Origin of the sequence: Alloalcanivorax mobilis (genome assembly GCF_002864685.1) — a bacterium.
In the GTDB taxonomy this organism is placed as follows: Bacteria; Pseudomonadota; Gammaproteobacteria; order Pseudomonadales; family Alcanivoracaceae; genus Alloalcanivorax; species Alloalcanivorax mobilis.
In genome coordinates this window covers 57672-172096 of sequence record NZ_NMQZ01000007.1, presented here as the reverse complement: position 1 = coordinate 172096, position 114425 = coordinate 57672, and the positions used below count along the sequence as shown (strand labels likewise).

Here is a 114425-nt window from a genome sequence, read left to right as displayed (position 1 = left end):
TCCAACGGGGCTGCTACAATTCCACCGCCGAATACAGCCTGAACCCGGACGGCACCGTGAAGGTGATCAATCGCTGCCAGCGCGAGGACGACGAGCCGGCCGTGGCCGAGGGTCAGGCGAGCGTGGTGCCGGATTCCGGCAACGCCAGATTAAAAGTACGCTTCGACAACTGGTTTTCCCGTTTGCTGCCCAAGATCGCCGAAGGCAATTACTGGATCATCGCCCTGGATAAGGACTATCGCACCGTGATGGTCGGCGAGCCGGGCCGCGAGTATCTGTGGATTTTGTCCCGCGCCCCCACCCTGCCCGACGACCAATATCAGGCGCTGGTCGATCAGGCCCGCGAGCAGGGCTTCCCGGTGGATGAGTTGCAGCGCAATCGTGATCTGATTCCCTCCGCCGTCGCGCGATAACCGCAAAAAAAAGGAGCCGGCCATGGGCGTGGAAATCGAACGTAAATTCCTGGTCACCGACCAGACTTTTTTAGACCCGTTGCCCGGCGAGCGGCTGGTGCAGGGTTACCTGAGCCATCAGCCTCGCGCCACCGTGCGCGTTCGTATCCACGGTGAGCAGGCCTGGCTGACCCTTAAAGGCGAAAACAACGGCGCCCGGCGCCGCGAATTCGAGTACCCGGTGCCGGTGGACGATGCCCGCACCCTGCTCGCCGAAATGTGCGGCGCCGGCGTGATCGATAAAACCCGCTACCGGGTACCGTGCGACGGTCTGGTTTGGGAAGTGGACGTGTTCCATGGCGACAACCAGGGGCTGGTGGTCGCGGAACTGGAACTGGAACATGAAGATCAGCCGTTTCAGCGGCCGGCCTGGCTCGGTGACGAAGTGACCGACGATGCCCGCTACTACAACAGCGCGCTCAGCCAGATGCCCTATGTCCGCTGGTAACGGCAGCACCCAGTATCTGCTCTGGCGCAAGGACAGCCAGGGCAACGCCTCGCTGGTCAATCGCTTTCACTCCCGGCAACAGGCTGAACGGGTCTGTGCACGCTTCCAGACCCGCCGCCAGCGCGAGCGATTCTGGGTCAGCGCCCTGGGACCGGACAGCAAACCGCCGCACAAGCCTTGCTCCTAGGGCCTGTTCACACTCATTTTGATGGTCGCGCCGGAGGCCGTTTTCGCGCAAGCCAAGGCGCGGTGAGCGCGATGTGGCCCGCCACATAAGCGAACCGCAACGCGGGATTGCGCGAAAACCGCCCCGGCCCTTCGGGTTGCGCCCCAAAGCGGGCCAGGCGGTGTTGCTCGTCGTTCATTTAGCATGCTAAACCTCTCTCCTCGCGCCTTGCCTGGCCCGCTTTGGGGCGGCAACGTGACCATCTAAATGAGTGTGAACAGGCCCTAACCCGCCACGCCGGGCCCCTCACCAACCGGCGCCCGCTCAGCCGTCCTTGCCGGCCCGCTTGATGCCGCTCAGGTTCTTGAAACACAGGGTCTGCGCGGTATCGATGAATTCCTGGATAAACGCCACCTGGTGATCGCCCTCGCGCACCGCCGCGTACAGGGTGCGCCACACACCGCCCTCGCCGAGCCGCACGGCCTTCACCAGCTTGAGCGCCAGATACTCGGTGAGCGCCCAGTTCGGCAACGCCGCCACGCCGCGCCCGGCCGCCACCAGCTGCACCATCATCGGCGTCAGTTCGGCGGTGCGCAGGCCCTGCGGCTGTTGCCCGGCGGGATCAAGAAACGCGGTGAACACATCCAGGCGCTGGCGCTCCACCGGATAGGCGATCAGGGTTTGCGTGGCCAACTGTTCGGGGCTCACGAAACGCTGGCCGGCCAGCGCCGAACCGGTGGCCACCGCCAGCACCAGCTCATAGCGAAACAGCGGCAGGTAACGCACCGCTTCCTGCTGTACCGGGTCGGAGGTGATCACCATGTCCAGATCGCCGCGCAACAGCGCCGGCAATGGCGCGAAACCAAAGGCCGCCGAAAGATCCAGTTCCACCTCCGGCCACGTTTCCCGGAAGCGGTCCAGCGCCGGCATCAGCCACTGAAAACAGGAGTGGCAATCGATGGCCAGATGCAAGCGGCCACTCTGCCCCGCCGCCAGCCGCTTCAGTTCGGTTTCGGTGCGCTTTACCCGGGGCAAGACATCGCGGGCCAGTTCCAGCAGGCGTAAGCCGGCGGTGGTGAAGCGGATCGGCCGGGTGCGGCGCACGATCAGCGCGGCGTCCAGCCGGTGTTCCAGGTCCTTGAGCTGATGAGAAAGCGCCGACTGGGTGACGTGCAGCCGCTCGGCCGCCTCCACCAGGCTGCCCGCCTCTTCGATGGTCAACAGTGTGGTCAGATGGCGCAGTTCCAAGATCACCCGACATCCCCGCCCGGCCCGTCAGGCCGCCGGCACGCGACAGCGCCGGGCGCTTTGCAGATACGGTTCATTATGAGCATTCCTCACATTAACCATGAAATATTTGATTTTGCCTCAAGTCAGGCAAGGACCACAATGGCGCCATCCTAAATCAGCGCCTAGCCGCACTGCGCTTGTGCCCGCCCGCTACCGACGCTCGCCGGCCGGGGTGCAAGCGGGCCGGCATCAAGCGTGTCAGCGTCTCTAAAGGAACTCTCATGACCACCCTGCACAATCTTGGCTTTCCCCGCATCGGCGCCCGCCGCGAATTGAAACAGGCTCAAGAAGCGTATTGGGCCGGTACCCTGCAACGCAGCGAGCTGGAGCACGTCGGCCGCAGCCTGCGTGAGCGCCATTGGGCGCTGCAAGCGGACGCCGGCGTTCAATTGCTGCCGGTGGGCGACTTCGCCTGGTACGACCAGATTCTGGAATTTTCCTGCCTGCTCGGCGCGGTGCCGGCCCGCTTTGGCCAGAACCCGCAACAGCCGGTGGATCTGGACACCCTGTTCCGCATGGCGCGCGGCCGGGCCCCCAGCGGCGAGCCGGCGGCGGCCTGCGAAATGACCAAGTGGTTCGACACCAACTACCACTACATCGTGCCGGAACTGGCCCCCGACCAGAGCTTCCGCATCGCCCGCGAAGCCCTGTTCGATCAGGTCGATGAAGCACGCGCGCTTGGCCACGACGCCAAACCAGTGATCCCCGGCCCGCTCACTTATTTGTATTTGTCCAAGGGGGAGGCGTTCGACGGCGCCGCCGACACCGCCAAGCTGGCCCTGCTGGACGCCCTGATCCCGGTGTATCGCCAGATTCTGCAACGCTTCGCCGAACAGGGCGTTGCATGGGTACAGATCGACGAGCCGATTCTGTGTCTGGATCTGCCGGACGCCTGGCAGCGCGCCTACCTGCGCGTCTACGATCAGCTCGCCGGCGCCGCCAGCGTGAAATTGCTGCTCGCCACCTACTTCGAGGGCCTGCGCGACAACCTGTTCACCGCCCTGCAATTGCCGGTGGACGGCCTGCACCTGGACCGGGTGCGCGGCAGCGACGCCCTTGAGCAGGTGCTGCCCCGTTTGAACGGCAAGGTGCTGTCGCTGGGCGTGATCAATGGCCGCAACATCTGGCGCACCGACCTGGACGCGGTGCTGAACAGCGTGGCACCGGTGAAAACGCAGCTCGGCGAGCAACTGTGGCTGGCGCCGTCCTGTTCGCTGTTGCACAGCCCGGTGGATCTGGACCAGGAAGACAAACTCGACGACGAGTTGAAAAGCTGGTTGAGCTTCGCCAGCCAGAAACTGGACGAACTGAAACTGCTCGGTGATGCCCTGGACGGTCACGGTGACGACGCCGCCCTGGCCGCGCAACGGGCGGCGCTGGCCAATCGCGCCGCCTCGCCGCGCATCCACAACCCGCAAGTGGCGGATCGACTGGCCGGAGCCACGGCGATTTCCCGGGATCGCCTCAGCGCCTTCGCCGAGCGCATCGGCAAACAACAGGCGGCGCTGAAACTGCCCGCCTTCCCCACCACCACCATCGGTTCCTTTCCGCAGACGCCGGACATTCGCGCCGCTCGCCGTGACTGGAAAGCCGGCACGCTCAACGAGGACGCTTACCAGGAACAGATGAAGCGCGAGATCACCCGGGCGATACGCTACCAGGAGCAGATCGGCCTAGACGTGCTGGTGCACGGCGAAGCGGAACGCAACGACATGGTCGAATACTTCGGCGAGTTGCTGCAGGGCTTCGCGTTCACCCGCTTCGGCTGGGTGCAAAGTTACGGCTCACGCTGCGTGAAACCGCCGGTGATCTTCGGTGATGTCAGCCGTCCCGAGCCGATGACGGTGGCCTGGGCCCGCTTCGCCCAATCGCTGACCGAGGTTCCGGTGAAGGGTATGCTCACCGGGCCGGTGACGATTTTGCAGTGGTCCTTCGTGCGCGATGACCAGCCCCGTGAAACCACCTGCCGACAGATCGCTCTGGCACTGCGTGATGAAGTGCGGGATCTGGAAACCGCCGGCATCCAGGTGATCCAGATCGACGAACCGGCGTTTCGCGAGGGCCTGCCGCTGCGTCGCGGTGACTGGCAGGCTTATCTGGATTGGGCGGTGGATTGCTTCCGTCTGGCCACCGTGGGGGTCGCGGACGAAACCCAGATTCACACCCACATGTGCTACTCCGAGTTCAACGACATCATCGAAGCGATCGCCGCCATGGACGCCGACGTGATCACTATCGAGACCTCGCGCTCGAACATGGAACTGCTGGAGGCGTTTGAAAACTTCCAATACCCGAACGACATTGGCCCGGGGGTCTACGACATCCACTCCCCCAACGAACCGGACGTGGACTGGATGGTGCAACTGATGGACAAAGCCGCCAGCCGCCTGCCCCGGGAACGACTCTGGGTGAACCCGGATTGCGGCCTGAAAACCCGCCAATGGGAGGAAACCGAAGGCGCCCTGGCCAACATGGTCGAAGCCGCCCGAGTACTGCGCGGCAGGGTTTAACCCGGTTAGATTCGATGCAGGGAACAACCGGGAAAGGCCGTGCCGGGGCAGGTGCGCCTGCGTTGTTGATGGGTAAGCCTCAAGCTACAAGCTGCAAGCCGCAAGCCGCAAGGGCGGCCGTCTGGCCGTGTTTTTTTGTAGCTTGTAGCTTGTAGCTTGCAGCTTGAAACTCGCCGCCCTACAACCCCGCCAGCGCGGCCAGGTCTTCGGCGATTTGATCGACGGGCTGGTCGTTGCGCATAAACAGATGCACCTTGCCCTGCTTGTCGAAGCCGTACATGGCCAGGCCGTGGGAGACCAGATAATTGCCGTTTTCGTCGGGCTCATCGTAGCCGTAGGTGGTGCGATAACGCTTGGTGAGCGTGTCCAATTGTTCCTTGTTGCCGGTCAGGCCGACGATCCGCGGGCCGAAGTAGCCGGTGTATTTCTTCAGCAGCTCCGGCGTGTCGCGATCCGGGTCGACACTGACGAACATCACCCGAATCTGCTCGCGGGTCTGCTCCGGCAGTTTCTTCAATGCCTGCGCCAGGGACGTCAGCGTGGTCGGACAAAAATCCGGGCAGTGCGTGTAGCCGAAGAACAAGATCACCGCCTTATCCTGGAAGCGTTGCTCGGTGACGGTTTGGCCCTGCTCACCGGTGAGTTGGAATTGCAGGTCGGGCATCACTCCGGTGATGTCCTTGCCGTGGAAACTGACCGGCGCGTTGTTACAACTGGCCAGTGCCAGGGCGAAAACCAGAGTGGTCAGGGCAATCAGCCGACGGGGCATGGCTCTCTCCTTTTTTGCTTTCGTGGCGCACATAAAGACGCAGCACCACCAGGGCACCGAGAATCGTCATCATGGCGGGGGGAATCCAGGTAAAGATGCCGCCGAGAACCTGATCGGTGGCGGCGCTCATTGGCCAGGCGCGGCCGCATACCGCGTACACGTCATACAGGCCGGGATCGGAAAAGGTAATGTAGGCGCCCAGCAGGATTTGCGGGAACAACGCGGCCAGCAACATCAGAAAGCGGACCCCGAACCGCGAGGTGCGGGCATCATCGGGATCGCGCGGATCGAGGATCACCAGCCAGAAAATCACCCCGTCCACCAGCATCGACCAGTTCATCAGCTCATAGAGATTGAGGTTGAGCATGGCGTCGAAGTGCACCACCGGCGAGAGCCAGAAAAAGATCAGGCCGACGAACAATACCGTGGCCACCACCGGATCGAACAGCAGCCGGCGCAGCGGCCGCCAGACCAGCGCCAGCCGTGGGAACCGGCGGGCGCCGAAGGCGGCGGCGAAAATCGGCAAGGGGTTGGACAAGGCAATCAGAAAAGCGCCCAGGTGATGCAGCACCATATGCTGCAAGCGGTGCATGAAGAACATGAAGCGGGCGTAGTAATCAAACTGGGTGTGCATCACCACGTAGCACAGCAGCACACCGACGCCGAACGACAACAGGCGCCACCAGGAGGGCCGCCGGCCCTGGGCGGCCAGCCGCCGCCAGCCGAGCGCGTACAGCCCCACTGCGAGCAGGGTGAGCAAAACCGTGGGCACCGAAAAGATGTAAGGCGTGATCGCGCCCTGCACTAGCTGCCACTGAGTCCGCCACATAGAGAACCGCCTTCACCGGGGTGGCCGGTGAACCCGGCCCGGGACGAGGGCGCCAAGGGTGCGCCTCGCGCCGGAAGTCGTCAAGCCAGCCCGCTGTGGCAAATCGACACGCCCGGTTCCTGTTCCGCCGTTACCGCCTCGAGGCGCCGATCCGGCCCCAGTTCCACCTGCCCGGGCCGGCCGCTCATTTGCCAGGGCGCGGCGTGAGCCTGGCCAGGCTTGTCGTCCTCCAGCGGCAGGTTGGTTAAACCGGTTAACGCCTGCCGGAACAGATCGCTGCGGTAGCATTGGGCGGCGACGGTGCCGTCTCGCGGCACGTCACACTGCCGCCAGCGCTGCATTTCGCCGAGCAGAAAGCGCGCGTCCGAGCGCCAGGGGAAGTTCGCCTGGTAGGCGGAAAACACATGAAAATGGTGCGCCGGGTAAGGCTGCCCGGTGAGCCCGCCGGCCAGCCGTTGGGTAAACGGCGCGCGGATCACCTCGGCGGGCACGTCCAGCCAGGCGGGATGGGCCAGCAACTCCAGGCTTTCCAACAGATGCTGGTCGGCGTGCACGGCGGCCCGGTGCAGCGCGCGCAGCAGTGCCGCGTGCACCTCGCCGTGGCTGGCCGCCCAATCGCGGGTTACCGCCAATACCTTTTCCGGCGCGTTCTCCCATATTTGATAGCCGGAGAGCAGGCAATGCCCGGCGCCGGTGAGCGCCGCCAGGCTGTTCCAGGGCTCGCCCACGCAGAAGCCATCGATGTGCCCCAGGCGCAGATGGTCGACCATTTGCGAGGGCGGCAGCACCACCAACTTAACGTCCTGATCCGGGTTGAGCCCGGCCACCGTCAGCCAATGGCGCAGTTGATAAGCGTGGCAGGAATAGGGAAACACCACCGCCAGCACCAGCGGCGTTCCGCCGGCGCCACTGCGCGCCGCCACCAGTTTATTCAATGCGCGCGCCATGTCCTGGGGCGTGGGGCCCTCGGCCAGCGCGCGCAGACCGTGGAACAGCATGGGGGACACGGTCACGGCGTTGCCATTCAGCCCCATGGAAAAGGCGCTGGTAAGAGGTTGGTTGATACTGCCCAACCCCAACGAGGTGGCCAGCAGCATCGGCGCCAGCATCGACGCCGCGTCCAACCTTCCCACCAGCAATCGGTCGCGCAGGCTGGCCCAGCTCCACTCCGGCCGCAGGTCCACGTCCAGGCCTTCGGCGGCGAAATAGCCCGCCTCCCGTGCCACCGCCAGCGGCAAGCTGTCGGTGAGTGGCATATAACCGATGCGTACCCGGCTGCGCTTCATGGTGTCTCCGTTTCAATAAGTAGCCCGTATTAACGTTGGCTCTTCAAGGCGTTGTTCAGAGGCTCTTTAACAGCGCCGCGTAGTCCAGAACATGGCGAGCCACCCGCAGCAACGGCTCGCCACTGCTCATCGCCTGCCGGCGCAGGGCGCGGTAAGCGTCCCGTTCGGTGATGCGCCGACGCTGCATCAGCAGCGCTTTGGCCCGACCAATCACGGCGGCGGCGGCCGGGTCGTCGCCGGTCGTCTCCAATTCCTCGCACAGGGCGTGGTATTCCCGATAGCGCGCGGTGGCCACTTTCATCACCTCGCGCACGCGCAACACATCGGTATTGCCGGCCACGTAAGTGCTCACCCCGGCCCGTAAGGCAGCGATCAACAGTGCTTCGGCGTCCTGATCGTGGAACATCGCCATCGGCCGCGGCGTCTCCTGCTGCATCAGTGCCATGCTCTCCAGCGCATCGCGGTCCGGCGCGTCCATGTCGACAAGCACCACATCGGGATTGTTGGCGAGCACCCGCTCGCGAAGACCGGCGGCACTGGTGAGCTTGCAAAGAACGCAATGGCCCTCATCGGTCAGCGCCCGTGCCAGCATCGCCGCGCGAGGCGGCTGATCGTCGACCAGCATGATATTCAGGCTCATAGCAGTGCGTTTCTCGGCCATCGGGAAAACCGAAAAAAGCAACGGCTGTGCCAAATCGGGGAGAGAGCAACTCTTTGATTTAAAAGGCAATCTGAATTGACGCGTTGAAATGGGGCGAAACGGATGCCCCAAGACAGGGCGACACGAAGAGCACCGCGTGTTTCACGCCGCCGCCGACGCGCAAGAGCGCGAAAACCGTGAATTAGTGCCGGTGGGGCTGCCCCGGCCCAGCGTCTGGTGTGTGCCCATAAGGACAAATGCAAACGTTATGCCAACCGGTCAAGGGGCCGAACCATCGCTCTCATCGGGCTGCTCGGCGGGGGCTGGTGGCGCGGAATCCGCGCTCTCCGCCGCGTTATCCTCATTGCCGCCCCGCTCCACGCCCTCCTTTTGCTCAGGTGCGTCATCCTGGTGCGCCGTGTCACGGGCGCTGTCCCGGGCCGGTGGCGAGGTCCGCCGGGCGGCGTCGTTCTCCGGCGCCACACCTTCTTCTTCTGTGTTCTCTTTTCCCGGGCGTTCCCTTTCCAGACTTTCCTTCTCCAGACTTTCCTTCTCCAGACCTTCCTTCTCCAGGCTTTCTTTTCCCGAGCTTTCCTTTCGCGTATTTTCCGGGGCGGCGTTTTTGCGCTCCGCATCGGCGGCCTCGGCACTGCTGTCTTGCGACAAGCGCGCGGGCCCGCGCTCTCTCCGTTCGGCGTTCGCCGATTCGGCGACTTCGAAACGCAGCACGCCGACGATCTGATCGTTGTCGGTGCGCACCTCTACCCGCCAGTGCCCCGCCGGATCGCCGGGGAAATGGCTTTTGTGGGACCAGGTCCGGTAGCCCTCCCGCCGGCCGCCGCTGACCTGCAGCGGCACCTTGTCGGTCAATTCGCCGTCGTGAAACCAGTAATGGCTGACCGACTGCCCGAGCCCCAGCGGCGCGCGAATCGCCGTGTAGGCGTAGAGACCGTCGCCCAGCTCACCGCGCTGGAACCGGTCACCCACGGCCAGCGGCTGCCGCTGAGCCCGGTTGAAATTCAACGACACCGCCCGTTGCTCCAACGACAAAGTGAGCGGCGGCACCAGCGAGGCTGCCCACACCGGCACCGCCGCGATGCACAGCGAAGACAGCCCCAGCATCACCCACCGGTACGCCGGGCGCGGCCCGCCGACCCGCCAAAAGCTGGGCAAGGCGAACAACGCCGTGAGCCAGGCGGCGCCATCCAGAGCCTGATTGGTGGGCCATTTGAAGATCAACGGCAACAGCACCAGCAACGCCACGAACAACGCCCAGGCGTGAAACCCGAAATACAGCGCCCGGTGCCCGGCCAGACGGAAATACAGCGGATCGATGATGCTGACCAGTGCCGTGCCGGCCACCAGGGCGGTAAACAGGAAATACTCCGCGCCACCGGACCACTGCAATACCACGAACGGCAGGCTGAAGAAAAAGGCTTCCTGATGCACCCCCTGCAACAGGAGTTTCAGCGCCCCCTGGGACATCTGCTCCATGGCGGTGCCCTTGAAGCGCCGTGACCAGAGGTTCTCGGTCAACAGGACTAGCCAGGTGGTGATCAGAAACGCGGTCAGCACCGCCGCCAGCCAAGGCTTGCGTTCGACCATGAAATAACTGGCCAGACCCAGGCAGAAACTGCCCACCGCCCAAAGATGCCGAAACCGGAATACCCACTGATTAATGCGATCAAGCCAGCGCGTTTTCATCAAGCGCCTGTACCTCCCGGGCCAGAAATCCACCGTGCCGCCGCGCACCAATACGCCACGCAACTCATGCCGCCAGCATAGAGAAGCGCCCTCCACGCCACCAGAGACCCGGTTCCGGTTACACAAAGGTATTACATGGCTCAGCCGAATGGTGGGGTGCCGGATGCTGGACGCTGGACGCCGGACGCCGGACGCCAGACGCCGGACGCTTAACATTGAGGCGGCGAAGCTTCGCGGCAGTGCGGGCGACGCTTGCGTAGCCGCAATGCTTTCCGTTCCGGGTTTTGATCTTAGCGTCTGGCGTCTGGCGTCTGGCGTCTGGCGTCCGGCGTCCGGCGGCCGGCGTCCGGCGTCCGGCGTCCGGCGGCCGGCGTCCGGCGTCCGGCGTCCGGCGGCCGGCGTCCGGCGTCCGGCGTCCGGCGGCCGGCGTCCGGCGTCCGGCGTCCGGCGTCCGGCGTCCGGCGTCCGGCGCCCAGCCAAACGAGGGAAGTTCCGGCGAGCAACTCCCCGGTGCACCACACAAACAAAAACGGCTCGGTGTCAGGGGGAGCCGCTCTGGAAGATCGCTAAAGGGGCAGGATTGACTCGCGGCTTTGCCGCTCGGGGCTGCGCCCCGTCGCCTGCGGCGACGCCCTGCGCCGGCCTGCGGCCGGCTTGTCGAACGGGGGGTCTGCTGAACAACTCCCCGGTGCACCACACAAACAAAAACGGCCCGGTGTCAGGGGGAGCCGCTCTGGAAGATCGCTAAAGGGGCAGGATTGACTCGCGGCTTCGCCGCTCGGGGCTGCGCCCCGTCGCCTGCGGCGACGCCCTGCGCCGGCCTGCGGCCGGCTTGTCGAACGGGGGGTCTGCTGAACAACTCCCCGGTGCACCACACAAACAAAAACGGCTCGGTGTCAGGGGGAGCCGCTCTGGAAGATCGCTAAAGGGGCAGGATTGACTCGCGGCTTTGCCGCTCGGGGCTGCGCCCCGTCGCCTGCGGCGACGCCCTGCGCCGGCCTGCGGCCGGCTTGTCGAACGGAGGTTCTGCTGAACAACTCCCCGGTGCACCACACAAACAAAAACGGCCCCCTATGGGAGCCGTTTTTGTTTGTGTGGTGCACCGGGCAGGATTCGAACCTGCGACCCTCTGGTTCGTAGCCAGATACTCTATCCAACTGAGCTACCGGTGCGGAAATCGTCTTTCGCGGGTGGCCGCGAGAGGCTGCGCATTATTCCCAATGGGCCTCGGCGAGTCAAGCCGAGGGTGGTGAATTATTGCGCGATCAGTCCTCTTCGGTCTGCATTTGTTTCTGAAGGTAGTTTTCCAGGCCCACTTTGTCGATCAGGTCGAGCTGGGTCTCCAGCCAATCGATGTGCTCTTCCTCGGATTCCAGGATGCGCCGGAACAGGTCGCGGCTGACGTAATCCTGAACCGATTCGCAGTGCGCCATGGCTTCACGGAGATCGGGGACCGCCGCCAGTTCCAGTTTGAGGTCGCAGCCGAGCATCTCTTTGGTGTTCTCGCCCACCATCAGTTTGCCCAGGTCCTGCAGGTTGGGGAGGCCTTCGAGGAACAGGATCCGTTCGATCAGCATGTCGGCATGCTTCATTTCGTCGATGGACTCGTGGTATTCCTTTTCGTACAGCGCGTGGAGCCCCCAATCCTTATACATCTTGGCGTGCAGAAAATACTGATTGATCGCTACCAGTTCGTTGCCCAATACCCGGTTCAGGTATTCGATGACTTTCTTGTCGCCTTTCATGGGGGAGTCTCCGTGCCGGGGTGTGATGGCGCCCATTGTTCAGGAATCACCCTGCTCCGACAAGGGATAACAAGAAAAAAATTCAGTAAATACAAGCAGTTATATAAATGATAATCACTCTTTACGAGATCACGGGGGCGCGGTCACGGACACAGGGAGCCAACCCCTGGCCAGGTAAAAAAGGATATTGGGGATCACATACGAAATCGCGGCTGGTTCCAGGGTGCCATGGGGCACCGGGACTCAGCCGCGATCAAGAGGGAGAAGCGGTTTCTAGGCCGTCTGAGGCCAGTACTGAACCGCTTCGCCAAGAGAGGAAGAGAAAGAGGTCGCTGGCATTGCGCTACGGGTCTCACGCAATACCTGGCGGGCATGCCGGGCACATTTGGCACACTGACTGCCAACCCCAAGTTCCCGACGAAGATCACGCAGGCTCTCGCAACCGTTCTCGGCTGCTTCCCGTATGTGACTATCAGTGATGCCGTTGCAAAGACAAACGTACATGGCTACGCCTACTCCTCAGTCTCTGGAAAAGAGCGTAACCCTAATGCGAATTGTTATCAACATCTTTTATTGGCCGGAGATTCGGCCTGACCGGGCTGCGCGGCCGAATACGAAAACGCCCCCGAGTCGGGGGCGTTTTCACAGGCTGCTGCGTTCACACCGTCAGTTGCTGGTGCTCTCGCTGCTGGCCGGGGCTTTGGCGGGCGCACGCTTGGCGGCACTGCTCTTACGCGGCGCCTTTCGAGTGGCGGCCTTGCGCGCCGGCGCTTTTTTTACGCTGGAACGGGCCGCGCCGCTTTTGCTCTTGGCCGCGCTTTTCTTGGCCGTTGCCTTTCGGGCGGCGGCTTTGCGCGGGGTGCTCTTCGCCTTGGTGGCCTTCTTGGCACCGGCTTTACGAGCGGTGGTTGTGCGGGCGGCCTTTTTCTTAGCCGCTTTTTTGTTGCTGGCGGTCTTCGCCGTGGCGGCTTTTTTCGCCTTACTGGCTAAGCGCTTGGCTTTTTGCTCGGCCTTTTTTTGTTCGGCCTTGGCTTTTTTCGCCAGCTTGCGTTCGTACTCGCGCATCTTGGTGGTCAGGTTACGCTGAGCGGTACGCAGCTTTTTCTTCTCACGGGCAACCACTTTCTTGGCCGCCTGGATTTCAGCGCGGACCAGTTTGCCTTCGCCGCGAGTATCCTGAAGTTTAAGCCGCTGGGTGTTCATGCGACCCTTGGCACCATCCACGGCGCGTTTGGCGGCGGCGGTGCCCCCGCCTTTCGCCTTGTCGCGTTTCGCGCTGAGCTCGGTGCGCAGCTTACCAAGCTTGGCGGTTTCCGCGTCGGTCTTCTTCTTGTGGCGGTCCAGTTTGACCTGCGCCTGGTCTACTTTTTTCTCCGCCTGGGTTACCGCTTTCTCCTGAAGCTTGAACTTGCTTTCAGCGTTGGTAACCGATTTCGGGAGAGCCGGTGCCTTAACGGTGGTTTTCTTTCTCGCTGCCGTTTTCTTTTTCGCAGCGGCTTTCTTTGCTCGAGCCATGATTGATCTCCTGATCTATGACGTCATTTTTCTGCGACAGTCGGAAAGTAGCATAAAAAAAAATCACTTGGTACATTATTTAACCAGGAGATTGTTCTTTTCAGTAAAAAAATAAAACCTCTCAGCTTTTTTCCGCCAAACAGTAACAGCCCGAGGCGCCGACCAGACGCCCACGGCGGTATCACCGTGGTACTTTTTCTGTCACATCCGAAGCAAACCAGCCTGCCTTGCAAACCCGTTCGGTGACTCAACGCGAACCGGTTTGGGCCTGTTATAGAAGCATCAGGGCATCTGGAGCCGGTCCGCGGAGCAGTGACGACCGGGCAGCCATGAGGAGAAAGCTTTCGATTATCGTCGCCCGAACCTTGCGAAGGTTCCGCGGACCGCGCGCGCTTTCAAAGGGGGCGGCAACGACGGCGACCCGCTGTTGCCGATAGAGGCATCCTCAGGGGGAAGCCTGTCAGAGAAGGTGGGGGCGCAGGATCTCGGCGAGGGCGTCGAGATGGACCGGCTGATCGTTGAGGGCCGGAATGTATTCAAAACGCTCGCCGCCGGCGGCAAGAAACAGCTCCCGGTTTTCGCTGTTGATCTCTTCCAGCGTTTCCAGGCAGTCGGCGGAAAAGCCCGGGCAAACCACCTGCACCGAACGCACACCGTCGGCCGCCCATTGCTGCAAGGTCTTATCGGTGTACGGGTTCAACCATTCCTGAGGCCCGAAGCGCGATTGAAACGTCATCGCCCACTCATGCGCGGGCAACTCGAGAGCGTCGATAACGGCGTCGGCGCTGAGCCGGCAACGCTCGCCGTAGCGGTCACCGCGATTCTCATAGGACACCGGGATACCGTGGAAGGAAAACAGCAGCTTTTCCGCATCACCGTGCCGCTCACGATAGTCACGAATGCTGCCGGCAACCGCCTGCTGCCAGGCCGGGTGTTGCCAGTAGTCCTTGATCAGGCTGACCGAGGGCACTTCCCGGCGGCCGGTCATCCAGCGGGCCAGAGCGTCCGCCACCGAGCCGGTGGTGGAGCCGGAGTACTGAGGGTAAAGCGGCAGAATCACCAGCCGCTCATGGCCGTCGGCGACCAGTTCGTCAAGCACCGTCTCGAAACCCGGATGGCCGTAACTCATGGCGTAGCGCACGGTCACGCCCAAGCGCTCACCAACGCCAACGGCCTGGCTCTCGGAGATCAGGCGAATGGGCGAATCCTTCTCCCAAATGCTGGCGTAAAGCTTCGCGACCCGGCGTGGGCGCAACGGCAGGATCACCAGGCGCAGCACGAAGTACCAGATCAGACGGGGCGTCTCCACGACCCGGGGGTCGGCGAGAAACTGTTTCAGGTAACGCCGTACCGCCGAGGTGGTCGGCGCATCCGGGGTGCCCAGATTCACCAGAATAACGGCGGTTTTTTGGTCAGACATGGCTAGCCTCGTCTCGGAGCGGGAGATAAACCGGTCGGCGATGAATAATAAGGGAGAGGGAGGCGGTGAGCACCCTATGCATGGCATAGGGCAAAACAACGGGTCGCGGACGGCGGTTCAGGAGACAGGCGAAAGCGCTACCGCGCTTTGCATACCTGAATCCTGATGCCCGTGTTCGAAGGCGGTTATCGGGAGCCTTTAAGAGCCGCCATGATGCGCTGACGGATGTCGTCGACGCTGCCGACACCGGCAACGCGCACATATCGGGGGGCATTGGCTTCGCCACCCTTGGCCAGACCCTGATAGAAATCCACCAGAGGACGGGTCTGTTCCTGATAGACCTGCAGGCGTTTGCGCACGGTCTCTTCTTTATCGTCGTCGCGCTGCACCAGGGCTTCACCGGTCTGGTCGTCCTTGCCCTCTTGCTTGGGCGGATTGTAGACGGTGTGGTAGATCCGGCCGGACGCGGGATGAACCCGGCGCCCGCTGAGGCGCTCGATGATTTCTTCGTCATCGACATCGATTTCCACCACGAAGTCGATGTTCACACCCCGTTCCACCAGGGCCTGGGCCTGGGGAATGGTGCGGGGGAAGCCATCGAACAGAAAGCCGTTTTTGCAGTCGTCCTGGGCAATGCGTTCCTTGACCAGGCCGAGAATAATCTCGTCGGAGACCAACCCGCCGGCGTCCATGACTTTTTTTGCTTCCAGGCCGAGGGGGGTGCCCTCTTTCACCGCGGCGCGCAGCATATCGCCAGTGGAAATCTGGGGAATGGAAAATTCTTCCTTTATGAACTGCGCCTGGGTGCCCTTACCCGCACCGGGCGCGCCAAGCAGGATGACACGCATAGGAATCTCCAAAATTTGCCGCCAACGGGAGACAAGCGCCTCCCCCAAAGGGGGGGAACTTTACCGTGCGGGTGGGCCCGGTACAAGTGGGCCTTGGCGGGCGGCGCCCAGTCGGTTAGCGGTTTTCAATGGTCACCGAGGCGGCGGGAGAGCCGTCCGGGTTGATTGGCACCGCGTCACTGCGCAGCCCCGCCTCGGCCACGCTGGAGCCGGGCGCCGGGGTATAGCGGGCGGCGGCCCGCACCGTGTCCGGGTCGTCCGGATAGGGTTGCAGCCAATCCTGGGGACGCAGCGCCACGGTGGTGGGGAACGTCTCCACCAGCATCCGGCGCGCGGCCAGTGGTTGGCCACCGCCGCCTTCGCGTTGCAGAAACACGAACAGCGTGCCACCCGCGGGCACGTCGGTGGCGCTGACGCGCACGCGCAGATCGTCGAAGCGCCGGGAGCTGGCCATCTGCTGCTCGGCACGCGCCAGCCCCTGACGGATCAGGTCGCCGGCTTCACCTTCACCGTGGCGGGCCAGCAGAGCCCGCCAGGAATCGGCGGCCAATTGATAGCGATGCGCTTCGCCGGCGGCCATCGCCTGCAGCATCCAGGCACCATCGTGGTCGGGGTTGGCGTCGAGCACCGTCTGGATCTGCGCCTGGGCGGGGTCGGTCAGCCGCCCCTGGGCCTGCTCGATCATGCCGCGCGCCAGCAGCAGGCGCGCCGAGGGATTGTCCGGCGCCAGCCGCACGGCGCGGCCCGCGGCCTCCTGCACCTGCGCCGGCGCGCCGAGCTGATCGTAGAGCAGCCCCAGGGTATACCAGCCGGGCGCGCTCTGATGATCGCGCACCAGCCGCGCCTGCAGCACCCGGGCCAGCGGACCGGCGGCGATGTTCTGGTCCTGTTCGCCGGGCGCTTCGCCGCGAATCACCCGATCCGCCACGTCCGCGTAGCGATGCTGATCGGCGATCCAATCACGGGTCTGTGGGTGATAACCCAGGGTCAGGTAACCGAGCGCCGCCAGTGCCACCACCAACACTGGCAACGCCAGGCCACTCCAGGAAACGCTGTCCGGATCAGCGGCGCGGCTTTCTTGCCGCCAGAGCAGAAAACAGACCGCCACGGCGACCAGCAGCACCAGCCCCAGGCCGATAAACAGGTTCATCGCTCCTCCTCCCGATCCGCGCGCCGGCTGGCGCGCACCATCAGCACCACGATCGCCAGGCCACCGCCGAGCAGCAGCAGCCCCGGCCCCAGCCAGAGCACCACGGTCCGCGCGTTGAGCGGCGGCCGGTAACTGACAAAATCGCCGTACCGATCCACGAAATACTGCACGATTTCTTCATCGCTGCGCCCATCGCGGAGCATTCGCGCCACGCGCTCACGCATGTCGCGGGCGATGCCGGCGTCGGAATCGGCGATGCTCTGGTTCTGGCATTTCGGGCAGCGCAGCTCTTCGGTAAGCCGGTGGAAGCGGTCCTGCTGGGCATCGCTGTCAAACGGATAGACATCGATGGCGGCCAGCGCCGGCAAGGCGAACGCCAGCAGCAGCAATACGGCGAAACAACGTTTCATGGCACCGTCTCCGCATTCTGCTGGCCGGCCTTTTCCAGCACCGGGGCGAATTTCTCCTGCCAGACGCGCTCGTTCATATCGCCCACCTGACGCAGCACGATTTCGCCCTGGGGATTGATCAGAAAGGTTTCGGGGGCGCCGTAAACACCCAGATCCAGACCCAGTTGGCCGTCCTTGTCGACGATCACTTCAGTGAACGGGTTGCCCAGCTCCGCCAGGTAGTCCCGGGCCGCGGGGTCTTCGTCTTTATAGTTCAGGCCGACAATCGGCACGCCCCGCGCCGCCAGTTCCAGCAGATACGGATGTTCGATGTGGCAGGTGGGGCACCAGGTCGCCCATACGTTCAGCAGTTGCCAGCGGCCGGTGAGGTCTTGATTGCTCAAAGTACGTTCACTGACCAGCGAAGGCAGCGAAAAGTCGGGCACCGGTTTACCGGCCAGGGCCGATGGCAACAGCTCTGGATCGCGGCCCAGACCGCTGGCGAGCAGGATCGCCAGCGCCACGAAGGCGATCAGCGGCAGGAATATCCACAGCGAGGCGCCCCGCTGGCCGGGGCGGCGGGCGTTACAGCGCATCGGCGGTGCCTCCCAGTTTCTTGCGGTAACGGGGATCGGACAGCGCCAACGCGCCCCCCAGGGCCATGATCAGTGCCGCCAGCCAGATCCAGCGCACCATCGGCTTGTAATAAATGCGCACCGCCCAGGCGTCACCGCCGAGCGGTTCACCCAGCGCCACGTAGAGATCGCGCATCAGGCGGCCATCAATGGCGGCTTCGGTCATCACCTGACCGCCGGCGCGGTAGGTGCGCTTCTCCGGGTTCATTTCGGTGACCGCCTCGCCGTCGCGGCTGACCAGAAAGTGGCCGCGCCGGGCGTCGAAGTTGGGGCCTTTATAAGCACTCAGGGTGTCGAACTCGAACCGGTAACCGCCGACCTCGGCGCTGTCGCCAGGCGCCATGCGCACGTCGCGCTCGACTTCGTGGAAACTGACCACGGTGACCCCCGCTATCAAAACCGCCAGGCCGCAATGCGCCAGCACCATGCCGTAGTAGGCACGGCCCAGCTTGCGTAAACCGGCACCCAGGCCGCGGTTATAGGAAAGCGCCCGGCGCACGATATCATCCAGATGGGCGAACACCAGGAACAGCGCCAGCATGACGGCCAGCGTGCCAACCCAGGGCATGTCCCCGGGCAGGCGCGCGGCGAAGAATCCGACCACCAGCGCCACCGGTGCCAGCCACACCAGGCGCCGCACCAGCGGATGGCCGGCCTGGCGCTTCCAGTTGCTGAACATCCCGGGCACCATGACCACGATCAGCGCCAGCGCCAACGGTACGAAAAAGGCGTTGAAGTAAGGGCTGCGGATCGAGATTTTCACATCCAGCGCTTCGCCAAGCAGCGGAAACAGGGTTCCCAGCAGCACCACGAAGGTGGCGGTCAACAGAAGCAGGTTATTGCCGAGCAGAAACGATTCCCGCGAGAGCATCTTAAAACCGCCCTCGCCTTTCAGGCGCCCGGCCCGCGAGGCAAACAGCGTCAGCGCGCCACCGGCCACCACCACCAGAAAAACAAGAATAAAGGCGCCCCGGCTGGGATCGTTGGCGAAGGCGTGCACCGAGGTCAGCACCCCGGAGCGCACCAGGAAGGTCCCCAACAGGCTGAGCGAGAAAGCCACGATCGCCAGCAGCACCGTCCAGGCACGAAACAGATTGCGCTTTTCGCTCACCGCCAGCGAATGAATCAACGCGGTGCCGGCCAGCCAGGGCATCAGCGACGCGTTTTCCACCGGGTCCCAGAACCACCAGCCGCCCCAACCCAGCTCGTAATAGGCCCACCAGGACCCAAGCGCGATGCCAACGGTAAGAAAACACCAGGCAACGGTGGTCCAGGGCCGCGCCCAGCGGGCCCACGCCGGGTCCAGATCACCGGCCATCAGGCCGGCGACAGCGAACGCGAACGCCACCGAGAAGCCCACATAGCCCATATAGAGCATGGGCGGGTGGATGATCAGCCCCGGGTCCTGCAGCAGCGGATTAAGATCGGCGCCGTCGATGACGAACCAGGGCAGCGTGCGGTCAAACGGGTTGGAGGTGAACAACATGAAAGCAAGAAAGCCCACCGCGATCATGCCCATCACCGACAACACCCGCACCACCATCGGCAGTGGCACCTTGCGGCTGAACAGCCCGACCAGGGCGCTCCAGCCCCCCAGCATCCAGGCCCACAGCAACAGCGAGCCTTCATGGCCGCCCCAGATCGCCGAGAGTCGGTAACCCAAAGGCAGCTCGGAATTACTGTGATTGGCCACGTAGGTGAGCGAGAAATCGTTGATATAGAAGCTGTAGCCGAGGCAGAGAATGGCCAAGGTCAGAGCCAGCCATTGCAGCCAGGCCAGCGGCCGCGCATAGCGTTGCCAGCCGATAACCTGCCGGTATACCCCGATCAGGGGAAAGATCGCCAGGACCAGGGCCGCCGCCAGGGCTACCCACAGGGAGAGATGTCCGATTTCGGCCGCCACCATTTTCCTCCGGCAGATGTGCGGGCGCATCATCGGCACCTCGGCGCCGCATTGCAAGTCCGCAGTCGTTCACGTATCGCCCTCTATGGGCATGCTGTACTGGCGCCGGGCGTGCGCGCGGGCGCCATTATGCGGCACCCGGCGCGACACTGGATTAAGAAACCGCTGAATCGCACCGGAAAGGCACCCTCGGGCTCGAAAACATGGACATATTTTGAGACGCTTAGCGGTCGTCTCCCGTGACGGCGCTCTGCTAGTATGGAGCCGCTGCGTGACAAAGGGTCATATTTTTGCAGTCAAACAGTCATCAGGCATCCATAGACTTCCCCCCGATAACCGGCGGGTCGTCGGGACACCGTTCTCGGTGGATGCCAGCGCCGATCCGGCCCGTGTGGAGTCAGAGCCCTTCATGAAAGACGATAATGTAGAGAGACAATCATCCTACCAGCGCGAAGAGCTGCTCGCCTGTGCCCATGGCGAGTTGTTCGGCCCCGGCAACGCACGCTTGCCGCTGCCCAATATGCTGATGATGGATCGCATCACTCATATCGCCGAAACCGGTGGCAGCCACGGCAAAGGCGAAATCATCGCCGAGTTGGACATTAGCCCGGACCTTTGGTTCTTCGACTGCCACTTCGAAAGCGACCCGGTGATGCCCGGTTGCTTGGGCCTGGACGCCACCTGGCAACTGCTCGGCTTTTACCTGGGCTGGCTGGGCAACCCCGGCCGTGGCCGCGCGCTCGGCGTCGGCCAGGTGAAGTTCTCCGGGCAGGTTCTGCCCACCGCCAAGAAACTTACCTACCAGATCAACATCAAAAGGGTAATCGCCCGCAAACTGACCATGGGGCTCGCCGACGCGGTGGTCTCCGTGGACGGCACGGACATTTACCAGGCCAACGATCTTAAAGTCGGTCTGTTCACCTCGACCGAAGGGTTTTAATTATGCGACGCGTTGTAATCACCGGCCTGGGGATTGTCTCCTGCCTCGGCAACGACGCCGACTCCGTTTCCAGCTCTCTGCGCGAAGGCCGCTCCGGCATCCGCTTCAAAGAGGATTACAAGACGCTCGGTATGCGCAGCCACGTCGCCGGCTGGCCGGACATTGATCTGGAAGCGCTGATCGACCGCAAACCCCGTCGCTTCATGGGCGACGCCGCGGCCTACGCTTATATCTCCATGCAGCAGGCGATCGCCGACAGCGGCCTGCAGGAGAGCGACGTCAGCAACGAACGCACTGGCCTGATCGTCGGCTCCGGCGGGCATTCTTCCCAGAACCAGGTGGAAGCCGCGGACATTGCCCGCGAGCGCGGCGTCAAGCGCGTCGGTCCTTATATGGTCACCCGCGTGATGGCGAGCACCACCTCCGCCTGCCTGGCGACGCCCTTCAAAATCAAAGGCATTAACTACTCGATCTCTTCCGCCTGCGCCACCAGCGCGCACTGCATTGGCAACGCGGTGGAGCAGATCCAGCTCAACAAGCAGGACATCGTGTTCGCCGGCGGCGGCGAAGAGGAACACTGGACCCTGAGCTGTCTGTTCGACGGCATGGGCGCGCTGTCCACCAAATACAACGACGCGCCGGAAACCGCTTCGCGCGCTTATGACGCCAGCCGCGACGGCTTCGTGATCGCCGGCGGCGGCGGCATGGTGGTGCTTGAAGAGTTGGAGCACGCCAAAGCGCGCGGCGCCAGAATCTACGCCGAAGTGGTCGGCTACGGCGCCACCAGCGACGGCCACGACATGGTCGCCCCCAGCGGTGAAGGCGCGGCGCGCTGCATGCGCCAGGCGCTGGCCACCACCGACGGCAAAGTCGATTACATCAATGCGCACGGCACCAGCACACCGGTGGGTGACGTGGCGGAATTGAAAGCGATTCGCGACGTGTTCGGCGACGACGTGCCGGCGATCAGCTCCACCAAGAGCCTCGCGGGGCACAGCCTCGGCGCCGCCGGCGTGCAGGAGGCGATCTACTGCCTGTTGATGATGCGCGACGGGTTTGTCACTGCCTCCGCCAACATCAGCGAACTGGACGACGCCGCCGGCGACCTGCCGATCCTGCGCGAGCGCCTGGACAAGCAACCGGATCTGGTGCTCAGCAACAGCTTCGGCTTTGGTGGCACCAACGCCACGCTGGCGCTGAAGCGCTGGTCGTAAGCTCCTTCGCCCGCCGCAAGCGGTGAGCAAAAAAAGCGTCGGGGCAGCCCGGCGCTTTTTTTATGCTGTCTTCGCTGTTCGCCCGGAAATCTTTTCCAGGGGGCAGGATTCGCAGGACATTGCCCTTGCGAACAACAGGCATGGCGGGGGCCGGATCTCCGGCCGGCTGCGCCGGTTCGCGGTCAGGGACCGCTCCCACAGCGGCGTTGTAGCTAGGCATGAGCTGGACCAGAAATGTTTCGTGGGAGCGGTCCTTGACCGCGAATCGGCTTTGCCAGGCCATCCTCGCCTTTCAGGCTCGGTTCGCGGTCAGGGACCGCTCCCACTGCGGCGTTGTAGCTGGCTGGGTGTGAACCGGACAGCCCTCGGCTGTTCGGAGGCCCGGCCGGTGCTCCCTAGAACTTATGCTCCATGCCCACCGATGCGAGCGTGCCGTCCTGGTCGTCGTTCAAACCACCGGGGTAGCTGATTTTGGCGTCGGATAAGGACACCAGACCATACACCTTGGTGTTTCTGCCCAGCGCGTAATCGGCGCCGCCGGTGGCGGTGGTGTTTTCCAGCCCCAGGTCGTCGCTGTCGAAGCGCGCCGCCTGGGCTTTCAGGGTCAGCCTTGGGGTCATCCGGTAGCCGGCGCTGACCAGATAGCTGGTGCCGTCGGAACGGGACGCCCCGGACAGATCCGGGTCCAGGCGCAGTTGCTCGACCATCGCTCCCAGATCCCACGGACCGAGCTTCACCCCCAGGGCGGCGCGGACCAGATCCAGATCGCCGGCCACCGCCAGGCTGGCCGGTGGCGCGGCCGGGTTCGGCACGTCGATTTCCAGGTAACTGTGTTCATAGGCCAGGGCGCCGTACAGCGAATCGCTCACCCAGGTGGCCGACAGGCCATAGGTGTCGGTGAGGCTGGTCTTGCGGTCGTTATTGGGCGGGTCACCGACTTCGTCGTCTTCGCCAGGGCCCACTTGAGCGCGCAACGTCAGCGCGCCGAAAGCCGGGCTTTCCCAGTTGAGTGTGTTGCTGTTGCGGCGCTGGCCGTAGAACTGGTTTTCCAGATCGGCGGCGGTATTGTTGAACTGATCCACGCGCCCTTCGGCGATTTTCACCAGGCTGTCGTAACGGCCGGCGAACACCTTGCCATAGGGCGTATCCAGCCCGACAAAGCTGTTACGGGTATTGAACGTGTCGTTATCGCCGTCCGCGTCGTAACCGACTTCCAGCTGGTAGATCACGCTCAGCCCGGCCACGTCCAGCGGCTCGCTGCCACGCACGCCAAGGCGCGACGCATTGCTTTCCAGGAACCAGCCATCGCCAAGGGGATTGTCGCCCGCCTGGATGTCATTCAGGCTGCCGGAAAGTTTGTTGTCCGGGTAGTCACCAACGTGATCCAGGCTGACGTTGATACGGCCGTAGAATTCCGGCGCCGCTTGCACCGCCATTGGCAACCCCACCGCCATCACCACTGGCACCATCGGCCACAATGATCGTTTCATCGTCCCTTCTCCCTCGCGAAGTCAGTCGTTCTTGAAGTGGGGACTATATGGCGGTTTTGTGACAATGCCAAATGCTGGGTCGGACGTCGGGCGTCGGGCGTCTGACGCCCGCCGAAAAACAAAAAAAGCCCGCCGTTAAGGCGGGCGAGACGTCACTTGCGTCGAGGAAAAAGGGGCGGCGCCGTCTGGCCGTTCCGCCCAGGGTGTCTGTTGTGATTTAGAACTTGTGCTCCATGCCCACGCCGATGGTGCGGGTCTCGTCGTCGGAGGCGGCAACTTGCTCAAGTTTGAGGTTGTTGTAGTAGGCAAACACTTTGCTGTTCTTGGCCAGCTTGTAGTCCGCGCCCAGGGCATACTGAGTGCCTTCCAGGTCGCTCTGGTCGCCTTCCACCTTGCCGTACTGTGCTTTCAGCTTGAAGCGGTCAATCTTATAGGCGCCGCTGACCACCCAGCTGGTTTCTTCACCGTCCGCTTCGGCTTCTTCGGCCTTCTGGAACAGCGCGCCCAGTTCGAAGACGTCCGCGCTGAGACCGGCCACCACGCGGGTGATGTCGAGCGTCGGGCTCAGGCCGCTTTCGTCAACGATCAGCTCGTCTTCGATGTCTTTGTCATGGGCAATGGCGGCGTAGAAGATGTCCTTTTCCAGGACCAGGGACATGGAGGTGCTGTCCGCCAGACCGTTTTCGTTTTCGCCGTCGTTATCGAAGTCGTCGTTGTCTTCGTTGGGGATGAAAGCCACGTTCAGGGTGAGCATGTCCGCCAGTTTGGGCGTGCTGTACTGAATAATGTTGGAGACGCGGTTTTCACCGGAGGCGATGTTCTTGATGTCGCCATCGAGGTCGTTGAACTGGTCAACGTCCATCTGCGCCACTTTCATCGGGGTATCGAACTTACCGGCTTTCAGGGTACCGAATGCACCCTCCAGGCCACCGAAGATATTGCGCTGCGCGAACGTCTGGCCGTCTTTGTCGCCATCGTCCACGCTGATTTCGAATTCAGCCTGATAAATTGCCTTGAGGCCACCCACGTCCAGGTCGATATCGCCTTTCACGCCGATCCGTGAAGCGTTGCTCTGCAGTTCCCATTCGTCATCGTTATTGGGAGCGCCGGGCGCCGGATCGTAATTCATGTTTTCCAGGGAAAGGTTCACTTTACCGTATACCGTCGGACCATCAGCCAGGGCCATCCCGGGCATTACAATGGCCGCCCCCACAGCGATCGCAAGCAGGTTCTTCTTCATCGGAGCATCTCCTAATCAATCAGGCATTTTTGAAAAAGCAGGATGGATGTTCCGACCGCGTTGCGAACCCGCCCGCCACAACATCCCGATTGCTTGGGAGCGGAGTATGGGCAGAAGGCGTGACGGAAAAGTTTCTCTTATGTGAAGTTTTTATGGCATCGGGAACCACGACCGGACACAGCCGGTCTCAGGCGCGCTTGGGGGCGCCGCCTGGGCGCGGTTTCAGAGTATCAAGAGGCGGACGAGGCCGGCGGGAGGGGCCTCAGGAAGAGGTTTTTTTGGCGAGTTTCCACAGCGCGTCAAGCTGATCTTCGTCGAGGTCGGCCAACGGCGCCTCGGCGACATTCTTCACGCCACGAAAACGGCGCTCGAATTTATCGCTGGCGCGGCGCAGGGCCAGATCCGGGTCCAGTTTCAAATGCCGCGCCAGGTTGACCAGCGTAAACAGCACATCGCCGAATTCGTCTTCCACCGCATCGCGTTCGCCGGTGGCCAGCGCCTGGTCCAGCTCCGCCAGCTCAGCATCGACCTGGGCGCGCACCCGTGGCACTGGATTCTGGCGCCAGTCAAAGCCAACCTTGGCGGCTTTCTTCTGCAGTTTGAGCGCGCGCGGCAGGGCCGGCAGCCCGTCGGGCACGCCGTCCATGGCGCTCGGTCGTTCGCGGCCTTTATCGGCACGCTCGCGCTGTTTGATCGCCTCCCAGTTGTCTTTCACGGCCTGCTCATCGGCGGCGACCTGATCCCCGAACACATGGGGGTGGCGCCGAATCAGCTTTTCGTTGAGCACCGCCACCACCTGCTGGAAATCGAACAACCCCTGCTCGCGCGCCATCTGCGAATGGAACACCACCTGCAGCAGCAGATCCCCCAGTTCCTCACGCAGCTCCGAGTAATCCCGCCGCGCCACCGCCTCCGCCACTTCGAAGGCTTCCTCCACGGTGTACGGCACGATGGTGTCGAAATTCTGCTTCACATCCCAAGGGCACCCGCTCTCGGGATCGCGCAACCGCGCCATGATCGCGAGCAGTTCGGCGATGGGGGCGTCAGGGAAAGGGGATGAAGGGTTGGGCATGAACGGGCTCCGTAGCCGGCTAGAACACGATACAGGGTTCAGGATACAGGATTCAGGCGCGGAAAATGCCGTGGTTTATTGTTCCGCCGTGCCCACGATGCGGGTTCGCGGGCACGGCTTGTCCGGCTAGCGGACACCTGACGCGTTGTATCCTGTATCCTGTATCGCGGCCGACAGGCCGCTTACTGTTTGTAGCGCCGCACTTCGAGCACGCCCTTGAGCTGATCCATCTTGGCGAGCACTTTGCCGAGGCCGCCCAGGGAGCCGATTTCCAGGGTCAGCAGCATGGTGGCGGTGTTGTCCTCGGTGTGCGATTCGGTGTGCACGGCGGTGACGTTGACTTTCTCGTTGGCGAGCACCGCGATCACATCGCGCAGCAGGCCCTGGCGGTCCCAGGCCCGCAGGAAGATGTCCACCGGATAGAAGATGCGATCCGCTTCGCCCCAACTGACCTCGATCACCCGGTTCGGCTCTTCGCCCTGCATGGCGAGCAGGTTATGGCAATCGGCGCGGTGCACGGTGACGCCACGGCCGACGGTGATGAAACCCATTACCTGATCGCCGGGCACCGGCTTGCAGCAGGCCGCCATGTGGGTGAGCAGGTTGCCCACCCCCTGGATGGTGATGTCACCGCTCTCCGAGGCGCGCGGCCGGGCGGGCACGAATTCCAACTCGTGCTGCTGGTGATCCTGGGAAAGCGCCTGGGCCTGGTTGACCACGTGCCCCGGGCGCAGATCACCGGCGCCCAAGGCAGCGAGCACATCCGGGCCACTTTTCAGGTTGAGTTGCGGCGCCAGCGCGTCCAGGTCAATGCGGTCCAGCGCCAGACGCGACATCTCGCGCTCCAGAATCGAACGCCCCTGGGCGATGTGTACGTCGCGATCCTGACGTTTATACCATTGCTGGATGCGCGCCCGGGCCGAGGAGGTGGCCACGTAGCCCAACGACGGCGTCAGCCAGTCGCGGCTGGGGCCGCCCTCTTTGGCGGTCAGGATTTCCACCTGTTCGCCGGTGTTCAAGGCATAGTTGAGCGGCACGATGCGGCCGTTGACCTTGGCGCCCCGGCAGCGGTGCCCGACTTCGGTGTGAATGTGGTAGGCGAAATCCACCGGCGTGGCGCCGGCTTCCAGGTCCACCACGTGGCCTTCCGGGGTGAACACATAGACCCGATCGCTGATCAGACCGTGCTGCAGCTCATTGATCATGGTGTTGGCGTTGTCGCCCAGTTCTTCGTGCCACTCCAGCACCTGGCGCAGCCAGGCGATGCGCTGTTCGTAGGCATTGCTCTTGCGGCCGGACTTGCTGCCTTCCTTGTAGCGCCAGTGCGCGCACACACCCAGCTCCGCCTCTTCGTGCATATCGAAGGTGCGGATCTGCACTTCCAGCATCTTGCGCTCAGGCCCCACCACCGCGGTGTGCAGGCTCTGGTAGCCGTTTTCCTTGGGGCTGGCGATGTAGTCGTCGAACTCCTTGGGCACGTGCTTCCACAGGGAATGGGCGATGCCGAGGGCGGCGTAGCAATCGCGCACTTCATCCACCAGCACGCGCACGGCTCGCACGTCGTAGACCTCGCCGAAGTCCAGGTGCTTTTTCTGCATCTTCCGCCAGATGCTGTAGATGTGCTTGGCGCGACCGTAGACCTGGGCGCCCTTGATGCCATTGCGCTCCAGATGGCCGCGCAAATCCTCGATCACCTGATCGATGTATTGCTCACGGTCGAGGCGTTTTTCATCGAGCAGCTTGGCGATCTTCTTATAGGCGCCGGGCTGCAGATAGCGGAACGACAGGTCCTCCAGCTCCCATTTCAACTGACCCACGCCCAGGCGGTGGGCGAGCGGCGCGTAGATGTCGAAAATCTCACGGGCGACTTTCTGCTGGCGCTCCGGCTCCGATTCCTTGACCGCGCGGATGATCACGGTGCGCTCCGCCAGCTTGACCAGCGCCACGCGCACGTCGTCGACCATCGCCAGCAGCATTTTGCGTATATTGTCGAGCTGGCCATCCTGCTGGCCGAGCACCGCTTTGCGGGTTGGATTCAGGGCGGTGCCGATGGCGGCCATGCGCAGCACGCCCTCGATCAGCAGGGCCACCGCCGAGCCAAACTCTTTTTCCACGTCCGGCAACGAAAGCTGCCCCTCGCGCACCGCCCGGTACAACACCGCCGCCGGCAGCGCTTCGGCATCGGCGCCGAGATCGGCGAGCACGTCGGCCATTTCCAGGCCGATCGCCAGGCAACCCTTGCCATAGGGCCAACGCGCGCCCGCCGCCTCACCGGCGCGCTCGCACTGCTCGGCGCGGGCACAGGCGCGCTCAAGGGCATCGCGATCGCGCACCGCGACCCGCGCGCTGAGCTGCTCCAGCCAGGGGTGCCAGTCGTGAGCGGTGGCTTCCACGGGGGTCTGACGGCGCACGGTTACCATGATGATTCCCTGTTAGTAGTGCTGAGAGGTCGCATGTTTGTGCCCTCTTTTGCTTCCTTTGCCCGCTGGCGGGTTCGGCGCGCTGCCGCTCAGCGGCGCTGAAACACAGCGATCGATTCCACATGGGCGGTGTGGGGGAACATGTCCATCACCCCCGCCGCTTCCATGCGGTACCCCAAGGCCACCAGTTCACCCGCGTCGCGGGCCAGGGTGGCCGGGTTGCAAGAGACGTAGACCAGCCGTTCGGCCCCGAAATGGGGCATCATCCGCACCATTTCAAGCGCGCCGCTGCGCGGCGGGTCGAGCAGCACCCGATCGTAGCGCTGATCGGCCCAGGGCTGGCCCCGTGGCGGCCGTTCCAGGTCCCAGGCGTGGAACTCCAGGTTATCCAGACCGTTGCGGCGGGCGTTCTCGTACCCGCGCTCGACCATGGCGTTGCTGCCTTCCACGCCGACCACGCGGGCCGCCCGGCACGCCGCCGGGATGGTGAAGTTGCCCAAGCCACAGAACAGATCGAGCACCCGGTGGTCCGCCTGCACCTCCAGCAAATCCAATGCCAAAGGCACCATGCGCCGGTTAATGTCCGCGTTCACCTGGGTGAAATCGGTGGGGTGGAACGCCAGCTCCACATCACCGCCATCGCGCCACGCGCCGGGGTGCCGATAATGCAAGCGCGGTGGCTCTTCGCCCTGCGGCGCCGGCCACACCCGGTGCACGGTGCTTTCGTTGCCCGGTTGCAAATACAGCTGCAGATCGCGCTGGCGACAAAAAGCCACCAGCTTTTCCTGATCGGCGGCGGGCAGCGGATCAAGATGCCGGAACAGCAAGGCCACGGCGTCGTCGCCACGCGCCACTTCGATCTGCGGAATGCGCCGGCGGCTTTCCAGGCCGTCAATCAGCGCGCGCAGCTCCAGGAGCCGATGCCCGGCCTCGGGGATCAGCACCTCGCAACGGCTCAGGTCGGCCAGCAGGCTGTTGCGCTTTTCGCGGAACCCCACCAGCGTTTCGCCACGGGCCTCGACGAACTTGGCACCCAGGCGCGCCTTGCCACGGTAGCCGGTCAGCGGCCCAGTGAGCGGTGCCAGCCAGGCGTCCGGCTGCAGACGCCCAAAATGGGTGAACTGCTCTTCCAGCACCGCCTGCTTGCGTTGAATCTGCGTGTCCGGGGCCATGTGCTGCAAGCTGCAACCACCACAGATAGTGCTGTGCGCGCAGGGCGGCTCGACCCGGTCCGGGGAGCGTGTCAGCACCTCCACGGAACGGCCTTCATCGAACTTGCCGCGCATGAAGGTGTATTTGAACATGACCCGCTCACCGGGCAGGGCGTTCTCGATAAAGGTGGTTTTTCCATCCAATCGGGCGATGCCGCGGCCGTCGTGGCTGAGGCTTTCGATCACCGCCTCCACCGGAGTTTCCGGCAGCATTTTCTTGCGACGTCTGGCCATGAGGGGTGGTCTCTAATGCTTGAGTGCGCCGTCAGGCCAGTGGCCGACGCGGCGGCGCGGATTGTATAGCGTCCGACGTCTGACGTCAGACGTCGGACGCCTTCTGCCAGGCGTCGAGGAACGCCAGGAAATGCGGCTGTGCTTCCTGTTGCAGATATTCGCGCAACAGGGTCAGTTCCTGCTCGTAGCCACTGGCGTCGATTTCCCCGCGCATCAGTTGAAAGCGCAGAAACACCAGCCAGGTATTGAGCACGTCGGTTTCGCAGTAATCGCGAATACCTTTGAGATCGCCGTCCTGGAAGGCGTCGAACACCTTGGCGCCGCTCATGCCCATCTTGCCGGGAAATCCCAGCAGCGAGGCGATCTGGTCCAGCGGTGCGTTGGCGCGGTTGTTGAACATCGCCAGTTGTTCCATCAGGTCCAGGTGGCGCTGGTGAAATCGACTCAAGTAGTTGTTGAAGCGGAAACTGGTGTCCTCGTTGCCGGTCTCCCAGAAACGGCGCGCCACCACGCCGTGCTTGAGCGCCCGGTAGTTGAGCACCGGCAAATCAAAACCGCCGCCGTTCCAACTGACGATCTGCGGCGTGAACCGCTCGATGCCATCGTAGAAGCGCTCGATCAGCTCTTTCTCGGTGCTGTTCTCATCGCCCAGGGACCAGACCTTGAGGCCCTGAGTGGAGCGCAATACCACCGAGATCGCCACCACCCGGTGCAGATGCAAGCGCAGGAATTCGGAACCGTTCTCCTGGCGACGCAGATTGAACAACGCGCTGGCGGTGTCCTTGTCGCTGAGCCCGTCCAGGTCGTAGAGCCGGCGGCCGCCATCCAGATCGGGGATCGTTTCGATGTCAAAGACCAGCACATTCATCATGCGTCGCCGTCCGCGCTGAACACACCGGTGGAGAGATAGCGATCACCCCGGTCGCAAACGATCGCCACGATCACGGCGTTTTCCAGCGTTTCGCTGAGGCGCAGCGCGCCCGCCACGGCGCCGCCGGAGGACACCCCGCAAAAGATGCCCTCTTCCCGGGCCAGCCGGCGCATGGTGTGCTCGGCCACGTCCTGTTCCATGTCGATCACCTGATCCACCCGCGACGCATCGTAGATGCTCGGCAGGTAGGCCTCCGGCCAGCGGCGGATGCCGGGAATCGAGGCGCCGTCGGTGGGTTGCAGGCCGACCACCTGGATCGCCGGGTTCCGCTCTTTCAGGTACATGCTGCAGCCCATGATGGTGCCGGTGGTGCCCATGGAGCTGACGAAATGGGTGATCCGCCCGTCGGTGTCGCGCCAGATTTCCGGGCCGGTGCTCTGATAATGCGACAGCGGGTTGTCCGGGTTGGCGAACTGGTCCAGCACCGTGCCTTCCCCGCGCGCCTGCATCGCCTGGGCCAGGTCGCGGGCGCCTTCCATGCCCTCTTCCTTGCTCACCGAAATCAATTCGGCGCCGTAGGCGGCCATGGCGTCGCGGCGTTCCTGGCTCTGGTTGGCGGGCATGATCAGCTTCATCTTGTAGCCGCGCATCGCCGCCGCCATCGCCAGGGCAATGCCGGTGTTGCCGCTGGTGGCCTCGATCAGGGTGTCGCCGGGCTTGATCTCGCCGCGCTGCTCCGCTTTGACGATCATGTTCAGGGCCGGGCGGTCCTTGACGGAACCGGCGGGGTTATTGCCTTCCAGTTTGACCAGAAGGGTATTGCTCGTATTCCCCGGCAGGCGCTGCAGGCGCACCAAAGGCGTGTTGCCCACCGTGGATTCAATGGTCTTATTGGTCATGGGGCGCATTGTAGCCCATGGCGAGAGCTCTGGCAGTAGCGGCAAACTCCGGCATAATGGCGGAAAAACCACGCCGCCCTGGCTCTGTCCGCCGGGCCGCCGATACCCAGGGGACCAATGGCCCGCTCCAGCCTGCGCAACCGCATCATGGCGATGACCGCCCTGCCCGCCTTCCTGGCGGCCATGATTGTCGGCGGCTATACCCTGATCACCCGCATTCAGGACGTGCGCGAAAACAACGCTCACCGCCAACAGCTGATCGTGGACAGCTTCGCCAGCCGCCTGCAGGCGCTTGGCGCGGACCAGCGCGCCGCCAGCGAGGCTCTGCTGCGCGAACTGCTGGAACAGCCCGACGTGCGCGCCGCCACGCTGCTCGACCCGGCGGCCGGCTGGCAATTGCACGCCGGCCCGCGGCTGCGCCCAGTGCAAGAGGCACAGCCACTGGGCAACGGCGGCAAACGGCTGCGCACCGATTCCAGCTGGCAGTTGGTGCGCACCCTGCCCGGCGCCGGCCAGCGGCTGTTCACGGTGGAATTCGCCCGCCAGGGCCAATACGTGCAGATCCTGGAAGCGGTGTTGACCATGGTGGGCGTGCTGGCACTGCTGATGCTGCTGGCGCTGGTGCCCGCCGCCCACCTGTCACGGCAGCTCACCCGGCCGGTGCGCACCATGATCGAAAGCGTGCGCCGGGTGCGCGACGGCGATCTGAGCCCGCCGCCCGCCACCGGCGCCCAGGGCGAGCTCAGAGATCTGGACGACGCCATCGGCCATATGGTGGCAGCCCTGAACGACGCCCAGGCCGAGCTGCAACAGAATGTCGACCAGGCCACCCAGGATCTGCGCGAGACCCTGGAAACCATCGAGATCCAGAACATCGAGCTGGACATGGCCCGCAAAGAGGCCCTCAAGGCGAGCCAGATCAAGTCGGAGTTTCTCGCCAACATGAGCCACGAAATCCGCACGCCGCTCAACGGCATTATTGGCTTTACCCGGTTACTGCAACGCTCGGAGTTGTCCAACGGCCAGCGCGATTACCTGGCGACGATCCGCAAGAGCGCCGAATCCCTGCTGTCGATCATCAATGACATCCTCGACTTCTCGAAAATCGAGGCGGGCAAGCTGTCCCTGGAACACATCCCGCTGGATCTGCACGACATTATCGAAGAGGTGCAGACGATGCTGGCGCCGATGGCCCAGGAGCGGGGTCTGGAGCAGGCGGCGATCATTTACACCGATGTGCCCACCCGGCTGCTTGGCGACCCGTTGCGCATTCGCCAGGTGCTGACCAACCTGGTCAGCAACGCGATCAAATTCACCGAGCGCGGCTCGGTGGTGGTGCGCGCCATGCTCGAGGAGAGCCGTGGCGCCGAGTCGGTGATCAAGATCACCATCACCGACACCGGCAATGGCCTGCCCGAAGACGCCCGCAAGACCCTGTTCAGCGCCTTCACCCAGGCCGATCAGACACCGCGCCGGCGCGAGGGCGGCACCGGCCTGGGGCTGGCGATCTCCAAACGGCTGGTGGAGGGCATGGGCGGCGAGATCGGCGTCGACAGCAGCAGCGGGCGCGGCTCCACCTTTTGGTTCAGCCTGCGCGCGGAACGCGACCCGGGCACCGAAGCGGAGGCGCCTCCTCGCGCCCTGCAAACCCTGCGCGTCACCCTGGTGGAAGCCAACGAGCACGCCCGCCTGGGCCTGTACCATATGCTCAGTGGCTGGCGCATGCGGGTGTCCGAGCTGCAAGCCCTGGATGTGCTGGCCAGCCAGTTGCAGAACGGCACGCCGCCACGTTGCGATTTCTATGTACTGGGCGTGCCCGCCTCCAGCCGCAACCCGGCGCACCTGGCGCCCTTGATCCGCCGGCTGGCGGCCAGCACCGGCACACCGGTTCTGGTGCTGGCCGGCAACGGCGACCCGCTGGCGGGCAGCCTCAGCGAGCTGGAGGGCGCCTGCCGGGTGCTTGGCAAGCCCGCCACCCGCCGCCGTTTACGCGACGCTCTGCTTGATCTCGGACAATTGGAAACAACGGCGCCGACGCAGACCGCCAGCGCCACGCCCTACAGCAGCGCCCGGGTCCTGGTGGTGGACGATCACCCCGGCAACCTGAAACTGGCGCAGGTCTTTCTTGAAGAGATGGGCGTGCGCGTTACCCCCTGCACCAGCGGCGCCAAAGCCGTCGAGGTGTTTTCTCCGGAGCACTTCGATCTGGTGTTCATGGACGTGCAAATGCCCGGCATGGACGGCCTGGAAACCACCCGGCGGCTGCGCCAATCGGAATCCGGGGACACCCACACACCGATCATCGCCCTGACCGCCCATGCCCTGGAAAGCGAGCGGCGCACCCTGCTCGACTCGGGCATGGACGACTACCTCACCAAGCCGATCACCGAAACGCAATTGCGTCACACACTGGAACGCTGGGTGGCCCGCGGCGCCGCCGCGGCCATCACCGCACCGGCGCCGGCGCCGGCGGACACCCCCTCCGAAAGCAGCCCGGCCCCGGACCAGGTGGTCGACCACGCCCTCGGCCGCCGCCGCGCTGGCGGCCGCGAGCAACTGGCCCAGGACATGTTCGCCATGCTGCTCTCCAGCCTGGACCAGGACGCCCCCGGCATCAGCGCCCTGGCTGAAGCCAATGATCGCGGCGCCCTTCTTGAGCGCGTTCACCGCCTGCACGGCGCGACCCGCTACTGCGGCACGCCGCGCCTGGAACACGCCGCTCGCGCCCTTGAAGAAGGCCTCAAAAAAGACGTCGCCGACAGCCCCCTGGAACGCCTCGTCGCCACCCTGCTCGCCGAGATCGAAAGCGTCCGCCAGGCGGGCCAGGCGCAAGGGGTTTGAACGCACGGGAACAGGGAGAGGCTGTGCCATCGGCGAAGCCACGCTCCGGGGAGAGCGGCTTCAAGCTGCAAGCTTCAACCCGCAAGGGGCCGCTGATACAGAGCCGCTTTCTTAGCTTGAGGCTTGAGGCTTGTAGCTTGTAGCCCGTCCACCAACCCGAACTGTTCCCTGCTCCCCTAAGCCCCATCAATCACCGCGCGCATGGCGCGGACGGCTTCATCGAGGCCGGTGAACAGGGCGCGGGCGATCAGGCCATGGCCGATGTTCAGTTCATGGATGCCGCTGATGGCGGCGATGGCGCGGGTGTTGTGGTAGTGCAAGCCGTGGCCGGCGTTGACGATCAATCCGTTTTCGCAGCCTTGATCAACGGCGCGGCGGATGCGCTCCAGCTCTCGGGCAACGGTGTTGGTGTCTTGCGCGTCGGCGTAGTGGCCGGTGTGGATCTCAATGGCGGGCGCGCCGCAACGCACGGCGGCGTCGATCTGCGCCGGGTCGGCGTCGATAAACAGCGACACCTGAATCCCGGCCTCGCCCAATTGCTCACAACACGCCTTGATCCACGCTTCGTTGCCCACCACGTCCAGACCGCCCTCGGTGGTCAGCTCCTCGCGTTTCTCCGGCACCAGGCAGCTGTGCGCCGGGCGCACCCGCCGGGCGATGGCGATCATCTCCTCGGTGGCGGCCATCTCCAGATTCATGCGCGTCTGCAGGGTGGCGGCCAGCAGCTCCACGTCGCGGTCCTGAATGTGGCGCCGGTCCTCGCGCAAATGCACGGTAATGCCATCGGCCCCGGCCTGCTCCGCCACCAGCGCCGCCTGCACCGGTTCCGGGTAGCGGGTGCCACGCGCCTGCCGCACGGTGGCGATGTGGTCGATATTAACGCCAAGCAGAACGGAGGACGACATGGGGGCACCTTGGGTTGATTGCGGGGGCCTTATGATACCGGAACATGAGGGAGGGAACAGGGAACAGTCAGGCTCACGCCGGGTTTCGATTCCGGTGTGGGAGCGGTCCTTGACCGCGAAGGGGCTTTGCCAGGCCCGCGGCTTTCAAACGCCGCCACGAAACAATTCGCGGCTGCGCAGGGGGCGTCCGCCCAGATGGGGCTCGAGGGCTTCACGCAACAGGGTTTTGGCGAGGCGGCGCAGGTCGTCGTTCCAGCGGTCGTCGGCCAGCGCCAGCAGCCGTTCACCGGGGTAGCCCTGCGGGTCGATCATCAGGCCCTGTTCGGGGACCCAGCGGTACAGGCCGTCCGGGTCCAGCGGCTGACCGTCGACGTCATGATCGAGCACCAGGCCGTAGCCGATGTCCTCGAGCAGCACCATTTCGAAACGGCGCAGGCTGATATCCAGAGGAGTGTCACCGGCCAGGCCGGCCAGGGTGCGTTGGTAGGCGGGCCAGAGATCCGGGTGCGGGTCGTCGCGGTGCAGAAGGCGCACCAGCAGCTCGTTGATATAGAAGCCGCAGTAAAGCGCGTGACCGGCCAGCGGCATGGCCGGGCCGCGAGGCTCGGCCTGGCGCAGGGTAAACAGTTCCCCACCGCCGGCTTTCAGCTCCACCCAGAGCGGCCGGAACGGCGCCAGCAACGGATTCTTGCGGCCACCCCGGGCGACCACGCCGACGCGGCCGTGCTCGGGCAGGAACAGATCCAGAATCAGGCTGGTGTTGCGGAACGGATGCCGGTGCAGCAGCCAGGCGGGGGAGTGCGCGGACGCCTTCATGCCACGCCTCGGTGGCGCGGCGCCAGGAAACGCCGTCTAGTTTTGCCGGTCGTCATAGCCCAGCGAGCGCAGCGCCCGTTCGTCGTCGGACCAGCCGGCTTTGATCTTGACCCACAGGGTCAGCATCACCTGACGCTCAATCAGGTTCTCGATGTCCTGGCGGGCCTGCATGCCGATTTTCTTGATGCGGTCACCGCCCTCACCGATCAGAATTTTCTTCTGGCCACGGCGCTCCACCAGAATGGTGGCGGCGATCTCGGTCACTTTGGGGCCGTCCTGCCAGAGGTCGATTTCCACGGTCATCTGGTGGGGCAGTTCCTGGCCGAGCTGGCGCACCACTTTTTCGCGGATGATCTCGGCGACCATAAAACGCAGGCTGCGGTCGGTGAGCTGGTCTTCATCAAACCAGAACTCGCCTTGCGGCAGCCGTTTGGCGATCGCCACTTCCAGTTCTTCCAGGTTGTGCCCGCCCAGGGCGGACACCGGGATCAACTCGGCGAACGCGCGCCGCTCACCCAGCGCCTGCAAGTGCGGCAACAGCACGCTTTTGTCCTCGACCTGATCGACCTTGTTGACCACCAGGATCACCGGGGTATCGCCGGCGCGCTCCAGCAATGACAACACGTGCTCGTCGCCTTCGGTCCATTTGGTGGAATCGACCATGAAGCAGATCAGGTCCACGCCGGAGAGCGCCGACATGGCGGCCTCGTTCATGCTGCGGTTGAGCGCCCGGCTCTGGCCGCTGTGCAAGCCCGGGGTATCGGCGAACACGATTTGATAGTGCTCGCGGGTCAGAATGCCGTGGATACGGTGGCGGGTGGTCTGCGGTTTGCGCGAGGTGATGCTCACCTTCTGGCCGAGCAGGTGGTTCATCAGGGTGGATTTGCCCACATTGGGGCGGCCGACAATGGCCACCAAACCGCAGTGGCGGGCTTCGGCGTCGCTCATAGATTCTGCTCCAGCCAGCTTAGCGCCTGTTCGGCGGCCTGCTGTTCGGCGCGCCGGCGGCTGGGGCCACCGGCGACGAATTCCCGCTGCAACTCCGGCAGCGCGCATTTCACTTCAAAGGTCTGTTTGGGGGCCTGGCCGGTCACCGCCAGCACCTCGTACAACGGCAGCTCATGTTTGCGCGCCTGCAGCCATTCCTGCAACCGGGTTTTCGCGTCCTTACGCGCGCTTTGCGGCGAAATGGCCTCCAGGCGTTCGGCGAACCAGCCCAGCACCACCCGTCGGCAGGCTTCCTCGCCGCCATCGATGACCATGGCGCCGATCAACGCTTCCAGCGCGTCGGCGAGGATCGAATCACGCCGGTTGCCGCCGCTTTTCAACTCGCCGCCGCCGAGAATCAGGTATGCCCCCACACCCAGTTCCCGGGCCACCTCGGCGAGCGTCTGGCCACGCACCAAGGAGGCGCGCATGCGGGTGAGCTGGCCTTCCGCCGCTTCCGGAAAACGATGAAACAATTCAGTGGAGATGATCTGGCTGAGCTGGGCGTCGCCGAGAAATTCCAGCCGCTCGTTGTTGCTGCGGCGGCTGACGCTGCGGTGGCTGAGCGCCAGCTCCAGCATGTCTGGATCGTGAAAGGTGTAGCCAAGACGGCGGCAGAGGCGGGCCCGGTCATCCATCACTGAGTCATGTTCTTGGTGAAATCGTCTTCGAAGTGCATCACCACGGATACGTTGTAAAACAGGGGCTGTCGCACTTCGTAATCGACGCCGACCACCAGTTCGCCGCCTTCCTTGTCGATCTCCAGATCATTGGCACTGATCGCGGTGACCTGATTGATGGTGAACCGTTTGCTCAGGGCATTGCGCACTTCGCGCTCGGACATCAGCGCGCTCTGGCTGTCTTCCAGCAACGAGGTGATCGCCGATCGGATGGTGTTGTATTCCATGTAGGCCGGCACCATGCGGAACGCGGCGGTGCCGAACACCGCCAGCACGATCATCACCACCACCCAGCCCAGCAGTGACAACCCGCGTTGCCGCGAGCGCGCCGCGAACGCCTGGCCAACCTTCCCCAAAGGCTGCGTTTTCACTTTTTATTCTCCACCTGATCAATGCCGCCATTGCGGGAGAAGCTGGGCAGGGAGAAGATCGGATCCCAGTGCATCCAGATCAGAAATGCCTGGCCCACCACCAGCTCTTCCGGCACGAAACCCCAAAAGCGGCTGTCGTTGCTGTTGTCGCGGTTGTCACCCATGACGAAGTAGGCGCCTTCCGGCACGGTCCATTCGCCCTGGGTGCGACGCGGGATTTCCGGCTCTCCGCTGAACGGATTGACCGGCCCTTCCTGCCAGATCAAATGCCTGGCCTCGCCCAGTGTTTCCACGTATTCGCGACGCCAGACCCGGCTGTTTTTCAGTTCGTTGACCCGCTCACGCTGCACCTGCTCGCCGTTCACGTAAAGCACGTTGTCACGCACTTCAATGTGATCGCCGGGCAGCCCCACCACTCGCTTGATAAAGTTCTGGGCGGTGTTCTGCGGGAACTTGAACACCATCACATCACCGCGCTCCGGCTCGCCGGTGGGGATGATTTTGGTGTTGGTCACCGGCAGGCGCAGGCCATAGGCGAACTTGTTGACGAGAATAAAATCATGGACTTGCAGCGTAGGCAACATGGAGCCGGAGGGAATGGTGAACGGTTCCACAATGAAAGAGCGAATCACCAGCACCACCAGAAACACCGAGATCAGCGAGTTCGAGGTTTCCACCATGCTGGCGGTGGCGCCGGGGCGCCGGCGCAGCTTGAACACACGATCCGCCAACCAGATCAGCACCGTTACCAGCAGCGCCAGGGTCAACCAGAATCCGACATCGATATCCATCAATCATCCACCTTGAGTACGGCAAGAAAGGCTTCCTGTGGAATCTCCACGTTGCCCACCTGCTTCATGCGCTTTTTGCCTTCTTTCTGCTTCTGCAGCAGTTTCTTTTTACGCGACACGTCGCCGCCGTAACACTTGGCGGTAACGTTCTTGCGCAACGCCTTGACGGTCTGGCGGGCGATGATCTTGCTGCCGATCGCCGCCTGGATGGCCACGTCGAACATCTGCCGGGGCACCAGTTCCTTCATCTTTTCGATCAATACGCGGCCACGATGGGCGGAGTGATCCAGGTGGCAGATCATCGCCAGGGCATCCACCTTATCGCCATTGATCAGCACGTCCACCTTAACCAGTTTGGTGGTCTGGAACCGCTCGAAGGTGTAATCCAGGGAGGCGAAGCCACGGCTGGCGGATTTGAGCCGATCAAAGAAATCGAGCACCACCTCGGCCATCGGGATGTCGTAGGTCAGCGACACCTGCTTACCCAGGTACTGCATGTTTTTCTGTTCGCCACGGCGGTCCACGCACAGGCTGATCACATTGCCGACGAATTCCTGGGGCACCAGGATATTGACGCGCGCCACCGGCTCGCGGAATTCCTCGATCTTATTGCCTTCGGGCAGATCGGAGGGGTTGTCCACGTAGATGGTGGAACCGTCGCTGAGCAGCAACTCATAAACCACCGTGGGCGCGGTGGTGATCAGGTCCATGTCGTATTCGCGCTCAAGCCGCTCGTGGATGATCTCCATGTGCAGCATGCCGAGAAAACCAACGCGGAAACCAAAGCCCAGGGCATCCGAGGTTTCCGGCTCGAAAAACAGCGAGGCGTCGTTGATCGACAGCTTGGAAAGGGCATCGCGGAAGTCGTTGTAGTCGTCCGCGTTGACCGGGAACATACCGGCGTAGACCTGCGGCTTGACCTTCTTGAAGCCGGGCAGCGCTTTCACATCCGGAGTTTTGGCGTGGGTCAGGGTGTCACCCACCGGGGCGCCGTGGATGTCCTTGATGGTGGCGCTCACCCAACCCACTTCGCCAGCCTCGAGCATTTTGGTCTCGGTGCGCTTGGGGGTGAAGATGCCCAGGCTGTCGACCACATGGGTCTGGCCGGTGGATTTCACGTGAATCTTGTCGCCCTTGCGCAGCCGGCCGTATTTGACCCGCACCAGCGAGATCACGCCCATGTAGTTGTCGAACCAGGAATCGATGATCAGCGCCTGCAGGTGATCCTCGCGGTTGCCTTCCGGCGCCGGGATGCGCTCCACCAGCTGTTCCAGCAGGTCGTCCACGCCGACCCCGGTCTTGGCCGAGACCCGGCAGGCGTCGGTGGCATCCAGGCCGATGATCTCTTCGATCTCGTGGATCACCTGATCCGGCTCCGCCTGGGGCAGATCAATCTTGTTCAGTACCGGCAGCACTTCCAGGTTCTGCTCGATGGCGGTGTAGCAGTTGGCCACCGACTGGGCCTCCACGCCCTGGGCGGCGTCCACCACCAACAGCGCGCCTTCGCAGGCGGCCAGCGACCGCGATACCTCGTAGGAGAAATCCACGTGGCCCGGGGTATCGATGAAGTTGAGCTGGTAGGTCTCGCCATTACGGGCGGTGTAATGGAGCGTGACGCTCTGGGCCTTGATGGTGATACCACGCTCACGCTCCAGATCCATGGAGTCCAGCACCTGCTCCTTGAGCTCACGATCACTGAGCCCCCCGCAGACCTGGATAAACCGATCCGCCAGGGTGGATTTGCCGTGGTCGATGTGGGCAATGATGGAGAAGTTGCGAATGTGCGTAATGTCGGTCACAAATGTCCGCCAAAGATGGAAACAGTGGGCCGCGATTCTATCGGATCGGGGCCGCGCTGAATAATCCTGTTTGCCGGAAAACGCGGCGATCGGGCAGCGCCGGCCACCGCAGGGGCGAATTCACCCCTGCGGTGCGCCATGATCGCGCCGCTTACGGCTGCTGGCTGAGTTTGAGGGCCAGGAAACGGGCGTTGCCCTGGCGGTTGATCAGCGCCGCCACGGTGCCTTCCTTGGGCAGTTCAGCGACAATCTTCTTGTAGCTCTGGGCGTCCTTGACCGGTTTGCCATTAAGGCTGACCAGCAGATCACCGCTGGCGACGCCGGCACTGGCGGCGGGCCCGTCACCGGCTTCGGTGACAATCACGCCGCTTTGCGCCTCCAGACGCTGCAATTCCGCCGCGCTGGCGGTGCGCACCGCCAGACCCAGCGCGTTGCTGGTCTGCCCGGGTTGGCCGGCGGAACCGCTGTTCATGGCCTGTTGCGGGTTTTTTGGCAGCTCACCGAGTTTGACGTCCAGGGTCTTTTCTTCGCCGTCGCGCATCACTTTCATTTCCGCTTCGCTGCCGGCCTTCATCGAGCCCACCAGCTTGGGCAGCTCGGCGGAACGCTCGATGGCGCGGCCGTCGAACGAGAGGATCACATCACCGGCTTCCAGGCCGGCTTCCGCCGCCGGGGAGTCTTCCTGGACCTGCGCCACCAGCGCCCCCATCGGGCGCGGCAAGCCGAAGGATTCCGCCAGATCGCGATCCACTTCCTGAATCAGCACGCCCAGCCAGCCACGGCTGACCGAGCCGTTTTCCTTAAGCTGGTTGACCACGTTCATGGCCAGATCAATGGGGATCGCGAAGCTCAGCCCCATGTAGCCGCCGGAGCGGCTGACGATCTGCGAGTTGATGCCCACCACCTGGCCGCGCAGGTTGAACAGCGGCCCACCGCTGTTGCCCGGGTTGATCGCCACGTCGGTCTGAATGAACGGCACATAGTTGTCGGTGGGCAGGCTGCGGCCCTTGGCACTGACGATGCCGGCGGTCACCGAGCTGTCAAAACCAAAAGGCGCGCCGATGGCGAGCACCCACTCGCCGACCTTAAGGGCATCGGAGGAGCCGATGTCCACCACCGGCAGATCCTTCGCTTCCACCTTGATCAGCGCCAAATCGCTCTGTTCGTCGGAGCCCACCACCTTGGCGTCCAGCTCGCGGCGGTCCTGCAGGCGCACCACGATCTCATCGGCATTGCCGACCACGTGGTAGTTGGTCAGCACGTAACCGTCGCTGGAAATGATAAAGCCCGAGCCCAGGGATTCCACATCGCCCTGGGGCGGCATGCCACCACCGGGGCCGCCGGGGCCGCCGCCGAATTCATCGAAAAAGCGGCGCAGCATTTCCGGCATGCGCTGCATTTGCGCCTGCTTGTCGTTGTTTTTGTCCGGGTGGGTGACGGTGCTGATGTTGACCACCGCGTCGCCCTCTTTTTCCACCAGGGCGGTGAAATCAGGCAGGCCGGAGACCAGCGGCTTGGCGTCTTCGGGCTGGCTCTGCCGGGCCACCGGCTCACTATTGTCGGTGCTAGCGTTATTGTCCTTGCCCGCGCTGTCGTTGTTCTGGCCGCAGGCGGCCAGCAGCCCCAGCGACAACAGCACCACCAGCAACGTTTGCGTATTGGTCCGAAACTTCCCCATGAAAGGCTCCCTTGTGTTTGCCATTTCAATCTTTGTGAGCCATCACGGCTCCCCGGAGTGCCGCCGACGGCGGCACCGAATCATTGAATCTGGATGATCGACTCACCGGCGCGGGAGCGGCCCAGGACCACCGGCTGATCGGCAGGCCTGGGGGCGCCGGTGGCGCGCCAGCGATTGCACAAAAATCCCAACGCCAACCCGGCGACGCCGAAGGCGGCCGCGCCGTCGAACGGCAGCGGCAGCGCACTGCCCAACAGAGCGCCGGCGAACAACAACGCCATCGGCAGGCCATACACCCACAGGGCACCGCGCAGCAGCGCGCCCTCGGGAATGCCGACCACGACGGTATCGCCCTCATTGAAATCGGTTAACGCGCGCTCGCTGGCCACGCGCAGCCGCGCCCGCTGGCCAGCGGAGGCGTGATTGATCAGACGGTGGCCGCAGCCCGAACGGGCCTGACAGGATGAACAGGTACTGGCACGCACGGTTTCCACCCAGATCGCACCGGGCTCCCGTGCCACCACGCGCCCGTGCTCTTCGATCATGGCCGGGGTCCGTGACTCATCGCGCCGGCGCCGGGCTCAAACGCACCGCCTGCATGACCCGCTCGGCGGTGGGCTGGGGGATTTCGCCGATCAGACTGACCAGATAGCTTTGGCCGGCCACGTCCAGGTGGCGGCTGATCGCCACCGTGGGCCCGACCCGGCTGACGCCCTCTTCCACCTGCTCGGTGTCGACCGCTTCGACGAACACCGTGAAGGTCGCCAGGCCGTCGCTGAAGCTCTGCGCCGCCACCGGCGCACGCTGCTCGCCGACCCGGCGCCAGTCGCGGTCCACCGCTTCGAAACCGCCGGGCAGCCACGAGGCCTGCACGCGGACCCGATCGGATTGCGACGCCGGCACGTTTTCCAGGGCGCGCTCGGACAACACCTTGGGCACCTGGAAGTCGGCGCGGTTCAGCGCCGGATCAAGGTTCAGAGTGACGAACTCGACGCGCTCAAGGGCCATGCCGCCGGCGTCCACCATTTCTGATTTGAGCATCAGATAGCTTTCGTCGTCGATCCACAAACGGTAGCCATAGCGGTGGTTGTCCAGCGGCGCCACGCGCATGCGCGTGGCCGCCCGGCCGGCCACGCGGCCGTCGCCGTCGACCAGAACATTGTATTGATCGGGAATCGAGCTGGAGAGGCGGTCGCGGAAGGTGAGTAGATCGGTGCCGCCATCGGTGATCCGCGTCAGGGTGCCGTTGGGGTGCAGCGCGACCAGCTCATCGCCGAGGCGCAGCACCTCCACCAAGCGGCCATCAAGGTGGGTCAGACGCTGGTATTCCTCACCGTCGAACACCGCGTGGCGCACCTCCATGGTGCTCACTTCGGCGCCGAACTGGTAGAGAAAGCGTCCTTGATAATCCAGGCCCTTGGAGGCTTGCGCCATCTCCGCCAGCAGAGTCTGGGCGGGTGAGGCAGCGGCGAAGGCGAGCGGCGTGACCAGGGTCAATCCAAGGGCGAGGAGGCGAATCATTCGTTAGCGGGCTCCATCGCGGGCATCCATGCTCACCAGGCGGGCGTAGGGCATCATCCCCTGGCCGCTGTGACGGGCCGCGAATTCACTGTGGCGCAGCATCATCGCGTTGACGCGGGGCTGCGAAGTATTGACGGTGGCGGCTTTGGCCTCCGGGCGCATCGTCTGCGACACCAGCGAGGCCTCGCCAAACGGACGGCTCAGGCGTTGTTCAGCGGCCATCATGGCGGGTACGGCGGGGGCGGCGCTGTCGTTGGCGGCCAGCGTCGGGTTCACGCCACCTACCGGTGCGCTCCAGTATTGCCAGCCCAGCACCGTGGCGGCGGCCACCGACGCGGCCACGGCCACCCGGGCGAACCCACCCACCATGCCGTTGGAACGGCGTGCCGGCTTCTCTTCTTGCGCCAGCGCCTGGGACAGGCGGGCGTTGAATGAAGCAGGCACGGCCATGGTCGCCTGGCCGTGCATGGCATCGCGCGCCAGTTGCCAGCGGCCCAGGGTATCCAGATCGGCCGGATTCAGGTCGCGCAGCACTCGCCGCGTTTCGAAGTCGTTGGTTTCACCGTCCAGAAAAGCGGACAGCGTTTCGAAGTCCCTGCTCATGTCCTCACCCTACCCTTTATCGCCGCGTTGCGAGCCCAGCAGGGGCCGCACCGCGAGATCGATGGCTTCACGGGCCCGGAATATCCGCGAACGAACGGTACCCACCGGGCACTCCATGACCGCCGCTATGTCTTCGTAGCTGAGACCCTCGAATTCACGCAGGGTCACGGCGGTCTTTAACTCCTGGGGCAGGTCCTCAATCGCCTTGTGGATTACCGCCTCCAGTTCCTCAGACAACACGTGGGACTCTGGGGTTCCAATTTCATGGAGCATCTCCGCGCCGCTGTACTGTTCGGCTTCGGCGGCGTCCAGGTCGGAGCCCGGCGGGCGGCGGCTCATGGCCACCAGATGGTTCTTGGCGGTATTGACGGCGATCCGGTAAAGCCAGGTGTAAAAGGCGCTGTCGCCACGGAAACGAGGCAGCGCGCGCCAAGCCTTGATAAAGGCTTCCTGGGCCACGTCCTGAACCTCATCGTGGTCGCGGACATAACGGCTGATCAGCGCAAAAATGCGCTGCTGATACTTGAGCACCAGCACTTCGAACGCCCGCTGATCGCCGGTTTTCGCGCGTTTGACCAACTGTTCGTCAGACACCTGGGGCTCCTTCAAAGCGACAGGCCCGCGCGCACCAGGGCGATGCGCCCGGCATCAACGACGGGGACCTGGCGGCCACACAGGCCGGCTGGCTCGCGGAGCTGAACCTGGAATCGGATACAATCACCTTTTCGACGGAGCACTTTGGTCCCCCAGACCTTTTATCACTAGGCCTGTCGTTTGATGGGTCGGTGGCGCGCCCTGACGGATCAGGCCACCGACAACGTGTTTAAACACTCCCCGCAGGCGGTTGCGGACCGCCCTCGCGGCATTGCCACAACGGTGAAGACTATAACCCAATCCGCTAACGGATTGATTTTCCCGGGGTTCGGCCCCTTCAAAAGGGGGTCCCGGGAGCACGCCCGGCCAACCGGCCGACCGTAAAAGCGCGATATTGTAACAGCAGTTGGTGGCGCCGCTATACTAGCGGCGACGGAACCGGTTGTTTTCACAATGGTTCAACATTTCGCACCCCCGGGCAAAGCGGTGATCCCGCGCCCCGGCACCCGCTTCGCGAGGCTTCATGGCGATATTCAGATACGACGTCCTGATCATTGGTTCCGGCGCCGCCGGATTGACGGTGGCGCTGCGCCTGCCCGGCGACACCCGCGCGGCGCTGCTCTCCAAAGGCGAGCTGACCCACGCCAGCACCTATTACGCCCAGGGCGGCGTGGCCGCGGTGCTGGACGGCGCCGACTCGCTGGAGAGCCATGTCCAGGACACCCATGTGGCCGGTGGCGGCCTGTGCCATGACGACGCGGTGCGGTTCACGGTGGAGAACGGCCCGGCGGCGATTCGCTGGCTGATCGACCAGGGCGTGGATTTCACGCGCCTGGACGGCGTCGAGGACAGCCCCCTGCCCTACCACCTGACCCGCGAGGGCGGCCACAGCCACCGACGTATCATTCACGCCGCCGACGCCACCGGCGTGGCGATTTCCAGCACCCTGATCGAGCGGGTCAAGGAACGCGACAACGTGGCTCGCTTCGAACACCGGGTGGCGGTGGATCTGATCACCCAGCAGCACGACGGGCCGAACGGTAAAGAGCGGCGCTGCTGCGGCGCCTACGTGCACAACATCAAGACCGGCGAGACCGACGTGTTCCTGGCGCGCTCGGTGGTGCTGGCCACCGGCGGCGCCTCCAAGGTGTACCTGTATACCTCCAACCCGGACGTGGCCACCGGCGACGGCATCGCCATGGCGTGGCGGGCCGGCTGCCGGGTCGGCAATATGGAATTCATGCAGTTCCACCCCACTTGCCTGTATCACCCCAAGGCGAAGAGCTTCCTGGTTACCGAGGCGATCCGTGGCGAGGGCGGCCGGCTGTTGCTGCCCAATGGCGAGCGCTTCATGCAGCGCTTCGACGAACGCGGCGAGCTGGCGCCGCGGGACGTGGTGGCGCGCGCCATCGACCACGAAATGAAACGGCTGGGGGCGGACTGCCTGTATCTGGACATCAGCCACAAACCGGCGGATTTCATCATCGAGCACTTCCCCACCGTGTACGCCAAATGCCTGCAACTGGGGTTGGACATCACCCGCGACCCGATGCCGGTGGTGCCCGCCGCCCATTACACTTGCGGCGGCGTGGTCATCAACAGCAACGGTGAAACCGACGTCCCCGGCCTGTATGCCCTGGGCGAAACCAGTTTCACCGGTTTGCACGGCGCCAACCGCATGGCCAGCAATTCGCTGCTGGAATGCTTCGCCTACGGGCGCGCGGTGGCCGATCACATCGGCGCCCACCTGGCCGGGATGCCGGAGCCACGGGACGCCAGCGAGTGGGACGACAGCCAGGTCACCGATTCCGATGAAGACGTGGTGATCAGCCACAACTGGGACGAGCTGCGCCGCTTTATGTGGGACTACGTGGGCATCGTGCGCACCGTGAAACGCCTGGAACGGGCGCTGCACCGGGTTGATCTGCTCAAGCGGGAAATCGGCGAGTACTACAGCAACTACCACATCAGCAACGATCTGCTGGAATTGCGCAACCTGGTGGTGATCGCCGATCTGATCATCCGCTCGGCGCTGCAACGGCGCGAAAGCCGGGGCCTGCATTTCATGCGCGAGTTTCCCGGCGTGCTGCCGGAGGCGCTGGACACCATTCTGGTGCCGCCAACGCCGCTCAGCGAGAGCGTTGCATCCATAGCACCTGGCGCAACGGGGTGAGCGCGGCGGCGCTGCCCTGGTCGGCGAACAGCCACACCCAGCCGTAATCCGGGCAATGCAACGCCAGCCAGCCGGGCCGCATCAGCACCCGGAACGGCGGGCTCACCTGCAGCCGGCGCCGGTCCGCCAGCTCCAGGCGCAGCCCCTGCGGCGCCACCTCAACGGCGCGCGGCAGCGGCAACCGCCAACGGCGCGCCAACGCCATGGCGGCCAGGCCGGCCAGCGCCGCCACGCTCAGCGGCAGGGCACTGAACATCAACGCGACACCGGTGATCGCCAGCGCCACCCGGCGCAGCCGCACCGGGTAGCGCGAGGCGCTCAGTTCAACTCTTATCGGCCACACGGCGAATCATTTTGCGCACAAAATCGCGCAACTCCGGGTCTTCGGGCTCGGAACGCTGGGTAAACCAATCCAGCAGGTCGACGTCGTGACACTCCAGCACCCGCGCGAAGCGCGCCTGATCCTGGTCGTCGTCGTCAACGAAATAGCGCTCCAGATAGTCGTTCAGCACCACCTCCACCTCGGAGGCACCGCGCCGGCACTGCCAGCGGTAGCGGCGCTGCAATTGTTGCGGGCTCTCTTGTTGCGCGTTCATGGCATCCTCGATATTAAGCAGGCTTTTGGTGGTTCAGCCCTTTAATCCGGGCGCCGTCAGCCTCATGACTGACAGCCACTGGGGCGATTATCTATCATCTGCGTTCCACCTGACACAGCAACGGGGATTCTATGAGCGCATGGCAAGCTCTGCTTGGCGACCAAACGCCGGCGCACGGCGGCACCGCCGAACCCTCCCTGGCGGTTTGCGATCACCTGGCGGTGATCCGCGTTACCGGTGAAGAAGCCGGCGACTATCTGCAGGGGCAACTGACCTGCGACCTGAAACACATCGACGCCGGTGGCCACCGCGCCGCCATGCATCTGTCGTTGAAAGGCCGCGGGCTGGTCAGTGTGCGCCTGCTGCCCGTGGCCGAGGGCTACCTGATCCTGTGCCCGGCGAGCCAGAGCGCGGCCACCATCAAGAGCCTGGAAAAATACAAACTGCGCGCCAAGGTCACCTTCAGCGAGGCGCCGGAGTGTCTGGTGGCGGGGCTGTCCGGCGCGGTATCGGCGACCCTGGCCGACGCCCACCTGCCGGACCCGCAGCCCGGCCAGGTGCTCAGTGACGACGCCGTGACCGTGCTGCGTTTCGCCCATGGCGATCTGGCCCTGGTGATCGCCGATGCCGAGGCGCTGGCCGCGCACTGGCCGGCTCTGAGCGGGCCACGCCGGCTCATCGACAGCGCCGGCTGGCGCTTCCAGGAAATTTCCATCGGCGAGGGCCAGATCTACCCCGGCGGCGAGGATCTGTTTCTGCCGCAGGTGCTCAACTACGACCTGCTCGGCGGCGTCAGCTTCAAAAAGGGCTGCTACACCGGCCAGGAAGTGGTGGCGCGGATGCACTTCAAGGGCAAACTGAAACAGCGCATGGCGCTGTTCGCTTACCAGGGCGAGCCGCTGGCCGCCGGCCAGCCGCTGCGCAATGGCGACGGCCGCGCCGTCGGCGAGGTGGTGGACAGCGCCCCCGGCGAGCCTTCGCCGCGCCTGCTGGCGGTGGTGCGCCTGGACCATCAGGGTGAGCTGTATGCCGAGGAGCAACCCTTGAACGCCGAGGCTCTGGCGCTGCCTTACCCGCTGCCCAAGCCTCGGGAATAGAAAGGCGGGAGCAGCAGGCCGGGCCGGCGCCGGCGTTGAATTCTGATGTGGAAGCGGCCCCTGACCGCGAATCGGCTTGGCCCGGCCTCGCCTTCGGCTCGGTTCGCGGTCGGGGACCGCTCCCACAGCGGCGCTGTTCCCTGCATCCTGTTCCCTCCTGTACCGTACTTTACTCCATCAAAGATCGGCGAGCGGGTGCTTGGGCAGCGGGTTGACGAAGAACTCGTCGATGTAGCCGGCCGGCACTTCGGCCACCGAGCGGTGGCGGAAGCGGGGGGCGCCGTCTTTGTCGATCAGCAGGGCGCGCACGCCTTCGCGGAAATCCGTGTGTTGGCCGCATTGAACCGCCAGGCACCATTCCATGCGAAACACCTCGGCGAGGGACCGGTGGCGGCCGCGTTCCAGCTGTTGCCACACCAGATGGGCGGTTTGCGGGCAGCCTTTGGCGAGGGTGCCACGGGCGCGGTCCAGCCAGCCGTCGCATTGCTTGCAGGCCAGGATGTTGTCCACCACCTCGGTGATGTCGGCGCCGTCACACAGGCGGTTGATGGTGTCCAGGTGGCTGAGCACGGCGCCGTCCAGGCCGTCCGGCCGTGCCGCGCGCTGGCGCAGGGCGCGGTACAGGCGGCGGTGGTTGTCGCCGTCGTCGTCGCTGTAGTCGCCGGCCAGCAATGCCTGGAGCAAGGTGTCCCGGTCATCGTCGATAAAGCGGTCGGCCAGGCCCAGGTCGAGGGCGTCGCGGGCGTTCAGGTGTACCCCGGTAAGGCCCAGGAACAGGCCGGTTTTGCCGGGCAGGCGGTTGAGGAACCAGCTGGCGCCCACGTCCGGAAACAGGCCAATGGAGATTTCCGGCATGGCGAGCCGGCTGTTGCCGGTGACCAGGCGGAAATCGCTGGCCTGCATCAGCCCCATGCCGCCGCCCATGACCAGGCCTTCGGCCCAGGCGATCACCGGCTTGGTGCAGGTGTGCAGGCGGTAATCGAGGCGATACTCGGCGGCGAAGTACTCTTCCACGAACGGGTTTCGCGCCTGCCCGGAATATTTGACCATGCTGGCGTGCAGGGCGATCACGTCGCCGCCGGCACACAGCGCCTTGCCGCCGGCGCCCTCCAGCCAAATAGCAACCAAGCGCGGGTCATCCAGCCATTGATCCAGGCGCGCATCGATGGCCTGGATCATGTCCAGCCCCAGGGCATTCATGGCACGCGGCGCGTTGAGGATGACGCGGCCGAAATAGCGGCCGTCGGCGGTGGGCAGTTCCTGAAACTGTACGGTGTCGGTCATGCCAACGGGTCCTTCCCTTTCTCTCTTGGATAGAAACTTGAACAATGGGCGTGCCCGGGGCGTTGCCGCGCGGGCACCACGCGATGTCCTGGGCAAACGTCCCGCAGCGGACGTCAGCGCAGCGCCCAGTCGATCGGCTCTTTGCCCTGTTGCAGCAGATACTGGTTGGCGCGGGAGAAATGCCCGCAGCCGATGAAGCCCCGGTGCGCCGACAGCGGCGAGGGGTGCGGCGCGGTCAACACGCAGTGGCGCTCGCGGTCGATCAGCTTGCCCTTCTTCTGCGCGTAGCTGCCCCACAGCATGAACACCACGCCCTGGCGTTCACGGTTGATGTGCTCGATGGCCTGATCGGTGAAGCGCTCCCAGCCCTTGCCCTGATGCGAGGCGGCCTGGCCGGCGCGCACCGTGAGCACCGCGTTGAGCAACAGCACGCCCTGCCGCGCCCAGGGCTCCAGATTGCCGTCGGCGGGCGCCGGAATGCCCAGGTCGCGCTCGATCTCCTTGAAAATATTGACCAGCGACGGCGGCGTGCGAACGCCCGGTTGCACCGAGAAGCACAGGCCGTGGGCCTGGTTGGGGCCGTGGTAGGGGTCCTGACCTAGGATCACCACCTTGACCTGCTCGAAGGGGGTCTCGTTGAACGCCCGGAAGATGCTGTCGCCGGGCGGGTAAAGGGTCTCGCCGGCGCGCTTTTCTTCGCGCAGAAATTGCTTCAGCTCACGCATGTAGGGCTGGTCGAATTCGCCGCCAAGCTGCGCCTTCCAGCCCGGCTCCAATTGCACTTGCGCTTCAGGCATGGGGCACCAGTTTTTCCAGAAGATGGCGCATGCGGCGGTGAATCTGCGTCTGATCGGCCCATTCCGGGTGGGTCAGCAGGCGCACTTCGATGGCCATGATGTGGCCATGAATCAACTCCGCGTCCAGTTCCGGGTCCGCCGAGCCGAACGCCCGGCAGGCGTCCACCAGCAGCAGCCCCAGCTCGCGCAGGTACAGATCGGCCATGCCGCGCAGGCGCTCATCGAGGATCGCTTCTTGCAAAAAGGCCTGCTCCGCCACCAGATGACCACGACGGTTGTTGATCTCGTCGAGAATAAACAGGGTGGTCATGGTGGAGAGTGAGTCGATCAGTTGCTCGCGCCGGTCCGGGGCGCTGCCGGCCTGTTCGCGGAACGCCTCGATCAGGCTGAACGCCTGGTCGCGGAACGGCCGCACCACCTGCTCCAGGGCACGCTCGGCGAACAGCGTGAAGGTGTCCGCGATCAGGTCGGAGATGTCCTTGAAGTAATAGGTGGTCGCCGACAACGGCACGTCCGCCTCGCGGGCCACCGCCCGGTGGCGCACCGCGCGGATTCCTTCACGCACGATAATCGCCAGCGCCGCTTCCAGAATCGCCTGGCGGCGTTGTTCGCTGCCGGCCCGTCGGGCCTTGCGTCCCTGATACTGGATTGCCGTAGTCATAATGCTGTCCGCTGAATGTATGATCGCGAGGTCCGTGTCACGGCAACATCGCTCATCCGGCCATCCGGCCCGAGGGCAATCAATACCGTAAAAGTCCGCCCCACGGCAACCGTCGGCTACCGTGGCCTCATATGCGGAAACAAAATCACATCCTTGATGGTGGGCGCGTCAGTGAACAACATCACCAACCGGTCGATGCCAATGCCTTCACCGGCGGTGGGCGGCAGGCCGTATTCCAGCGCGGTGATGTAGTCAGCGTCGTAGAACATCGCCTCGTCGTCGCCGGCATCCTTTTCGGCCACCTGGGCCTGGAAGCGCTCGGCCTGGTCCTCGGCGTCGTTGAGCTCGGAGAAACCGTTGGCGATTTCGCGGCCGCCGACGAAGAACTCGAACCGCTCGGTGACGAACGGGTTGTCGTCCCGACGGCGCGCCAGCGGCGACACCTCGGTGGGGTAATCGGTGATGAAGGTCGGGTCCTTGAGGCGGTGCTCCACGGTCTTCTCGAAGATCTCGATCTGCACCTTGCCCAGGCCCCAGATGTCCTTGAGCGCAATGCCCAGGCCCTCGGCGATGCGGCGCGCACCCTGCTCGTCCGCCAGTTCACCGGCGTCGATGTCCGGGTTGAACTGCAGGATCGAGTCGAACACCGACAAGCGCGCGAACGGTTTGCCGAAGTCGTAGGTTTCGCCCTGATATTCGATTTGCGTCTTGCCAAGTACCGTTTCCGCCAGCTTGCGCAGCATGTCCTCGGTGAGGTCCATCAGATCCTGGTAATCCGCGTAGGCCTGATAGAACTCCAGCATCGTGAACTCGGGATTGTGGCGTGTGCTCAGCCCCTCGTTGCGGAAGTTGCGGTTGATTTCGAACACCTTCTCGAAACCGCCCACCACCAGCCGTTTCAGATACAGCTCCGGCGCGATGCGCAGGTACATCTGCAAGTCCAGGCTGTTGTGGTGGGTGACAAAAGGCCGCGCCGTGGCGCCGCCGGGGATCACCTGCAACATCGGCGTTTCCGCCTCGATAAAGCCCTGCTCGACCAGATAGTTGCGAATCCCGGCGACCATCCGCGAGCGAACCTGAAAGGCACGGCGGCTGTCTTCGTTGACGATCAGATCCACATAGCGCTGACGATAACGCGCTTCGGTGTCGGTCAGGCCTTTGTGTTTCTCGGGCAGCGGGCGCAGGGATTTGGTGAGCATCAGGTACTCATCCATCATCACGTACAGGTCGCCCATCCCCGATTTACACAGGGTGCCGCGCACTCCCACCACGTCGCCCAGGTCCCAGTGCTTGGTGTCTTTCTGCACCGGTTTGGGGGCGAAAATCTGAATGCGGCCGGACATGTCCTGAAGCACCTTGAAGGCCTTGCGGTCGAGCATCAACCTGCCGGCCACCGCCACCTGGACGTTTTTCTCGGCCAGCTCTTCCTTGCTCAGTTCACCGTATTGCGCCTGCAGATCGGCGGCCAGGCTGTCGCGGCGAAAATGATTGGGGAAGGCGCCGCCGCCGGCGCGCCATTCGCCCAGCTTGGCGCGGCGCTCGGCGATCAGGCGGTTTTCGTCCTGGGCGTCGGCGTTCGAATTGGTTTGGTCTTTATTCATAGCGTCTCGGTCCCGATACAGCGCCTGACGCTGGACGCCAGACGCCGGACGCTTTCTCGGTGGTAGCGTCCGGCGTCTGGCGTCTGGCGTCCAGCGTCTTTACAACCCGCTTTTCAGCGAGGCTTCGATAAAGCGATCCAGGTCGCCGTCGAGCACCTGCTGGGTATTGTGGCTTTCCACGCCGGTGCGCAGATCCTTGATGCGGCCATCGTCGAGCACGTAGGAGCGGATCTGGCTGCCCCAGCCGATGTCGGCCTTGGCGTTTTCCTGGGCCTGCTTCTCGGCGTTGCGCTTCTGCGTTTCCAACTCGTAGAGCTTGGCCTTGAGCATCTTGGTGGCCTGGTCCCGGTTCTGGTGCTGGCTGCGCTGGGACTGGCACTGGGTCACCACGATGTGTTCCTGGCCGGTGTCCGGGTCGGTGAAGGTGTAGGTCAGGCGCACCGCGGAATCGGTCCGGTTGACGTGCTGGCCGCCGGCGCCGGAGGCGCGGTAGGTGTCGGTGCGCAGCTTGCCCGGGTCGATCTCGATCTCGAAGTTATCGTCCACTTCCGGTGACACGAACACGGAGCTGAACGAGGTGTGGCGGCGGCCGCCGGAATCAAACGGGCTCTTGCGCACCAGCCGGTGCACGCCGGTCTCGGTGCGCAGCCAGCCATAGGCGTATTCGCCTTCGAAACGGACGGTGGCGGATTTGATCCCGGCCACGTCGCCGGCGGAGGCTTCCACCAGCTCGGTCTTGAAACCGTGCGCCTCGCCCCAGCGCAGGTACATGCGCAGCAGCATTTCGCCCCAGTCCTGGGCCTCGGTGCCGCCGGAGCCGGCCTGGATGTCCAGATAGGCGCTGGCGTTGTCCATTTCGCCGGAAAACATGCGCCGGAATTCCAGATCCGCGACCAGCGCTTCGAGCCGCTTCAGGTCCGCCTGCACCTCTTCCACGGTGGCTTCGTCGTCTTCCTCCACCGCCAGTTCCAGCAGGTCCCGGGTGTCACCAATGCCCTGGGTGGCGCCGTCCAGAGTGGACACCACCGACTCCAGTTGCGAGCGCTCCTTACCCAGCGCCTGGGCGCGTTCCGGCTCGTTCCAGACGTCCGGCAGCGCCAGTTCGCGCTCTACTTCGACCAGTCGTTCGCTTTTGAGATCGTAGTCAAAGATACCCCCTCAGCGCGTCCACGCGCTCGGCCAGATCGGAGAGGTGGGTTCGCAGCGGATTCACTTCCATAAACGGTTTCAATCCCAATCGGTTGTATAAGGCAGGAAAGGCGGCGCATTCTACCGTTTCGTCCGGCCCCTGACGAGGCCGGCGCCACGGGGGTATTCAGCCCACCAGCTCGTAGACGTGGTAGGCCTCGGGCTTGAGATTGTCCAGGGTGGTGCCGATGTAGCGGGCGTTATCCGGAATGCCACTGCCGGTGGCGAACACCTTGAAGCGGCGCACTTCTTTCGGGGTGTCGATGACGGTGTCGGCGTCCACCTCGACCCACATGTACACCACCCGCTCCTGCTGGATGTAATCCACGCGCAGCACTTTGCCGGTTTCCGGCAGCTTGATGTCCTGAACCTCGGCGCCGATTTCCAGGCGATGCTTGTGTATTGTTTTCATGCGTTCCCTCCGTTAAGGGTGCCAGCCGCCGGCGGCGATAGCCGCCCGCGGCGCGTCGAATCCGGCCTTGTGGGCCGGAAGATAAAGAATCGGGTACCGCGCGCCGGTTCTGGCGCAAGGCGCAATCCTAGCAAATGCGCCGCGCAGAGGCATCAGCCGGTTTGGGCTTGCCCCCTCTCCCTGCCCCTCCCCCGCCAGGGGGGAGGGAACCGGTTAGAGCCGCCGTGCCCTAGCCGGTTTGAGCCTGCCCCCTCTCCCTGTCCCTGCCCCGCCTGGGGGGAGGGAACCGGTTAGAGCCGCCGTGCCCTAGCCGGTTTGGGCTTGCCCCCTCTCCCTGTCCCTCCCCCGCCAGGGGGGAGGGACCCGGTTAGAGCCGCCGTGCCCTAGCCGGTTTGAGCCTGCCCCCTCTCCCTGTCCCTGCCCCGCCTGGGGGGAGGGAACCGGTTAGAGCCGCCGTGCCCTAGCCGGTTTGGGCTTGCCCCCTCTCCCTGTCCCTCCCCCGCCAGGGGGGAGGGACCCGGTTAGAGCCGCCGTGCCCTAGCCGGTTTGAGCCTGCCCCCTCTCCCTGTCCCTGCCCCGCCTGGGGGGAGGGAACCGGTTAGAGCCGCCGTGCCCTAGCCGGTTTGGGCTTGCCCCCTCTCCCTGTCCCTCCCCCGCCAGGGGGGAGGGACCCGGTTAGAGCCGCCGTGCCCTAGCCGGTTTGAGCCTGCCCCCTCTCCCTGTCCCTGCCCCGCCTGGGGGGAGGGAACCGGTTAGAGCCGCCGTGCCCTCTGGAGAGTGCCCTCTCCCCTCGCGGGAGAGGGACAGGGAGAGGGGGACCTTCCCTCACACCGCCCGCAAAAACTCGAACAGCAACTGCGGCTGGCGCAGGCCACGGAATTCGTTGACCTCCAGGCGGTAGATCCCTTCGATGCGGCTCAGGCGGGCGCCCAGCAGCGCCGGGGCGGCGTTGAAGTGGATGCCGTCCACCACCGAGCGGCTGGCCGGCAGACCCAGGGTCAGTTTCAGGTGCCGCTCGCCCACCACCCGGTGCTGGAGCACCTCGAAGCGGCCGTCAAAGCGCGGCGCTGGAAACCCCTGGCCCCAGGGAAAACGGTGGTTGAGCAGCTCGGCGGTGCCCAAGCAGATGTCGCTCTCGGCCAGTTCGCCGTCGGTGTCCACCACTTCGTCGAACAGATCGGCGGCGGCCACCGCCGCCACCGCCTGCTGGAACGCGGCAGTGAAAGCGGCCAGGTCGGCGGCGGCCAGGGTCATGCCGGCGGCCATGGCGTGGCCACCGAACTTGTGCAGCAGGCCCGGGTGGCGGGTGGCCACGGCGTCCAGCACGTCACGCAAATGCAGGCCCGGGATCGAGCGCCCGGAGCCTTTCAGCAGGCCAGCCTCACGGGCCGGGGCAAAGGCGATCACCGGGCGGTGCACCGCTTCCTTGACCCGCGAAGCCAGAATGCCCACTACCCCTTCGTGCCAGTCCTCGCCGTGCAGGCACAACGCCACCGGCAGACGCTCGCGCTCGCCGAGCCGCGCCACCTCGTGCATGGCGGCGTCGCGCATGCCCTGCTCGATGCCGCGCCGTTCGCGGTTGATGGTGTCCAGTTCCTCGGCGTAGCGACGCGCCTCGGGCGCGCTTTCGGCGAGCAGGCATTCAATGCCGTGGCTCATGTCCGCCAGCCGGCCGGCGGCGTTCAGGCGCGGCCCCACCGCGAAGCCCAGATCGGCGGCCACCAGGCGCGCCGGGTCACGGCCGGCCACCTCCAGCAGCGCGCGAATCCCCGGGCTGCCCTGGCCGGCGCGCAGGCGGCGCAGGCCCTGCTCCACCAGGATGCGGTTGGTGCCGTCCAGCACCACCACATCAGCCACCGTGCCCAACGCCACCAGATCAATCAGGTCGACCACGCCGCCTTTCACGTCCAGGCGGCTTTGCAGCGCCATCAGCAGATAGAACGCCACCCCGACACCGGCCAGATTGACCGCCGGGAAATCCTGGCCGGGCAGGCGCGGGTTGAGCAGCGCGTCCGCCTCGGGCAGGGTGTCGCCGGGCAAATGGTGGTCGGTGATCAGCACGCGCATGCCCGCCGCCCGGGCGGCGGCCACGCCATCGATGCTGGCAATGCCGTTGTCCACGGTGATGATCAGATCCGGGTTCATGGTGTCGCGGGCCAGTTCGACGATCGCCGGCGACAGGCCATAGCCGTATTCAAAGCGGTTGGGCACCAGAAAATCCGGGCGCGCGTAGCCCAGCCGCTGCAGCCCGCGCACCATCAGCGCGGTGGCGGTGGCGCCGTCGGCGTCGTAATCGCCGACCACGCAGATGCGCCAGTGCTGCTCGCGGGCCTGCAGCAACAGGGCCAGCGCCGCTTCCAGCCCGCCGAAGCGATCCGGGCGCGGCAAGCCCTTAAGCGTCAGCTCCAGTTCCGAGGCGTCCTTAACACCACGCGCCGCCAGCACCCGCGCCAGCAAAGGCGGCACATCGGGCCAATCCGGAACGGCAACGGCGGGACGGCGGCGAAGGCGGGGAAACGGGCGGTCGGTCATGGGGGAGTCCGGGCAAACGATGGGCGCAAGACTCCCGATCTGGCGGGCTCGCGTCAAGCTGCGCGGCACGCCGCGCGTTTCAGGCTTCAAGCTGCAAGCTGCAAGTGGTGCGGGTGGGGCTGGACGCCGGACGCCGGACGCCGGACGCCAAGATCAAAACCCGGCGCGAAGAGCATTGCGGCTACGCAACAGCATTTTGCGCGCGCCAATCATCGGGGTGCCCGGGTTTAGCGTCCGGCGTCCGGCGTCCGGCGTCCGGCGTCTAGCCTTTTACAAAGCGCCCTCCCCTCGCACCTGTCTTTGTAGCTTGCAGCTTGAAGCTTATAGCCTGCCACCCATCTTCCTGTATCCTCCTATCATGAGCCGTCAAAACCCGCTGGTCACAAATAGGGACTGAATAAGCGGCCCTTGGTTTCTTATACTTGGCGGCCTCGAGCGATTCATCCGTTCTTGTAAGCAAACACTCACATGAACGAATTCCTGGCGCCTCGCGAGAGGCGAAAGCAAGCTCACCAAATGCGGCCGCGCGCCGCGGATTTTGGGACTGGAGAGCAATCACTATGATTTACCAAGGCAACGCCGTAAGCGTACAACTGCTTGACGACGGTATCGCCGAGCTGAAGTTCGATCTTCAGGGCGAGTCGGTCAACAAGTTCAACCGTGCCACCCTGGAAGACCTTCGCAAAGCCACCGATGCGATCAAAAGCGACGGCCAGGTGAAAGGCATCGTGGTCACCTCTGGCAAGGGCGTGTTCATCGTCGGTGCCGACATTACCGAATTCACCGAGATGTTCGCCCAGGACGAGGCGGAAATCGCCAAGTGGTCCCGCGAAGCCAACAACGTCTTCAATGCGTTTGAAGACCTGGACGTACCCAAGGTCGTGGCCATCAACGGCTTCGCCCTGGGTGGCGGCCTGGAAATGTGCCTGGCCTGCGACTTCCGTGTAATGAGCGAAGCGGCTCAGGTGGGCTTCCCGGAAGTGAAGCTGGGCATCTACCCCGGTTTCGGCGGCACCGTGCGCACCCCGCGTATCATCGGCGTGGACAACGCCATTGAGTGGATCGCCACCGGCAGCCAGAACAAAGCCGACAAGGCTCTGAAAGTGGGCATCGCTGACGCCGTGGTCAAAGCCGGCGACGAGCGTGACGCGGCCATTGATCTGGTCAAGCAATGCCTGGCCGGCAAGATCGATTTCCGCGCCAAGCGCCAGGAAAAACTGGAGCCGCTGACGCTGCCGCCGATGGAAGTGATGATGGCCTTCCAGACCGGCATGGCGATGGTCCAGCAGCAGGCCGGCAAGAACTACCCGGCGCCGGTGGAAGCGGTGAAATCCATGCAGAAAGCCGCCGGCATGAAACGCGACGAAGCGCTGGATGTGGAATCCAAGGGCTTCGCCAAGGTCGCCAAGACCCCGCAGGCGACCGCCATGGTGGGCCTGTTCCTGGCCGATCAGCAGGTCAAGAAGGTCAACGGCAAGACCGCCAAGGGCAGCCGCGAGGTGAAACACGCGGCGGTGCTGGGCGCGGGCATCATGGGCGGCGGCATCGCCTTCCAGTCCGCCCTGAAAGGCACGCCGATTGTCATGAAGGACATCGCCGACAAGGCCCTGGACCTGGGCATGAACGAAGCCTCCAAACTGCTCGCCAAGCGCGTCGGCAAGGGCAAGATGGACGCCGCCAAAATGGGCAAGACCCTGTCCATGATCCGCCCCACCCTCAGCTACGAAGACTTCAAGGGCATCGACGTGGTGGTCGAGGCGGTGGTCGAGAACCCCAAGATCAAGCAGTCCGTGCTGGCCGAGACCGAGCAGAAAGTGGACGGCGCCATCATGGCCTCCAACACTTCCACCATCTCCATCACCCGCCTGGCCGAAGCGCTCAAGAAGCCCGAGAATTTCGGCGGCATGCACTTCTTCAACCCGGTGCACATGATGCCCCTGGTGGAAGTGATCCGCGGCGAGAAGACCTCCGACGAGACCGTCGCCACCCTGGTCAACTACGCGCAGAAGATGGGCAAGAACCCGGTGGTGGTGAACGACTGCCCCGGCTTCCTGGTGAACCGCGTGCTGTTCCCCTACTTCGCCGGCTTCGGCATGCTGGTGCGCGACGGCGCCGACTTCCAGCAGGTCGATAAGGTGATGCAGAAGTTCGGCTGGCCCATGGGCCCGGCCTACCTGCTCGACGTGGTCGGCATCGACACCGGCGTGCACGCCGCCGAAGTGATGGCCGAAGGCTTCCCCGACCGCATGAAGCACGACTTCAAAGACCCGTCGGAGATCATGTTCGAAAACGAACGCTACGGTCAGAAGAACGGCATCGGCTTCTACAAGTACGAAGAAGACAAAAAAGGCCGGCCCAAGAAAGTGGTCGACGAGAAGACCTACGAGCTGATCAAGCCGATGGTCACCGGCGAAGCCAAGGAATTCGACGCCGACGACATTATTGCCCGCATGATGATCCCGATGTGCACCGAGACCGTGCGCTGCCTGGAAGACAACATCGTCGGCTCCGCCGCCGAAGCGGACATGGCGATGATCTACGGCATCGGCTTCCCTCCGTTCCGCGGTGGTCCGCTGCGTTACATCGACAGCATCGGCACCAAGGCCTTCGCCGAACTGTGCGACAAGTACGCGCACCTGGGCGCGCTCTATGAAGCGCCGCAAATGCTCAAGGACAAAGCCGCCAACGGCGAATCGTTCTTCGCGTAACGCACGGACACAGGAGTTTTAGCAATGAGTTTGAATCCGAAAGACGTGGTCATCGTGGATGCCGTGCGCACGCCGATGGGCAAAAGCCGCAACGGTATGTTCCGCAACGTGCGCGCCGAGAAGCTTTCCGCCCTGCTGATCGAAGCGCTCAAAACCCGCAACCCGAACTGGGACACCAGCCTCACCGAAGACGTGATCTGGGGCTGTGTGAACCAGACCAAGGAACAGGGCATGAACATCGCCCGCAACATCGCCATGCTCGCCGACCTGCCGCGCACCACCGCCGCGCAAACCGTCAACCGGCTGTGCGGCTCCTCCATGCAGGCCCTGCACGCCGCCAGCCAGGCGATCATGACCGGCAATGGCGAGGTGTTCGTGATCGGCGGCGTCGAGCACATGGGCCATGTGGCCATGGACCACGGCGTGGACATCAATCCGGAGCTTTCCAAGCACACCGCGAAAGCCTCCGCCATGATGGGCCTGACCGCGGAAATGCTCGGCCGCATGCACGGCATCAGCCGTGAACAGCAAGATGAATTCGGCGTGCGCTCCCACCAGAAAGCCTGGGAAGCCACCGAACAAGGCCGCTGGAAAAACGAAATCGTGCCCGTGGAAGGCCACGACGCCGACGGCCACAAAGTGCTGTGCGAAATCGACGAAACCATCCGCCCCAGCGCCAGCCTCGAAGACATGGCCAAACTGCGCCCCGTCTTCGACCCGGCCAACGGCACCGTCACCGCCGGCACCTCCTCGGCGCTCTCCGACGGCGCCTCCGCCATGCTGGTAATGAGCGCCGAACGCGCCCAGGCCCTGGGCCTCAAACCGCGCGCCAGGATCCGCAGCATGGCCGTGGCCGGCTGCGACGCCGCCATCATGGGCTACGGCCCGGTGCCGGCCACCCAGAAAGCCCTGGCCCGCGCCGGCATGACCATCGACGACATCGACTACGTCGAACTCAACGAAGCCTTCGCCGCGCAATCCCTGCCGGTACTGAAGGACCTCAAGCTGATCGACAAGATGAACGAGAAGGTCAACCTCAACGGCGGCGCCATCGCCCTCGGCCACCCCCTCGGCTGCTCCGGCGCCCGCATCACCGGCACCCTGCTCAACGTGATGGAATGGAAAGACGGCCAGATCGGTCTTGCCACCATGTGCATTGGGTTGGGTCAGGGGATTGCCACGGTGATTGAGCGGGTTTAAGTCTCCGCATTATTCACTGTTGGTGATACGAAGAAGCCCCGGCGGGTTATCCCGTCGGGGCTTCTTCATAAGTCGGGGCTCTCACATAAATCGAGGCTCTCACATAAAAAGAGTTCGCCATTAGACAGACTGCTAAACCGTTTCCTGCTTTGGCGTCCACTCAGTCGGCCAGCTCCGTCAACTGAGCCACATCACAACCAAGCACCCTGGCCCAAGAGCGCAGGGTCTCAATGTGAGGCTTATTACCCATCTTTTCAGCCTGAGCCACGGCCCCCTGGGTCACCCCCAGCTTCCCGGCCAGTTGCGCCTGAGAAAGCCCGCGATGCTTGCGCCATGCAGCCATCGGACTGATGTTTTTTTCAATCATCAGGGCCACGACCTCATGCGGAATCGTGACGCGACCATCAGCGTCAAGCAGCGCCTGATACTCATCGAACGGCACCACGGCATACAGTGGGTTGCCACTGGCATCGCGAATAATCTGAGCGCTGCCTTTTGCGACTTCAGTATGTCCGCTCATCTCGCTTTTTCACCTCTTGAACCGTGATGATCCGAACACCGTCATCCAGATCGAACAGCACCCGATAGTTACCGACCCGTAGACGGTAGCCCACCTCATGCCCCTTTAAAGCCTTGACGTTCGCCGTATTGGTTGGACAGCTATCCAGACGCTAAACAGCAGCAAGAATCGCCTTGCGCTGTTTCTCCGGCTGAATCTTCCTGAGCTGCTTAATCGCTGTTTTTGTCCAATCAATACTGTACATCCACCGTCCCTTGCCTCGCCGACTTATAATATGGTCAAAAATATAAGATATCAACATTATTATCTAATATTTTACTCTTCCTATCTCGCCCCATCAGCTCCGGCAGAAATACCATAGATTGACAATCTTTGAACTTCGCCTAGCCTTACCTTAACCCCCCTCTTTCAGGAGAGTGAGTATGCACATCTCACTGACCCCCGAACTGGAAGCCCGCATCAAGGCCAAAGTGGACAGCGGTCTTTACAACAACGCCAGCGAAGTCATCCGGGAATCTCTGCGGTTCGTGGAAACCCATGAGGAATGGATCAACGAACTCAAACTTGCTCGGCTGCGTGAACAACTGCAGGAAGGCCTGGCCCAACTGGATCAGGGCGACGGCACCCGCATCACCTCGAAAGCCGGTCTGGACGAATTGTTCGAAGACCTGAAGGCACAATGACGTTTTCCGTACTGGTCATTTCTCCCCCCGCCCGGGAGGACCTGCGCGCAATTCACCAGTACGGAATACGATATTGGGGCAAACCCCGATCCGACGACTACCTGACCGCGCTTAAAGAAATGCTCTGGTCACTCCTCGAACACCCGGAAAAGGGCAAAGCGCGGTCAGAATTCCCCGGTGAGATCCGCAGCCTGCCGGCGTCCAGCCATGTCATCTTCTACCGGATACAGCGGAAACAACTGGAGATCATTCGGGTTCTGCACGTCAGGCAGGATGTTATCTGGCACCTTTAATTAACGCCGTTAATCTCACCTTGATACCCACCCCAGGCGAGTAGCGTCGCCGACCAGTGCCAATCCGCAGGTAAACCAATTCTCTCCACTCCCCGTCAACAACAACCGTTCCCGCGCCCTTGTCATCCCCACATAAAGCAACCGCACCTCATGCTCCAGATGTTCTTCGTCGTCCTTCAGCCCACCCAAGCCCGCCAGCACCACGGTGTCGAACTCAAGGCCCTTGCTGCTTTGCCGGGTGAGCAGCGCTACACAGTCCGCGTTGGCGTCGTAGCGTTTCTTGTCGGCGGCGGTTTTCAACCAGGCGCAGGGTACGCCAGTGGCTTTCAGGGCCCGTTGCAGTCCTTCCGCCTGCCAGTGGTGGCCGTAGATCACCGCAATGTTGTTCAGCGGCTTGCCTTGCTTGTGCCATTTGGCGATGCAGCGGGCGATGTAGTGGGCTTCGTCGTTGAAGTTGTCGAACTTGCGGAACTGCGGCGGCGGGCCGCTGTTGCCGGCGACTTCGGGGGCGATCAGGGGGATGTGGTCGTCGTCGGCGTCCTGGGCTTGCAGGACGTCCTTGGCGAAGTCGTAGGCGAAGCTGAGGATTTCGCGGGTGTTGCGGTAGTTGAGTTTGAGAATGGTGGTGCGGCCGCGGGCCTGGATGCCGGCGCTGGAGAGCGGGAATGTCAGGTTGCGCTTCTTATAGATGGATTGGGCGTCGTCGTAGAGCAGCAACAGGGAGTTGGTGTTCGGGTCGATCATCTGCACGATGAGCTTGAGCCATTCCTCTTAGAAGTCGTGTCCTTCATCGATCATCACGGCGCTGTATTGGGCGCGGGGTATCTGACCTTTGTCGACGCCCTGGATAACGCTTTCTACTTCCCGTTCCCAGTAGGGGGCGGTGCCGGGGATCAGGTCGGCGTGGTAGGTTTTAAGCTGCTGGCCGCACCATTCGTGGAAGTGGTGGACCCGCACTTTCTCCTCGATGCCCTTTTCGGCGATAAAGCTGCGCAGCCTGGCGGCGAGGGTAATATTGAAGCACAGCACCAGGATCGGTTTGCTGACGGCCCGGGCCAGGTGCAGGCAGCGGTAGCCGAGGATCAGGGTTTTGCCGGAGCCGGCGACGCCGTGGATCACGCGGTGGCCGTCGCCCATGCTTTTCGCCAGTTGTTCCTGTTGCAGGTCCATGACGCGGACGATGTCGGGAATGATCTCCTGGCGGGCGGGCCGCTCACCGGCTTCGTTGTCTCCGTCGTCATCGGCGAACAGGTCCTGCTGCGGGGCGTTGATGCGCACTTCCGGGAAGAGTTGCCAGCGGATGCGGTCGATCTGTGGCAGGGTGAGTTTGTCGCCGAAGGTGTATTCGAACATGCTCCAGAGGCGCGCCTGAAAGGCTTCCGGGTCGGCGGTGGTGGTCATTTCGTCACGGCAAATCAGCCGGTGGGCGGGCAACACCCGCTCTTGAACCAGTTCGGGAACGGCTTCGTTCCATTGCTTGCGGGTGATGTTGGGAAACACCACGCCGTAGCCGTAAGGAAAACTCAAGCGCCCCTTAAAGCGCCCCTCTTTACGCACCAGCTGTTGGTCGCGCTGCAATTGATTGATGGCGACGTAGGCACATTGACGCACTTGTTCCAAAGGGTTACTGACGGTCTGCCGGCCGCTGTGGGTGTCCAGTTCGACGCTTTGCGAGGTGATGCTTTTGAGGGTGTCCAGCTTCCAGTCCTTGACCTCCAGAAACAGCAGGCCCCGGCCGGGGTGCAGGATAATAAAATCGGGATAGCGCTGCTTCCGGCCAACGGGGATGTCGTACCAGACGGTGTAGTCGTCTTCGAGCAGGCTTTCCAGGCGCTGGCCGAGGCGGCGTTCGCCGGGGGTCATCTTGCGGATGGTGCTGAGGCTGGGGATTACCGTTGCCATAGGGAGCGCCCCCGGCGGCCGTCAGGACGGCAGGCAGGCGGTCGAAGCGCCATAACAAACGGGTATTCGCTCTTACAATCGGACATCCCTTCCCCCAAAGGCTCTGTTTCACGCCGTGCCTCTCCGGGCCGGCGGGTTCTTTTTCTGTGTCGTTTTTTTGTGATTCTTTTTTGTGATACAGGTCCGAATTTACCCGGAAGACGAATGCGGATGCAAGGCAAAGGGGATAGGAACGGAAATCGGGGATCGGGAACCGGCGCGGTGGCGCAGGAGAAACAAGGCGCGCCGGCCGGCGCGCCTTTAAGACGATTAGAGATCCAGGGGAAGGAACGTGTGCGTCTCGCCTTGGCGATCTTCGTGGACGTGCTGCCAGGTGGCGTTCACGGTCGGCTCGTCGCCGCTCAGATCAATGGTGGCATCGACCAGGTAGCCGGCCATGGACAGCCCCAGCAGGTGGAGCGTGCGCCCTTCGGTGCCCACTACCTCGGTGATGGCGATCCCACTGTACTCCATGTCGTTTTCGGACTGCTTCGAAGGCGGGCCGCCCTCAAAGTCGCTGAAGGACGCCCCGTCTATGCCGTTATCCTCGTTACGTCCGATGATAAACCGCGCTTCGTTGTCCTCACCGATGCCGATCGCCAAGGGCAGCAAGGCAGCGAACTCGTCGACCAGGTCCTGATCGTAGACCGGATCGAACGCCACGCTACGAACCGCTTCGAAACGTGGAGCGGCATCGTCGTCTGAGCTGCCCGACGCCTGGCCGTCCGCCATGCTGGCTTCGATTAAAAAGGTGGCGCCGGTACTGCCATCGCTGCCATCGAGGCCATCGATCTTGAAGTCGCTGCCCTCGCCGGTGGTGCTCAGCCAGTCGTTCTCCTCGTCGAAGCCCGTGGCCGCATATTTTCCGTAGGCAGTTTTATTACTGCCGTAAACCGCGCCTTCCCGGGTGACCATGAAGATCATGTCGGTTTGCGTGTTGTCCTGGTAACTCACCGTGCCGTGATAAAGGCCGGCATTGGTCAGGTAGAGCGCCAGGGCGACATGGTTCTGCGCGTCACCTTCGGGCACCAGCGCGAAAGGCCCACCTGGCAGATCCTGGGTGAGCATTTCCAGGGTGGAGGCGACCGCGGTTTCGAAAGCGGTCGGGTCTTGGGCGAAGTCGATGGCCAGGCCCAGCTCCAGGTGGGAGGCCGGATCAATCTGAATGCCGTTACCGAGATCCTGGTCAGCGTCCAGGCTGATCAGGAAGCGGCTGATATTAATCACCGTGTTGTCGTTCTGGTCGGCGCCTTCGCCGGCCAGGTCCGCCGGGGTAATGAACAGCGTATTTCCGTTCAGCACCGCCTCACCCAATCCGATGTCTCCGACCAGGAAGCGCACCGTCGCCCCTGCCGGGCAGGTCAAACTGCCTTGGGTTTCCGTGACCTTGGTGTTGCCGCCCCCATCACAGGTGTAGTGCAGGCCGGTCACGGCGTTGTCCACGAAGTGGGCGGAGTGTGGGGCGGCGGCACCGCCATCGCCCCCGGAGCCGCCGGAACCACCACAACCAGTCAACGCCAGGATCGCGGCCACGGCCGCCCCGGCAAAGGTATATCGCTTCATTATTTTTTCCCCAGGCAAAAGATGATCAACGCACCGTCCTTTTTCTTTTGCGACCTTATAGGGCCTCGAAAAAGTGACGGCGGTAGCGGCAACAGTCTAAGGCGAGCCGGGCTAAAAGTCGCGGCCTGGTACGCATATACAAAGTGACGCGCTTCACGCACGCGCAGAGAGCGTGTCGGCCCTGGGAAGCCTCTGAAAAACCCCTTGCACGCTCAGGCTTTCAGGCTGGCGCGACCTGAAGCGCACATCTGCTGCGCCCTGCCTTTCGGAAAGGGAACTACCCTGTCCGTCGAGACAAGAACGCTTCAGGCCACGCTGAGCATGTAAGCAGTTTTTCAGAGGCCCCTAGCTTTCGTCCGGAATCTCCGGATCCACCAGCTGTGCCAGCTGGATTAGCGATTCCTGCCAGCCCTGGTAGCAGAATTCCGCCGGAATCACTTCGGGCACGCCTTCCTGCACCACGGTCAGTTCGGTGCCGCAGAGCACTTCCTTGAGGGTCACGGTGACGTGCATTTCGCCGGGGAGGTTGGGGTCGTCAAAACGGTCGGTGTAGCGGATGCACTGGTTGGGGGTCAATTCCACGTAGGTGCCGCCGAACGAGTGGCTGGCGCCGCTGGTGAAGTTGGTGAACGACATGCGGTAGCCGCCGCCTTCGCGCACGTCGCTTTCGTGCAGGGTGGCGGTGAAGCCAAAGGGCGGCAGCCATTTGACCCTGGCGGCCGGGTCGAGAAAGGCACGGTAGACGCGTTCGGGGCTGCCGCCCAGTACGCGGTGCAAGCGGATGGTGTGGTCGGGCATGGTGTTCTCCTGTCGGGTTGGGTTCACCGGATGGTCGATGGGCCGTGTTTCGATTCGACATCCGGCGCGAGCGCCGGCCACTTTTCTTTTCAGGGCGTCGCTTCTTCGTGCCAATTCATCATAAAAACTGATTTAACTCCGGTGATATATCGTCTTCTTTATCGCCTGTTTCGATTATAGAGTGGCTGCATTCCCGGTCGGCGATATTGCCGACCCTTAACCAGCCCGAGGAGGCGACCATGATCGAGCGGCGTGCTTTCAACCAACTGGGCGGTGCCCACCACGGCTGGCTGGACACCAAACACCACTTTTCCTTCGCCGGGTACCACGATCCGAAGCGCATGCATTGGGGCGATCTGCGGGTGTGGAACGATGACACCATCGCGCCGCACACCGGGTTCGCGCCGCATTCGCACCGGGATATGGAGATCATCACCTACGTGCGTGAGGGAGCGATCACTCACCAGGACAACCTGGGCAATAAGGGCCGCACCGAGGCCGGCGATGTGCAGGTGATGTCCGCGGGCACCGGGATTACTCATGCCGAGTACAACCTGGAGGACACGCCGACGCGGATTTTCCAGATCTGGATCATCCCCAACGCCACCGGCCTGCCGCCCACCTGGGGCAGCCGGCCGTTCCCGACAGCCAACCAGGACAGCGGCTTCAAGGTGCTGGCCAGTGGCTACCCGGGTGACAGTGATGCTCTGCCGATTCAGGCGGATGGCCGGGTGGCGGCGGTGTCATTGAGCGCCGGGCAGGAAGCCACCTACACGCTGGAAGCGGGCCGCAAAGCCTATCTGGTGCCGGCCAAGGGGCGCGTGCGGGTTAACGGCGTGCTCACCGAGGCCGGGGATGGGCTGGCAATCGAGGACGAACGAGAACTGCTTGTCCGCGCCGAATCCGACAGCGAAATCGTGCTGGTGGACGTGGCTTGACTCTTTGCGGGCTCACGGCAGCCCCGTCATTTCCATGACGGGGCTTTTACGTTTCCTAAAGGTGGACTCTCCGCACCCGGTCTTATACGTTGCGTTCCGTTGAAGGCATCTTTGGCCGGCCTGGGAGAGCCACTTCATGAACCTTTATTATCGCGAGGAGCGCCTGTGCGGCCAGCAATCCGGTAACGGCAGGCCGCGGGGCTGGCTGGAACGGCTGACGTCGCCCGTGCGGCCGGGGGAGCTGGAAGAGGCGTTTCCCTTAAGCGAGATCAATGCGGTGCTGTACAACCGGCACAACTCGATCGGCTGTTCGGTAAAGGCGCCGTTGGGGAATGTGATGTGGCGAAACGAGGCATTGTGGTACACGCTGCCGTGCCAGGTGGGCGCCTATATTCCACGGCATCTTGCCTTCACCGATGGGCGCCGGGATGTGTATCTGGTGGTGATTGGCGGCGCTTGCGAACCGCGGCTCTGGCCGGACAGTCGTGAGCGGAACCGATCGCCGGATCAGTGGTTTTCCCATCGCCCGCTTGTGCGTCGAGGGGATTTTCTGGCGCTCAAGGAAAGCTTCGCGGCGCTGGTGGCCCATGTCCGTAAAGAGGACCGGTTAGCCGATCAATAAATTGCGCCGCACCGCTCTCAATATCTGCTTCAGCGTCAGAATCATCGCCAAAGGATAGTGCGGGGAGTCTGTTTGTCTTAGCCGACGTCGATCCGGAAGTCGCTTTGCAAGGCCCGCCAGTGGGTCCGCAGCGACCTCTTGTGCTGATCATCCATCGGCAGTTCTTTCAAAGCGGGCCCCCATAAAGTGCGTGCCTTATCCATTACGTCCGTCAGTTGCGGTCGAATCGCCCGCCAGGGCACATCCGCGTTCTTCGCCCACGTTTCGAAATGGCCCAGGGTCACATCACGCCAGGATTTTATTTTCCCCAGGTTGAGGGCGAAATGAGTTTCGCCGTCGATGTAGGCCCGGGTAGTCACGACGTCATAGGCGGGCGAGAGCGTCGGCGTGATGCGATCCGCATAAAGCAGACTCCAGTTCTTCAGGTGAGCGTCGCCATTGGCCAATAGGATATTGATCAGCAGACGCCGCGCGAACTGTTGAACGTCCATCAATGCGTCGCCGGAATACTGATACAGGATACGGCCGATCTGTTCGTAATTAGCCGATCCGTATTTTTCATGAGGATACCTGCTCAACACCTGGGCGAAATCTTCCATGTGCACGCGCTGCCCTGCCCGGCGGTCAAACCGACGGATCGCGAAGGCCACGTTTTCGGCGGGCAGATTGATGTCCGGCAGATTGTCGAGTCGATCCAGATCAAGCAGGCGGATCTCGGGAATCGCAATGCCGGCCAGGGACGCCAGAGTCATGGCGGTATATTCGTTCTCGGGCACTCGACGGTGACTGGTGGAAGGCGTTTTGATGATCCAGTCGCCAAGCTCATCGCCAACCGCCAGATTGTAGCGGCCGTCTTTCTCTTTCATGGAGAACTTCATCTGTATGCCGGCCAGTGAAAACTTTTGTGCGCCATCCCAGCCATCAATACGCGCCGGCGTGGCCTGACCCAACATCGGCAATAACGCCTTCGGCAGTTCATCAGGCTCCGCCGGCTCGGCGAGCAGCGCGCCAGGCAAGTCGCCACCGAGATAGGCCAGCAGTTCGAACTCGTTATCCGGGTGCACTTTCAGTGCCTGGGCAATAAAGACGCGTAACGCACCCTCGGGCAACAAGTTGGACAACACCGGATGAAGCCGCTGCTTTTTCGACCAGGGGACGGAAAGCAGTTTCTCCGCGCGGGGAAACGATGGATGGGTAACCAGGCTAAAGGTGGGCCGGAGCGGGTCTTCGCGGAAAGCACGATCAAAAATCAGAGTATTTCGACCATTTTGGAAGCCGGTCAGATGGCCCACCAGCCTGCCTTGCAGGGTAAGCCTCAATACTCGAGCCGCGGCGCCGCTCATTGCTCGTCCCCCAACAACCCAGCCCAGGGGTCGTCGACCAGCGATGACGCCTCTTCATCGCCGTAGTTCGGCTCATCGCTTTCCCGAATTATCGACACCTTGTCCGCCAGCACTGCCTCAATCAGAGCCAGCTTTTCGCGGGGAATAAGCATAATCTCGCTGTTCAGCCCCTTGGCGACCAATTCCAGGGTCGCCAATCGCGGGTTTCCCCCGGCTTCCAGGCGCTGGTATTGCTGGCGTGACATTCCCACGCGCAACCCCATATCCCGCTGCCGTAAACCCAAGGCCTTGCGGCGCTGTTTCAACCGCTGCAGTAGATCGATCATAAAGCGTTTAATAAGTTGCCTTTAATGTAAAAAGCAGCCTATCAGGCTTTGTTATCGCATAAAAGAAACAAATACGGTGCTTATAGGCTGCCAGGGAGAGCATCCCACCAAAAGCGCCTTATTTATTGCTGTTTGGTGTGCGTATCGTCACGCCACACCCTGGCTGCGCAGGTAGTCATCGTAGCTGCCGTGGAAATCGACGATGCCGGTGGGGGTCAGCTCGATGATGCGGGTGGCCAGGGACGAGACGAACTCCCGGTCGTGGCTGACGAACAGCAAGGTGCCCGGGTAGTTTTCCAGTGCCAGGTTCAGCGACTCGATGGATTCCATGTCCAGGTGGTTGGTGGGTTCGTCGAGCAGCAGGATGTTGGGGCGCTGCAGCATGATCTTGCCGAACAGCATGCGGCCCTGCTCGCCGCCGGAGATCACCTTGACGGATTTATTGATGTCGTTGGCGGAGAACAGCAGGCGGCCCAGGGTGCCGCGAATGATCTGTTCGTCGTCGCTGGGTTTGCCCCATTGCTGCATCCAGTCGAACAGTTTGGTGTCCTGTTCGAAGTCGGCGGCGTGGTCCTGGGCGTAGTAGCCGATGGCACAGTTCTCGGACCATTTGATCTCACCGGCGCTGGGGGTTTCGTCGCCGATCAGGCAGCGCATCAGGGTGGATTTGCCGACCCCGTTGGGGCCGATGATGGCGATGCGCTCGCCCACTTCCACGCGCAGGTCGAGGCCGGAGAACAGCTCTTCGTCGAAGCGCTTGGCCAGCCCTTTTACTTCCAGGGCGTTGCGGAACAGCTTTTTATCCTGCTCGAAAATAATGTACGGGTTCTGGCGGCTGGAAGGTTTGATCTCTTCCAGTTTGATCTTGTCGATCTGCTTGGCCCGCGAGGTCGCCTGTTTGGATTTGGAGGCGTTGGCGGAGAAGCGGCTGACGAACGCTTTGAGGTCGGCGATTTGCGCCTTTTTCTTGGCGTTGTCGCTTTGCATGCGCTCGCGCGCCTGGGTGGAGGCGGTCATGTACTCGTCGTAATTGCCCGGGTAGAGGCGCAGTTCACCGAAGTCCAGGTCCGCCATGTGCGTGCACACGCTGTTCAGGAAGTGACGGTCGTGGGAAATGATGATCATGGTGCAGTTGCGCTGGTTGAGCACGTCTTCCAGCCAGCGGATGGTGTTGATGTCCAGGTTGTTGGTGGGCTCATCCAGCAACATGATGTCCGGGTCCGCGAACAGCACCTGGGCGAGCAGCACCCGCAGTTTCCAGCCCGGCGCGATCTCGCTCATCGGCCCGAAGTGCTGCTCCACCGGAATGCCAACGCCGATCAGCAGATCGCCAGCGCGGGATTCGGCGGTGTAGCCGTCCATTTCGGCGAAATCCGCTTCCAGCTCACCGGCGCGGATGCCGTCCGCTTCGCTCATTTCTTCCTTGGCGTAGATGGCGTCGCGTTCTTCTTTCACCTTCCACAGTTCGTCGTGGCCCATGATCACGGTGTCCACCACCGAGTACTGCTCGTAGGCGAACTGGTCCTGACGCAGCTTGCCGATGCGCTCGTCGGTGTCTTTGGACACGTTGCCGGAGGACGGGACCAGATCGCCGCCAAGAATCTTCATAAAGGTGGACTTACCGGAGCCGTTGGCGCCGATCAGGCCGTAGCGGTTGCCGTCGCCGAATTTCACGGAAACGTTTTCGAACAGCGGCTTGGCGCCGAACTGCATGGTGATGTTGGCGGTGGTCAGCAAGGTTATCTACCGAATCAGGGGGAAGTGGCGGGCGGGTTGCGGCGCGGATTATGGCACACACCCGGGGCGCGGGTCACACAGAAGGCCGGTCGGCGGGTCGCCGACGGTAAGCAGGGTATGACAAGGGTATGACGAGGCGATGGAAAGAACCGACCCGGTTCCGGAAACGCCCCCCAAGGGCGTTGCAAGAGCCCCGGCCGGGTCGGCCCCCGGGGCTTCAGCTTGATTTCAGGTGGGCGCCTCGCAGATGAAGTCGATGGTTTGCGCGGGCAGCACCCGGGAGATCAGCGCGTACAGCGTGGGATCGTATTCGGCCAGCTCCTCGCGGGTGTTGATGCTGTTGTGAATGCCGTTCGGCGGATCGGATTCCAGGTTGGCGTTGTACCAGTCCTGCACCCCTTCGGCCCAGTATTCCTCCACGTTGAGGGCGGCGTAGGTGTTCTCGAACAGGCCCTGGTCGAGGGCGTTCTGGTAGGCGTCGTCGAGCGCGTCGAGAAAATCCGGCTCCATGTCGGCCAGCGCCATGGACACAATCGAATGGGAAAACTCATGAATAAAGATGTCCTCACCATCGTAAGGGTCTTCGCTCGAGCCGTAACACAGCAGGTTTTCCTCGGCGCCGCTGGACACGGGAATGTAGGGGGTGGCCCCCAGGCCGCGTGAGCGCTCATCCCAGGTCATGCCGCCCTCGAGCGGAAATTCCTGATCCAGGTTGGCGTATTCCGGTATTTGGGTAATGCCTTCGTCGTTCGCCACCACCACCACCCGGGTGCCGTTGTCGACCATCCTGGCGAGCAGATCCTGGCGCATCAGGGTCATGTCCACGACCCGGTACCAAGCCTCGATCAATGCCTGTGGGGAAACCTGGGCACCGCCGAGAATCGGCATGCCGCTGGCGTCGCAGTACTGGGTGTAATACGGGTCCAGATTCAGGGAAGCCGGCGGCGTGCCGGGCTGACATTCAATGTCATCAAAGGTCACCACGGTGAACTGCCAGGACGCTTCGGCCAGGGTCTCGTCATCCTGGTTCTGAATATCCCCGTTCAGAGTGACGGTGTAGGTCTGGCCATCCACCAACGGCGCTTCCGGCGTAAAGCTCACCACCGACGAATCCTCACTGAAGCTGAACGTTCCCGGTACCGGGTTGACCCCAGCGGTCACCGCAAAACTCAGCGAGTCCACGGAATCCCGGTCCACCGGCTGGTTGAAGATCGCGGTGACCGGGAACCCGTCCAATTGGTTGGCGCCGTCCGGCGGGCTGCTGGAGCGCAGGCTGAAGCCGGAAGGCTGATCCGGGTCGCCGTTGTCCTGGTCGTCACCGCCCGGGTCGTTATCGCCATTGTCGCCACCATTGTCGCCACCGTTATCGCCACCATTGTCGCTGCCGTTGTCGGGGCCAGCGCCGGCGCCACCATCATGGTCGCCGCCATCATCATTACAGGCCACCAATCCCAGCAGTAGGGCTGCAAGCCAAAAGGTTCTTGCGTTCATAGGTTGTCTCCTTGATGAGGGCACCGCGACGGCACCCGTCGTTCCGCTTCCCATGGTCACGGCAAGACCTTTGCTCCACATCCCTCGTTAGTATGAATCTCGGCGTTGGCCATCTGTGATTTAATGGGCGGAAAACGGCGTTGAGGAGAGCCTTCGTGCACGTTCTCGTGGTCGACGATCATCAATTGTTTCTGGATGGCATCCGGCATCTGCTGATGCGTCTGGAACAGACCGTGCGCATTACCGAGGCGACCCAGGCGGACGCGGCGATGCGCGCGCTGGAGGCCGGGGCCGAGTTCGACCTGGTATTGATTGATCTGTGCATGCCGGGCATGGATGGCCTGGCGGTGTTGCGCGGCATCAACGAGCGCAAGTTGCGTTTGCCGGTGGTGGTGGTGTCCGGCGAGCAGGACCCGTACAGAATCCGGGCGGTGCTCGACCAGGGGGCACTGGGTTTTATCCCGAAAAGCGTCGGCGGAGAGGAGATGCTGGCCGCACTGCGCAGCGTTCTGGACGGAGACATCTACCTGCCGCCACGCCTGGAACAGCAGATCAGCCGGCTTGGCACGCGGCGCCCTCCGGATGAAGCGTTCGACAATCCGGCGTTACGGGAATGCGGCATCACCAAGCGGCAGTATCAGGTGCTGACACTGATGGCCGAAGGCTATTCCAACAAGCAAATCGCCGATACCCTGTTCCTTACCGAGCACACCGTGAAATCACACGTGGCCAGCCTGTTCGCCATTCTGATGGCCAGCAACCGCACCGGCTGCGTTCAGAACGCGGTGAAACGGGGCGTGCTGACTCTCGAGCACGGCGCTCAACCGGAAGCCGGGCCGCGCGGCAGATAGTCGTGAATCACGGTGCGCAATTGCGCCGGGCGCAACGGCTTCTGCAATACCTCATAACCACTGGCGCGGGCCTCGCGCAACACCCGCGCATCGGTGTCCCCGGTAATCAGTACGCCCGGCAGAGCCTCGCCGAAATGCCGGCGCAGCGTGTTGATGGCGGCAATGCCGCTGTCGCCGTCGCGCAGGCGCAGATCCGAGAGCACCAGCTCCGGGCTCAGAGCGCTCTGGCGCAGCCTGGTCAGCGCCGCCATCACGCTTTCCGCCACGATCACCCGGCACCCCCATTTGCCGAGCATGGTTTGCATGGCGTCGAGAATCTCCTGTTCATCGTCAATCACCACCACATTGCGGCCGCTCAAATCCCAACTGTGCCCGCCCGAGCCGGCTACTTGCTCCACCACCCGGGCCGGGTCGCCACGCGCCACCGACACGCCGAACACGCTGCCCCGGCCGGGCACGGAAGCCAGCGTCAACGGCAACGCCAACAGATCGCAAAGGCGCCGCACCAGGGCCAGCCCCAAACCCAGCCCCTGGGCACGATCCCGGTGCGGGTTCCCCAGTTGCAGGAACTCCATGAAGATGTCTTCGTGGTGAGCGGCATCGATGCCCTCGCCGGTGTCCCAGACTTGCAACAGTATCCGCCCTGCTCGCTGTCGCGCGGTGATCAAGATCCCTCCGGAATGGGTGTAGCGCACCGCGTTACCCACCAGGTTGCGCAACACTCGCTCCAGCAACAGGCGGTCGCAGTCGGCCACCACGGGCCGCGCATGCACGGTTAAGCGGATGCCCTTGGCGGCGGCGGCCTGCTCGAACTCAGCGGCCAGGGTGGTGAGCATGGCGGGCACATCGAAGGCGCTGTATTCGGGTTCCACCGCGTTGGCGTCCAGGCGGGATACGTCCAGCAGGGCGTCGAATAACTTGCACAACGCTTCCAGCGACATCTGAACCCGCTCGAACAGCGCCTCGCGCTCGGCTTCGTCACGGGTTTCCTTGAGCACGCCGACAAACAGCGACAAAGCATGCAGGGGCTGGCGCAGATCATGGCTGGCGGCGGCCAGAAAGCGCGATTTGGCAAGCGTTGCCCGTTGCGCTTCGCCGCTCTTCGCTTCCAGAGCCAGTGACATGGCGTGGCTCTCATAACGCAGGCGGATCTGTTCACGCAACGAGCGGTTGAGAATCCTGGCGAACCTGACCCCGGCCAGAAACACCCATCCCATGCTCAGCGCCAGCAGCCAGTAAAGCGGTTGGGCCTGGGCCGCGAACGCCAGCGCCAGCGCCAGACCGAGCAGAATCGGTCCCGCGTATACGGCGAACAACGGTTTGCAATAATGGGCCGGCACCACATTGCCGATTGCCAGCACCAGCGCGATGGTGATCACAAAAATATGATGCTCGGTGGTTCCATACGGGTACATGAGGCAAAAAGCGCCGCCCCACAATGCACCCAGATAAAGGCGGCTGAAAATCAGCCGCCGCTGCCAGGGCGCCACCTCACGGTAGCCCACGCGGCGGCTCTGATACCGTTTCGCCAGGCCACTCTGGTAAACCACCCCCGCCAGCATCGCGATGCCCCAGCCCAGCAGCCAGAACGACGGCACCCGCTGGTAGTGGGCAACGGCCACCATCAACACCACCGCCACCTTGGCCAGCAGGCCGCCCCCGGACATGCCCATAAAGCGGCTGATCGCCTCATGGGTGATACGCGCTTCCAACTCCGCGCCTTCGACACCGGGCGGCATCGTCGCTGCATTGTTCATTTGAGTTGTTCCCCTGGCGTCAGCGCCGCGCGCTGGCCACCCCTGGTGCCGTCGCCGCCGCGCTTGCAGGGCGAGCCGCTTTATTCTTGAGGGCGCGGCCTCAAGGCAGAAGTTCCACCACGATCGCCTGTTGAACCTGCCTGGCCGGCTGGCCGCCCTTCGATTGATCGGTATAGGTGAACCCGCCTACCAGATTGCGGCCCGGTTCCAGGTGCAGGCTGGTGTTCATGCGTCGGCGGGTTTCGACTTCTTTATCCCGTTCGAGCTGGGCGATATCCAGGTCGTAAAGATCCGGCCCGCGACGTTGGATATCGATGTCATAGCCGCCACCGGAGTAAAGCCATTGGGTTTGCCGTTCGCTGTGTCGCAAGCGGACCAGCACGGTCACGGTATCGCCGGCGGTCTCCCGGCTCACCGAGATCCCCCTGCCTTCGCCCGGCTCACTGGGGAAAACACCCAGCAAATAGCCGCCCAAAGCGACCAGCGTGGCGATCACCAGAAGCAGCAGCGGCCATCGGAACGATTTCATTCAGCCTCTCCGTTTGCCGAAAAGCGGCGCAAACCCGCCCGCCCCACAGAGTGCCGCGCCGCGCACCACCCGGCAACCATAAAAAAGGCCCGCGTTCCGCGGGCCTCAGCAGGCTGCCAAAGGCAGTAACAAATCAGCGCTGTCGTATCGGAAAAGAAATCGCTTTAAAGGTGAATGCCGCACTCGGTTTTGCTGTTGCCCTGCCAGCGACCCTCGCGGCCCTCGCCTTTCCAGGTGCAGTGGCTGCAACCGATCGAGTGGTAGCCTTCTTTCACCATCGGGTGAAACGGCAGGTCGTGGGTCTCGATGTACTCGTCACGCTGTTCGCGGGTGACGTCGATCATCGGGTTGAATTTGATCATGCCACGACGCTCTTCGAAGATTTCCAGGCCGGCGCGATGCTCGGTCTGCCAGCTCATCAGGCTGGAAATCCAGAGATCGTAATTTTCCTTGGCCTCTTCGAGCGGGGTCACCTTATTGACCTGGCAGCACAGATCCGGGTCGGTGCGCCACATTTCGTTGTCCTGGGACACCTGATGGTGCTGAGGATCCGGTTTCACATCGATCACATTAAGATTGAAGCGCTCCACCAGGTAATCCTTGTACTTCAGTGTCGCGTCGAAGTGATAGCCGGTGTCGATAAAGTGCACCTTCTGCTCGGGGCGGATGGTCGAGATGATGTGCAGAAAGTACGCTGAGGTGGCGGCGAACGACGACGTCACCATCACCTTGGCCGGGTTGAAATCCTGGTAAACGCGACGGATGCGCTCTTCAAAACCCAGCGGCGCATAAATGCGGTTGAGATCGGCGATGGCGTCCCGGGACAGCCCGGCGCTGTTGTCGCCTACTCGTGTAATCAGCTGCGCGTTACCCATATCGTTGGTCCACCTCAGGATCGAAATGCGATTTGAGACGCCATGATAAGGGCGTTCCACAGCATATAAAGAAATATATGGTGATAGTTTTATACGTAAATTGAATATGCGATGAACAGCAATTCCGGAACTTGGCGGCTGCCATCTGTCCCACTTATCGGGAGCGCATTGGAGATCGCCTCCCCTTTAGTCGTCATCCAAGGAGTTTTTTATGAAAAAGCGCGCACTTACATTGTCCGCCTTGCTGATCGCCGCCAGCGGTGCCGCCATGGCCCAAAGCAGCCCGCCGGAACGCCAGGCGCCCACGCCCCCTCAGAGCAGCAACCCCCAGGCCCGCCAGGCGCCCATGCCGCAATCTTCGGATATTTCCGACGATGAGGTAGAAAAATTCGCCGAAGCCCAGGGCAAAGTGCAGGACATCAAAGGCAGCTACCAGGAAAAGGTGCAAGCCAACGCCAAGGAACCGGAAAAGGCCATGCAGATTCAACAGCAGGCCCAGCAAGAGATGGTGCAGGCGGTCAAGGACACCGGCCTGGAGGTTCAGAAATACAACCAGATCGCGCAATTGGCTCAATACGACACCGACCTGCGGGAGCGCATCGAAGACAGCCGCTAAACCACGGCCGTCCACAACTCACGGAACAAACGCAATCAACGCCGGGGACCAGCCCGGCGTTTTTTATGCCCCTAACCCCGAAAACTGAACACCTATCCCCCCTTGCACGATATTTCCATTTTTCACCGCCCCTTACCCTTTGATATCAATAATTATTCCCATTAGCATCTGATTCCTTCCCGGGGCTCGGTCAGGACACGGTTGCGTTGGACAAAAAAGCAAAGGCCCGCTGGCTGAAGCGGTTTCACCAATGGCACTGGATCAGTTCCGCAGTGTGCCTGGTGAGCATGATTCTGTTCAGCGTCACCGGTATCACACTCAATCATGCCGGCGCCATCGCCGCCGAGCCGGTGATCACCGAACGTACCCTGGCGCTGCCCGAGCCGGTCAGCGCCGCCCTCGCCGGCGTTGACCAAGGCCCTTTGCCGGCCCGGGTGCGGCAATGGCTGGAGCGTGAGTTGCCCATCGACGCCGATGCGGGCGAGCCGGAATGGTCGCCTTCAGAGGTGTATCTGGCCCTGCCCCGCGCCGGTGGCGATGCCTGGCTGGCGATTGATCGCCAACGCCATGAAGTGCTTTACGAAGCCACCGATCGCGGCTGGATCGCCCTGCTCAACGACCTGCACAAGGGTCGCGATACCGGCCCGGTCTGGCGCTGGTTTATCGATATTTTCGCCGCCGCCACTCTGGTGTTCGCTCTAACCGGTCTGGTGCTGATGAGTCTGCACGCCAAACGGCGCCCGGCCACCTGGCCGGTCACCGCCCTCGGGCTGGTGCTGCCCTGGCTGCTGATTGCCCTGTTCGTTCATTGAAGGAGACGCAGATGACACACCGGTGGTTGAGCTCCGTACTGCTGGCGCCGTTATTGATCGGCGCCGGCCCCGTCACGGCGGCGGGTCTGGCCGTGGACCTGGAGGTGCCCAGATTGCGCGTGGCCGAATACCACGCCCCCTATGTGGCGTTCTGGATTGAGCGCGAGGACCACACCGTGGCAGCGCCCTTGGGGCTGTGGTACGACGACCAGGAAAAATGGCTCAAGGATTTGCGCCAGTGGTGGCGCCGCACCGGCCGCGGCCAGAGTGCCCCTTACGACGGCCTCACCGGCGCGACCCGCTCACCGGGCACCCACCGGGCGGATTTCACCGGGTTGCCCGCGCTCACTACCCTGCCCGCCGGTGACTATCAACTGGTGGTGGAAGCCGCCCGTGAAGTCGGTGGCCGGGAAGTGGTGCGCCTGCCGTTCCATTGGCCGGTGCAACAGGCCGATACCGTGACCGTCACCGGCAGTCAGGAACTGGGCGACGTGACGCTCACCCTGACGCCTTAACCGCCTTTTCTTCAGGAGCTTGCCCATGAAACCGTCTTCCATCGCTGCCGCTCTGCTGGCGCTGCTGGTTCTCACCCCCGCCGCCCAGGCCCACAAACGCTGGTTGCTGCCCAGCCACACGGTGGTCTCCGAGGCCCAGTGGATCACCGTGGACACCAGTTCCTCCAACGACATCTTCTTCGTTGATAAGCCTTTCCCGCTGCAGGGCCTGAGCGTCACCGGCCCGGACGGCAAGCCGGCTGCCACCGACAATCTGCTGCAAGGCCATCGCCGCAGTGTGTTTGACGTGAACCTGGCGGCGCCGGGAACCTACCGCATCACCCTGATGCGTCCGCTCACCGTGGCGATCTACGAACTCAATGGCGAACGCCAGCACCAGCGCGGCCAGGACCCGCAAAGCCTGCGCAACGCGCTGCCCAAGGGCGCCAGCAAGATGCGGCTGGCCGAGGTCACCAGTCACCTGGAAACCTTCGCCACCGTGGGCGCACCCAGCGACACCGCGCTCAAACCCACCAACAAGGGACTGGAACTGGTGCCGGCGACCCATCCCAATGATCTGTACGCCGGGGAAACCGCCCGCTTCCGCTTTCTGATGGAAGGCAAACCCGCCGCCGGCATCGAGGTCAGCGTGATGCCAGAGGGCACCCGCTATCGCGACCAGCAACAAGAGTGGACGGTGAAAGGCGACGACAACGGCGAAATCAGCCTGACCTGGCCGCGCGCCGGCCGTTATTACCTGGAAGCGACCTACAGCGATGAACTCGCCGCGCACCCGGATGTCGATAACCGCCGCATTCAATACATGGGCACCTTCGAAGTGCTGCCGCTGTAGCCCGCCGCCACGACGATTGATCGAATAAATGGTGGTCACCTCGCCACTGAGCCGGTGGCGAGCACGCCGGCCAGCGGCTAATGTGAAGGGTCACTGGACGAACCTGACTTCGAGGAGGATGTTTATGCGCCGTTTTCTGATTGCCCTGCTCAGCCTTGCCGCCGTTGGCCCCGCCACCGCGCTGGCCGCCCCCACCGAATACACCCTGGACCCGGGCCACACCCAGGTGCGGTTTTCCTGGAGCCACTTTGGTTTCTCGGTGCCCGAGGCCAATTTCAACGAGATCAGAGGCACCATCAAGGCGGACCCCGACGCGCCGGAAAACGCCACCCTGGACGTCACCATTCCGGTCGCGGGCCTCGACACCCACGTGCCGCTGCTCAACGAACATCTGCTCAATAAACCAGAGTTCTTCAAGGCCGAGGCGCACCCGAACATCACTTTTAAAAGCAACCAGATCCGCAACATCAGCGAAGACAAAAAGCACTTCGATGTGGTCGGTATCCTGACCGTGAACGGCATCAGCAATCAGGTGGTGCTCGCCACCACCGTCAATAAAGTGGGCGAGCACCCGATGTACGACGGCGCGCCCGCCGCCGGCTTTAACGCCACCACCACCATCAAACGCTCCGATTACGGCATGAAAGCCTACGTGCCGGCGGTCAGCGACGAGCTGCAGGTGCGCATCACCGCCGAGGCCATCGACGCCGACGCCTACGCCAAGAAGATCGCCGCCGAGCAGAAAGCCGCCGAGCAACCGACCAAGCAACCCGCCGAGCAACCCGCCAAGCAACAATAAGCCCCTTCAACCGCGCGCGCGGGGCGCTCCGCCGCCCCGCGCCGTCCCGCCCCGGAAAGTCCGTGCATTACGCGTAAAAATCCCGTATAGTCTTGCGCCCCTCGCCCCTGCTGGCCCCGCGCCAGTCTACTGAAAGGTCCACGCATGTCCCAAAGCCCTTCCGGGTTCGCCGATCTAGGCCTGCCCGCGTCCCTGCTGGACGCCGTTGCCCAACTCGGTTTCCAGACCCCTTCGCCGATCCAGGCGCAAAGCATTCCCGTGTTGCTGGAAGGCCGTGACCTTCTTGGTCAGGCGCAAACCGGCACCGGCAAGACCGCCGCGTTCGGCCTGCCGCTGCTGGCCCGGCTCGACCCGGCCAAACGGCATCCGCAAATGCTGGTGCTGGCCCCCACCCGGGAGCTCGCCCTGCAGGTTGCCGCGGCACTGGAATCCTTTGTTGGCAAGGGCATGGGCCTGCGCGTGGCGGCGATTTACGGCGGCGGCGAATACCGCACCCAGTTGCGCGCGCTCAGCGATGGCGCCCAGGTGGTGGTCGGCACGCCGGGACGGATGATGGACCACATTGAGCGCGGCACCCTGAAACTGGACGGCCTGCGCGCTCTGGTGCTCGATGAAGCCGACGAAATGCTGCGCATGGGCTTTATCGACGACGTGCGCTGGGTGCTCAAACGCACCCCCTCCAGCTGTCAGTTGGCCCTGTTCTCCGCGACCATGCCGTCGGTGATCCGCACCGTCGCCGAGGAGCACCTTAAAGACCCGGTGACGATCCGCATCGACGCCGGCGCCAGCGCCACCGCCGAGCACATTCGTCAGCGCTTCTGGCCGGTCGCCGGCCTGCATAAACAAGACGCCCTGTGCCGCATCCTGGAAGCCGAGGAACACGATGGCGTGATCGTCTTCGCGCGCACCAAACAGGCTACCGTGGAGCTGGCCGAACAGCTCCAGCGCCGTGGCCTGCGCGCCGAGGCGATCAATGGCGACATGCCGCAAAACCAGCGCGAAGCCACCGTGGCACGCCTCAAAAACGAGCGCATTGACCTGCTGGTGGCCACCGACGTGGTCGCCCGTGGCCTGGACGTGCCCCGGGTCAGCCACGTGTTCAACTACGACATGCCCATGGACACCGAAGCGTACGTCCATCGGATCGGCCGCACCGGCCGCGCCGGCCGCGCCGGCGAGGCGATTCTGTTCGTCTCGCGCCGCGAACAGGGCATGTTGCGCTCCATTGAACGTGCCACCGGGCAAAAACTGGAAAGCATGGAACTGCCGTCCACCGAGGCGCTTAACCAGGCTCGCTTGAAGCGCTTCCAGGAGCGTCTCGGCCAGGCCATGGAGCATCGCGAAGTGGAGAACAACCAGGCGTTGGTGCTGCGCATGGCCGAGCAGATGGAGCTGGAACCCGCGCAACTGGCCGCCGCGCTGGCGACGTTGCTGTTCCAGAAAGAGCCGCTGTTTCTCAAGGAAGTACCGGCGACCAAACCGGCGCGCGAACGCTCCGACCGCCATGAACGCGCCGATCGGGGTGATCGCAAGGGCAAGAAAGGCCCGCGCATGGACAGCAAAAAACCGAACGTGCCGATGCGCACCTACCGCGTCAGCGTGGGTCAGGCTCATGGCGTGCGCCCGGGCAATCTGGTGGGCGCCATCGCCAACGAAGCCGGCCTGTCCAGCGCCATGATCGGTGCCATCCGCATTCACCAGGATCACAGCACCGTGGCGTTGCCGGAAACGCTCAGCGCCAAGCAACTTCACCAACTGCGTACCGCCCGCGTGTGCCAGCAGGCGCTGGGGCTGGAAGCGGTTTAATCGGGGGCGCCACGGCGCCGCCGATGGCCGGCCTGGCGGGAGAACCGCCCACTAATTGGGGCTGCCCAGGCGAGGCCGCCTGGGCCGGACCGACTTACTTACCGATACGGAAACCGACCTTAACCACCACCTGGAAGTGCGCGACTTTGCCGTCTTCCACGTGGCCACGGGTTTCCATCACCTCGAACCACTCCACGTTTTTCACCGTCTCGCTGGCGGCATCAATGGCATTGTGAATCGCCTCTTCGATGCTGGTGGTGGATGAGCCGACCAATTCCAGCTTCTTGTAAACGTTTTGAGCGGACATAAACGAACTCCTTTCGCGTTGCGGTCTCTCAGGGTTGCGCTCCAGCGCCCCGATTTTCAAGGCGGCAATCGGAATCATTGGTAAAATCCGCGCAAAACCGATACCGGTGCGGCGATGCGCGGACGCGCTGGCACGCCGCGCCGGGGTGGCGGCCCGGCGGCGAGCGTTTATACTTCGCGCCATGCAAACATCGACTCTGGTTCGTGGCGCCAATTTCTCCCGTTGCCGGCGCTACCGGTACGCGCTGTGGCGACGCTGGGCTGACGGCGAGGACTATGTGCTGCTGGTGGCGCTGAACCCCTCCACCGCCGATCATCGCCGTGATGACCCCACCATCCGCCGCTGCATCGGCTATGCCCGCGACTGGGGCTATTCCGGGCTGTGCGTGGCCAATTTGTTCGCCTATCGGGCGACCTACCCTCAAGACCTGCTCAGCGCCGCCGATCCGATCGGCCCACGCAACGATCACTGGTTGCGCAAACTGGCCGGCGGCGCCAGCCTGGTGGTGGCCGGCTGGGGCAACCACGGCCGCCACCTGGATCGCGCCGCGCGGGTGCGTGCGTTGTTGCCGGACCCGCATTGCCTGCGCCTCAATGGTTCCGGCGAACCCGCCCACCCCCTTTATCTACCCAAGCGGCTGCGGCCTTTTCCGTTGCCCTGACCCTGGGTTGAACAGGTTGGCAGAGTCTTCACCTTAATAGGACTACAGTCTGTTCTTGCCAACCCTGGGGAGAAGGACCCGGTGTCCGAAGACCGCTTTACCCACCGTAATATCCTCACCGCTCGCCTGCTGGGCGTGGCCGGGCTGATTCCGTTTTACGCGCTCGCCGCCCTGGCCTGGCGTGACGATCTGCGGCCGTGGGCACTGCACGCCGAGGCCGGCTACGCCGCCGTGGTGCTTTCCTTTCTTGGCGCCGTGCACTGGGGCCGCGCGCTCGCCAGCCCGACACCCCGCAACCACATTGGCAGCCTGCTGTTTGGCATCAAACCCGCCCTGCTGGGCTGGTTCGCGCTGATGCTGCCGGTGGAGTTCGCCCTGCCCATGCTCACCGCCGGCCTGGTGTTCGTGTGGGGCACCGAGCAGATGGTGTTCTTCGAAACCCTGCCCACCTGGTACCGGCACCTGCGCCATCTGCTCACCGCGGGCGCCGCTTTCGCGCTGCTGATCGCCTGGGCGGCCGCGATGACGCCGATGTTCTAGGGCCTGTTCACACTACTTGCATCCCAGGCCATGGAGCGAACCGACCGGCACAGGTAGACTTCCCTCTTGGAATGACGCTCTGGGGGATCGATCCGGGCGTCCGAGGTATTCGTCCCGGAGGGAACCATGCGTCACTACCTGCGCGCCGTGCTGTTCGGTGCTGTTATTGCCACCGCACCAGTGGTTGGCGGTTGCGACGAAAGCGCGGCCACTCCCGCCCCGCCCCAGGCCTCGCCAGCGGCGCTCACGTTTGAAAATAACGTGCGGCCGATCTTCGAACAAAAGTGCATTGCCTGCCACGGCTGCTACGACGCCCCCTGCCAATTGAAGCTGGAAACCCTGGAAGGGCTGGACCGCGGCGCCGCCAAAACCCCGGTGTACAAGCAGCGCGCCGAGGCCGCCGCCCCCACCCGTCTGTTCGTTGACGCCCAGAGCACCGCCGACTGGCGCGATAAGGGCTTCTTTTCGGTCATCGACAGCACCACCGGCATGGAGCAGGGCCTGCTGTATCGCATGCTGGTGCTGGGAAAATCCCACTCGTTCGAGCCGGACCAGCCGCTGCCCGACGACGTCGCCCTGGGCATCGGCCGCGAAAACGTGTGCCCGTTGCCCGCGCAAATGGACGAGTACATCAAAAATCATCCGCTCGAAGGCATGCCCCTGGGCACGCCGCCGCTCACCGATCAGGAACTGAGCACCATTGAGGATTGGCTCAACCAGGGCGCCACCCTGGGCGACAGCGGCATCACTTTGAGCAAGGGCGAGCAGCGTCACATCCGTGCCTGGGAAACCTGGCTCAACCGCACGGATAAACGCCAGCAACTGGTGGCACGCTGGGTGTTCGAGCATCTGTTTCTGGCGCACCTGTATTTCGACGATGGCAGCGGCGAACGGCCAGCGCATTTCTTTACACTGGAACGCTCGCTGACGCCGCCGGGAACGCCGGTGAAACCGGTCGCCACGGTGCGCCCCAATGACCCGCCCGGCGAACACTTCTGGTACCGCCTGCGGCCGGTGCGCGGCGCCATCGTGCATAAAACCCACATTACGTACGCACTCACGGAGGCCAAGCGCGCGCGCATCGAGACGCTGTTTTTCGCCGAGCCCTGGAGCCTGGATGAACTGCCCGGCTACGGCGAAGACGAACGGGCCAACCCGTTTACCACGTTCGCCGCTTTGCCGGCGAAAGCGCGCTATCAGATCATGCTCGACGACGCCGAGTACTTCGTGCGCACCTTTATTCGCGGCCCGGTCTGCCGTGGCCAGATCGCCACGGATGTGATTCGCGATCAATTCTGGGCGGTGTTCCAGGACCCCGACCACGACCTCTACCTCACCGACAGCGACTACCGCGCCGAGGTCTCCGGCCTGCTGGGTCTGCCCGGCCAGGAAGGCAGCCTGCTCAAGCTCGGCCCGCAGTGGATCAAGTACACCCACGAGCGCAATCAATACCTGCGCCGGCGCCACCAGATCTACGCCAGCCAGGAGCCCGAAGGCCCGGGCTGGGAAAGCCTGTGGGCCGGCGACGGCGACAACAGCAACGCCCTGCTGACGATCCTGCGTCACCGCGACAACGCCTCGGTGCGCCAGGGTCTGATCGGCGATTACCCGCTCACCACCTGGGTGATGGACTACCCCCTGTTCGAACGCTCCTACTACAATCTGGTGGTCAACTTCGACGTGTTCGGCTCGGTGTCCCACCAGGCGCAGACGCGGCTTTATTTTGACCTGATCCGCAACGGCGCGGAGCAGAACACCCTGCGCTACCTGCCCGCCAAGGCGCGCAAGAAAGTGCTCGACAGCTGGTATCAAAAGACCGGCAAACTGAAACTGTTTGTCAGTTATGCCAGCGTCGACACCCGCACGCCCACCTCCATCGGCTACCAATCAACGACGCCGATGAATGAATTCAACGCCGGCCTACTGACTCACTTTCAGCACCTCAACGCCCGGCCCGATCCGATCAACCGCTGCGCCGGCGAGCATTGCTACCGGGACCACGTCAGCGCCTTGGAAAAGCAAGCAGACCAGGCCTTCAGCCGTATCGCCTCGATGACCGCCGCACGGCTCCCGGTGATCCACCACCTGCCGGAGGTCAGCCTGATCCAGGTGCGCGGCGACGACGGCGAACTGGCGATCTACACCTTGTTCCGCAACCGGGCCCACTCCAACGTGGCGTTCCTGCTCGGTGAATCGCTGCGTTATCAGCCGGAAAAGGACACCATCACCATCTACCCCGGCGTGCTGGCCAGCTACCCCAACTTCATGTTCCGGGTCGACGGCGGGCAACTGGATGCCTTCGTTACCGCCATGGCCGCCGCCCAGGACGACGACGACTTCAACGACCTCGTCGCGCGCTTCGGTATCCGCCGCACCACCGCGGATTTCTGGCGCTATTTCCACGCCCCGACCCGCTACCTGGATCAGCATGAGCCGATTCAATCCGGGGCGCTGGACCTCAACCGTTACGAGAATCTTTGACCGGACGCCGGTGGTGATTATCGCTGTCCGCGGATGCGAAGCAGGGCACAGGGGACAGGCGCGGACACGGTCCGTCCGTTCACCGGCGTTTTCAACGGTTTCTTTCCAAAGCCCCCCTGGGCGGCGCGGAACGTTTCTAGTGGCACCGAATCGAGGTCAAGGTGGGCCCGCCCGGGCCCGTGTTTGGCCATGGACGGCCAAACCCGAGCCCACATGGACGTGCTCGTGGCGTGTCCCGGGCGGGCCCGCCTTGACCTCGATTCACCCTCAGAACTCAGCCACCGCTCAGCGAGCCCAATGCCGGCACCCTATCAACTGTTCCCTGTTCCGCGAAGAACAAAAAAAAAGCCCCGCATAAGAGCAGGGCTTTGAAGTACCGTCATAGCTTGCCTGCCGAAGCAGGCTCCCGAGCCTGATGACGATATGCGACTCAGACGGGCCGGGGCCCGTTTAATACAGCGCGGTCTGTACAGAGGCCAACCCGGGTGACAGCAGACCGTTAATAAAGGCGGCAAAACGCTGAATCCGGTTGGCGATGGCGGTAATGATGGCAGAGGTCTCGCCGGGCTGGTATTGTCGCCCATGACTTATTCATGGTGATTTGCGACAAACAATGTATCAGGTCAGTGTTTTAGCCTTTAACGGCGTGTTCGCCTCGGCCCTCACCGGGGTGGTGGATCTGCTCAACCTCACCGGGGTGACGTGGAATCGTATCCATGGGCAACCGCTCAACCGGCAGTTCAAGGTGCAGGTGGTGTCCCGAGGCGGTGAACCGGTGCGCTGCACCGCCGGCATGCGCATCGCGGTGGACAACGCCATCGAGCGGGTCGATCAGTGCGATCTGGTGGTAGTGCCCACGATCGGCAATGAAATCACCCAGGTGCTCGCCCAAGAGCAGGACACCCTGGAATGGCTGCGTTTCCTGCACGCCGGTGGCGCCGACATGGCCAGCAACTGCACCGGCTCGTTTCTGCTCGCCGAGGCGGGCCTGCTGGATGGCCGCAAGGCCACCACCCACTGGGGCTTCAGCCCGTTGTTCCGGCAACGCTACCCGCAGGTCAATCTGGACGAGCGCGAGCTGATCACCCGCGATGAAAACATCTTCTGCGCCGGTGGCGGCACCGCCTGGCGTGATCTCACCATTTTGCTGGTGGAGCGCTACTGCGGTGCCGACATGGCCCGCGAGCTGGCCAAGGCGTTTGTCATCGACGTGCGCAACGACCCGCAAAGCGTCTACGCCGGATTGCCGGCCAAGACCTACCACCACGACGATCAAGTGCAGGTGGTTCAGGCCTGGCTGCATGAAAACTACGCCGACGCCACCACGCTCGCCGAGCTGGCTGGCCAGGTACATCTGAGCCCTCGCCAACTGCAGCGCCGCTTCACCAGCGCACTGGGCGAACCGCCGTTGCAGTATTTACAGCGTGTTCGTATCGAAGCCTCGCGTAAGATGCTCGAGCGTGGCGCGGTCAATCTCAGCCATCTCGCCGAGCAGGTCGGCTATCAGGACGTAAGCAGTTTCTCGCGGCTGTTCAAGCGCCATACCGGGCTGTCGCCCAGCCATTACCGCCAACGCTTTACCCGCGTCGGCGCATTGCGCGACTGAACCGCGCCACCGGTGGCGCCTGGACTCGCCCGGGCGCAATCCGCACACTGGCGTGATGGACGACTATTACCAACGCCTCGACGAGGCCCTGAAGACCCTGGTCGGCACGCTCTGGGGGCCGCCCTTGGTGGTCCTGATGATGGGCGGCGGGCTGTTCTTTCTGCTCTATTCACGGCTGCTGCCCTATCGCCACCTGTGGCAAGGGGTACGGCTGATCCTGACGCCGCCGGATCAGCGCGACGAGGGCCAGCTCTCCCATCTGCAATCATTGAGCACGGCGCTGTCGGGCACGCTTGGCATGGGCAACGTGGCCGGCGTGGCGGTGGCCATCAGCGCCGGCGGGCCAGGCGCCATCTTCTGGATGTGGATGAGCGCGCTGGTCGGCATCGCCACCAAGTTCTACACCTGCACCCTGGCGGTGATGTACCGAGGCCGCGACAGCGAGGGCGTGTTGCAAGGTGGCCCTATGTACATCATCCGCGAAGGGCTGGGGCCAAACTGGCGCCCACTGGCCTACTTCTTCGCCGTCGCCGGCCTGCTCGGCACCATGCCGATTTTTCAGATCAATCAACTGGTGCAGGTGATCCGCGATGTACTGGCGGTGCCGGCGGGCTGGACCGGCGCCGAGGACCATTTCCTGTTCGATCTGCTGATCGGCCTGCTGTTGGCGGCGGTGGTGCTGTGCGTGGTGGCCGGCAAACTGCCGCGCCTGGGGCGGGTTACCGCTGCCCTGGTGCCGACCATGGTGGGCGGCTATTTGCTGCTCACCCTGGTCGCCCTGTTCAGCCATGCGGAGCGCATTCTGCCGGCGCTGGCGCTGATCGTGCGCGATGCGTTCACCGGCCAGGCCGCGGCCGGCGGGGCGGTGGGCGCGATGATCATCACCGGCGTGCGGCGGGCGGCGTTCTCCAACGAAGCGGGGATCGGCACCGAAGCCATGGCCCACGGCGCCGCGCGCACCAGCGAGCCGGTGCGCGAAGGGTTGGTGGCGATGCTCGGGCCAATCATCGACACCCTGATCGTCTGCACCTGCACCGCCCTGGTGATCATTATCAGCGGCGTCTGGCAACAGGGCGGCGAAGACGGCGTCGGCCTGACCGCCGCGGCGTTCGCGGCCCTGTTCGGCGACAGCGGCGCCATTTTGCTGGCGCTGCTGGTGAGCGTTCTAAGCCTGAGCACGGTGTTCACTTTCTGGTACTACGGCAGCAAGTGCCTGGGCTTTCTGATCGGCGCCCGCCATCAACACCATTATGTGTGGTTCTATCTGCTGCTGGTGGTGATCGGATCGGTGGCGTCGCTGAGCGTGGTGGTGAGCCTGCTGGACAGCATGTACGCCCTGATGGCGATCCCCACGATGACCGCCAGCCTGTTGCTGGCGCCCCGGGTTAATCAGGCCGCGCGGGACTACTTCCAGCGTCGGCGTGATGATCATTGACAGCTTCTTGACGCGTGCGGCCGCACCATGCGCTCAATCATAGGAGGACAGACCGTGAAAAACCTCTCCGTACTGCTGGTCGAAGATCACCGACAACTGGCGCAAACCGTGGTCGAGTTTCTGGAACAGGAAGGCGCCCTGGTGGATTACGCCAGTGACACCACCCTGGCGCGCTCCCTGGTGCAGGAGCATCACTACGACATCCTGGTGCTCGATGTCATGCTGCCCGGGGAAGACGGCTATACCTTCTGTGAGTACCTGCGCAAGGATCTGGCCGTGGACACCCCGGTGATTTTCATGACCGCCCGCGATCAGCTGGATGACAAGCTCGAGGGCTTCGCCCGCGGCGGCGACGATTACATCGTCAAGCCCTTCGCGCTGCCGGAGCTGGTGGCACGGGTGCGAGCGCTGGTGCGCCGCGAGCGCCGCGAAGTCGCTCCGAATATGCTCAAGGTGGACGATCTGGAGCTCGATCCGGCCCGTCAGGAGGTCCGTCGCCAGGGCCAGATTCTCAAGCTTTCCCCCACCGCGTTCAGGATTTTACGAATTTTGATGCGCGAATCGCCCAAGGTCGTCAGCCGTGATCAGCTCGAACAGGAGTTGTGGGGAGACCTGGTGCCGGATTCCGATGCACTGCGCAGCCACTTGTATAACCTGCGCAAAGCCGTTGACAAGCCCTTTGCGAACGCACTTTTGGAAACCCTGCCCGGTGTGGGTTTCAGCATTCGCCCGCCGCGCGCTGCGTCGCAGTAGCGGTGCCGTGCGCTTGCGGTGCCGTCCGCACAGGACCACAATGGCGCAAAAATTTACAGTAGCGCTATGGTAATCGCTTATGTCTCGGGGGAAGTCTCACTCATTCAATGAGTTCGTCGACACGCAGCTCCATGATCTGCGTGATCGTTTTGGCATGGCCATGTGGTTCCTGATCCGCCGCCGCAATGAAGAGTGGCTGGCGTTGCGTGTGTGCGGTGACGGTTACGACCTGGAAGGCGGCAACATGCTGGCCTGGCGCGACAGTATCTGCTACCGCCGGGTCAACGAAGAAGGTCCGATCATCTGCCCCGACGTCAGTAAGGAGGCAGCCTATCGCAGCGCGCCAGTGACCAGCCAGCTAAAGATCGGCGCCTACGTGGGGCTGCCATTGCTGGATCAGCACGGCAATCTGTTCGGCACTCTGTGCGCCCTTGATCCTGAACCTCAGCGGCAATTGCATGATCCCACCATCCAGGCGGCGTTGCGCCGTCAGGCCCATCTGCTGGAAACGGCGCTGGTGTGGAACCTGGCCGGCCTGGACCAGCAACGCATCACCGACTTCTTTGAAGAGGAAGGCCGCGACCCGGAAACCGGCCTGCTCGACGCCGGCGGCTGGATCCGCATTCTCGATCGCGAGCGGGTACGCTGCCGGGACTATGGCCTGGATGCGATGATCCTGCGCCTGCATGGTGACCGCCTCTCCCCCGAGCGCCGCGAACAGCTCGCTGACTCGGTGGCCGCGCTGATTCGCGAGCAGGACATGGCCGCCCACCTCGGCGACGGCCAATTCGCCATTTTGCTGACCGAAAGCACGCCACATTGCGCGGCCCGGGTACGCGAGCGAATTCTTGATGCGCTTAATGCCAAGGACCTGTGGGTGGAGTGCAACGCCGAGCCGCTGACCTTGCAGATCGGGCTGGCCCAGCCCCATGTTTTGCTGGACGGCGCGGTGCACTGATTCAGTGTTCAGTGTTCAGTGTTCAGTGATTGACCGGCGTCGGGGCGGGTGGGGTTAGTGGAATCGAACCCGCACGGCGGTGCCCTTGCCGGGTTGGCTGGCGACCTCCAGGGCCCAGTGGAAACGCTCGCAGAGGCGTTGCACGATGGCCAGGCCCAGCCCATGGCCACTCTCGTTGCTGTTGCCCCGTTCAAACGGTTTGAGCATACGGGCCAGTTCTTCCTGGTCCATGCCAGCGCCGGTGTCTTCCACATGGATCGAATCGGCATCGACGATGATGGTGACCTGCCCGGAACCACTGTAATTGATCGCATTGCGCACCAGGTTGGTGAGCACGATATTCAGCACCGTTTCCGACGCATCAATGTTCAGCAACGCTGACTGGCGCACCTGAAGGCGGATCTGCTTACGGTCGGCCAGCGGCATCAGCCGTTCCATCAGATTCACCGCCACGTCATTGACCACCAGTTCTTCGGTGAGAATCTCCCGTTGCTCGGTGCGCGCCAGCAACAGCAGCGTCTCGACCAGCGCTTCCATGTCGTCCACGGTGTCGCTCATGCGGCTGATTACCGGCCGATCTCCGATCTGGCTGGCCAGCAGTTCCAGGTTGGCGCGGAACACCGCCAACGGTGTGCGCAACTCGTGGCTGGCGTCGCGGGTGAATTGCCGCTCACGATTGACAAAGCGGAGCAGCCGTTCGGAATACGCATCCAACGCCGAAGCGAGAATGCCCGCCTCCGATTCCGGGTCCTGTTTGAGGGCGTCGAGATCCGGCCGCGCCGACGCCGGGTCGCTGACGTCGGTGTGACGCAACGCCTCCGCCAGTTGCACCAATGGAGACACCAGCGCGCGTGCTTTGCGCCAGCCAATAAAGGAACTCAGATAAATCACCAGCAACACCGCCGTCAACGGCAGGATGCCAAACAGAAACGCCAGTACCGAGACGCGCTGCTCGTCGAAGATCAGATACAGGCGCGCACCGTCGTGATGCTCGATATAAACAATCGGGTTGGCACCATCCAGATGCACCCTGCCGTAGCCGTCGCGGCGCTGTCTGAGCACCTCGGGCACCGGATCGCGGGTGTTGTCGTCGACCAGCAGGCCGAGCAGATGGCGGGTGTTGGGGCGCGGGAAATCCGTTTGCCGGTCATACAAGGACCAATAGTGCTCCGCTTCCTTGATCAGCGCTTCCTTGACCAGAACCCGCTCGATGATCTGCGCCGTCGCCCACACCCCGAATACGGTGGCCAGACTGATAAACAGAATCTGAATCAGGTACACCCGGGTCAGGCGATGCTGGACACTCTTGCGCATTATTACCGCTTCCGCTGAAACACATAGTGGGCAACGAACCATTCATCGCCACCACCATAGTTGAACAGTTCCGCGCAGGCCATGAAGAACATGCGCCAGCGTTGCAACCAGAGCGCGCCCTGCCCTTTGCCGTAACCCTCGTCGAGCAGCGCGACAAGTTCGCCACGGCGGGCGTCCGCGTTCGCCAGCCAGGCTTCCAGGGTGCGTCCGTAATGGCTGCCATTGACCGCCCAGCTCTGTTCCAGGGCGAGGTCGGTGGCGCAGCGGGGCAGCCAGTCGAACGAGGGCATCACACCACCGGTAAAAAAATAGCGGCCCATCCAGTTGCTGGCGCCTTCGGTTTCGAACAGATAGGTCAGTTGGCGATGGCAGAAGACGTGCACGAACAGCTTGCCGTCCGGTTTTAACCAACCTGCGATTCGCGACGTCAGCTCACGGTGATTGCGCATGTGTTCGAACATTTCCACCGACACCACCCGGTCGTAACGCGCCCGCGGATCAAAGGTGGCGGCGTCGGCGGTGATCACTTGCACATTGTTCAAGCCCCGCACGCGGGCTTGTTCCATGATCCAGGCGCGCTGAGTGGAAGAATTGCTGACCGCGGTGACGCGGCTGCCCGGATAGCGCTCGCCCATCCACAGGGTCAGCGAACCCCAGCCACAGCCCAGTTCCAGAATGTCCTGCCCATCGGCGAGGCCGGCACGCTCGGCGCTCAACGCCAGCATCGCCTGTTCGGCGCCGGCGAGATCGTTGACCCCCTCCGGCCACAACGCGCTGGAGTACTTCAAGCGCGGCCCCAGCACCCGCTCATAAAAGCGCGCATCCACCTCGTAGTGCTGCTCGTTGGCCTGCTGCTGGGCGATCGCCACCGGCCCGCGAGAAAGCTCTTCGAGCAGAGCATCCTGCTGCTGATGCCGGCTCTGTTCCCCGGCCAGCCGCTTGCCGAGCAAGTGACGGATACCGCCGCGAATCAGAATGTCCGGTAACAGGCCGGATTCCGCCAAACGAATGATCATGAACCGGGTCTCCAGGGAATGAACGCGCTGGTGGTGCGCTGGTAGTCGCGGTAATCGTCGCCACGGGATTTCAGCGCCTGCTTCTCGGTGTGCGGGATGCCGGTAACGAACCACAGGAACAGGAACATGGCCAGGGGCAACAGCCACAACCAGAGGTCCAGAGAGGCGCCAAGGGCGATCAGCGGATAGCTGAACCAGTGCAGCCACTCAAAGAAATAATTGGGGTGGCGCGAATAACGCCACAGCCCTTCGCGGCAGGTTTTGCCGGCGCTGTCCGGGCGCGCCTTGAAACGCGCCAATTGGCGATCCGCGCTCGCCTCGCCGATGATCGCCAGCAGCCCCAGCAACCCGCCCGCGGCCACCGCCCAGCCATCAAATTGCATCTGATGCGCGATCTCCCAGAACGGCAACGAAAACGCCCACGCCAGGCCCGCCTGCAACCAGAACACCAGCAGGAACACCGGCTGCGTGGCGCCGCCCAGCTTTTCCCTCATTGCGGCGTAGCGGCCATCCTCCCGGCTCTCGCCGGTCACCCGGCGCAGAATATGCCCGCCCAGCCGTGCCGACCACAGCGCCAACAACAGCGCCGCGACCAACCGGGGCAGTGCCTCGCCGTATCCCACCGCCAGATAGGCAAGGCCGGTCAGGCCGGTGCAGAAGCTCCAGGCGACGTCCACATAACCGGCGTTGCCACTGGTTTTCTGAACCGCCCATGCCACCGTGAAAACCAGCAACAACAGCACCAGCGTAAAGCAAAGAATGTCAGGCATAACGCCTCCTCTCCCTGTCTGTTGCAGTCCGGCGTTGTTTAAACCCGCGCGGCGCTGCGATTGACACGCTGTGCCAGCAACGCCAACGCCGGCACCACCAGAGCCCAGATCGCCGCGTACGACAGCGCCAGCGGCAACCAGCCCTGGGGCGTGGTCGCCGCGCCCAGGCGAATGCCCACGGTCACCGAAATGACACCGCCGATGCCACCGAACAGCGCCGCCAGCAGCGGCCTGCCACACAACCAGGCAAGGCAATAGTTGAAGCTCACCGCGAACCCCAGCCACAGTGCCCAGATCCAGCCAGGCGCCAGCCAGGAATACGACCAGCCCTGATAGTAGATCAAGCCGGGCACCATCCACACCGGTTCCAACACGATACAAGCGAACGCGCCGGCGCACAGCAACGGCAGATCACGGCGCCAGGGCCGACCCAATGCCCACACACCGGCCTGCATCGCCACCAGCACCGCCAGCGCGGCATCGCCCCAGCCTTGCGCGCCGCCATACACGGCCACGAACCAAAGCAGCTGAAAGCCAACGAAATTAAGCGCCAACGGGGCGAATGATCGAGTCATAGCGCGGAGCTTGGGCTGCTCGCCGTCAATGGCCTGTGAACCAGCTTCACAGGCGGTTCACCGGCATGGGCGGAGATTAGCGCCATGAAACGTTCATTGATGATGGTGGCGGTGACTTTCAGCGTCCTGGCTGGCGGCTGCGCCAGCGACGCCGCGTCCCGACAAGGCTACTCCCGACTTTACGAGCAAGGGCTGGCGACGCACGCCGGCGACACCGGCGTGCCCGCCGAGGCGCTGCAACGTTTCATGGCGCTGTACTCGCCGCTGAACGCCGATTACATCCAGGCCCACCTTGATCAGGTGTACGCGCCGCGCCTGTACTTCAATGACACCCTGGTCACTCTTTATGACCGCCAAGCCTTGAGGAAACATCTGCTCGACACCGCGAAGCGGCTCGACTCCATGTCCCTTGATGTGCAACGAAGCTGGCATGAGGGGGAAGATGTGTTCGTGCAATGGATCATGGAAGCACGCTTCAGCATTCTCGGCAGCCAGCGCCAATCACGCACCATCGGTATTTCCCAACTGCGTTTTAATAAGCAGGGTCAGGTGGTGTTCCACCAGGACTTCTGGGACAGCAGCCAAGGCCTGGACCAGCAAATCCCCATCGTCGGAGCGGTTCCCAGATGGCTCAGGAATCACTGAAAGCCGCGTTGATGCGGCGAATGGTTAGCGCGACCGTGTTGGTCGCGAGTCTGGTTCTGGTGACGAGCAGCCACCTGGCACTGGCGGCCAACCCGGACTTTGACCATCTGCAGCGTTGCTCTTCCTCGAAAGTCAAAGCGCTGAAGTTCTTTACCGTCGGCAAAGCGTCGTTGTTTCGCCAGGATTGCGCCGCCACCGATCCGCTTGCGCCACCGCTGCGCCTGGCGTTCGGCTACAACCGGGCGGTGCCTGGAGACGCTTTCGCCAAATCGGCCCGGGCGATGATCAAGCGCAATCTGAATGACACCGACTGGCACGCGCTTAAAGCACGCATCGACGCCTTCAATCAGCATTATCGAACCACTCGCGATGGCGACCTTTACACCCTGGACTATCACCAGGACCAAAGCCTGGTACTCAAACTCAACGGCGAAACACTGGCCGAAGAACAGGGCAAGGCATTCGCCCGCGCCTACTTCACCATCTGGTTTGGCGATGACCCTTACTCCGAAGACCTCAAACAAGCGTTGCTGCCGGATTCCTGAGCGACCTGATTACTGAACGAGAACGGCGCTTGCAGATGCCCTGACCAGCCGGGATACTTATCGCCAAAGCGTGCTGGCCTGCGTCTTGACGGCGGCGGGCGCTCGTATGTCGATGAATAACCAGAAAAAGGGGATTGGGGTAGCCATGAACGATCTGCCGAAGGGTGCGGTCAGTCAATCAGCCCCGATTCGCCATTCGGACCGTCTGTTCGCGCTGCGCATCAGCGCCGCCGTGACCTGCGGTGGCCTGCTGGTTTCCGTGTTCATCACCGTGGTGGGCATTTTGCTCACCGGACAGCGCGACTGGCTGGCTGCCCTGACTCTGGCGTTGCTGATCCCGCTTCTGTTGCTGCCCCCATTGTGTTACCCGCTTTTCAGCCGTTTTTCCGCGTTGCGTCAGGAAAACCGGTCGCTGCGGCAGTTGGCCCGGGAAGACCATCTCACCGGGCTGTTCAATCGCCCTCACCTGATCAGTATGTTGGAGCGGGAGCTGTCTCTCAGCCAGCGCCACGACTACACCGTCTCGGTGCTGCTGGTGGACATCATCGATTTCACCGACATCGCCGACGACCACGGTCGCCACATGGGCGATCGATTGCTGCGCGTGTTCTCCGAACGGATTCGCGAAAAGATCCGCGAAAGCGATCTGTTCGGCCGTATCGACGGCGCCCAATTCCTGCTGGTGCTGCCGCACACCGACTACGCCGACGCTCAGCACATGGCGCAGGGGCTGCGCTCACTGGCCGCCACCATCCAGTTGCATGCCAACGACACCCTGGTGCAGTTCGAAATCCGGGTGGGCGTGGCAAGCACCGAAAATACGGGCCGGCAATTGAATCAGCTGCTCAATGAAGCGGACTACTCGCTCTATCAAAACCGCAACGAGCACCGGTTTGGCGACGAACCGGGAGACGAATTGAGCACCGCCTGAGCACAATTGTAAAACAGTGCGATCGCACATGCCCCCTGCACGCTGTCGCTTTCAGCCCGACTCGCCTTTGCGGCACCCCTAGAAGGCACACCACCGTCCGGCACAGTCTGATATCGGTGAGCGCCAACCGACCCAGGAACCGCCCCAGAACCGCCCCAGAAGCGCGCGCTCATCGCATTTTTCAGGCTTGTTTCATGCTTGCGAAACGGCTGCGGCGGCTCCCTGCCAAGCATGCCGGGCTTGCGTTACGGACCAGGTTCAAATGTTGCAAGGCACCCATGGAGTTATTCGGAGGTGCTCTAGGTAAATAATCTTACCGCCCTTTACACTTTTTTCCCCCGTTTACAAAAGCGCCTCTTTGTAAATTTTTTTATTTTATCTCAGTAAATCATTTACACGCTGACCCTTCCTGACAAGACTGTGACGGTGTTTGTTCTGCCTACAAAATACTAAGGAAGGAGTTATGGACGCAAAACGTTTTCTCGCATCCAGTATCGCTTGCGCTTCTCTATCGGTAGCCGCGACTACCGCTTTTGCAGCCGATATTCCAGACCGTTACTTCTACATCGGTGGCCACATCAGCCAGCAGTGGCTGGACATCGGTGATCACTATGATGGTGACGGCTACTTCACGGACGACGCTTCCGGTCTCGACGAAGTGACCCTGCCGGGCGGCCAGCTCGGTTATCGCTTCAACCGCGACTGGTCCGTTCAGGCATGGTGGGAGCGTAATCAGGCTCACCTGCAAAACCCGGACGATAAAGTCTTCATCACCAACAGCTTCCTGAGCTTGCGCAAGCACTTCAACACCGACTCCTCCATTGAGCCGTACTTCGGTATGGGTGGTGGTGAGATGCGCACCGAGTTCAACGGCGACAGCGGCGACGACTTCAAAGAAGGCGTCGGTGGCTTTGAATTTGGTGTTCAAGCCGGCCTCGCCCGTAACCTGGTGCTGGACGTAGGTGCCCGCCCGACTTACAGCTTCCGCTCCGAACGTTGGGACGGCGAGGTGTACGCCGGCCTGAACCTGCTCATGGGCACCGCCTATGACAACGAGCCCACCGAAGTCACCGATGTTGCCACCGACAGCGATGGCGACGGCGTTCCGGACACCAGCGACCGTTGCCCGGGCACCCCGGCTGGCGCCGCGGTGGACGCCACTGGCTGTGAACTGGACGACGACGGCGACGGCGTGGTCAACAGCAAGGATCAGTGCCCGGACACTCCGGCACGAGCCCTGGTGGACGACAAAGGCTGTCAGAAATACCTGACCAAGGACATCAAAGAAACGCTGTACGTCGAGTTTGGCCTGGATAAATCCGAAGTTCGCAAGACTTCCTACCCGGAACTTGAGAACCTGGCCAACCGCATGTACCAGTACCCGTCCGCTAACCTGGTTCTGGAAGGTCACACCGACAGCACCGGTTCCGAAGCGTACAACCAGAAGCTCTCCGAGCGCCGCGCCGCGGCTGTGAAGACGGTACTGGTTGACGAGTTCGACGTGGACTCCAGCCGGATCACCACCGAAGGTTATGGCGAAGCCCAGCCGATCGCGGACAACAAGTCCCGTGAAGGCCGCGCCCAGAACCGTCGCGTGGAAGCGATCATGAAAGGCGAAACCAAGGAAGCCCAGTACGAGTAATCGTCACCAGGCCTCCTGAAAATGAAAAGGGCCGGCATTCGCCGGCCCTTTTTTTGTGGCCCGCCGTCCCTGGCGGCCATCCTCCGGACCGTCGCTGTCGCGACGTCAAAAATCGCTCCCGGCGATTTTTTGGTTCATCGCGGATTAGCGGGAAGCGGCTTTTTATGACTGGGCAGTTCACAGGTTTGGCGGGGAACCGCAACAACGCCGTTGCACGCCGTGACGGTTGGGCAACCTCGAAGCGGAGCTGTGTGGGTCCCTTCCGGGACCCTTTTTGGCAGGGATGCCAAAAACGGGAGCGCCCAGGGATGGCTTGAGCGATCCCGGAAGGGACCCACACAGATCCGCGTCGCCGATAGAGACGACCTCACAAATCAAGTAGAACACCCAAGAGGGCGTCAATGGCGATGGGACATGTTCAATCACCACCTTGCCGGCCGCCGCGCCAATCCCCCGACAATGGGCCTTTGTGAGCCTACTCCCTCCGCCGCGCCGTGAACATCGCTCCCGCGCCGGCCCGGTGACCATGCTGCCGGCGCCCCCAGGCAAGGGGGTCAATGAGACTGACCACCCCTGCCCGATAATTAAAGAGCCTCTGCTCGGCCCCGTTGCCAGGCTTTGGCCATCAAGGCCCGCGGAGCCGGCTGGGCAAAAGGCAGAGGCTTCCCCACTCATTATTCGACGTTCTCCAGGATACAAACCATGGCGAAAGACGCGATCGGGTTCGCACTGAGCGCGCTCAACCGGCTGGCAGGCTCACAGTGGCTGGACCGAACAGGCATGCGCCAGGGCGTGGAGCGGCTCGCCTATCGACTCACCAAGGGCGGCTTCCAGGTACTGACCACCAGCGCCCGCGCATTTAAAAGCGCCGGCACCAAAACCCACCCTACCCGCCTCAGCGCCCCCGGGCACACCACCGACCTGTTCGATCTGGGCATTACCGAAGAGCAGCAAATGATCCGTGACAGTGTGCGCGCCTTCGCCACCGAGGTGTTGCGCGGCCAAGCGGAACAGGCAAACGCCGCTCAGCACACGGACCCGGCGGTGCTGAGCCAGGCCCAGGCTTTGGGTTTGAACTTCTTCGCCGTGCCCGAGGATCTGGGCGGCGCCGCCGCCGAACGGTCCACGGTGACCAGCATGCTGGTGGCGGAAGATCTGGCCTGGGGCGACATGGGCCAGGCGGTGGCGATTCTGGCGCCCATGGGCGTGGCCAACGCACTGACCCGCTGGGGCACCGCCATGCAGCAGGAAAAATACCTGGCCAGCTTCGCCGGCGACACCCCGCCCCTGGCCAGCATCGCGGTGCTTGAGCACCGGCCGCTGTTCGATCCCATGCAACTGCGCACCACCGCCACCCGCAACGGCGATGACTGGGTTCTCCATGGGGAAAAATCACTGGTGCCACTGGCCGCCGAGGCCGAGCTGTTTCTGGTCGCCGCCGCCACCGACACCGGCCCGGCGGTGTTTATCGTGGAAGGTGGCAGTGAAGGCCTGAGTGCCGGCGAGGACCCGGCCATGGGCGTGCGCGCCTGCGCGCAACGGCCCCTGCGGCTGGACGGCGTGCGCGTGGCGGCGGACCAGCGCCTGGGCGGCGATGACTTCAACTACCGCGAGTTTATCGACCTGGGCACCCTGGGCTGGTGTGCTCTGGCGGTGGGCACCGCCCAGGCGGTTCTCGACTACGTGGTGCCTTACGTCAACGAACGCCAGGCATTCGGCGAGCCGATCAGCCACCGACAGGCGGTGGCCTTCATGGTCGCCGACATCGCCATCGAACTGGAAGCCATGCGCATGCTGACCTACCGGGCCGCTTGCCGCGCCGAGCAGGGCAAACCTTTCCAGCGCGAAACACACCTGGCACGCACCCTGGTCAAGGACAAGGCCATGAGGATCGGCACCGATGGCGTGCAGCTTCTCGGCGGCCACGGTTTTACCCACGAATACCCGGTGGAGCGCTGGTACCGGGACTTGCGCGCCATCGGCATCGCCTTCGGCGGCTTGCACCTGTGACCCGGCGCCCGCCCGGCCCGAACGGCCCGAACGGCCAGGAAGGAAGACCCCATGAACATTGAGATTCCGAAGAAATTCAAAGCGCTGATCAATAACGCCCATCAGGTGGCGATCAGCACGTTCCGCCCGATTTCACGAAAGTATGACCGCGCCGAGCACCAGCGCCCCAAGGAGCTGGACATGATCGCCTCGGTCCTGGATGGCTTCAACGAAGGCGACCCGGCGAACTCCGCCGGTGCCAGCCAGACCGGTAAAGGCAAGATAAAGAACGACGGCTCGGTGAAGAACGGCTCCAACATGAGCACCTGCCTGGGCGCCTTGGAGTTTTGCTACGGCGACACCGGCTTTCTGCTTGGCATGCCGCGTCAGGGTTTGGGCAACGCGGCCATCGCCGCCGTGGCCAACGAGGAACAACTGGAACGCTTTCGCGGCCAATGGGCGGCGATGGCGATCACCGAGCCCGGCGCCGGCTCCGATTCCGCGGCGATCCGCACCACCGCCCGCCAGGATGGCGATCACTACCTGCTCAACGGCGAAAAGATCTATGTCACCTCCGGCGAGCGCGCCGACTGCGTGGTGGTGTGGGCCAGCCTGGACCCGAAGCTGGGGCGCGCGGCGATCAAATCGTTCGTGGTGGAATGGGGCACGCCGGGCATGGAACTGGTGCGCCTGGAAAAGAAACTGGGCATTCGCGCCTCCGACACCGCTGCCATTACGTTCACCGACTGCCGCGTGCCGGCGGAAAATCTGCTCGGCAACCCGGAAGTGGAAACCGGCGGTTTCGGTGGCGTGATGGAGACCTTCGACAACACCCGGCCGTTGGTGGCCTGCTTCGCCCTGGGTGTGGCCAAGGCGTCGTTGGAACGCACCCGTGAACTGCTTGCCGAGGCCATTGATTACGACTACGGCAAACCGGTGGACAACACCAGCGCGGTCGAGGCCGAGCTGTATCGCATGGAAGCGGAATGGGAAGCAGCGTTCTGGCTGGCCATGAAAGCGGCCTGGATGGCGGACAACAAACAATCCAACTCGCTGGAGGCTTCCATTTCCAAGGCCAAAGCCGGGCGCGTCGGCAACGCCATTACCTTGCGCTGCGTGGAACTGGCCGGTTCGGTGGGTTACACCGAAGACGAGCTGCTGGAAAAATGGGCGCGCGACTCCAAGATTCTCGACATCTTCGAAGGCACCCAGCAGATCCAGCAATTGATCATCGCGCGACGGGTGTTGGGGCTGAGCTCCAAGGAACTGAAATAGAGGCCATCGGCCTCGATACAGGATTCAGGATGAAGGATACAGGGGCGCGCTCAGCTCTTTCTTCAATGTATCCTGAATCCTGAATCCTGTAACGGGCGGCGAAGCCGCCCTATAAGCTCGCCGCCAGTTCCGAGCCTTGTTTAATGGCGCGTTTGGCGTCGAGTTCGGCGGCCAGGTCGGCGCCGCCGATCAGGTGCCAGCGGGCCTCGCCGTCGCGATACAGGTCACGCTGGGATTCCTGGCCAGCGCAGATCACCACGTGGTCCACTTCCAGCAAACCCTGTTTGCCATCCTGGGAAACGTGCAGGCCGTGGTCGTCGATGCGGTCGTACTGACAACCAGGCAGCATTTCCACCTGGCGGCTTTTCAGCGTGGCCCGGTGGACCCAGCCGGAGGTCTTGCCCAGGTCCTTGCCCGGCGCCGAGGTTTTGCGCTGCAGCAGGTAGATCTGGCGCGCCGGTGTCTCTGGCGCCTTCTCCACCAGGCCACCCCGCGTTTGCGTCTGGAAGTCCACGCCCCATTCGCGCAGCCACTCGGGTAACGGCTGAGCGCCGTCGCGGGGATGCTCGGCAAGAAACTCGCAGACGTCGAAGCCAATGCCGCCGGCGCCGATCACCGCCACCCGGCCGCCTACCTCAATCTTGCCGGTCAGCACGTCCACGTAGGACACCACCTTGGCATGATCAATGCCGGGAATCGCCGGCATGCGCGGGGTCACGCCGGTGGCGATGACGATTTCCTCGAAGCCCTCCTGCTCCAGCTCGCCCTCGCTGATGCGTCGATTCAACACCAGCTTCACGCCGGTGCGCTCAATGCGTTTGCCGAAATAACGCAGAGTCTGGTGAAACTCTTCCTTGCCGGGAATCACCTTGGCCATATTGAACTGACCGCCGATGCGCTCGGCCTGGTCAAACAGGGTCACGTGGTGACCGCGCTCGGCGGCCACGGTGGCGCAGGCCAGCCCCGCCGGGCCCGCGCCCACCACCGCCACCTTCTTTGGCTGCGCGGTCTTCAGATACACCAGCTCGGTTTCGTGGCAGGCGCGCGGGTTGACCAGGCAGGAGGCACGCTTGAGCTCGAAGGTGTGGTCCAGGCAGGCCTGGTTGCAGGCGATGCAGGTGTTGATCTCATCGCTGCGCCCGGCCGCCGCTTTGTTGACAAACTCCGGGTCCGCCAGCAACGGTCTGGCCATGGAAATGGCGTCGGCGTAACCGTCGGCGAGAATGCCTTCGGCCAGATCCGGGTCATTAATACGATTGGACGCCACCACCGGAATCGACACCACCGCTTTCACCTGCCGGGTGGCCTCCACGAACGCCGCGCGCGGCACCGAGGTGACGATGGTGGGCACGCGCGCCTCATGCCAACCCACGCCGCTGTTGATGATGTCGGCGCCGGCCCGCTCGACGTCCCGGGCCAGGGCCAGGACTTCTTCGTGGGTGCAGCCATCGGGCACCAGATCAATCACCGACAGCCGGTACATGATGATGAAATCCGGCCCGCACCGGCGGCGCGCCTCGGCGACGATTTCCACCGGGAAACGACGACGGTTCTCGGCGCTGCCGCCGTACTCATCCTTACGCTTGTTGCTGCGCGGCGCGGTGAACTGGTTAATCAGATAGCCCTCGGACCCCATGATCTCGATGCCATCGTAACCGGCGGCCTGGGCCAGCTCGGCGGTGCGGGCGAAATCGCGCACCGTCTTCTTCACTTCCCGGGTACTCATCGCTTTTGGCTTGAACGGGTTGATCGGGCTTTTGATCGCCGAGGCGGAGCGGGAGAACGGGTGATAGCTGTAACGGCCGGCGTGCAGAATCTGAAGCGCGATCTTGCCGCCCTCGGCGTGCACCGCGTCGGTGATCTTGCGGTGATTGCGAATGTCCAGCTTACGGTTGAAAGTGCCCGCCAGGGGGTAGAACCAGCCGTGGCGGTTGGGGTTGATGCCGCCGGTCACCGACAACGCCACGCCGCCGCGCGCACGCTCGGCGAAATACGCCGCCAGCTTGGAATAGTGCCAGAACCGGTCTTCCAAACCGGTGTGCATGGAACCCATGATGACGCGGTTTTTCAGTTGCGTGCGCCCCACATCCAGGGGCGAGAGCAAATGGGGGTAAGCCTTGGCCGGCATGGCGCATTCTCCGTGTAGAGGCTGGGCGCCAGCGAACGCATCGCGACACCTGGCTTGATCTGGACGGCGTCAAGATACGATGCTATTTTGACGCCGTCAAGATTGGCGCGCCGCGGCCCGCCGCTTCTACAATCCGATCCGAACCACTCGCCGCCCGATGGAGCATTCATGGCCAACAAGCCGTCCCGCTATCACCACGGCGATCTGCACGCCACTTTGCTGCGCGAGGCCGCCACCTTGCTGCGCGAACAGGGCGTGGAGGGGCTTTCACTGCGACGGCTGGCGGAACGGGCCGGGGTGTCCCGTACTGCGCCGTATCACCATTTCCAGGACAAGAACGCGCTGCTGTGCGCGCTCGCCGAAGCGGGTTTTCATCGCCTGGAAGCCTTGATGGATCGGGTTGATTTCAGTGGCGAGGACCGCGAGCGCTCGCTGCGCGATTTCGTGCGCGGCTACCTGCGCTTCGCCACCGACGACCCGGAACAGTATGAACTGATGTTCGGGCGGACCCTGTGGAAAGCGGGCCACACCACCGAATCCCTGCGACAGGTCGCCCATGGCTGCTTTCGCCGCTATGTGGAGCGCCTCAATGAACCCGGGCAACGGGCACTGCTGCCCGCCGATGCCGAGCCGCTGCGCGTCGCCCAGGCCAGCTGGGCGACGCTGCATGGCCTGTGCCGTCTGTTGCTGGACGGCATCTACGTGGACCGGCAAGACATGGAGGCGGTCAGCGATCAGGCGGTGCGGCTGATCCTGGCCGGGTTGGTGGCGCCACGCTGACAGCCTCGCCTCACGCCTGCGGCCCGACGCTGTCCAGATAACCGCCGAGGGCCCGCATGTAGGGCTTGAAGGCCTCGTACTGAGGCACATGCCCGACCCCCGGCAGTTCCACCAGGCGGGCGTTGGGGATCAACTCGGCGGCGCGCTGGCCGAGCTGGTCGTAGCGGCCAAGCTGCTCACGAGCGGCTTGCGGCGCCCGGTTCTTGCCCAGGGCGGTGCGATCGCGGGTGCCGATGATCAACAAGGTCGGCACTTTGATGTCCTGGAACTCGTGCACCACCGGCTGGTTGAAGATCATGTCGTAGGCAAGCGCCGAGTTCCACGCCACCCGTGAGTAATCCGGGCCCCGTATCCACCCTTGTTGGAGGGTCAACAGCGGTTGGTACGCCGATTTCCATTGCCCGTCGAAATAGCTGGCGGTCATGTAGCGCTTCACCTGTTGCGGCGTCTTCTTCAGTTCCGCCTGGTACCAGGCTTCCACGGGCTGCCAGGGCACCACCCGCTTCCAGTCTTCCAGCCCGATCGGATTGACCAGAGAGAGGGATTCACTGCGTTCGGGAAACATCAGCGCGAAGCGGGTGGCCAGCATGCCACCCATGGAATGCCCCACCACGTTGACCTTGCGAACGCCCAAGGTGTCGAGCAATACCCGGGTGTGATCGGCGAGAGTCTGAAACGAATACTGGAAATGCGCCGGCTTGCTGGATTTGCCAAACCCGATCTGGTCGGGCACCACCACCCGATAGCCTTCGTCGCTGAGCGCGGCAATGGTGTCGCCCCAATAAGCGCCGGAGAAATTCTTGCCGTGCAGCAATAACACCGCGCGACCGTTGGGCTGAGCCGGTTTGACGTCCATGAACGCCATTTCCAGGTCTTGCCGCTGGCTGTTCAATTTCAGCGTGTGCACGGTGTAGGGGTATTGATAGCCCTCAAGCCGGGCGTCAAACGCCGGCTCATCGGCACTACCGGACAAAGGCATGGCCAAGGCCACCGCCAGAGTGGCGAGCAATATCAGTGCGCGCATCGTTCCCACCTCATTTGCGGATTTCACAGGTCGTCTGTTAAGAGGCTCACCAAGGGCGGGAAAGTTCCTGCTACAAGCCGCGATCGGCCACCGGCAGCACGATGCGCACCAGCAGGCCGCCGGCGTCGCTCTCGCTGAGCATCAAGCGGCCGCCGTAGGCGTCGACGGTGTCGCTGACGATCGCCAGGCCCAGGCCATGGCCGGGCATGCGCTGGTCCAGGCGCTCGCCGCGCCTTAACACCAGGTGGCGGCGTTCGGCGGCGACGCCCGGGCCATCGTCGGCAACACTGAGCAGCAGCTCGCCGTTGCGTTGTTCCAGGCCCAGCCAGACCCGGTGCCGCGCCCATTTGAAGGCGTTGTCGAGCAGGTTGCCGAGCACTTCGAGCATGTCGTCTCGTTCCACCGGTTGTGGCGGCAGCCCCTGCCCGCTGACCTCCACGTTCAGGTCCCGGTGGTGGGCGCGTTTCAAGGTGGCGACCAGCAGCGGCACGTCTTCCGCCGGGTTGAAGCGGTTGCTGGTGGTGGCGCCGGCGGCCACCCGCGCCCGGCTCAAGGCACGGCGCACGCTGGTTTCAAGCTGGTCGAGTTGTTCATCAAGCAGCGCATGGAGGGCCGGGTCGGCGGCCTGCAAACGCTCGTCACAGCGGTTGCGTAATACCGCCAATGGCGTTTTCAGGGCGTGGCCCAGGTCGCCCAGGGCGTGGCGGGAACGGCGCAACTGCTGCTCGGTGTGACGTTGCAGCCGGTTCACCTCGGTCACCAGCGGCCGCAGTTCAACCGCCACGTTTTCGTCCAGCTCCACCCGCTCGCCGCCGCGCAATTGCTCCAATTGCCGGCGCGCCTGATTGAGCGGCTTCAGCCCGCGCCGGATCAGCCACTGCTGGGCCAGCGCCAGACCCGCCAACACCACCACCCAGGCGGCCAGGGCGGCGGTTTTGATGTCCTCGAAGTTGTCCAGTTGCGGGGTGTAATCCTGCGCCACCACGATGGTGATCGGCTGGCCCGCCATGCTGTAATCGCCACGGAAGCGCAGCAGTTGCTGGCCACCGGGGCCGGCGCGCAGTTCGCTGTCGGTGCCGCCGGCTTCCGGCACATCCAGGTTGGCGTCCCACAGCGAGCGGCTGCGCCAACGCTGTTCGCCGATCAGCACCATGAAATAGCGGCCCGAAAACGGGTTGCGGTAGGCCGGGTCGAGCATTTGCTGCTGCAAGGCAAGGCCATCACGGCCTTCCACCAGCGCCGCCAGGACGCTGGTGGCCTCGTCATTGAGCTGGGCGGCCACGGTGTCGCGCTGCTCCTGATCCAACCACCACAGCGCCGCCTGGCCCACCAGAACCCCGGCCAGCAACAGGCTGATGAACAGACTCAGGCCCAATCGCCGGCCCATGGAGATCACGGCTCGACCCCGGTGTACAGATAGCCCTGCCCGCGCCGGGTCTGGATCACCGCGCTGCCCAGCTTGCGCCGCAAGCGGTTGATGTGCACTTCGACCACGTTGGAATCGCGTTCGTTTTCGCCGTCGTAGAGATGCTCCGAGATCTGGAATTTGGACAACAGCTTGCCCTGATTGAGCATGAAATAACGCAACATGCGGAATTCCGCGCCGGTCAGGGTGACCTCCCGATCCTGCAGCCAGACGCTCTGGCGTTCCTCGTCCAAAGCCAGCCCGCCGGCGTTAAGCCGGGTCTGATTGGTGCTGCCATGGCTGCGGCGCAGCACCGCCTGCACCCGCAGCAGCAGCTCGTCCGGGTGAAACGGTTTGGTCAGGTAGTCGTCGGCGCCGGCCCTCAGGCCTTCCACCCGCTCCGCCCAGCTGTCGCGGGCGGTCAGGATCAGCACCGGTTGTGTCTCGCCGTCCTGGCGCCAGCGCCGCAGCAGCGCCAGGCCGTCCAGACCCGGCAAGCCGAGATCGAGAATCACCAGGTCATAGGGTTCGTCGTGAATGCGCACCAGAGCGTCGCGGCCATCGGCGAGCCAGTCCACGGCATAGCCATGATCGCGCAACATCGGCATCAACTGATCCGCCAGCGAGACGCTGTCTTCCACCAGCAGCAGGCGCATCAGTCGTCCAGCTCGTCGCGTAATACGCTGGCGTCGCGGGCGTCGATCTCCATTTCCCGGACCACGCCATCGCCGGTCAGCAATTCGATCTCATAAATCAGACGCTCGCCTTCCTGCTCCAGTTCGGTCTCCAAAAGCCGACCGTCCGGATAGCGCTGCATCGCCACCTTCAGGATCGCCTCGAAGGACAGGATTTCACCCTGGCGGCGCAACTGAAGCGCCTCGTCCTGGCTGATGTCCAGGGCGTGGGTGGCGCCTGAGTTCAGCAACAGCAAGGAGGCAATGGCCGCCCCGCGTCCCAGTTCCATCATTAGTCGTCACGCTCCTCGTGAAGGATCTCGCCGGTGGCGGCATTGAGGTCAATGTCCCACTCCACGCCCTGTTCGTCACGCAGCTCGACCTGGTAGACGTATTTTCCGTACTGCTCCTCAAGCTCGGTGTCACCCAGAGTCGCGTTGGGGTGATTGGCCAGCGCCGCCTGATTGAGCTTTTCGAAGGATTGCACCTTGCCCGCCTCCAGCAATTGCACCGCTTTATCCGGGCCCAGATCACGGGCATGGGCGGTGCTGGCAAGGCCGGCGAAACCGGCGAGGGCGGCGAGGGCGGCGATCAGGGTATATTGAGTGGCTTTCATGGAGTTCTCCTTTCCTTTGGTAAGCCCGTGTGGGCACAGGACGAACTCTATGACAGCGCGCTTAATTGTCCCTGAATGGGCGATGAATTCAAAATGAACAGGGCGGCACCCGACAGTGCCGATGTGTTTTTGGAATGGACTTCCATTATTATGCTCCAGCCCGCCCGCCACAGATGCCCGCGGAGCCGACACGCATAACAGTAACAAGAGGACGTTCGATGGATACCGATCTGCCCGATCTGCTCGCCCTGCTCGAATTGACCCGGCTCGACGAAGACCTGTTCGAGGGGGAAAGTCGCAATATCGTGGGACCGCGCATTTTCGGGGGCCAGGTGGTCAGCCAGGCGCTGATCGCGGCGGCGCGCACCGTCACCGACCGCCCCGCCCATTCCCTGCAGGCCTATTTTCTGCGCCCCGGCGATGCCCGCCTGCCGATCACCTACCGGGTCGAGCGGGTTCGCGATGGCGGCACCTTTTCCACCCGCCGGGTGGTCGCCGAGCAACGCGGCCGGCCGATTTTTGATATGGCCGCCTCATTCCATACCGCCGAAGAAGGCCCTCAACACCAGACCGCGGAATTCAGCGCCCCGGACCCGGACACCCTGGTCACCGAGCACGAAATGAACGCCCAGTTCCTGGAAAATGAGGAAATGTCGGAGAACTTCCGTGCCGCCATGCTGCGCCGCAAGCCCGTGGAGCTGCGCCCGGTAACCCGGCGCCACCCGCTCACCCCGGAGAAAAGCCCGCCGCTGCGCCAGACCTGGCTGCGCGCCACCGGATTGCAGAGCGACGACCCACTGCTGCATCAGGCGCTGCTGGCGTACGCCAGTGACCACAATCTGATGGGCGCCGCCCTGCTGCCCCACGGCTTCACCTTCGTCAACCGCGAAGTGCAAGTGGCCAGCCTCGATCACACCGTCTGGTTCCACCGCCCGATCCGCATCGACGACTGGCTGTTCTACGACATGGAAAGCCCGATCGCCACCGGCGCCCGCGGCTTCGCCCGCGGCCGGGTGTTCAACCGCCAGGGAGAACTGGTGGCGTCGGTGTGTCAGGAGGGGTTGATCAGACAGCAGAGTTGAAAGTTAAAAGTTGAAACGCGGCGCAGGGCCTCGCCTTTTCAGCCAGGCCGTGCCCGCGCTTTCTCCTTTTAACCTTTCACTTTCAACTTATTTTTCCACGATCGCCACAACCCCCTGCCCGCCGGCGGCGCAGATCGAGATCAAACAGCGGCCGGAGCCTTTCTGGTTGAGCAGTTTGGCGGCGTTGGCGAGGATGCGGCCGCCGGTGGCGGCGAACGGGTGGCCGGCGGCCAGGGACGAGCCCTTCACGTTCAGCTTGTTCATGTCGATGGCACCGAGCGGCTTATCGCGGCCCAGGCGCTCTTTGCAGAAGGTTTCGTCCTGCCAGGCTTTCAAGGTGGTCAGCACCTGGGACGCGAACGCCTCGTGGATCTCGTAGAAATCGAAATCCTGCAAGGTCAGGCCAGCACGATCAAGCATGCGCGGCACCGCGTAGGCCGGCGCCATCAGCAGCCCTTCTTTTTTACCGATGAAATCCACCGCGGCGGTTTCACAATGGGTCATGTACGCCTGCACCGGCAGGCCGCGCTCGGTTGCCCAGGCCTCGGTGGCCAGCAGCACCGCGGAGGCGCCATCGGTAAGCGGCGTGGAGTTGGCGGCGGTCATGGTGCCCTCGGGGCCGCCGAACACCGGCTTCAAGGTAGCCAGCTTCTCGATGGTGGAGTCGCCACGCATGTTGTTGTCGCGCTCCAGGCCATGGAACGGCGTCATCAGGTCCTGCTGCCAGCCTTCCTCATAGGATTTGGCCAGGTTCTGGTGGGAACGCCAGGCCAGCTCGTCCTGGGCTTCACGGGGGATGCCCCATTCGGCGGCGGTGATCGCCTGGTGCTCGCCCATGGACAAGCCGGTGCGCGGCTCGCCGTTCTTGGGAATGTCCGGGATCATCAGCTTGGGATTGATCAGCTTGATCGCCTGTTTGAGTTTATCGCCGGTGCTTTTGGCGCGGTTGATCTCCATGAACACCTTGCGCGCCTGCTCGTTAACGCCCAGCGGCGCATCCGAGGTGGTGTCCACGCCACCGGCCACGGCGCAGTCAATCTGCCCCAGCGCGATTTTGTTGGCCACCAGGATGGCCGCTTCCAGGCCGGTGCCGCAGGCCTGCTGAAGATCGTAGGCCGGCGTTTCCGGGGCGAGCTTGGAGCCAAGCACGCATTCGCGCACCAGATTGAAGTCGCGGGAGTGCTTCATCACCGCGCCAGCGGCGACTTCGCCCATGCGCTCGCCGTGGAGTTTGAAGCGGTCCACCAGGCCATTCAGCGCGGCGGTGAACATGTCCTGGTTGCTGACCTCGAAATAAGCGCTGTTGGAGCGGGCAAAGGGAATGCGGTTGCCGCCGACAATGGCTACCTTGCGTACGTTCTCGCCTGCCAGCATAGTTAATTCCTCCACAGTGGCGGTTGCGCCGGAGTGTGCTCTCGGCGTCGCGCCCAGGTTAACAGATGAGCGCAGTCTAGCGGTCCGCCGGTGTGCCTCATTGGCTTCGGCGCCCCCTGCGCTTCCCGGGCCGGTCAATACACCCTTTACAGGCCGGTGCTTCAATACGCACCCTGAAAGCGGCGACGCCCCTTCTTCGATCCGGCGCGCCGCAGCGGATCATTGCACGGCAAAGGACAGGACCATGAGCGATACTTATCAGGCGATTGCCAACTCTCCGATGGGCAAGGCGCTGTTCAGCGCCATCAATCTGCCGATTCCGGTGATTCTCGAGCGCTGGCAACCGGGCCGAACTTCCTTCATCAAAGGCCGGGTTCTGGTCGGCGCCGCGCCCGGGTCCAGCGCGGTGGACACCGTGTTCGCCACGCTCAAGGGCGCGCCGGAGGCGAGCGCCGCGGTACTCGCCAACACCGCCAACGCCACCGATCTGCAGAAGCAGGCCGCCGCCGCCGGCGTCAGCGCCGACAACTACACCGCCACCCGGGAAGACGACAGCAAATTCAAGGCCCTGGTGTTCGATGCCACCGGCATCGAACACCCGGACCAGTTAAAGGCGTTGTGGGAATTCTTTCACCCGGTGGTGAAAAAACTCGACAGCTGCGCCCGCGTGATCGTGATCGGACGCACCCCTGAAACCCTGACCGGCACGGCCCGCGTCGCTCAGCGCGCCCTGGAAGGCTTTACCCGCTCGGTGGGCAAGGAGATCAAGCGCGGCTCCACGGTGCAGCTGGTGTATGTGGAAGCCGGCGCGGAAAGCCAGTTGGCCGCCCCGCTGCATTTCTTCCTGTCGCCGAAATCGGCTTACGTGTCGGCGCAAGTGGTGCGCGTGGCCCAGGCCGGCTTCCAGGCCGAAACGTTCAACTGGGAGCAACCCCTGGCCGGCAAGAAAGCGCTGGTCACCGGCGGCTCACGGGGCATCGGCGCCGCCATTGCCCGAGTGCTGGCCCGGGACGGCGCCGAGGTCACGGTGCTGGACATCCCGCCGATGGCGGAAGATCTCAACACCGTGGCCGCCGAGATCGGCGGCAAGACGCTGGAACTGGACATCACCTCCGAGCAGGCGCCACGGGCCATCGCCGAAGCCGCCCGGGAGATGGGCGGTCTGGACATTCTGGTGCACAACGCCGGCGTGACCCGCGACAAAATGCTCGGCAACATGCCGGAAAACTTCTGGGATATGGTGTTGAACATCAACATCGCCAGCCAGTTGCGCATTAACGAGCAATTGATCGCCGACGGCGGCATGGGCGACGGCGGCCGTATTATCTCGATCAGCTCCATCGCCGGCATCGCCGGTAACCTGGGGCAGACCAACTACGGCACCTCCAAAGCGGCGGTGATCGGCATGATCGACACCTATTCCGGGGAATACGCCGACCAGGGCATCACCGTCAACGCGGTGGCGCCGGGCTTTATCGAAACGCAGATGACCGCCGCCATTCCGTTCACCATTCGCGAGGCCGGCCGGCGCATGAACGCCATGAACCAGGGCGGCCAGCCGGTGGACGTGGCGGAAACCATCGCCTTTTTCGCCAGCCCCGCGGCCCAGGGCCTGACCGGCAATGTGGTACGGGTGTGTGGCCAGATGATGCTGGGGGCTTGAGAAAAGCGCGGTTAAAAGTTGAAAGTTAAAAGTTAAAAGGGCCCGGCCGGCCCCCCCCAACATCCACGGCCTTCGGCCGGGCCTGGTGTTTAGCCTTCCGCGCGGACACCACGGCCCGGCGCCCTCCCCAGGCGCTACCGCGCTTTCAACTTTTAACTTGTAACTTTCAACTGGCGTGGACGTTCTGCCCGCGCCTGCCCCTTGAATCCTCCCACCGTTAGCGCCATCTTGACGGTTAAAGGCGTGTTCCGCGCCGCAATGATGTTTCGAGGGTGGCATGGGTTTCGGCCGGATTTTCCTGTTTATCCTGGTGTTCGCGATCGTGGAGGTGATGGTGCTCGCCGCCGCCGCCGACGTGATCGGCTGGCCGATCACCATCGGTCTGGTGGTGCTGACCGCGCTGGTCGGTTCGGCGCTGTTCCGCCATCAGGGACTGGAAACCTGGCAGCGGCTCAATCAACGGGTTAATCAGGGCGAAATGCCGGGTCGGGAGCTGGTCGAGGGGATAATGTTGTTGCTCGGCGGCGCTCTGCTGATCACCCCCGGTTTCATCAGCGACGCGACCGGCCTGGTACTGCTGCTGCCGGCGTCCCGGCGCGCTCTGGCGGCGCGCCTGATCAAGCGCGGCACGGTGCAGGCGTTCACCACCGGCTCCGGCGGCGGCGCCTTCTTCTACCAGAGCCGGGGCGGCGCCCCCGGCGGCGGTCCGTTTGGCGGCCATCGGCCGGCCAACGATGACCACCAGGGCGAGATCATCGAGGGCGAGGCGCGCAGCGAAGACGATCCCTCCATCAAGGGTCCGCGTTGACGGCGCCGGCAGCGGGCTTGCGGAAGCGATAAAACAGGTTGGGCTCGCTGACCACGTACAGATTGCCCTGATCGTCCAGGGCCACGCCTTCCGGTTGCGGCGCACTGTCATGCAAGTCGCCACGGCCAAACCAGCCGCCCAGTAAGGTGCGGAAGCTGACGAACTCACCCTGATCGGTCATTTCCACCAGCAGATTGGATTCGTCGCTGAGCACCACCAGGTGCCCGGTAGCCGGATCGTAATGCACGCCGGAGAGGTCGGTACCGAACACCGAGCGTTCGATCCATTCGGTGCGGTCGTGGATGTGCAAGTGCAGGCCGTGGCCGAGACTGGCACGAACGCCACGGATCTCGTAAAGCTGGCGCGGATCACGCTCCTTGACCACGAACAGCCGATCATTGACCGGGTCGTAGCTGGTGCCCTCAAAGCCTTTGTTGCCGTTCAGATTGATGCCCAGCGACAACACCTGGGCCTGTTCGATGCGGATCGGCCCGGGCTGTTCGGGCAGCGGCGCGAAACTGAATTGCTGGGCGCGTTCGTCCACCATCACCATCATGCCATCGCCCAGGTAGCCGATCGCCTCGACGTCGCCAAAACCCATCAATGGATAACGCGCCAGCAACTCCCCTTCTTTGCTCAATGCCACGATCTCAGCC

At 63.4% G+C, this 114425-nt stretch carries 107 protein-coding genes and 1 tRNA gene (2 of these 108 cut by a window edge); 39 read left to right on the top strand and 69 right to left on the bottom strand.

Annotated elements, in window-relative coordinates; all coding sequences use genetic code 11:
* The 3 genes in view from CGS25_RS06505 to CGS25_RS06495 are tightly spaced (at most 22 nt apart) and all read left to right on the top strand, a layout consistent with a single transcriptional unit that may run on beyond the window.
* A protein-coding gene (locus tag CGS25_RS06505) for a lipocalin family protein (RefSeq protein WP_101674975.1) crosses the window boundary here: on the top strand, positions 1-413 show its 3' portion. 148 nt of this gene lie to the left of the window's left edge; only the last 413 of its 561 coding nucleotides appear in the window; its start codon lies off the left edge, out of view; it ends in the stop codon at positions 411-413.
* Between the two features lie 22 nt (positions 414-435).
* Complete coding sequence (locus CGS25_RS06500) at positions 436-900, top strand: CYTH domain-containing protein (RefSeq protein WP_089031616.1); 465 nt, start codon at positions 436-438, stop codon at positions 898-900.
* Entirely contained in the window at positions 887-1087 is a 201-nt protein-coding gene (locus CGS25_RS06495) for a hypothetical protein (protein ID WP_089031615.1), read from the top strand. The genes CGS25_RS06500 and CGS25_RS06495 overlap by 14 nt, the downstream gene beginning before the upstream one ends.
* A gap of 303 nt (positions 1088-1390) precedes the next feature.
* On the opposite strand, the gene CGS25_RS06490 is transcribed toward CGS25_RS06495, so the two are convergent.
* Complete coding sequence (locus CGS25_RS06490; RefSeq protein WP_089034461.1) at positions 1391-2317, bottom strand: LysR family transcriptional regulator; 927 nt, start codon at positions 2315-2317, stop codon at positions 1391-1393.
* Between the two features lie 260 nt (positions 2318-2577).
* Here CGS25_RS06490 and metE point away from each other — a divergent pair, with 260 nt between their 5' ends.
* On the top strand, positions 2578-4866 hold the full coding sequence (metE, locus tag CGS25_RS06485; protein WP_089031614.1) for a 5-methyltetrahydropteroyltriglutamate--homocysteine S-methyltransferase: 2289 nt from the start codon (positions 2578-2580) through the stop codon (positions 4864-4866).
* Positions 4867-5044: 178 nt separating this feature from the next.
* Here metE and CGS25_RS06480 read toward each other — a convergent pair whose 3' ends face one another.
* From CGS25_RS06480 to CGS25_RS06405, 15 genes are all read right to left on the bottom strand, one after another.
* Complete coding sequence (locus CGS25_RS06480) at positions 5045-5635, bottom strand: SCO family protein (protein ID WP_089034460.1); 591 nt, start codon at positions 5633-5635, stop codon at positions 5045-5047.
* On the bottom strand, positions 5574-6464 hold the full coding sequence (locus tag CGS25_RS06475; RefSeq protein ID WP_101674974.1) for a cytochrome c oxidase assembly protein: 891 nt from the start codon (positions 6462-6464) through the stop codon (positions 5574-5576). The genes CGS25_RS06480 and CGS25_RS06475 overlap by 62 nt, the downstream gene beginning before the upstream one ends.
* A gap of 80 nt (positions 6465-6544) precedes the next feature.
* Positions 6545-7750 carry a CmpA/NrtA family ABC transporter substrate-binding protein gene (locus CGS25_RS06470; protein WP_101674973.1) on the bottom strand — a complete coding sequence of 402 codons (1206 nt, stop codon included), beginning with the start codon at positions 7748-7750 and terminating at the stop codon, positions 6545-6547.
* A 55-nt stretch (positions 7751-7805) separates the two neighbouring features.
* Positions 7806-8390: an ANTAR domain-containing response regulator gene (locus tag CGS25_RS06465; protein ID WP_101674972.1), complete on the bottom strand. Its 585-nt coding sequence runs from the start codon at positions 8388-8390 to the stop codon at positions 7806-7808.
* Positions 8391-8669: 279 nt separating this feature from the next.
* Positions 8670-10094, bottom strand: a complete 1425-nt coding sequence (locus CGS25_RS06460; RefSeq protein ID WP_101674971.1) for a DUF5924 family protein — start codon at positions 10092-10094, stop codon at positions 8670-8672.
* 1095 nt (positions 10095-11189) lie between these two features.
* Positions 11190-11266, bottom strand: a tRNA-Arg gene (locus CGS25_RS06450).
* Between the two features lie 93 nt (positions 11267-11359).
* Entirely contained in the window at positions 11360-11839 is a 480-nt protein-coding gene (gene bfr, locus CGS25_RS06445; protein ID WP_089031609.1) for a bacterioferritin, read from the bottom strand.
* 273 nt (positions 11840-12112) lie between these two features.
* Positions 12113-12343, bottom strand: a complete 231-nt coding sequence (locus tag CGS25_RS06440) for a bacterioferritin-associated ferredoxin (protein WP_101674969.1) — start codon at positions 12341-12343, stop codon at positions 12113-12115.
* A 162-nt stretch (positions 12344-12505) separates the two neighbouring features.
* Entirely contained in the window at positions 12506-13354 is an 849-nt protein-coding gene (locus CGS25_RS06435) for a hypothetical protein (RefSeq protein WP_101674968.1), read from the bottom strand.
* A gap of 460 nt (positions 13355-13814) precedes the next feature.
* Positions 13815-14774 carry a ferrochelatase gene (hemH, locus tag CGS25_RS06430; protein ID WP_101674967.1) on the bottom strand — a complete coding sequence of 320 codons (960 nt, stop codon included), beginning with the start codon at positions 14772-14774 and terminating at the stop codon, positions 13815-13817.
* A 185-nt stretch (positions 14775-14959) separates the two neighbouring features.
* Positions 14960-15622: an adenylate kinase gene (adk, locus tag CGS25_RS06425; protein WP_089031605.1), complete on the bottom strand. Its 663-nt coding sequence runs from the start codon at positions 15620-15622 to the stop codon at positions 14960-14962.
* Between the two features lie 115 nt (positions 15623-15737).
* Entirely contained in the window at positions 15738-16772 is a 1035-nt protein-coding gene (locus CGS25_RS06420; RefSeq protein WP_101674966.1) for a tetratricopeptide repeat protein, read from the bottom strand.
* Positions 16769-17182, bottom strand: a complete 414-nt coding sequence (locus tag CGS25_RS06415; protein WP_101674965.1) for a cytochrome c-type biogenesis protein — start codon at positions 17180-17182, stop codon at positions 16769-16771. The genes CGS25_RS06420 and CGS25_RS06415 overlap by 4 nt, the downstream gene beginning before the upstream one ends.
* Positions 17179-17757 (bottom strand): DsbE family thiol:disulfide interchange protein, encoded by a 579-nt coding sequence (locus CGS25_RS06410; protein WP_101674964.1) that lies wholly within the window; start codon positions 17755-17757, stop codon positions 17179-17181. The genes CGS25_RS06415 and CGS25_RS06410 overlap by 4 nt, the downstream gene beginning before the upstream one ends.
* Complete coding sequence (locus CGS25_RS06405) at positions 17747-19699, bottom strand: heme lyase CcmF/NrfE family subunit (protein ID WP_089034459.1); 1953 nt, start codon at positions 19697-19699, stop codon at positions 17747-17749. The genes CGS25_RS06410 and CGS25_RS06405 overlap by 11 nt, the downstream gene beginning before the upstream one ends.
* 409 nt (positions 19700-20108) lie before the next feature.
* On the opposite strand from CGS25_RS06405, the gene fabA reads away from it, so the two are divergent.
* Positions 20109-20639: a 3-hydroxyacyl-[acyl-carrier-protein] dehydratase FabA gene (gene fabA, locus CGS25_RS06400; protein WP_089031601.1), complete on the top strand. Its 531-nt coding sequence runs from the start codon at positions 20109-20111 to the stop codon at positions 20637-20639.
* Between the two features lie 2 nt (positions 20640-20641).
* Positions 20642-21853 (top strand): beta-ketoacyl-ACP synthase I, encoded by a 1212-nt coding sequence (gene fabB, locus CGS25_RS06395; RefSeq protein ID WP_101674963.1) that lies wholly within the window; start codon positions 20642-20644, stop codon positions 21851-21853.
* Positions 21854-22248: 395 nt separating this feature from the next.
* Here the strand turns inward: fabB and CGS25_RS06390 are convergent, their stop codons facing one another.
* The 7 genes from CGS25_RS06390 to cysM form a co-directional block, all read right to left on the bottom strand.
* Positions 22249-23343, bottom strand: a complete 1095-nt coding sequence (locus tag CGS25_RS06390; protein WP_101674962.1) for a porin — start codon at positions 23341-23343, stop codon at positions 22249-22251.
* Between the two features lie 217 nt (positions 23344-23560).
* A complete protein-coding gene (locus CGS25_RS06385) occupies positions 23561-24583 on the bottom strand; it encodes a porin (RefSeq protein WP_089031598.1) in 1023 nt (340 codons plus the stop codon).
* Positions 24584-24845: 262 nt separating this feature from the next.
* Positions 24846-25655 carry a nucleoside triphosphate pyrophosphohydrolase gene (mazG, locus tag CGS25_RS06380; protein ID WP_101674961.1) on the bottom strand — a complete coding sequence of 270 codons (810 nt, stop codon included), beginning with the start codon at positions 25653-25655 and terminating at the stop codon, positions 24846-24848.
* Positions 25656-25837: 182 nt separating this feature from the next.
* The gene (relA, locus tag CGS25_RS06375; protein ID WP_089031596.1) at positions 25838-28075 is read right to left on the bottom strand and encodes a GTP diphosphokinase; all 2238 of its coding nucleotides are present in this window, start codon (positions 28073-28075) and stop codon (positions 25838-25840) included.
* Between the two features lie 89 nt (positions 28076-28164).
* Positions 28165-29520: a 23S rRNA (uracil(1939)-C(5))-methyltransferase RlmD gene (gene rlmD / locus CGS25_RS06370; protein WP_101674960.1), complete on the bottom strand. Its 1356-nt coding sequence runs from the start codon at positions 29518-29520 to the stop codon at positions 28165-28167.
* An 85-nt stretch (positions 29521-29605) separates the two neighbouring features.
* Positions 29606-30391, bottom strand: a complete 786-nt coding sequence (locus tag CGS25_RS06365) for a 3'-5' exonuclease (protein ID WP_232802288.1) — start codon at positions 30389-30391, stop codon at positions 29606-29608.
* A complete protein-coding gene (gene cysM, locus CGS25_RS06360) occupies positions 30388-31290 on the bottom strand; it encodes a cysteine synthase CysM (protein WP_089031593.1) in 903 nt (300 codons plus the stop codon). Before cysM ends, CGS25_RS06365 begins: the two co-directional genes overlap by 4 nt.
* A 117-nt stretch (positions 31291-31407) precedes the next feature.
* Here cysM and CGS25_RS06355 point away from each other — a divergent pair, with 117 nt between their 5' ends.
* Positions 31408-34131 (top strand): response regulator, encoded by a 2724-nt coding sequence (locus CGS25_RS06355; RefSeq protein ID WP_101674959.1) that lies wholly within the window; start codon positions 31408-31410, stop codon positions 34129-34131.
* A gap of 176 nt (positions 34132-34307) precedes the next feature.
* Here the strand turns inward: CGS25_RS06355 and pdxJ are convergent, their stop codons facing one another.
* From pdxJ to rpoE, 12 genes are all read right to left on the bottom strand, one after another.
* Positions 34308-35036 carry a pyridoxine 5'-phosphate synthase gene (gene pdxJ, locus CGS25_RS06350; protein WP_101674958.1) on the bottom strand — a complete coding sequence of 243 codons (729 nt, stop codon included), beginning with the start codon at positions 35034-35036 and terminating at the stop codon, positions 34308-34310.
* A gap of 144 nt (positions 35037-35180) precedes the next feature.
* The gene (recO, locus tag CGS25_RS06345; RefSeq protein ID WP_101674957.1) at positions 35181-35852 is read right to left on the bottom strand and encodes a DNA repair protein RecO; all 672 of its coding nucleotides are present in this window, start codon (positions 35850-35852) and stop codon (positions 35181-35183) included.
* A 36-nt stretch (positions 35853-35888) separates the two neighbouring features.
* Complete coding sequence (gene era / locus CGS25_RS06340; protein ID WP_089031589.1) at positions 35889-36800, bottom strand: GTPase Era; 912 nt, start codon at positions 36798-36800, stop codon at positions 35889-35891.
* The gene (gene rnc / locus CGS25_RS06335) at positions 36797-37477 is read right to left on the bottom strand and encodes a ribonuclease III (RefSeq protein WP_089031588.1); all 681 of its coding nucleotides are present in this window, start codon (positions 37475-37477) and stop codon (positions 36797-36799) included. Before rnc ends, era begins: the two co-directional genes overlap by 4 nt.
* Positions 37477-37890: a DUF4845 domain-containing protein gene (locus CGS25_RS06330; RefSeq protein ID WP_232802287.1), complete on the bottom strand. Its 414-nt coding sequence runs from the start codon at positions 37888-37890 to the stop codon at positions 37477-37479. The genes rnc and CGS25_RS06330 overlap by 1 nt, the downstream gene beginning before the upstream one ends.
* Positions 37887-38681 (bottom strand): signal peptidase I, encoded by a 795-nt coding sequence (lepB, locus tag CGS25_RS06325; protein WP_089031587.1) that lies wholly within the window; start codon positions 38679-38681, stop codon positions 37887-37889. Before lepB ends, CGS25_RS06330 begins: the two co-directional genes overlap by 4 nt.
* The gene (lepA, locus tag CGS25_RS06320) at positions 38681-40480 is read right to left on the bottom strand and encodes a translation elongation factor 4 (RefSeq protein ID WP_089031586.1); all 1800 of its coding nucleotides are present in this window, start codon (positions 40478-40480) and stop codon (positions 38681-38683) included. The genes lepB and lepA overlap by 1 nt, the downstream gene beginning before the upstream one ends.
* A 151-nt stretch (positions 40481-40631) precedes the next feature.
* Positions 40632-42158 (bottom strand): DegQ family serine endoprotease, encoded by a 1527-nt coding sequence (locus CGS25_RS06315; protein ID WP_101674956.1) that lies wholly within the window; start codon positions 42156-42158, stop codon positions 40632-40634.
* An 80-nt stretch (positions 42159-42238) separates the two neighbouring features.
* Complete coding sequence (locus CGS25_RS06310; RefSeq protein ID WP_101674955.1) at positions 42239-42703, bottom strand: SoxR reducing system RseC family protein; 465 nt, start codon at positions 42701-42703, stop codon at positions 42239-42241.
* A gap of 16 nt (positions 42704-42719) precedes the next feature.
* Positions 42720-43679 (bottom strand): MucB/RseB C-terminal domain-containing protein, encoded by a 960-nt coding sequence (locus CGS25_RS06305; RefSeq protein ID WP_089031583.1) that lies wholly within the window; start codon positions 43677-43679, stop codon positions 42720-42722.
* Between the two features lie 3 nt (positions 43680-43682).
* On the bottom strand, positions 43683-44282 hold the full coding sequence (locus CGS25_RS06300) for a sigma-E factor negative regulatory protein (protein ID WP_089031582.1): 600 nt from the start codon (positions 44280-44282) through the stop codon (positions 43683-43685).
* Positions 44283-44291: 9 nt separating this feature from the next.
* Positions 44292-44876 (bottom strand): RNA polymerase sigma factor RpoE, encoded by a 585-nt coding sequence (rpoE, locus tag CGS25_RS06295; protein WP_089031581.1) that lies wholly within the window; start codon positions 44874-44876, stop codon positions 44292-44294.
* A gap of 523 nt (positions 44877-45399) precedes the next feature.
* On the opposite strand from rpoE, the gene nadB reads away from it, so the two are divergent.
* Entirely contained in the window at positions 45400-47049 is a 1650-nt protein-coding gene (gene nadB / locus CGS25_RS06290; protein WP_089031580.1) for an L-aspartate oxidase, read from the top strand.
* On the opposite strand, the gene CGS25_RS06285 is transcribed toward nadB, so the two are convergent.
* Both CGS25_RS06285 and CGS25_RS06280 read right to left on the bottom strand, forming a co-directional pair.
* Positions 47006-47392 carry a hypothetical protein gene (locus CGS25_RS06285; RefSeq protein ID WP_157933787.1) on the bottom strand — a complete coding sequence of 129 codons (387 nt, stop codon included), beginning with the start codon at positions 47390-47392 and terminating at the stop codon, positions 47006-47008. The two genes, nadB and CGS25_RS06285, sit on opposite strands and share 44 nt — an antisense overlap.
* Positions 47373-47645, bottom strand: a complete 273-nt coding sequence (locus CGS25_RS06280) for an FAD assembly factor SdhE (protein WP_089031578.1) — start codon at positions 47643-47645, stop codon at positions 47373-47375. Before CGS25_RS06280 ends, CGS25_RS06285 begins: the two co-directional genes overlap by 20 nt.
* 131 nt (positions 47646-47776) lie before the next feature.
* Between CGS25_RS06280 and ygfZ the strand changes: the two genes are divergently transcribed.
* A complete protein-coding gene (gene ygfZ, locus CGS25_RS06275) occupies positions 47777-48742 on the top strand; it encodes a CAF17-like 4Fe-4S cluster assembly/insertion protein YgfZ (protein WP_101674953.1) in 966 nt (321 codons plus the stop codon).
* Positions 48743-48919: 177 nt separating this feature from the next.
* Here ygfZ and CGS25_RS06270 read toward each other — a convergent pair whose 3' ends face one another.
* The 7 genes from CGS25_RS06270 to recJ form a co-directional block, all read right to left on the bottom strand.
* The gene (locus tag CGS25_RS06270; RefSeq protein ID WP_101674952.1) at positions 48920-50026 is read right to left on the bottom strand and encodes an enoyl-CoA hydratase/isomerase family protein; all 1107 of its coding nucleotides are present in this window, start codon (positions 50024-50026) and stop codon (positions 48920-48922) included.
* A gap of 113 nt (positions 50027-50139) precedes the next feature.
* Positions 50140-50823: a uracil-DNA glycosylase gene (ung, locus tag CGS25_RS06265; RefSeq protein ID WP_089031575.1), complete on the bottom strand. Its 684-nt coding sequence runs from the start codon at positions 50821-50823 to the stop codon at positions 50140-50142.
* Positions 50816-51484, bottom strand: a complete 669-nt coding sequence (locus CGS25_RS06260; protein ID WP_089031574.1) for a TetR/AcrR family transcriptional regulator — start codon at positions 51482-51484, stop codon at positions 50816-50818. Before CGS25_RS06260 ends, ung begins: the two co-directional genes overlap by 8 nt.
* A gap of 116 nt (positions 51485-51600) precedes the next feature.
* Complete coding sequence (lysS, locus tag CGS25_RS06255; RefSeq protein ID WP_101674951.1) at positions 51601-53085, bottom strand: lysine--tRNA ligase; 1485 nt, start codon at positions 53083-53085, stop codon at positions 51601-51603.
* Positions 53086-53184: 99 nt separating this feature from the next.
* A protein-coding gene (gene prfB / locus CGS25_RS06250) for a peptide chain release factor 2 (protein ID WP_101674950.1) occupies positions 53185-54304 on the bottom strand; the annotation gives its coding sequence in 2 pieces (ribosomal slippage) (positions 53185-54231 and positions 54233-54304; 1119 coding nt in all).
* Positions 54305-54400: 96 nt separating this feature from the next.
* Positions 54401-54685: a DUF7352 domain-containing protein gene (locus CGS25_RS06245; RefSeq protein ID WP_089031571.1), complete on the bottom strand. Its 285-nt coding sequence runs from the start codon at positions 54683-54685 to the stop codon at positions 54401-54403.
* An 825-nt stretch (positions 54686-55510) separates the two neighbouring features.
* On the bottom strand, positions 55511-57217 hold the full coding sequence (gene recJ / locus CGS25_RS06240) for a single-stranded-DNA-specific exonuclease RecJ (RefSeq protein ID WP_101674949.1): 1707 nt from the start codon (positions 57215-57217) through the stop codon (positions 55511-55513).
* 560 nt (positions 57218-57777) lie between these two features.
* Between recJ and fadB the strand changes: the two genes are divergently transcribed.
* Both fadB and fadA read left to right on the top strand, forming a co-directional pair.
* Complete coding sequence (fadB, locus tag CGS25_RS06235) at positions 57778-59925, top strand: fatty acid oxidation complex subunit alpha FadB (protein WP_101674948.1); 2148 nt, start codon at positions 57778-57780, stop codon at positions 59923-59925.
* A gap of 24 nt (positions 59926-59949) precedes the next feature.
* Positions 59950-61125 carry an acetyl-CoA C-acyltransferase FadA gene (gene fadA / locus CGS25_RS06230; RefSeq protein WP_089031568.1) on the top strand — a complete coding sequence of 392 codons (1176 nt, stop codon included), beginning with the start codon at positions 59950-59952 and terminating at the stop codon, positions 61123-61125.
* Positions 61126-61285: 160 nt separating this feature from the next.
* On the opposite strand, the gene CGS25_RS06225 is transcribed toward fadA, so the two are convergent.
* Positions 61286-61645: a helix-turn-helix domain-containing protein gene (locus CGS25_RS06225; RefSeq protein ID WP_089031567.1), complete on the bottom strand. Its 360-nt coding sequence runs from the start codon at positions 61643-61645 to the stop codon at positions 61286-61288.
* 422 nt (positions 61646-62067) lie between these two features.
* Here CGS25_RS06225 and CGS25_RS06215 point away from each other — a divergent pair, with 422 nt between their 5' ends.
* Both CGS25_RS06215 and CGS25_RS06210 read left to right on the top strand, forming a co-directional pair.
* Positions 62068-62328: a type II toxin-antitoxin system ParD family antitoxin gene (locus tag CGS25_RS06215; protein WP_089031565.1), complete on the top strand. Its 261-nt coding sequence runs from the start codon at positions 62068-62070 to the stop codon at positions 62326-62328.
* On the top strand, positions 62325-62621 hold the full coding sequence (locus tag CGS25_RS06210) for a type II toxin-antitoxin system RelE/ParE family toxin (protein ID WP_101674947.1): 297 nt from the start codon (positions 62325-62327) through the stop codon (positions 62619-62621). The genes CGS25_RS06215 and CGS25_RS06210 overlap by 4 nt, the downstream gene beginning before the upstream one ends.
* Before the next feature lie 15 nt (positions 62622-62636).
* Here CGS25_RS06210 and CGS25_RS19190 read toward each other — a convergent pair whose 3' ends face one another.
* From CGS25_RS19190 to CGS25_RS06195, 4 genes are all read right to left on the bottom strand, one after another.
* Positions 62637-63365, bottom strand: a complete 729-nt coding sequence (locus CGS25_RS19190; protein ID WP_232802286.1) for a 3'-5' exonuclease — start codon at positions 63363-63365, stop codon at positions 62637-62639.
* Between the two features lie 27 nt (positions 63366-63392).
* Positions 63393-64523, bottom strand: coding sequence for a nuclease-related domain-containing DEAD/DEAH box helicase (locus CGS25_RS19185; RefSeq protein ID WP_232802285.1), 1131 nt, complete (start codon positions 64521-64523; stop codon positions 63393-63395).
* Between the two features lie 309 nt (positions 64524-64832).
* Positions 64833-66125, bottom strand: coding sequence for a hypothetical protein (locus tag CGS25_RS06200; protein WP_101674946.1), 1293 nt, complete (start codon positions 66123-66125; stop codon positions 64833-64835).
* 345 nt (positions 66126-66470) lie between these two features.
* Positions 66471-66923 (bottom strand): SRPBCC family protein, encoded by a 453-nt coding sequence (locus tag CGS25_RS06195; RefSeq protein WP_101674945.1) that lies wholly within the window; start codon positions 66921-66923, stop codon positions 66471-66473.
* A gap of 239 nt (positions 66924-67162) precedes the next feature.
* Between CGS25_RS06195 and CGS25_RS06190 the strand changes: the two genes are divergently transcribed.
* On the top strand, positions 67163-67861 hold the full coding sequence (locus CGS25_RS06190) for a pirin family protein (RefSeq protein ID WP_101674944.1): 699 nt from the start codon (positions 67163-67165) through the stop codon (positions 67859-67861).
* A 136-nt stretch (positions 67862-67997) separates the two neighbouring features.
* On the top strand, positions 67998-68483 hold the full coding sequence (locus CGS25_RS06185) for a hypothetical protein (RefSeq protein ID WP_089031559.1): 486 nt from the start codon (positions 67998-68000) through the stop codon (positions 68481-68483).
* 77 nt (positions 68484-68560) lie between these two features.
* On the opposite strand, the gene CGS25_RS06180 is transcribed toward CGS25_RS06185, so the two are convergent.
* The 4 genes from CGS25_RS06180 to CGS25_RS06165 all read right to left on the bottom strand — a co-directional run bounded on the left by CGS25_RS06180 (position 68561) and on the right by CGS25_RS06165 (position 73380).
* Positions 68561-69826, bottom strand: coding sequence for a type II toxin-antitoxin system HipA family toxin (locus tag CGS25_RS06180; protein WP_101674943.1), 1266 nt, complete (start codon positions 69824-69826; stop codon positions 68561-68563).
* On the bottom strand, positions 69823-70152 hold the full coding sequence (locus tag CGS25_RS06175) for a helix-turn-helix domain-containing protein (RefSeq protein ID WP_101674942.1): 330 nt from the start codon (positions 70150-70152) through the stop codon (positions 69823-69825). The genes CGS25_RS06180 and CGS25_RS06175 overlap by 4 nt, the downstream gene beginning before the upstream one ends.
* A 147-nt stretch (positions 70153-70299) precedes the next feature.
* Positions 70300-71889 carry an ABC-F family ATPase gene (locus CGS25_RS06170; RefSeq protein WP_101674941.1) on the bottom strand — a complete coding sequence of 530 codons (1590 nt, stop codon included), beginning with the start codon at positions 71887-71889 and terminating at the stop codon, positions 70300-70302.
* A gap of 228 nt (positions 71890-72117) precedes the next feature.
* Positions 72118-73380 carry an Ig-like domain-containing protein gene (locus CGS25_RS06165; protein WP_101674940.1) on the bottom strand — a complete coding sequence of 421 codons (1263 nt, stop codon included), beginning with the start codon at positions 73378-73380 and terminating at the stop codon, positions 72118-72120.
* 155 nt (positions 73381-73535) lie between these two features.
* Here CGS25_RS06165 and CGS25_RS06160 point away from each other — a divergent pair, with 155 nt between their 5' ends.
* Complete coding sequence (locus CGS25_RS06160) at positions 73536-74231, top strand: response regulator (protein WP_101674939.1); 696 nt, start codon at positions 73536-73538, stop codon at positions 74229-74231.
* Here CGS25_RS06160 and CGS25_RS06155 read toward each other — a convergent pair.
* From CGS25_RS06155 to CGS25_RS06145, 3 genes are all read right to left on the bottom strand, one after another.
* On the bottom strand, positions 74201-75988 hold the full coding sequence (locus CGS25_RS06155) for an ATP-binding response regulator (protein ID WP_101674938.1): 1788 nt from the start codon (positions 75986-75988) through the stop codon (positions 74201-74203). The genes CGS25_RS06160 and CGS25_RS06155 overlap by 31 nt on opposite strands.
* 100 nt (positions 75989-76088) lie before the next feature.
* Complete coding sequence (locus tag CGS25_RS06150) at positions 76089-76517, bottom strand: hypothetical protein (protein WP_101674937.1); 429 nt, start codon at positions 76515-76517, stop codon at positions 76089-76091.
* Positions 76518-76681: 164 nt separating this feature from the next.
* Positions 76682-77392 carry a phosphoadenylyl-sulfate reductase gene (locus CGS25_RS06145; protein ID WP_089031551.1) on the bottom strand — a complete coding sequence of 237 codons (711 nt, stop codon included), beginning with the start codon at positions 77390-77392 and terminating at the stop codon, positions 76682-76684.
* 211 nt (positions 77393-77603) lie between these two features.
* On the opposite strand from CGS25_RS06145, the gene CGS25_RS06140 reads away from it, so the two are divergent.
* From CGS25_RS06140 to CGS25_RS06115, 6 genes are all read left to right on the top strand, one after another.
* Positions 77604-78008, top strand: a complete 405-nt coding sequence (locus tag CGS25_RS06140) for a DUF4168 domain-containing protein (protein WP_089031550.1) — start codon at positions 77604-77606, stop codon at positions 78006-78008.
* A 206-nt stretch (positions 78009-78214) separates the two neighbouring features.
* Positions 78215-78820 (top strand): PepSY-associated TM helix domain-containing protein, encoded by a 606-nt coding sequence (locus CGS25_RS06135; RefSeq protein ID WP_101674936.1) that lies wholly within the window; start codon positions 78215-78217, stop codon positions 78818-78820.
* An 11-nt stretch (positions 78821-78831) separates the two neighbouring features.
* A complete protein-coding gene (locus tag CGS25_RS06130; protein WP_101674935.1) occupies positions 78832-79335 on the top strand; it encodes a DUF2271 domain-containing protein in 504 nt (167 codons plus the stop codon).
* 25 nt (positions 79336-79360) lie between these two features.
* On the top strand, positions 79361-80167 hold the full coding sequence (locus CGS25_RS06125; protein WP_101674934.1) for a DUF4198 domain-containing protein: 807 nt from the start codon (positions 79361-79363) through the stop codon (positions 80165-80167).
* 124 nt (positions 80168-80291) lie between these two features.
* The gene (locus CGS25_RS06120; RefSeq protein WP_101674933.1) at positions 80292-80966 is read left to right on the top strand and encodes a YceI family protein; all 675 of its coding nucleotides are present in this window, start codon (positions 80292-80294) and stop codon (positions 80964-80966) included.
* Between the two features lie 144 nt (positions 80967-81110).
* Positions 81111-82772, top strand: a complete 1662-nt coding sequence (locus CGS25_RS06115; protein ID WP_101674932.1) for a DEAD/DEAH box helicase — start codon at positions 81111-81113, stop codon at positions 82770-82772.
* Between the two features lie 94 nt (positions 82773-82866).
* Here CGS25_RS06115 and CGS25_RS06110 read toward each other — a convergent pair whose 3' ends face one another.
* A complete protein-coding gene (locus CGS25_RS06110; protein WP_089031544.1) occupies positions 82867-83079 on the bottom strand; it encodes a dodecin in 213 nt (70 codons plus the stop codon).
* A 181-nt stretch (positions 83080-83260) separates the two neighbouring features.
* Between CGS25_RS06110 and CGS25_RS06105 the strand changes: the two genes are divergently transcribed.
* From CGS25_RS06105 to CGS25_RS06075, 7 genes are all read left to right on the top strand, one after another.
* Complete coding sequence (locus CGS25_RS06105; RefSeq protein WP_089031543.1) at positions 83261-83740, top strand: DUF1643 domain-containing protein; 480 nt, start codon at positions 83261-83263, stop codon at positions 83738-83740.
* An 81-nt stretch (positions 83741-83821) separates the two neighbouring features.
* Complete coding sequence (locus CGS25_RS06100) at positions 83822-84280, top strand: DUF3429 domain-containing protein (RefSeq protein WP_101674931.1); 459 nt, start codon at positions 83822-83824, stop codon at positions 84278-84280.
* Positions 84281-84406: 126 nt separating this feature from the next.
* Complete coding sequence (locus CGS25_RS06095; protein WP_101674930.1) at positions 84407-86761, top strand: fatty acid cis/trans isomerase; 2355 nt, start codon at positions 84407-84409, stop codon at positions 86759-86761.
* Positions 86762-87374: 613 nt separating this feature from the next.
* Positions 87375-88367 carry a GlxA family transcriptional regulator gene (locus CGS25_RS06090; RefSeq protein ID WP_089031540.1) on the top strand — a complete coding sequence of 331 codons (993 nt, stop codon included), beginning with the start codon at positions 87375-87377 and terminating at the stop codon, positions 88365-88367.
* A gap of 55 nt (positions 88368-88422) precedes the next feature.
* Positions 88423-89802 (top strand): alanine/glycine:cation symporter family protein, encoded by a 1380-nt coding sequence (locus CGS25_RS06085; protein WP_101674929.1) that lies wholly within the window; start codon positions 88423-88425, stop codon positions 89800-89802.
* A 54-nt stretch (positions 89803-89856) separates the two neighbouring features.
* The gene (locus tag CGS25_RS06080; RefSeq protein WP_089031538.1) at positions 89857-90555 is read left to right on the top strand and encodes a response regulator transcription factor; all 699 of its coding nucleotides are present in this window, start codon (positions 89857-89859) and stop codon (positions 90553-90555) included.
* A 79-nt stretch (positions 90556-90634) separates the two neighbouring features.
* Positions 90635-91513 (top strand): sensor domain-containing diguanylate cyclase, encoded by an 879-nt coding sequence (locus tag CGS25_RS06075; RefSeq protein ID WP_101674928.1) that lies wholly within the window; start codon positions 90635-90637, stop codon positions 91511-91513.
* Between the two features lie 54 nt (positions 91514-91567).
* Here CGS25_RS06075 and CGS25_RS06070 read toward each other — a convergent pair whose 3' ends face one another.
* Genes CGS25_RS06070 through CGS25_RS06055 form a run of 4 tightly spaced genes read right to left on the bottom strand, consistent with a single transcriptional unit; the run spans position 91568 to position 95188 of the window.
* Positions 91568-92827 (bottom strand): sensor histidine kinase, encoded by a 1260-nt coding sequence (locus CGS25_RS06070; RefSeq protein ID WP_101674927.1) that lies wholly within the window; start codon positions 92825-92827, stop codon positions 91568-91570.
* 2 nt (positions 92828-92829) lie between these two features.
* Positions 92830-93843: an SAM-dependent methyltransferase gene (locus CGS25_RS06065; RefSeq protein WP_101674926.1), complete on the bottom strand. Its 1014-nt coding sequence runs from the start codon at positions 93841-93843 to the stop codon at positions 92830-92832.
* Positions 93840-94613 (bottom strand): DUF1295 domain-containing protein, encoded by a 774-nt coding sequence (locus CGS25_RS06060; protein WP_101674925.1) that lies wholly within the window; start codon positions 94611-94613, stop codon positions 93840-93842. Before CGS25_RS06060 ends, CGS25_RS06065 begins: the two co-directional genes overlap by 4 nt.
* 38 nt (positions 94614-94651) lie before the next feature.
* The gene (locus tag CGS25_RS06055) at positions 94652-95188 is read right to left on the bottom strand and encodes a DUF2878 domain-containing protein (protein WP_101674924.1); all 537 of its coding nucleotides are present in this window, start codon (positions 95186-95188) and stop codon (positions 94652-94654) included.
* A gap of 84 nt (positions 95189-95272) precedes the next feature.
* Here CGS25_RS06055 and CGS25_RS06050 point away from each other — a divergent pair, with 84 nt between their 5' ends.
* The 6 genes from CGS25_RS06050 (at position 95273) to CGS25_RS06025 (ending at position 102215) form a co-directional block, all read left to right on the top strand.
* Positions 95273-95833, top strand: coding sequence for a nuclear transport factor 2 family protein (locus CGS25_RS06050; protein WP_101674923.1), 561 nt, complete (start codon positions 95273-95275; stop codon positions 95831-95833).
* 20 nt (positions 95834-95853) lie between these two features.
* Positions 95854-96378, top strand: a complete 525-nt coding sequence (locus CGS25_RS06045; protein WP_232802284.1) for a chalcone isomerase family protein — start codon at positions 95854-95856, stop codon at positions 96376-96378.
* Between the two features lie 145 nt (positions 96379-96523).
* Positions 96524-97309 carry a GGDEF domain-containing protein gene (locus tag CGS25_RS06040; protein ID WP_089031531.1) on the top strand — a complete coding sequence of 262 codons (786 nt, stop codon included), beginning with the start codon at positions 96524-96526 and terminating at the stop codon, positions 97307-97309.
* Positions 97310-97772: 463 nt separating this feature from the next.
* Complete coding sequence (locus CGS25_RS06035; RefSeq protein WP_089031530.1) at positions 97773-98951, top strand: OmpA family protein; 1179 nt, start codon at positions 97773-97775, stop codon at positions 98949-98951.
* 702 nt (positions 98952-99653) lie between these two features.
* Positions 99654-100961 carry an acyl-CoA dehydrogenase family protein gene (locus tag CGS25_RS06030; protein ID WP_101674922.1) on the top strand — a complete coding sequence of 436 codons (1308 nt, stop codon included), beginning with the start codon at positions 99654-99656 and terminating at the stop codon, positions 100959-100961.
* A 51-nt stretch (positions 100962-101012) separates the two neighbouring features.
* A complete protein-coding gene (locus tag CGS25_RS06025; RefSeq protein WP_101674921.1) occupies positions 101013-102215 on the top strand; it encodes an acyl-CoA dehydrogenase family protein in 1203 nt (400 codons plus the stop codon).
* 109 nt (positions 102216-102324) lie between these two features.
* On the opposite strand, the gene CGS25_RS06020 is transcribed toward CGS25_RS06025, so the two are convergent.
* Entirely contained in the window at positions 102325-104343 is a 2019-nt protein-coding gene (locus tag CGS25_RS06020; protein WP_101674920.1) for an NADPH-dependent 2,4-dienoyl-CoA reductase, read from the bottom strand.
* Positions 104344-104511: 168 nt separating this feature from the next.
* Here CGS25_RS06020 and CGS25_RS06015 point away from each other — a divergent pair, with 168 nt between their 5' ends.
* On the top strand, positions 104512-105123 hold the full coding sequence (locus CGS25_RS06015; RefSeq protein WP_089031526.1) for a TetR/AcrR family transcriptional regulator: 612 nt from the start codon (positions 104512-104514) through the stop codon (positions 105121-105123).
* A 10-nt stretch (positions 105124-105133) separates the two neighbouring features.
* On the opposite strand, the gene CGS25_RS06010 is transcribed toward CGS25_RS06015, so the two are convergent.
* The 5 genes from CGS25_RS06010 to CGS25_RS05990 all read right to left on the bottom strand — a co-directional run bounded on the left by CGS25_RS06010 (position 105134) and on the right by CGS25_RS05990 (position 108842).
* Positions 105134-106147 (bottom strand): alpha/beta fold hydrolase, encoded by a 1014-nt coding sequence (locus tag CGS25_RS06010; RefSeq protein WP_101674919.1) that lies wholly within the window; start codon positions 106145-106147, stop codon positions 105134-105136.
* 70 nt (positions 106148-106217) lie between these two features.
* On the bottom strand, positions 106218-107534 hold the full coding sequence (locus CGS25_RS06005) for an ATP-binding protein (RefSeq protein ID WP_232802289.1): 1317 nt from the start codon (positions 107532-107534) through the stop codon (positions 106218-106220).
* A gap of 5 nt (positions 107535-107539) precedes the next feature.
* Entirely contained in the window at positions 107540-108208 is a 669-nt protein-coding gene (locus CGS25_RS06000; RefSeq protein ID WP_101674917.1) for a response regulator transcription factor, read from the bottom strand.
* Positions 108208-108519 (bottom strand): PepSY domain-containing protein, encoded by a 312-nt coding sequence (locus CGS25_RS05995; RefSeq protein WP_101674916.1) that lies wholly within the window; start codon positions 108517-108519, stop codon positions 108208-108210. Before CGS25_RS05995 ends, CGS25_RS06000 begins: the two co-directional genes overlap by 1 nt.
* Positions 108519-108842 (bottom strand): PepSY domain-containing protein, encoded by a 324-nt coding sequence (locus CGS25_RS05990; RefSeq protein WP_101674915.1) that lies wholly within the window; start codon positions 108840-108842, stop codon positions 108519-108521. Before CGS25_RS05990 ends, CGS25_RS05995 begins: the two co-directional genes overlap by 1 nt.
* A 218-nt stretch (positions 108843-109060) precedes the next feature.
* Here CGS25_RS05990 and CGS25_RS05985 point away from each other — a divergent pair, with 218 nt between their 5' ends.
* The gene (locus CGS25_RS05985) at positions 109061-109924 is read left to right on the top strand and encodes an acyl-CoA thioesterase (RefSeq protein WP_089031520.1); all 864 of its coding nucleotides are present in this window, start codon (positions 109061-109063) and stop codon (positions 109922-109924) included.
* An 87-nt stretch (positions 109925-110011) separates the two neighbouring features.
* Here the strand turns inward: CGS25_RS05985 and CGS25_RS05980 are convergent, their stop codons facing one another.
* Positions 110012-111298 carry an acetyl-CoA C-acetyltransferase gene (locus CGS25_RS05980; protein WP_089031519.1) on the bottom strand — a complete coding sequence of 429 codons (1287 nt, stop codon included), beginning with the start codon at positions 111296-111298 and terminating at the stop codon, positions 110012-110014.
* A gap of 244 nt (positions 111299-111542) precedes the next feature.
* Here CGS25_RS05980 and CGS25_RS05975 point away from each other — a divergent pair, with 244 nt between their 5' ends.
* Complete coding sequence (locus CGS25_RS05975) at positions 111543-112961, top strand: 3-oxoacyl-ACP reductase (protein ID WP_101674914.1); 1419 nt, start codon at positions 111543-111545, stop codon at positions 112959-112961.
* 277 nt (positions 112962-113238) lie between these two features.
* Positions 113239-113769, top strand: a complete 531-nt coding sequence (locus CGS25_RS05970; protein WP_101674913.1) for an FxsA family protein — start codon at positions 113239-113241, stop codon at positions 113767-113769.
* Here CGS25_RS05970 and CGS25_RS05965 read toward each other — a convergent pair.
* Positions 113753-114425, bottom strand: the 3' portion of a protein-coding gene (locus tag CGS25_RS05965) for an SdiA-regulated domain-containing protein (protein ID WP_101674912.1). It continues 305 nt past the right edge of the window; the window shows 673 of its 978 coding nt (coding positions 306-978); the start codon falls outside the window, past its right edge; it ends in the stop codon at positions 113753-113755. The genes CGS25_RS05970 and CGS25_RS05965 overlap by 17 nt on opposite strands.

Bases quoted from the DNA above. Each gene is read 5' to 3' on its own strand.
- CGS25_RS06365 (WP_232802288.1), bottom strand. From the start codon at position 30,391: ATGATGAATGTGCTGGTCTTTGACATCGAAACGATCCCCGATCTGGAT.
- CGS25_RS05980 (WP_089031519.1), bottom strand. From the start codon at position 111,298: ATGCTGGCAGGCGAGAACGTACGCAAGGTAGCCATTGTCGGCGGCAAC.
- CGS25_RS05970 (WP_101674913.1), top strand. From the start codon at position 113,239: ATGGGTTTCGGCCGGATTTTCCTGTTTATCCTGGTGTTCGCGATCGTG.
- CGS25_RS06090 (WP_089031540.1), top strand. From the start codon at position 87,375: ATGTATCAGGTCAGTGTTTTAGCCTTTAACGGCGTGTTCGCCTCGGCC.
- CGS25_RS06500 (WP_089031616.1), top strand. From the start codon at position 436: ATGGGCGTGGAAATCGAACGTAAATTCCTGGTCACCGACCAGACTTTT.
- CGS25_RS06280 (WP_089031578.1), bottom strand. From the start codon at position 47,645: ATGAACGCGCAACAAGAGAGCCCGCAACAATTGCAGCGCCGCTACCGC.
- rlmD (WP_101674960.1), bottom strand. From the start codon at position 29,520: ATGGCCAGACGTCGCAAGAAAATGCTGCCGGAAACTCCGGTGGAGGCG.
- CGS25_RS06035 (WP_089031530.1), top strand. From the start codon at position 97,773: ATGGACGCAAAACGTTTTCTCGCATCCAGTATCGCTTGCGCTTCTCTA.
- CGS25_RS06005 (WP_232802289.1), bottom strand. From the start codon at position 107,534: ATGGGCCGGCGATTGGGCCTGAGTCTGTTCATCAGCCTGTTGCTGGCC.
- CGS25_RS05995 (WP_101674916.1), bottom strand. From the start codon at position 108,519: ATGATGGAACTGGGACGCGGGGCGGCCATTGCCTCCTTGCTGTTGCTG.
- CGS25_RS06110 (WP_089031544.1), bottom strand. From the start codon at position 83,079: ATGTCCGCTCAAAACGTTTACAAGAAGCTGGAATTGGTCGGCTCATCC.
- CGS25_RS06150 (WP_101674937.1), bottom strand. From the start codon at position 76,517: ATGAAATCGTTCCGATGGCCGCTGCTGCTTCTGGTGATCGCCACGCTG.
- CGS25_RS06185 (WP_089031559.1), top strand. From the start codon at position 67,998: ATGAACCTTTATTATCGCGAGGAGCGCCTGTGCGGCCAGCAATCCGGT.
- CGS25_RS06305 (WP_089031583.1), bottom strand. From the start codon at position 43,679: ATGATTCGCCTCCTCGCCCTTGGATTGACCCTGGTCACGCCGCTCGCC.
- CGS25_RS06105 (WP_089031543.1), top strand. From the start codon at position 83,261: ATGCAAACATCGACTCTGGTTCGTGGCGCCAATTTCTCCCGTTGCCGG.
- ygfZ (WP_101674953.1), top strand. From the start codon at position 47,777: ATGAGCGCATGGCAAGCTCTGCTTGGCGACCAAACGCCGGCGCACGGC.
- CGS25_RS06140 (WP_089031550.1), top strand. From the start codon at position 77,604: ATGAAAAAGCGCGCACTTACATTGTCCGCCTTGCTGATCGCCGCCAGC.
- CGS25_RS06190 (WP_101674944.1), top strand. From the start codon at position 67,163: ATGATCGAGCGGCGTGCTTTCAACCAACTGGGCGGTGCCCACCACGGC.
- CGS25_RS06010 (WP_101674919.1), bottom strand. From the start codon at position 106,147: ATGCGCGCACTGATATTGCTCGCCACTCTGGCGGTGGCCTTGGCCATG.
- CGS25_RS06310 (WP_101674955.1), bottom strand. From the start codon at position 42,703: ATGATCGAAGAGCACGGGCGCGTGGTGGCACGGGAGCCCGGTGCGATC.
- recJ (WP_101674949.1), bottom strand. From the start codon at position 57,217: ATGACCGACCGCCCGTTTCCCCGCCTTCGCCGCCGTCCCGCCGTTGCC.
- CGS25_RS06020 (WP_101674920.1), bottom strand. From the start codon at position 104,343: ATGCCGGCCAAGGCTTACCCCCATTTGCTCTCGCCCCTGGATGTGGGG.
- CGS25_RS06195 (WP_101674945.1), bottom strand. From the start codon at position 66,923: ATGCCCGACCACACCATCCGCTTGCACCGCGTACTGGGCGGCAGCCCC.
- fadA (WP_089031568.1), top strand. From the start codon at position 59,950: ATGAGTTTGAATCCGAAAGACGTGGTCATCGTGGATGCCGTGCGCACG.
- CGS25_RS06045 (WP_232802284.1), top strand. From the start codon at position 95,854: ATGGTTAGCGCGACCGTGTTGGTCGCGAGTCTGGTTCTGGTGACGAGC.
- CGS25_RS19185 (WP_232802285.1), bottom strand. From the start codon at position 64,523: ATGGCAACGGTAATCCCCAGCCTCAGCACCATCCGCAAGATGACCCCC.
- era (WP_089031589.1), bottom strand. From the start codon at position 36,800: ATGAGCGACGCCGAAGCCCGCCACTGCGGTTTGGTGGCCATTGTCGGC.
- fabB (WP_101674963.1), top strand. From the start codon at position 20,642: ATGCGACGCGTTGTAATCACCGGCCTGGGGATTGTCTCCTGCCTCGGC.
- CGS25_RS06355 (WP_101674959.1), top strand. From the start codon at position 31,408: ATGGCCCGCTCCAGCCTGCGCAACCGCATCATGGCGATGACCGCCCTG.
- CGS25_RS06225 (WP_089031567.1), bottom strand. From the start codon at position 61,645: ATGAGCGGACATACTGAAGTCGCAAAAGGCAGCGCTCAGATTATTCGC.
- CGS25_RS06155 (WP_101674938.1), bottom strand. From the start codon at position 75,988: ATGAACAATGCAGCGACGATGCCGCCCGGTGTCGAAGGCGCGGAGTTG.
- CGS25_RS06065 (WP_101674926.1), bottom strand. From the start codon at position 93,843: ATGATCATTCGTTTGGCGGAATCCGGCCTGTTACCGGACATTCTGATT.
- CGS25_RS19190 (WP_232802286.1), bottom strand. From the start codon at position 63,365: ATGATCGACCCGAACACCAACTCCCTGTTGCTGCTCTACGACGACGCC.
- CGS25_RS06420 (WP_101674966.1), bottom strand. From the start codon at position 16,772: ATGAACCTGTTTATCGGCCTGGGGCTGGTGCTGCTGGTCGCCGTGGCG.
- hemH (WP_101674967.1), bottom strand. From the start codon at position 14,774: ATGTCTGACCAAAAAACCGCCGTTATTCTGGTGAATCTGGGCACCCCG.
- relA (WP_089031596.1), bottom strand. From the start codon at position 28,075: ATGGTAACCGTGCGCCGTCAGACCCCCGTGGAAGCCACCGCTCACGAC.
- CGS25_RS06215 (WP_089031565.1), top strand. From the start codon at position 62,068: ATGCACATCTCACTGACCCCCGAACTGGAAGCCCGCATCAAGGCCAAA.
- CGS25_RS06440 (WP_101674969.1), bottom strand. From the start codon at position 12,343: ATGTACGTTTGTCTTTGCAACGGCATCACTGATAGTCACATACGGGAA.
- CGS25_RS06125 (WP_101674934.1), top strand. From the start codon at position 79,361: ATGAAACCGTCTTCCATCGCTGCCGCTCTGCTGGCGCTGCTGGTTCTC.
- mazG (WP_101674961.1), bottom strand. From the start codon at position 25,655: ATGCCCAACCCTTCATCCCCTTTCCCTGACGCCCCCATCGCCGAACTG.
- CGS25_RS06210 (WP_101674947.1), top strand. From the start codon at position 62,325: ATGACGTTTTCCGTACTGGTCATTTCTCCCCCCGCCCGGGAGGACCTG.
- CGS25_RS06300 (WP_089031582.1), bottom strand. From the start codon at position 44,282: ATGAGCAGGGACTTCGAAACGCTGTCCGCTTTTCTGGACGGTGAAACC.
- CGS25_RS06040 (WP_089031531.1), top strand. From the start codon at position 96,524: ATGAACGATCTGCCGAAGGGTGCGGTCAGTCAATCAGCCCCGATTCGC.
- CGS25_RS06465 (WP_101674972.1), bottom strand. From the start codon at position 8,390: ATGAGCCTGAATATCATGCTGGTCGACGATCAGCCGCCTCGCGCGGCG.
- CGS25_RS06200 (WP_101674946.1), bottom strand. From the start codon at position 66,125: ATGAAGCGATATACCTTTGCCGGGGCGGCCGTGGCCGCGATCCTGGCG.
- CGS25_RS06095 (WP_101674930.1), top strand. From the start codon at position 84,407: ATGCGTCACTACCTGCGCGCCGTGCTGTTCGGTGCTGTTATTGCCACC.
- lysS (WP_101674951.1), bottom strand. From the start codon at position 53,085: ATGAATAAAGACCAAACCAATTCGAACGCCGACGCCCAGGACGAAAAC.
- CGS25_RS06270 (WP_101674952.1), bottom strand. From the start codon at position 50,026: ATGACCGACACCGTACAGTTTCAGGAACTGCCCACCGCCGACGGCCGC.
- CGS25_RS06460 (WP_101674971.1), bottom strand. From the start codon at position 10,094: ATGAAAACGCGCTGGCTTGATCGCATTAATCAGTGGGTATTCCGGTTT.
- nadB (WP_089031580.1), top strand. From the start codon at position 45,400: ATGGCGATATTCAGATACGACGTCCTGATCATTGGTTCCGGCGCCGCC.
- CGS25_RS05990 (WP_101674915.1), bottom strand. From the start codon at position 108,842: ATGAAAGCCACTCAATATACCCTGATCGCCGCCCTCGCCGCCCTCGCC.
- bfr (WP_089031609.1), bottom strand. From the start codon at position 11,839: ATGAAAGGCGACAAGAAAGTCATCGAATACCTGAACCGGGTATTGGGC.
- CGS25_RS05975 (WP_101674914.1), top strand. From the start codon at position 111,543: ATGAGCGATACTTATCAGGCGATTGCCAACTCTCCGATGGGCAAGGCG.
- CGS25_RS06475 (WP_101674974.1), bottom strand. From the start codon at position 6,464: ATGTGGCGGACTCAGTGGCAGCTAGTGCAGGGCGCGATCACGCCTTAC.
- CGS25_RS06480 (WP_089034460.1), bottom strand. From the start codon at position 5,635: ATGCCCCGTCGGCTGATTGCCCTGACCACTCTGGTTTTCGCCCTGGCA.
- CGS25_RS06060 (WP_101674925.1), bottom strand. From the start codon at position 94,613: ATGCCTGACATTCTTTGCTTTACGCTGGTGCTGTTGTTGCTGGTTTTC.
- CGS25_RS06055 (WP_101674924.1), bottom strand. From the start codon at position 95,188: ATGACTCGATCATTCGCCCCGTTGGCGCTTAATTTCGTTGGCTTTCAG.
- pdxJ (WP_101674958.1), bottom strand. From the start codon at position 35,036: ATGTCGTCCTCCGTTCTGCTTGGCGTTAATATCGACCACATCGCCACC.
- CGS25_RS06495 (WP_089031615.1), top strand. From the start codon at position 887: ATGTCCGCTGGTAACGGCAGCACCCAGTATCTGCTCTGGCGCAAGGAC.
- adk (WP_089031605.1), bottom strand. From the start codon at position 15,622: ATGCGTGTCATCCTGCTTGGCGCGCCCGGTGCGGGTAAGGGCACCCAG.
- CGS25_RS06075 (WP_101674928.1), top strand. From the start codon at position 90,635: ATGTCTCGGGGGAAGTCTCACTCATTCAATGAGTTCGTCGACACGCAG.
- fadB (WP_101674948.1), top strand. From the start codon at position 57,778: ATGATTTACCAAGGCAACGCCGTAAGCGTACAACTGCTTGACGACGGT.
- CGS25_RS05985 (WP_089031520.1), top strand. From the start codon at position 109,061: ATGGATACCGATCTGCCCGATCTGCTCGCCCTGCTCGAATTGACCCGG.
- CGS25_RS06390 (WP_101674962.1), bottom strand. From the start codon at position 23,343: ATGAAACGATCATTGTGGCCGATGGTGCCAGTGGTGATGGCGGTGGGG.
- CGS25_RS06435 (WP_101674968.1), bottom strand. From the start codon at position 13,354: ATGGCTCGAGCAAAGAAAGCCGCTGCGAAAAAGAAAACGGCAGCGAGA.
- CGS25_RS06000 (WP_101674917.1), bottom strand. From the start codon at position 108,208: ATGCGCCTGCTGCTGGTGGAAGACAGCGTCTCGCTGGCGGATCAGTTG.
- CGS25_RS06070 (WP_101674927.1), bottom strand. From the start codon at position 92,827: ATGCGCAAGAGTGTCCAGCATCGCCTGACCCGGGTGTACCTGATTCAG.
- CGS25_RS06130 (WP_101674935.1), top strand. From the start codon at position 78,832: ATGACACACCGGTGGTTGAGCTCCGTACTGCTGGCGCCGTTATTGATC.
- CGS25_RS06415 (WP_101674965.1), bottom strand. From the start codon at position 17,182: ATGAAACGTTGTTTCGCCGTATTGCTGCTGCTGGCGTTCGCCTTGCCG.
- CGS25_RS06180 (WP_101674943.1), bottom strand. From the start codon at position 69,826: ATGAGCGGCGCCGCGGCTCGAGTATTGAGGCTTACCCTGCAAGGCAGG.
- ung (WP_089031575.1), bottom strand. From the start codon at position 50,823: ATGCCTGAAGCGCAAGTGCAATTGGAGCCGGGCTGGAAGGCGCAGCTT.
- fabA (WP_089031601.1), top strand. From the start codon at position 20,109: ATGAAAGACGATAATGTAGAGAGACAATCATCCTACCAGCGCGAAGAG.
- CGS25_RS06260 (WP_089031574.1), bottom strand. From the start codon at position 51,484: ATGACTACGGCAATCCAGTATCAGGGACGCAAGGCCCGACGGGCCGGC.
- CGS25_RS06030 (WP_101674922.1), top strand. From the start codon at position 99,654: ATGGCGAAAGACGCGATCGGGTTCGCACTGAGCGCGCTCAACCGGCTG.
- CGS25_RS06115 (WP_101674932.1), top strand. From the start codon at position 81,111: ATGTCCCAAAGCCCTTCCGGGTTCGCCGATCTAGGCCTGCCCGCGTCC.
- CGS25_RS06085 (WP_101674929.1), top strand. From the start codon at position 88,423: ATGGACGACTATTACCAACGCCTCGACGAGGCCCTGAAGACCCTGGTC.
- CGS25_RS06315 (WP_101674956.1), bottom strand. From the start codon at position 42,158: ATGGGGAAGTTTCGGACCAATACGCAAACGTTGCTGGTGGTGCTGTTG.
- CGS25_RS06245 (WP_089031571.1), bottom strand. From the start codon at position 54,685: ATGAAAACAATACACAAGCATCGCCTGGAAATCGGCGCCGAGGTTCAG.
- CGS25_RS06050 (WP_101674923.1), top strand. From the start codon at position 95,273: ATGAAACGTTCATTGATGATGGTGGCGGTGACTTTCAGCGTCCTGGCT.
- CGS25_RS06175 (WP_101674942.1), bottom strand. From the start codon at position 70,152: ATGATCGATCTACTGCAGCGGTTGAAACAGCGCCGCAAGGCCTTGGGT.
- lepB (WP_089031587.1), bottom strand. From the start codon at position 38,681: ATGGATATCGATGTCGGATTCTGGTTGACCCTGGCGCTGCTGGTAACG.
- CGS25_RS06025 (WP_101674921.1), top strand. From the start codon at position 101,013: ATGAACATTGAGATTCCGAAGAAATTCAAAGCGCTGATCAATAACGCC.
- CGS25_RS06145 (WP_089031551.1), bottom strand. From the start codon at position 77,392: ATGGGTAACGCGCAGCTGATTACACGAGTAGGCGACAACAGCGCCGGG.
- recO (WP_101674957.1), bottom strand. From the start codon at position 35,852: ATGAAGGCGTCCGCGCACTCCCCCGCCTGGCTGCTGCACCGGCATCCG.
- CGS25_RS06410 (WP_101674964.1), bottom strand. From the start codon at position 17,757: ATGCGCTGTAACGCCCGCCGCCCCGGCCAGCGGGGCGCCTCGCTGTGG.
- CGS25_RS06165 (WP_101674940.1), bottom strand. From the start codon at position 73,380: ATGAACGCAAGAACCTTTTGGCTTGCAGCCCTACTGCTGGGATTGGTG.
- CGS25_RS06120 (WP_101674933.1), top strand. From the start codon at position 80,292: ATGCGCCGTTTTCTGATTGCCCTGCTCAGCCTTGCCGCCGTTGGCCCC.
- CGS25_RS06015 (WP_089031526.1), top strand. From the start codon at position 104,512: ATGGCCAACAAGCCGTCCCGCTATCACCACGGCGATCTGCACGCCACT.
- metE (WP_089031614.1), top strand. From the start codon at position 2,578: ATGACCACCCTGCACAATCTTGGCTTTCCCCGCATCGGCGCCCGCCGC.
- CGS25_RS06385 (WP_089031598.1), bottom strand. From the start codon at position 24,583: ATGAAGAAGAACCTGCTTGCGATCGCTGTGGGGGCGGCCATTGTAATG.
- rnc (WP_089031588.1), bottom strand. From the start codon at position 37,477: ATGGATGACCGGGCCCGCCTCTGCCGCCGTCTTGGCTACACCTTTCAC.
- cysM (WP_089031593.1), bottom strand. From the start codon at position 31,290: ATGACCAATAAGACCATTGAATCCACGGTGGGCAACACGCCTTTGGTG.
- CGS25_RS06470 (WP_101674973.1), bottom strand. From the start codon at position 7,750: ATGAAGCGCAGCCGGGTACGCATCGGTTATATGCCACTCACCGACAGC.